80 protein-coding genes and 1 tRNA gene are annotated in these 110,935 nt (G+C 66.2%); 46 read left to right on the forward strand and 35 right to left on the reverse strand.

Going from position 1 to position 110,935, the window contains the following annotated elements:
* The first annotated feature begins 60 nt into the window (after positions 1-60).
* Positions 61-137, forward strand: a tRNA-Met gene (locus ABWO17_RS12765).
* 43 nt (positions 138-180) lie between these two features.
* Here the strand turns inward: ABWO17_RS12765 and ABWO17_RS12770 are convergent.
* Entirely contained in the window at positions 181-768 is a 588-nt protein-coding gene (locus ABWO17_RS12770) for a hypothetical protein (protein ID WP_353119114.1), read from the reverse strand.
* Between the two features lie 279 nt (positions 769-1,047).
* On the opposite strand from ABWO17_RS12770, the gene ABWO17_RS12775 reads away from it, so the two are divergent.
* The 5 genes from ABWO17_RS12775 (at position 1,048) to ABWO17_RS12795 (ending at position 6,817) form a co-directional block, all read left to right on the forward strand.
* On the forward strand, positions 1,048-2,163 hold the full coding sequence (locus ABWO17_RS12775) for a Fic family protein (protein ID WP_353119116.1): 1,116 nt from the start codon (positions 1,048-1,050) through the stop codon (positions 2,161-2,163).
* Between the two features lie 365 nt (positions 2,164-2,528).
* Positions 2,529-3,674 (forward strand): hypothetical protein, encoded by a 1,146-nt coding sequence (locus ABWO17_RS12780; RefSeq protein WP_353119118.1) that lies wholly within the window; start codon positions 2,529-2,531, stop codon positions 3,672-3,674.
* Entirely contained in the window at positions 3,665-4,741 is a 1,077-nt protein-coding gene (locus tag ABWO17_RS12785; RefSeq protein WP_353119119.1) for a glycosyltransferase family 9 protein, read from the forward strand. Before ABWO17_RS12780 ends, ABWO17_RS12785 begins: the two co-directional genes overlap by 10 nt.
* On the forward strand, positions 4,725-5,732 hold the full coding sequence (locus ABWO17_RS12790; protein WP_353119121.1) for a DUF2334 domain-containing protein: 1,008 nt from the start codon (positions 4,725-4,727) through the stop codon (positions 5,730-5,732). Before ABWO17_RS12785 ends, ABWO17_RS12790 begins: the two co-directional genes overlap by 17 nt.
* The gene (locus ABWO17_RS12795; RefSeq protein WP_353119123.1) at positions 5,723-6,817 is read left to right on the forward strand and encodes a glycosyltransferase family 4 protein; all 1,095 of its coding nucleotides are present in this window, start codon (positions 5,723-5,725) and stop codon (positions 6,815-6,817) included. The genes ABWO17_RS12790 and ABWO17_RS12795 overlap by 10 nt, the downstream gene beginning before the upstream one ends.
* 27 nt (positions 6,818-6,844) lie before the next feature.
* On the opposite strand, the gene ABWO17_RS12800 is transcribed toward ABWO17_RS12795, so the two are convergent.
* Complete coding sequence (locus tag ABWO17_RS12800; protein WP_353119125.1) at positions 6,845-7,819, reverse strand: class I SAM-dependent methyltransferase; 975 nt, start codon at positions 7,817-7,819, stop codon at positions 6,845-6,847.
* A 670-nt stretch (positions 7,820-8,489) separates the two neighbouring features.
* Between ABWO17_RS12800 and ABWO17_RS12805 the strand changes: the two genes are divergently transcribed.
* From ABWO17_RS12805 to ABWO17_RS12850, 10 genes are all read left to right on the forward strand, one after another.
* Positions 8,490-9,530, forward strand: coding sequence for an MDR/zinc-dependent alcohol dehydrogenase-like family protein (locus ABWO17_RS12805; RefSeq protein ID WP_353119127.1), 1,041 nt, complete (start codon positions 8,490-8,492; stop codon positions 9,528-9,530).
* An 85-nt stretch (positions 9,531-9,615) separates the two neighbouring features.
* Positions 9,616-10,368, forward strand: a complete 753-nt coding sequence (locus ABWO17_RS12810; protein WP_353119129.1) for a class I SAM-dependent methyltransferase — start codon at positions 9,616-9,618, stop codon at positions 10,366-10,368.
* Positions 10,320-11,222, forward strand: a complete 903-nt coding sequence (locus ABWO17_RS12815) for a Gfo/Idh/MocA family oxidoreductase (RefSeq protein ID WP_353119131.1) — start codon at positions 10,320-10,322, stop codon at positions 11,220-11,222. The genes ABWO17_RS12810 and ABWO17_RS12815 overlap by 49 nt, the downstream gene beginning before the upstream one ends.
* Before the next feature lie 3 nt (positions 11,223-11,225).
* Positions 11,226-11,993, forward strand: coding sequence for a glycosyltransferase family 2 protein (locus tag ABWO17_RS12820; RefSeq protein WP_353119133.1), 768 nt, complete (start codon positions 11,226-11,228; stop codon positions 11,991-11,993).
* A gap of 35 nt (positions 11,994-12,028) precedes the next feature.
* Complete coding sequence (locus ABWO17_RS12825) at positions 12,029-13,354, forward strand: nucleotide sugar dehydrogenase (protein ID WP_353119135.1); 1,326 nt, start codon at positions 12,029-12,031, stop codon at positions 13,352-13,354.
* Positions 13,351-14,085 (forward strand): class I SAM-dependent methyltransferase, encoded by a 735-nt coding sequence (locus tag ABWO17_RS12830; protein WP_353119137.1) that lies wholly within the window; start codon positions 13,351-13,353, stop codon positions 14,083-14,085. Before ABWO17_RS12825 ends, ABWO17_RS12830 begins: the two co-directional genes overlap by 4 nt.
* Entirely contained in the window at positions 14,082-15,137 is a 1,056-nt protein-coding gene (locus ABWO17_RS12835; protein WP_353119139.1) for a glycosyltransferase, read from the forward strand. Before ABWO17_RS12830 ends, ABWO17_RS12835 begins: the two co-directional genes overlap by 4 nt.
* Positions 15,138-15,170: 33 nt before the next feature.
* The gene (locus ABWO17_RS12840) at positions 15,171-16,100 is read left to right on the forward strand and encodes an FkbM family methyltransferase (RefSeq protein WP_353119141.1); all 930 of its coding nucleotides are present in this window, start codon (positions 15,171-15,173) and stop codon (positions 16,098-16,100) included.
* 2 nt (positions 16,101-16,102) lie between these two features.
* The gene (locus ABWO17_RS12845; RefSeq protein WP_353119143.1) at positions 16,103-17,611 is read left to right on the forward strand and encodes a lipid II flippase MurJ; all 1,509 of its coding nucleotides are present in this window, start codon (positions 16,103-16,105) and stop codon (positions 17,609-17,611) included.
* 77 nt (positions 17,612-17,688) lie between these two features.
* Complete coding sequence (locus ABWO17_RS12850) at positions 17,689-18,903, forward strand: hypothetical protein (protein WP_353119145.1); 1,215 nt, start codon at positions 17,689-17,691, stop codon at positions 18,901-18,903.
* Positions 18,904-19,219: 316 nt separating this feature from the next.
* Here the strand turns inward: ABWO17_RS12850 and ABWO17_RS12855 are convergent, their stop codons facing one another.
* The 3 genes from ABWO17_RS12855 to adhE all read right to left on the reverse strand — a co-directional run bounded on the left by ABWO17_RS12855 (position 19,220) and on the right by adhE (position 24,354).
* The gene (locus ABWO17_RS12855) at positions 19,220-20,185 is read right to left on the reverse strand and encodes an NAD(P)-dependent oxidoreductase (RefSeq protein ID WP_353119147.1); all 966 of its coding nucleotides are present in this window, start codon (positions 20,183-20,185) and stop codon (positions 19,220-19,222) included.
* Between the two features lie 302 nt (positions 20,186-20,487).
* Positions 20,488-21,360, reverse strand: coding sequence for a DUF2087 domain-containing protein (locus ABWO17_RS12860; protein ID WP_353119149.1), 873 nt, complete (start codon positions 21,358-21,360; stop codon positions 20,488-20,490).
* Positions 21,361-21,663: 303 nt separating this feature from the next.
* Complete coding sequence (adhE, locus tag ABWO17_RS12865; protein WP_353119150.1) at positions 21,664-24,354, reverse strand: bifunctional acetaldehyde-CoA/alcohol dehydrogenase; 2,691 nt, start codon at positions 24,352-24,354, stop codon at positions 21,664-21,666.
* Between the two features lie 504 nt (positions 24,355-24,858).
* Between adhE and ABWO17_RS12870 the strand changes: the two genes are divergently transcribed.
* Positions 24,859-25,878 (forward strand): hypothetical protein, encoded by a 1,020-nt coding sequence (locus ABWO17_RS12870; protein WP_353119152.1) that lies wholly within the window; start codon positions 24,859-24,861, stop codon positions 25,876-25,878.
* A gap of 198 nt (positions 25,879-26,076) precedes the next feature.
* Here the strand turns inward: ABWO17_RS12870 and ABWO17_RS12875 are convergent, their stop codons facing one another.
* Both ABWO17_RS12875 and ehuB read right to left on the reverse strand, forming a co-directional pair.
* On the reverse strand, positions 26,077-29,703 hold the full coding sequence (locus tag ABWO17_RS12875) for a PAS domain S-box protein (RefSeq protein ID WP_353119154.1): 3,627 nt from the start codon (positions 29,701-29,703) through the stop codon (positions 26,077-26,079).
* Positions 29,704-29,799: 96 nt separating this feature from the next.
* On the reverse strand, positions 29,800-30,699 hold the full coding sequence (gene ehuB, locus ABWO17_RS12880; RefSeq protein ID WP_353119156.1) for an ectoine/hydroxyectoine ABC transporter substrate-binding protein EhuB: 900 nt from the start codon (positions 30,697-30,699) through the stop codon (positions 29,800-29,802).
* A gap of 289 nt (positions 30,700-30,988) precedes the next feature.
* On the opposite strand from ehuB, the gene ABWO17_RS12885 reads away from it, so the two are divergent.
* The gene (locus ABWO17_RS12885) at positions 30,989-31,756 is read left to right on the forward strand and encodes a tetratricopeptide repeat protein (protein WP_353119159.1); all 768 of its coding nucleotides are present in this window, start codon (positions 30,989-30,991) and stop codon (positions 31,754-31,756) included.
* Positions 31,757-31,860: 104 nt separating this feature from the next.
* Here ABWO17_RS12885 and ABWO17_RS12890 read toward each other — a convergent pair whose 3' ends face one another.
* From ABWO17_RS12890 to ABWO17_RS12915, 6 genes are all read right to left on the reverse strand, one after another.
* Positions 31,861-32,760 (reverse strand): NYN domain-containing protein, encoded by a 900-nt coding sequence (locus ABWO17_RS12890; protein WP_353119161.1) that lies wholly within the window; start codon positions 32,758-32,760, stop codon positions 31,861-31,863.
* 179 nt (positions 32,761-32,939) lie between these two features.
* Positions 32,940-34,250 carry an NAD(P)/FAD-dependent oxidoreductase gene (locus ABWO17_RS12895; protein WP_353119163.1) on the reverse strand — a complete coding sequence of 437 codons (1,311 nt, stop codon included), beginning with the start codon at positions 34,248-34,250 and terminating at the stop codon, positions 32,940-32,942.
* 256 nt (positions 34,251-34,506) lie between these two features.
* Positions 34,507-37,269, reverse strand: coding sequence for a glycosyltransferase (locus ABWO17_RS12900; protein WP_353119165.1), 2,763 nt, complete (start codon positions 37,267-37,269; stop codon positions 34,507-34,509).
* Positions 37,270-37,521: 252 nt separating this feature from the next.
* Complete coding sequence (locus ABWO17_RS12905; RefSeq protein ID WP_353119167.1) at positions 37,522-38,556, reverse strand: glycosyltransferase; 1,035 nt, start codon at positions 38,554-38,556, stop codon at positions 37,522-37,524.
* A 69-nt stretch (positions 38,557-38,625) separates the two neighbouring features.
* Positions 38,626-39,561 carry a PP-loop family protein gene (locus ABWO17_RS12910; protein ID WP_353119169.1) on the reverse strand — a complete coding sequence of 312 codons (936 nt, stop codon included), beginning with the start codon at positions 39,559-39,561 and terminating at the stop codon, positions 38,626-38,628.
* Positions 39,562-39,769: 208 nt separating this feature from the next.
* A complete protein-coding gene (locus tag ABWO17_RS12915) occupies positions 39,770-40,021 on the reverse strand; it encodes a ubiquitin family protein (RefSeq protein WP_190243949.1) in 252 nt (83 codons plus the stop codon).
* 427 nt (positions 40,022-40,448) lie between these two features.
* Here ABWO17_RS12915 and ABWO17_RS12920 point away from each other — a divergent pair, with 427 nt between their 5' ends.
* From ABWO17_RS12920 to rfaE2, 7 genes are all read left to right on the forward strand, one after another.
* Entirely contained in the window at positions 40,449-40,817 is a 369-nt protein-coding gene (locus ABWO17_RS12920; protein ID WP_190243950.1) for a response regulator, read from the forward strand.
* 404 nt (positions 40,818-41,221) lie between these two features.
* Positions 41,222-43,147, forward strand: a complete 1,926-nt coding sequence (locus ABWO17_RS12925) for a sensor histidine kinase (RefSeq protein ID WP_353119171.1) — start codon at positions 41,222-41,224, stop codon at positions 43,145-43,147.
* Complete coding sequence (locus tag ABWO17_RS12930) at positions 43,144-43,611, forward strand: response regulator (RefSeq protein ID WP_353119172.1); 468 nt, start codon at positions 43,144-43,146, stop codon at positions 43,609-43,611. Before ABWO17_RS12925 ends, ABWO17_RS12930 begins: the two co-directional genes overlap by 4 nt.
* 226 nt (positions 43,612-43,837) lie before the next feature.
* A complete protein-coding gene (locus ABWO17_RS12935) occupies positions 43,838-44,512 on the forward strand; it encodes a site-2 protease family protein (RefSeq protein WP_353119174.1) in 675 nt (224 codons plus the stop codon).
* Between the two features lie 208 nt (positions 44,513-44,720).
* The gene (trpS, locus tag ABWO17_RS12940) at positions 44,721-45,710 is read left to right on the forward strand and encodes a tryptophan--tRNA ligase (protein WP_353119176.1); all 990 of its coding nucleotides are present in this window, start codon (positions 44,721-44,723) and stop codon (positions 45,708-45,710) included.
* Positions 45,711-46,141: 431 nt separating this feature from the next.
* Positions 46,142-46,963, forward strand: a complete 822-nt coding sequence (locus ABWO17_RS12945) for a YkgJ family cysteine cluster protein (RefSeq protein ID WP_353119178.1) — start codon at positions 46,142-46,144, stop codon at positions 46,961-46,963.
* Between the two features lie 171 nt (positions 46,964-47,134).
* Positions 47,135-47,656, forward strand: coding sequence for a D-glycero-beta-D-manno-heptose 1-phosphate adenylyltransferase (gene rfaE2 / locus ABWO17_RS12950; RefSeq protein WP_502914918.1), 522 nt, complete (start codon positions 47,135-47,137; stop codon positions 47,654-47,656).
* A 176-nt stretch (positions 47,657-47,832) separates the two neighbouring features.
* On the opposite strand, the gene ABWO17_RS12955 is transcribed toward rfaE2, so the two are convergent.
* Both ABWO17_RS12955 and ABWO17_RS12960 read right to left on the reverse strand, forming a co-directional pair.
* On the reverse strand, positions 47,833-50,442 hold the full coding sequence (locus ABWO17_RS12955) for a PEP/pyruvate-binding domain-containing protein (RefSeq protein WP_353119180.1): 2,610 nt from the start codon (positions 50,440-50,442) through the stop codon (positions 47,833-47,835).
* A 3-nt stretch (positions 50,443-50,445) separates the two neighbouring features.
* Positions 50,446-53,277, reverse strand: a complete 2,832-nt coding sequence (locus ABWO17_RS12960; protein ID WP_353119182.1) for a sigma 54-interacting transcriptional regulator — start codon at positions 53,275-53,277, stop codon at positions 50,446-50,448.
* A 559-nt stretch (positions 53,278-53,836) separates the two neighbouring features.
* Here ABWO17_RS12960 and ABWO17_RS12965 point away from each other — a divergent pair.
* The 6 genes from ABWO17_RS12965 to ABWO17_RS12990 all read left to right on the forward strand — a co-directional run bounded on the left by ABWO17_RS12965 (position 53,837) and on the right by ABWO17_RS12990 (position 57,515).
* Positions 53,837-54,130 (forward strand): DVU0150 family protein, encoded by a 294-nt coding sequence (locus ABWO17_RS12965; protein WP_353119184.1) that lies wholly within the window; start codon positions 53,837-53,839, stop codon positions 54,128-54,130.
* Between the two features lie 28 nt (positions 54,131-54,158).
* Positions 54,159-55,211: a sulfite exporter TauE/SafE family protein gene (locus tag ABWO17_RS12970; protein ID WP_353119186.1), complete on the forward strand. Its 1,053-nt coding sequence runs from the start codon at positions 54,159-54,161 to the stop codon at positions 55,209-55,211.
* 31 nt (positions 55,212-55,242) lie between these two features.
* Positions 55,243-55,848 carry a DUF4881 domain-containing protein gene (locus ABWO17_RS12975; RefSeq protein WP_353119188.1) on the forward strand — a complete coding sequence of 202 codons (606 nt, stop codon included), beginning with the start codon at positions 55,243-55,245 and terminating at the stop codon, positions 55,846-55,848.
* Between the two features lie 137 nt (positions 55,849-55,985).
* A complete protein-coding gene (locus ABWO17_RS12980; protein ID WP_353119190.1) occupies positions 55,986-56,210 on the forward strand; it encodes a hypothetical protein in 225 nt (74 codons plus the stop codon).
* The gene (locus tag ABWO17_RS12985; RefSeq protein ID WP_353119192.1) at positions 56,207-57,043 is read left to right on the forward strand and encodes a hypothetical protein; all 837 of its coding nucleotides are present in this window, start codon (positions 56,207-56,209) and stop codon (positions 57,041-57,043) included. Before ABWO17_RS12980 ends, ABWO17_RS12985 begins: the two co-directional genes overlap by 4 nt.
* A 61-nt stretch (positions 57,044-57,104) precedes the next feature.
* A complete protein-coding gene (locus ABWO17_RS12990; RefSeq protein ID WP_353119194.1) occupies positions 57,105-57,515 on the forward strand; it encodes a response regulator in 411 nt (136 codons plus the stop codon).
* Between the two features lie 415 nt (positions 57,516-57,930).
* On the opposite strand, the gene ABWO17_RS12995 is transcribed toward ABWO17_RS12990, so the two are convergent.
* Complete coding sequence (locus ABWO17_RS12995; RefSeq protein WP_353119196.1) at positions 57,931-58,863, reverse strand: SAM-dependent methyltransferase; 933 nt, start codon at positions 58,861-58,863, stop codon at positions 57,931-57,933.
* Positions 58,864-59,121: 258 nt separating this feature from the next.
* On the opposite strand from ABWO17_RS12995, the gene ABWO17_RS13000 reads away from it, so the two are divergent.
* The 3 genes from ABWO17_RS13000 to ABWO17_RS13010 all read left to right on the forward strand — a co-directional run bounded on the left by ABWO17_RS13000 (position 59,122) and on the right by ABWO17_RS13010 (position 64,154).
* Positions 59,122-60,072 (forward strand): ABC transporter permease subunit, encoded by a 951-nt coding sequence (locus tag ABWO17_RS13000; RefSeq protein ID WP_353119198.1) that lies wholly within the window; start codon positions 59,122-59,124, stop codon positions 60,070-60,072.
* Positions 60,069-60,950 (forward strand): ABC transporter permease, encoded by an 882-nt coding sequence (locus ABWO17_RS13005; RefSeq protein WP_502914919.1) that lies wholly within the window; start codon positions 60,069-60,071, stop codon positions 60,948-60,950. The genes ABWO17_RS13000 and ABWO17_RS13005 overlap by 4 nt, the downstream gene beginning before the upstream one ends.
* A gap of 213 nt (positions 60,951-61,163) precedes the next feature.
* Positions 61,164-64,154: a PAS domain S-box protein gene (locus ABWO17_RS13010; protein WP_353119200.1), complete on the forward strand. Its 2,991-nt coding sequence runs from the start codon at positions 61,164-61,166 to the stop codon at positions 64,152-64,154.
* A gap of 215 nt (positions 64,155-64,369) precedes the next feature.
* On the opposite strand, the gene mltG is transcribed toward ABWO17_RS13010, so the two are convergent.
* The 3 genes from mltG to ABWO17_RS13025 all read right to left on the reverse strand — a co-directional run bounded on the left by mltG (position 64,370) and on the right by ABWO17_RS13025 (position 71,204).
* Entirely contained in the window at positions 64,370-66,808 is a 2,439-nt protein-coding gene (mltG, locus tag ABWO17_RS13015) for an endolytic transglycosylase MltG (protein WP_353119202.1), read from the reverse strand.
* Positions 66,809-66,825: 17 nt separating this feature from the next.
* Entirely contained in the window at positions 66,826-67,254 is a 429-nt protein-coding gene (ruvX, locus tag ABWO17_RS13020; RefSeq protein ID WP_353119204.1) for a Holliday junction resolvase RuvX, read from the reverse strand.
* 347 nt (positions 67,255-67,601) lie between these two features.
* On the reverse strand, positions 67,602-71,204 hold the full coding sequence (locus ABWO17_RS13025) for an FAD-binding and (Fe-S)-binding domain-containing protein (RefSeq protein ID WP_353119206.1): 3,603 nt from the start codon (positions 71,202-71,204) through the stop codon (positions 67,602-67,604).
* Positions 71,205-71,598: 394 nt separating this feature from the next.
* Between ABWO17_RS13025 and ABWO17_RS13030 the strand changes: the two genes are divergently transcribed.
* A complete protein-coding gene (locus ABWO17_RS13030) occupies positions 71,599-73,119 on the forward strand; it encodes an ATP-binding protein (protein WP_353119208.1) in 1,521 nt (506 codons plus the stop codon).
* 245 nt (positions 73,120-73,364) lie between these two features.
* Here the strand turns inward: ABWO17_RS13030 and ABWO17_RS13035 are convergent, their stop codons facing one another.
* Positions 73,365-73,694, reverse strand: a complete 330-nt coding sequence (locus ABWO17_RS13035) for a nuclear transport factor 2 family protein (protein ID WP_353119210.1) — start codon at positions 73,692-73,694, stop codon at positions 73,365-73,367.
* Positions 73,695-73,860: 166 nt separating this feature from the next.
* Here ABWO17_RS13035 and ABWO17_RS13040 point away from each other — a divergent pair, with 166 nt between their 5' ends.
* Entirely contained in the window at positions 73,861-74,832 is a 972-nt protein-coding gene (locus ABWO17_RS13040) for a zinc-binding dehydrogenase (protein WP_353119212.1), read from the forward strand.
* Positions 74,833-74,948: 116 nt separating this feature from the next.
* Here ABWO17_RS13040 and ABWO17_RS13045 read toward each other — a convergent pair whose 3' ends face one another.
* Both ABWO17_RS13045 and ABWO17_RS13050 read right to left on the reverse strand, forming a co-directional pair.
* Positions 74,949-76,034: a helix-turn-helix transcriptional regulator gene (locus ABWO17_RS13045; RefSeq protein WP_353119214.1), complete on the reverse strand. Its 1,086-nt coding sequence runs from the start codon at positions 76,032-76,034 to the stop codon at positions 74,949-74,951.
* An 82-nt stretch (positions 76,035-76,116) separates the two neighbouring features.
* On the reverse strand, positions 76,117-78,636 hold the full coding sequence (locus ABWO17_RS13050; protein WP_353119216.1) for a carbamoyltransferase HypF: 2,520 nt from the start codon (positions 78,634-78,636) through the stop codon (positions 76,117-76,119).
* Between the two features lie 444 nt (positions 78,637-79,080).
* Between ABWO17_RS13050 and ABWO17_RS13055 the strand changes: the two genes are divergently transcribed.
* The 3 genes from ABWO17_RS13055 to ABWO17_RS13065 all read left to right on the forward strand — a co-directional run bounded on the left by ABWO17_RS13055 (position 79,081) and on the right by ABWO17_RS13065 (position 83,149).
* A complete protein-coding gene (locus tag ABWO17_RS13055; RefSeq protein ID WP_353119217.1) occupies positions 79,081-79,647 on the forward strand; it encodes a helix-turn-helix domain-containing protein in 567 nt (188 codons plus the stop codon).
* An 87-nt stretch (positions 79,648-79,734) separates the two neighbouring features.
* On the forward strand, positions 79,735-81,387 hold the full coding sequence (locus ABWO17_RS13060) for an AMP-binding protein (protein ID WP_353119219.1): 1,653 nt from the start codon (positions 79,735-79,737) through the stop codon (positions 81,385-81,387).
* Between the two features lie 283 nt (positions 81,388-81,670).
* Positions 81,671-83,149, forward strand: a complete 1,479-nt coding sequence (locus tag ABWO17_RS13065; protein WP_353119221.1) for an FAD-binding protein — start codon at positions 81,671-81,673, stop codon at positions 83,147-83,149.
* 402 nt (positions 83,150-83,551) lie between these two features.
* Here ABWO17_RS13065 and pal read toward each other — a convergent pair whose 3' ends face one another.
* The 5 genes from pal to tolQ all read right to left on the reverse strand — a co-directional run bounded on the left by pal (position 83,552) and on the right by tolQ (position 87,983).
* Complete coding sequence (gene pal / locus ABWO17_RS13070) at positions 83,552-84,064, reverse strand: peptidoglycan-associated lipoprotein Pal (protein WP_035068045.1); 513 nt, start codon at positions 84,062-84,064, stop codon at positions 83,552-83,554.
* 345 nt (positions 84,065-84,409) lie between these two features.
* Positions 84,410-85,750, reverse strand: a complete 1,341-nt coding sequence (tolB, locus tag ABWO17_RS13075) for a Tol-Pal system beta propeller repeat protein TolB (RefSeq protein WP_353119224.1) — start codon at positions 85,748-85,750, stop codon at positions 84,410-84,412.
* A complete protein-coding gene (gene tolA, locus ABWO17_RS13080; RefSeq protein ID WP_353119226.1) occupies positions 85,747-86,775 on the reverse strand; it encodes a cell envelope integrity protein TolA in 1,029 nt (342 codons plus the stop codon). The genes tolB and tolA overlap by 4 nt, the downstream gene beginning before the upstream one ends.
* A 77-nt stretch (positions 86,776-86,852) precedes the next feature.
* Positions 86,853-87,272 (reverse strand): protein TolR, encoded by a 420-nt coding sequence (gene tolR / locus ABWO17_RS13085; protein WP_007526107.1) that lies wholly within the window; start codon positions 87,270-87,272, stop codon positions 86,853-86,855.
* A 3-nt stretch (positions 87,273-87,275) separates the two neighbouring features.
* On the reverse strand, positions 87,276-87,983 hold the full coding sequence (gene tolQ / locus ABWO17_RS13090) for a protein TolQ (RefSeq protein WP_353119228.1): 708 nt from the start codon (positions 87,981-87,983) through the stop codon (positions 87,276-87,278).
* 749 nt (positions 87,984-88,732) lie between these two features.
* Here tolQ and ABWO17_RS13095 point away from each other — a divergent pair.
* The 5 genes from ABWO17_RS13095 (at position 88,733) to ABWO17_RS13115 (ending at position 94,385) form a co-directional block, all read left to right on the forward strand.
* The gene (locus ABWO17_RS13095; RefSeq protein ID WP_353119230.1) at positions 88,733-90,265 is read left to right on the forward strand and encodes a TolC family protein; all 1,533 of its coding nucleotides are present in this window, start codon (positions 88,733-88,735) and stop codon (positions 90,263-90,265) included.
* Positions 90,266-90,469: 204 nt separating this feature from the next.
* On the forward strand, positions 90,470-90,865 hold the full coding sequence (locus tag ABWO17_RS13100) for a Fur family transcriptional regulator (protein WP_353119231.1): 396 nt from the start codon (positions 90,470-90,472) through the stop codon (positions 90,863-90,865).
* A gap of 553 nt (positions 90,866-91,418) precedes the next feature.
* A complete protein-coding gene (gene rbr, locus ABWO17_RS13105) occupies positions 91,419-91,994 on the forward strand; it encodes a rubrerythrin (RefSeq protein ID WP_196609098.1) in 576 nt (191 codons plus the stop codon).
* A gap of 98 nt (positions 91,995-92,092) precedes the next feature.
* On the forward strand, positions 92,093-92,320 hold the full coding sequence (locus ABWO17_RS13110) for a rubredoxin (protein WP_196609099.1): 228 nt from the start codon (positions 92,093-92,095) through the stop codon (positions 92,318-92,320).
* Between the two features lie 295 nt (positions 92,321-92,615).
* A complete protein-coding gene (locus ABWO17_RS13115) occupies positions 92,616-94,385 on the forward strand; it encodes a c-type cytochrome (protein WP_353119234.1) in 1,770 nt (589 codons plus the stop codon).
* Positions 94,386-94,520: 135 nt separating this feature from the next.
* Here the strand turns inward: ABWO17_RS13115 and ABWO17_RS13120 are convergent, their stop codons facing one another.
* The 3 genes from ABWO17_RS13120 to ABWO17_RS13130 all read right to left on the reverse strand — a co-directional run bounded on the left by ABWO17_RS13120 (position 94,521) and on the right by ABWO17_RS13130 (position 97,413).
* Positions 94,521-95,324 (reverse strand): tetratricopeptide repeat protein, encoded by an 804-nt coding sequence (locus ABWO17_RS13120; protein WP_353119236.1) that lies wholly within the window; start codon positions 95,322-95,324, stop codon positions 94,521-94,523.
* A 119-nt stretch (positions 95,325-95,443) separates the two neighbouring features.
* Complete coding sequence (carA, locus tag ABWO17_RS13125) at positions 95,444-96,574, reverse strand: glutamine-hydrolyzing carbamoyl-phosphate synthase small subunit (protein WP_353119238.1); 1,131 nt, start codon at positions 96,572-96,574, stop codon at positions 95,444-95,446.
* Entirely contained in the window at positions 96,571-97,413 is an 843-nt protein-coding gene (locus ABWO17_RS13130) for a 3-deoxy-manno-octulosonate cytidylyltransferase (RefSeq protein WP_353119240.1), read from the reverse strand. Before ABWO17_RS13130 ends, carA begins: the two co-directional genes overlap by 4 nt.
* A 471-nt stretch (positions 97,414-97,884) precedes the next feature.
* Between ABWO17_RS13130 and ABWO17_RS13135 the strand changes: the two genes are divergently transcribed.
* On the forward strand, positions 97,885-99,474 hold the full coding sequence (locus ABWO17_RS13135; protein ID WP_353119241.1) for a peptide chain release factor 3: 1,590 nt from the start codon (positions 97,885-97,887) through the stop codon (positions 99,472-99,474).
* Between the two features lie 426 nt (positions 99,475-99,900).
* On the opposite strand, the gene ABWO17_RS13140 is transcribed toward ABWO17_RS13135, so the two are convergent.
* The 5 genes from ABWO17_RS13140 to ABWO17_RS13160 form a co-directional block, all read right to left on the reverse strand.
* On the reverse strand, positions 99,901-104,415 hold the full coding sequence (locus ABWO17_RS13140) for an ATP-binding protein (protein ID WP_353119243.1): 4,515 nt from the start codon (positions 104,413-104,415) through the stop codon (positions 99,901-99,903).
* Positions 104,408-105,727 (reverse strand): radical SAM family heme chaperone HemW, encoded by a 1,320-nt coding sequence (gene hemW, locus ABWO17_RS13145; protein ID WP_353119245.1) that lies wholly within the window; start codon positions 105,725-105,727, stop codon positions 104,408-104,410. Before hemW ends, ABWO17_RS13140 begins: the two co-directional genes overlap by 8 nt.
* Before the next feature lie 196 nt (positions 105,728-105,923).
* The gene (locus ABWO17_RS13150; protein WP_353119247.1) at positions 105,924-106,574 is read right to left on the reverse strand and encodes an epoxyqueuosine reductase QueH; all 651 of its coding nucleotides are present in this window, start codon (positions 106,572-106,574) and stop codon (positions 105,924-105,926) included.
* A 4-nt stretch (positions 106,575-106,578) separates the two neighbouring features.
* A complete protein-coding gene (locus ABWO17_RS13155) occupies positions 106,579-108,054 on the reverse strand; it encodes an Rne/Rng family ribonuclease (RefSeq protein WP_353119249.1) in 1,476 nt (491 codons plus the stop codon).
* Positions 108,055-108,392: 338 nt separating this feature from the next.
* Entirely contained in the window at positions 108,393-109,475 is a 1,083-nt protein-coding gene (locus tag ABWO17_RS13160) for a radical SAM protein (protein ID WP_353119251.1), read from the reverse strand.
* A gap of 541 nt (positions 109,476-110,016) precedes the next feature.
* On the opposite strand from ABWO17_RS13160, the gene ABWO17_RS13165 reads away from it, so the two are divergent.
* A complete protein-coding gene (locus ABWO17_RS13165) occupies positions 110,017-110,916 on the forward strand; it encodes a tRNA (adenine-N1)-methyltransferase (protein WP_353119253.1) in 900 nt (299 codons plus the stop codon).
* The last annotated feature ends 19 nt before the right edge of the window (positions 110,917-110,935 follow it).

The raw sequence follows: 110,935 nt of genomic DNA on the forward strand, positions 1-110,935 counted from the left end.
CTTCTAACGACCCGACGGCAAGGCCCAGCCCACGCCGCCGGATCCGAATTCCGCAGGTGACGCGGGGTGGAGCAGCTCGGTAGCTCGTCGGGCTCATAACCCGAAGGTCGTCGGTTCAAATCCGGCCCCCGCAACCATATTTGAAGGCCTCATGAGGAAACTCATGGGGCCTTCAATTTGTTATGAAACGACGGTTTCATAATAGCAGTCATCCGCTAGTCTCAATAGGATAGACTCTGGTTTGAGATCTATCGTTGTGTCTTTTAGTGCGTTTTTTGTATTAATTTGTCTTTGTGCTGATATTCTGTAGTAGTGAATTGTTAATATTAGTAGTGCTCCAAGTGAGTTTATGGCATTTTGGAGCGTTGCTTTATTAAAGTTTGTGTCGCGTTCATGTTTGACTTTTTGATGATCGTTCCACCATGCGGGATTTTCCCCGTGCTTCCATTTCTTCCATGGGATAAATGTGAGACCGTATCTGTGCATAAAAACTTGTGTGTCTGCTATTCCAGGTATTAAATCTATTACGTCGTCTCTGTATGTGTTTATGCCAGCGTATTTTTTTTCTTGGTTTACTTTTTTGCAAAGCATTTTTGCTACAGTATCAACTTCGGATGATGTTGTTAAAAGTAGATGTGCAAGAGCAATTGAATATGTACGATAATTCGAATCTGAGAATTCAATATATCTTGAAATTGTCTCTAGATCTCGCTCTAGTGCTAAGAAGTAGTTCCAGTGTATGTTTCCACCTGTTGTTGTAATAGCCATGTTCTGTGGCGCTCCTTTTAATTGGTATTGGCGTTGCTACTGGTGGTATGTTTGTGTTGCGGAATGAGTAAAGGATGCACGTTGTGATGAAGCTTGGCAATTATTTAGCGATATGCAATGCTGCGTGGTGGTTTGTTGAGGCTGCTGGGCACATTTAAGAAGGTAAATAGCTATGTTGCGTAGGGGGAGCTTGGGATGGGATTATTTGTTTGCTCACCGGTGAGGTCCCCTTGCCCCTGCGGCGAATCTCTCCTATATTCTCCGCACGAGGTGCGGTGAATGTGCCCTTTTATCCATGAATTTCCCGATTGGCCCGCCTTCCGCTGGGATAGCGAGCGCCTGGCCGCGCCGCTGGCTGCCGTGCGGCACCGGCAGGGGCGGCTTTTGGGGCGCATGGAAGCGCTCGGCTTTGCGTTGCGCGAAGAAGCCGTGTTGCGGACGCTGACCGAAGACGTGCTGAAATCCAGCGAGATCGAGGGCGAGGCTCTGGACCGGGAGCAGGTGCGCTCCTCCATTGCCCGGCGGTTGGGCATGGATGTGGGCGCGTTGCCGCCTGCCGACCGAAACGTGGAAGGCGTGGTGGAGATGATGCTCGACGCCACGCAGCAGTTCGGGGCTGCGCTGACCGAGGACAGGCTGTTCGGATGGCATGCCGCCCTGTTCCCGACCGGGCGCAGCGGCATGCGCAGGATTGGCGTGGGCGCGTGGCGTACCGATGCCACCGGCCCCATGCAGGTGGTGTCCGGCCCGGTGGGGCGCGAGCGGGTGCATTTCGAGGCCCCAGCCGCCGCCCGGCTTCCCGCCGAAGCAACGGTATTTCTGGACTGGTTCAATGGCGGGCCGCCGCTCGACCCGGTGTTGAAGGCAGCCGTCGCACACCTGTGGTTTGTCACCCTGCATCCGTTCGACGACGGCAACGGGCGCATGGCCCGCGCCATCGCCGACATGCAGCTTGCCCGCGCGGAGGGCAGCCCTCAACGCTTCTACAGCCTGTCCGCACAGATACGGCAGGAACGCAACGCCTACTACGCCATTCTGGAAAAGACCCAGCGCGGCGACATGGACGTTACCGGGTGGGTGCTGTGGTTTCTGGAGTGTCTGGACAGGGCCTTTGACGGCGCGGAGCGCATTCTTTCCACGGTGCTGCGCAAGGCACGGGTATGGGACGTGCTGGCCGGGCAGCCCCTGAACGAGCGCCAGCACAAGGTCATCAACCGGTTGCTGGACGGGTTCGAGGGCAAGCTGACCACGTCCAAGTGGGCGGCGTTGGCCATGACTTCACCCGATACGGCCCTGCGCGACATCAGCGATCTTGTGGCGCGCGGCATTCTGGTGAAGGACGCTGCGGGCGGGCGCAGTACCAGCTATTCGCTGGCGGAATTTGCCGACGGCTAAGCCGGTTGTGCATTGTGGCGATGCAATCATGAACGGACCTTACGGCAATTGCCGTAAGGCCTTTTCGTTTTGTCCCGGATCACCGCGGGGGCAGGGCTACGGTCTGCCATGGGCTGATGTGCGCCGTGCATTGCGGATGGCGTGCGGGCAACGCATGCGCATCACCGGCGGACAGGGCTGAAGAGGAAATCGTCCGCCGCCAGCCCGAGGGCCGCCCACCCCGTAGCCAGCCCTGCTGGACAATGCGCACAAACCTTGTAAAAATGCGTTGCTGATTCGTGGTGCGAACGAGCATGCACCTTCCCCGTGCCTGTTGTTTCGGCATGACATCCAACCCTCGCGTTTGCAGGCCACGGTCGCCATCCATGCCCCCCAATAGTACCCTGCCGGATTCGCAAGCACTGCTCGACGCCGTGCTTGGCGGCTTTCACGCCCTGCTGCTGGAAAATGGCGACGGAATCACCCATGATCCCGTACGCGGCAAGCAGCGCGCCGAGATTCCCGCCGCCTGCCTGTTCGCCCTGTGCGCAACCGGCAGGCACGATGCCCCCGAAGCCGAACAGTGCCGCCGCCTGCTGCTCTGCCTGCGCAACCGCGAGGGGCTGTGGGACGAGATGGCCTATGGCCCGGACGACGAGGCCGTGGGGTTCTACGGGTTGGTCACGACAGCCTACGCCGTGCTTGCTCTGGCTCGCCGGGCGGCGGCAGCCAATGACAGGACGGATATTCCAGCCCTTGTCGCCGCGTGCGATGCCATCTACGGCACCGAGAACGACGGCACCCTGGTCAAGGCCGCGCACAACAGGAGCGCGGTGCTGAATACCAATCTTCTTGGCGCGCAGGCCCTGATGGCCGTGGCCCACATGCTGCCGCAGGCGTCGAACCGCCGCCGCATGTACACGGGCCTTGCCGAACGCGTCATCCGCAGGGCGCTCGGCTATCAATCTCCCCGAGGCTTCTTTCCGTACCACTTCGAAAGCCTGGCGGTGCCCATACTGTACCAAGCCATGGTGACGGCGCAGCTGCGCCAGTTGCTGCACTATTTCCCGCAGCCGGTGCTGCGCCTTGCCGTCCGGCAGGGGGGGCGCGCCCTGCGTTCCGTGTTCAATGCATCTGGTGATATCCTGTGGGACCGGGCCAACAATCACGACAAGCGCGGCGCCATGTGGGCCCATACCTTTGCGCTGGCTGCCCTTGACGGAGACGATGGCCTGCTGCCCGCCATTTGCGAGAAGCTGTCCGCCAGCATGCGCGATGGCCTGTTTGTCGGCGTGGAGGGGGCAACGCAGCCTGACCCGTTCTACAGTGCCTGGATGAGCTTCGGCCTTGTCTGGTCGCTGGAAAAGCCCGCCCTTGGCCTGGTCGTGTCGCCGGGCCTGATGCTGCGCCGGGCCTGGCTGCTGGTCGAATACTGGTGCACGGCGCTGTCCTTCGTCGGGGCGTATGCACTGCACCGCCTGCGCGCGTGGGTATTTCCCTGCGGCACGCTGGAAAATCGCCGATGGAAGTAGGCGCCACGCGGCAACTCAACGCGGGATATCTGTATGACAACCCGCTCACCGTACGCCTGCTGCGCACCGTCGATGCGATGCTGCGCCTTGTGCCACGCGCACGACGCACCCTTCCGGAGCGGGTGGAGCGGATACTGCTGATCAAGCCGGACCACCTCGGCGACGTGCTGATGACCGGCAGCATCGTCCCCGTGCTGGCGGCCCGCTACCCGGACGCCCGCATGGACCTCGTCTGCGGCTCGTGGACGCGTGATCTTGTCGAACGGCTGGAGTGCTTCGGGCGTATCCACGTCGTGGATCACGTCCAGCTCAACCGTGGGGGGCAGGGCCTGGCGGCAAAGCTGTGGCGCTTCCTGTCCACATGGGGGCAGGCGTTGCGGCGCATCCGTTCCGAGCGCTACGACCTGTGCCTGTGCCTGCGTCCGTTCGGGGGCAACCTGATTTCCCTTGCAGCGCTTTCCGGCGCGCGGTTCACGGTCGGACACGGCACGGCAGGGGGTGCCCCGTTGCTGGACGCGGTGGCATGCTGGACACCGGGCCTGCACGCGGTGCAGCACCACCTGGAAGTACTGGCCGCGTGCGATTGCCACGCCGACTTCCAGGCCCTGCGCTGTCTGCCCCCGCGTGGAGCGCGCGAGGAGGATGTGCGGCGCATCCGTGATGCGCTGGGCATCGGGCCTTGCTATCACGTGATCATTCCCGGCAGCGGCGGCGCGTCGAAAATGTTCCCGCCCGACTTCTGGCGAACCCTGGCCGAGGGCCTGCCCGGCGACTCCATAGTTCTGTGCGGCTCGCCGGAAGAACGCGCCCTGTTCGCGCCCATTGCCGGGGCAAGTCCCCGCTTCGTCAATGCGGCAGGAACGTTCGCCCTGCACGAACTGCCCCTGTTCTATGCGGGCAGCGCATCGGTGCACTGCACGGATTCCTTCGGCGCTCATCTCGCCGCGCTTTCCGGGGCGGACACCACCGTCTACTACAAGCCAGAAGCGGACATAGCGGCCTGGCACCCCCTGGGTGACAGATGCCGGGCCGTGGTGGTCAGGGAACAGCATGCCCCTGCGACATGATCTTTTCAGGATACGCCGCAAGCTCGGTTCGTACCTGTTCCGGGGCCTGTACCCGGTAGCGCCGCGCCGCGCCTTCTCCCCCGCCATCTTCGAGGAGGAGCTTCGGCGCGAACCCGTGGCCCCCGCTACGCCCACAGGGTCGGCCCCCTCGCCCCTGCTGATCAGCTTTGACGACACGTCGCTGCTCGACGGCAGCCGGGGTACCTGCGACACCGGTGGCAACCCCGACGGCGAAACCTGGCGGCTGTTCCGGGCGTTCGCGGACGAACACCCGCAATTGCGCCACACGCTCTACTTCGTCCCCAACCCGCGCTATCGCCTTGTGCCCGATGTTTCGGACATGCTGCCCGACGGGGTGTTTTCCGTGGCACACCACGGGGCAGGCCACCCCCTTGTCGCGGCCTTGCAGGAAATGGAACGCCGGGGAACGGTGGAGGTGGCGCTGCACGGCTACGAACATGTGCGGGGCTGGCCCCTGGACTATTACGCGGCCTACGAATTCGATTTCATCGATGCCGCCAGGGCGGCACGGCTGGTGGCCCAAGGGTATGAAGAATTGGGGCGCTTTTTCGACATCCGTGGTTTCAAGCCGCCAGCATGGAGCGCCGGGCAGCTCCGGGGTGACTGCTACCTGGCCGATGTCGTCGCGGAATCCGGGCTCTTCCACTATGCATCGCTCTCCAGCCCTTCCAACGGGCTGAACTATGCGAGGCATGCGTGCAGTCACATCCATCCCGGTCACCGGGGCAGTTGCGTGCTCATCCCGCAGAATTTGTCGATACTCTGGGACGAGGACTTTCTGCGCGACATGGTAGACCTGATTTGCGAACGGCGGGGCATCATCAATATCCAGCTGCACTTCTGCCCGGCCTCCGGCCTGATCCGGGACGGCCTGTGCGACGACAACCTTCGAAAACTGGCCCGCATCGCCCAACATGCCCTTGCACGAGGAGCGCGCCCGATGCTGACCCGCGAGGCGGCATGCGCCTGACATTCGTTCATCCCAATCTGGCGGAACGCGGCGGCGCGGAGCGCAAGATGCTGCTGATCATCGCGGAGCTGCTGCGGCGCGGCCACGATGTGCAACTGCTTGTGAACCGCTTCGTGCCGGAAACAACCTTTCACGAACTGCTGCCGGACGGCTTTGCCCCCACCGTGCTGCCGGGCCGCAAGCCCGTATGGTGCGCCCGCGTGCTGGCGCACCTGCTGCGCACACCGCCGGACGTCACGGTGGCGCACAACCATCCCGCGCAATTCCCCGTGGGGCTGTTCGGCCTGCTGCATCCGGAGTCGGCCCGCGCCTGGATCTGCAACGAGGTCATGCCCATGCTGGCCCCCCGAAACGGCATGGCCTGGAAGGCGTTCTACGCCGTGGACAAGGCCCTGGTGCGGCGCTTTGGCCGATGCATCGTGAATTCTGGCTTTACCGCCGAAAGTTTCCGCAGCTGGTACGGCGGCGAACCGGAGCGCATCTATTCCGGCGTCCAGTTGTACGAGGAGATCGCCCCGACAATCACCGACGATGCGCCATGGATGGGGGGGCTGCCCGAACGCTTCATCCTTGTGCTCTCACGGCTGGAGCATCACAAGAACCTGCGCTTTCTGGAGACGATGGCCGAGGCTCTGGCAGGCCTGCCCATCGTCGTCGCTGGCCGGGGCCACGATCAGGACTATGTGGCCGACCTTGCGCAACGCATGCCCGGTGTCACCTATCTGGGTGGAGTCAGCGAGCCGCAGAAGTTCCATCTTTACCGCAAGGCCTCCGTCTTTGCCTTCCTGCCCACCGCCGAACCCCTCGGGGTAACCACCATGGAGGCCATCGGGGCGGGTACGCCGGTTGTGGCTTTCAACTCGGGCGGCCCGCGAGAGGTCATTCTTGACGGGCGCAACGGATCGCTGTGCGATACCGAAGACGCGTACATCGCTGCCCTGCGGCAGTGGCTGGGTGCCGGTGCCGCAGCGCGCGATGCGGAAGATTTTGAAGGCTACATCCGCAAGAACTTCAGCAACGCGGTGATGGTCCGCCGGTTCGCGGACTGCATCCTGGGGCTGAGGGGCGTACCGGCATCGCCATGATGGCGCGAGCGGCAAAGCGCGTGGGGGTCAGCCCTCGAGTTCGGATTTTGGTCTGAAGACATACAGGCTGTGCTGTGCGTTTCCGAACAGGCGCAACCCCAAGGAAAGCATGATTTTCAGGATGTTTTTAACGGGGGTGTTCCGGTGCATGTCGAATGGAAAGCTATCGACTGGTGACATGCATCGTTTCTCCAGAACCCAGTGTTCGGAAAAATCTTCCTCGGCAATGTTCCATGCAGGGTCGATGTTTTTCTTCAGTTTGTTGTACAGGGATTTCTGGTTGTCCACTTCGACCAGCAGTCTTGTTCCTGGCCTGCTCAGGCGCGAAAGTGACCGGAAAAATTCGCGCTTGTCTGGAACATATCCGATCACGAACACCAGAAGGATTATGTCCATCTGCGGCATGTCTTTGATGCTTTCCGAAATATTCAATGCGGGAAAGAGCTCGCGCCCTTGTGCGGCGTATGGTGCCGAAGGCTCATAGGCGTAGATAGCGTCTTGCGGTGCGATGCCTTGCTCAAGAAGATATCCCGCGAGTGAACATGACCCGGCGCCGTAATCCAGAATGCGCTTTCCGGAAAATCCCTGTACTATCTTTTCGTAGCAGCGCAGCCTGAAATATGATTGAATATATCTGGATACAATATGTCGGATTAGTATTGGTCGGCCAAGTTTGTTTTTTGAGATGAGGGGGGATTGCCCGTCATGAGCAACGCTTTTATGTGCCCATGCGGGCTCATTCAGATGCGGTGCATTGTCGATAAGCGCATTCTGCGGGGATGTGGCGCACGGGAATGTCATGGTGCGTGTCGTGTGGGTTGATAGGTTGCCACGATGCATTTTGCGATGTTTGATATTCGCCAGCATGGTATCGCGGTGTGGCACGCGAGGAACTTTTTGCTGTCCAGAATGGTGCGGCATGCCACCAGCAACGCGCCTTGCCGACCGTCGTGGATGGGTGTTAATTCGATAGTCGATATCGTGAAATAGATTATTAGGCAAGGGCCAATCTCCGCGCGGGATCCGCACAGGGCTTGTGCAGTCGGTGCTGGCGTACCGCCAGCTAGTCGAGTTTGGCTGGTGTTGGGTTGGGCCGAGTCTTGCTGGCGGGTAGTCGTGCGTTGCGCTGGTATGCGCGGGCGTCCGGGGGCACGGCATTGGTGCTGGAAGTGCGAGAGTGTTCTCCCGCCCCTCATCCGGAGAGGCTCCGCCAGCGGGCGGGCAAGGGGGGGGGCTGTCGGATTGCCACGGTGTCGCAATCGAATTGGGAGCGTTAGTCCGCAGTAATGCCGCTGTGCGCAGGGGGGCCTGCTCGGGCTGGGTTGGCGGCCGCGCACGCGGAATGTTCCGGGCTAATCTTGATGGTGCGTGGGTGCTGGCAGGCGGACGCGCTGTCTTGCCTGTGGCGATCAGCTTGCGTCGTGCCGCAGGATGGGGGGGCTGGTTGTCCGTGACGCCCGCCCCGGCCTGTCGCTGCGGCCTCCGGTGTCCTGCGCCTCGTGCCCTTGCGCGGACAAGGGGGCCATGCACGGCACGGCGCCAGGCTTGGCCGAAGCGGACACAATGCCGCCCCGAGGATGTGCGGGAGGAGTGGCGAGCGCCGCTTGCTTCCGGTTGTCTTGCAGCTGGAAGCAGCGTATGATTTTATGTGGGAATATATGGGAATGCTGTAATGCAAACACTCGTCGCACGAAGAAGTCACCTGCAACTCTTGCAGGTACATGAACCCCCGCTTACCAGCCATTCGATCAAGGTTCGGCTGCACTGGTCCGCCATGTCCTTCGGAACGGAGCACAACACGCTCGCCGGACAGAAGACGGGGGCCATTCTGAAGGCAGGGCATTACTGGCGCAAGGCGCTGGGCCTGCTCAGGCAGACCGGCTCTCCCGCGCGGGTGCTGGAGCGCTACGCCAAGCTCAAGCGAGGGCTTTCCCCGCTGGGCTACAGCGCCGTGGGCGAGGTCATTGCCTGCGGCAGGCGGGTCAACGTGCCATTGCCGCAGGGCACGCTGGTGCACGTGGGTGGGGAGTACGCGTCACACGCAGACATCGTCACCGTGCCGCAGAATTTCGTCTTTCCCTTGCCGGAGCAGCGCGGCCCCATCAAGCCCGCGCTTTCGCTTGCCACCATCGCCAGCGTTCCCATTCATGCGGTCCTGCACGCGCGCGACTGTCTGCCCACCTCCATGACGCCCTCTGTGCTCGTTGTGGGCGGCGGCATAATCGGCACCTTCGGGGGACTGTTCGCAACGTCAATAGGCTGTCGCGTGTCGCTGTTCGATACTGCCCCGACAACGCTGGCGGATGCCTTCCTTCCGCGCCGTTCAATGGGCGAACGCTACGACATGATTCTCGTGTGCACACCCTCCATGCAGGGCATAGAAACGCACCTGGAGGCGGCCAATGAGGGCTGCGTGTTGTCGGTTGTCGGCGAGACTCCGCTGCAGGTGGACCGGGGCACCCTGGAAGACAAGTACATGACGGTGCGCTTCTGCAAGAGCTTCGGCTACGGGCGCGGGAACAAGGCCTACGAATTCGGCTGCGCCGACGTGGATACTTCACGCTTTCCGCATACCCTGCGCGCCAACATTTCGCGCGGGCTCACGCTGCTTGATGCCAAGTCTTCCCAACTCGAGGGGCACATCAACATCATGTCTCCTGCCGATCCTCAGCCCAGGCACGATCAGGTTAACATCTTCAAGTGGAACAACTGACCCTGTCCCGCCGGGGGGGGGCGTGCGGATGCGGGCCACGCCAGAGTCATTCGGGCATTTTTCTGCCGTGCACAACGAGGGTGGCATGAACGATTACCTACAGGATTTCTATTCCAATGCAGGGCACCACATGTCGGAACGGCGCATGTCCATTCGTTCCGCGCATGTACGCAGAATGCTTTCGGGGTCTGGCCTGTGCAGCGCGGAACGGTGCATTGATATCGGCGGTGGTCTCTATTCATCGCTTGGCGCTGTCGAAGGACTTCGCGATGGGATATATATCGATATATCCAAAGAGTTTTGCGAAAAATATGAGAGTGTATACGACACGTATCATGCAGACGTGAATGTTGGACTGCCTCCGAAATTGCTGGATCGTGTCGGTGAGAAGAGTGTTGATATCGTTTTTTGTTTCGAGGTCCTGGAACACCTGTTCACGGCGGATCGACTTGTTGAAGACTGTATAGCTGTACTAAAAGACGGCGGTGTGTTCATATTTTCTGTTCCCAATGACATGGGGTTCTATTTGCGTCGCCTTGATGCCTTTTTGAAGGCATCTCCCTATGGCCACCATGGAAATCCTTTCTCCGAACAACACATACGATTCTTTAACTCCAGAAATATCATGAATTTTTGTTCCCAATATCTGGTTTCCGCAGCTGATGGTTCGCGGCAAAGGGGATTCGCGAGTATTAACCTTTCGGGAATCAACATGAATCTTTCCAGTGGGATCAGGGAAAGGCTTGGGCGCCCCCCGTTTGCAGATTTTCTCGCTGCCCGCTTCCCTCAATGGTTCGCAACGAATTTCCTGTGCTGCTGCATGGTGGGAACACGATGAGATCGCTGCTCATATACGGAACAGGCGGCTATATAGAGTCCATCGTCCTGCCTCGCATCCGCGCGAAGGTGCCGGATCTTCGCATCGCCGTGATGTCCAACAGGCCAGCCCACAGTGCCAACTTCGCCGCAAAGCAAGGTGTGGAGTGTCTGCAATCCCTGGCGGACATTCCGTCTTTCGACGCCTTCTTTCTGGCGTCATCCCCCCTGGATTATCCGGATTTCATGCGTGAGCTGCCGGACACTGCCCGGGTGTGGGTTGAAAAGCCCCTGTGCGAACTTGCTGAAGACGAGCTGAAGGCCATTGTCCAGGCGGGTGAACGATTCGTCGTGCCGCCCAATACGGGCATGAACAAGCGTCATCTGCCGGAGCTGGTCGAATTGGCAGGCATATCCGAAATTTCCGGAACAATTGACATGCGCCTCGAATACGCTCCGGCAATGGAGCATGGGGCGTGGCGCCAGTATCTGCTGCGTGGCGGCGTTTACTGGGCAGACGGCGTGCATGCCTTCGACCTTGGCCTTTTCCTGCTGGGGGATGAGGCGGGCATCAGCTTTACCCGCATGGATGCTGGCATGTGGGAGGCAGAGGTTGTATCGCCGAAAGGGCGCATCCGGGTGCGGGTGGGGCGCGAGGTGGAAGAGCGCACGGAATTGAATGGTACCCGCTGGCCCGCGCTGTGGTCGCCGGATGCGGGGCACAGATCGTTCGACGCCAATCTTGCCGGGTTTCTGGCGGGCGACAGCAACTGGCAGGCCGTTGTCGCATGCCATGAAAAAATGCTGAAGGCGTGTCTGGCCCGCATTGCGGCCAACGGCCCGGCGGGTGGCTATGCGGAACCGGGGAACTGGTAGCACATGTCGCACGCAGCCAGGCTTTCCGCGACAGTGCTCACCCGGGACAACCGCAGGACCATTGCCGACACCGTCAATTCGCTCAAGGGGGTCGTTGACGAGCTTGTCATCGTCGATGACAACTCGACGGACGGCACGTTGGAAATCATCCGTTCGCTCTGGCCCGACGCCCGCATATTCACCCGCGCCCTCGCGGGCGACTTCGCCGCGCAGCGCAACTTTTCGCTGGAGCAGTGCACGCGTCCCTGGGCGGTGATCATCGATTCCGACGAACATCTCGACGCCACGCTCGCCTCGGCCATCCACAAGGCGGTTTCCGGCGAGTCCGCATCGTCGTTGTACAATTGCCGGCGGATCAACAGGAATTTTTCCCGTCCGACGCGCGTTGCCCTCGATCGACCGATCCTGATGCGAACATCACTCAGGTTTCTCGCGGCAGTGCACGAACATGTTCCGGGACCGATGACCATGCTTGAAGGCAACCTGCACCACGATTCATGGGCGGGTGTTGATGACTTCGTGCACGACCTTAACGTATATTCCGGGCGCAAGGCCGACCTTTGGATCAGCGAGGGGCGCGACTATGCCGTGCCCCACATCGTGCTGCGGCAGCTGGCGGCTTTTTTTTATCTTTTCTTCAAGCGTTACATAGGAGAGGGGCGGTTTCTGGGGGGCTGGAAGGGCCTTCTCTACTGCCTCTGCTGGAGCGCCGAAGAGCTTTTCGCGGCCATGAAATACATTGAGCGCCGCGAAAATGCTCCCCGTAACTAATGCACCGCATCTCGCGGTCTGAACATCTGGGCGTCATGACCTGTAAGAACAGCAAACTGCATGTTGCCGTCTGGGGCCTTGGCTACGTGGGCTGCGTTGCCACAGCCTGCCTTGCGGAACTGGGCCACAGCGTGAACGGCGTCGACGTGGATCCCAACAAGGTGCGCCTGGTCAACCAAGGCTTGCCTACCATTGTCGAAAAAGACATCGATGCCCTGATGGCGAAAAACAGGAGGGCCATTTCGGCCTGCGAAAGCGCCCCTCCCACCCTTGATGGGATGGACGTGTCCCTTGTCTGCGTTGGCACCCCCAACGCCTTCGACGGCAGCCTCGACCTGTCGATCCTGTTCAAGGTGGCCGATACCATCGCCTCCAAGTTGTCTTCGCAGGGCAAGTACCATGTCGTGGCCATTCGCAGTACGGTTCCCCCGGGCACCTGTGACCTTGTTGCCCAGATAATGGAACGTGTTTCCGGGCTGCAAGCCGGGCGCCACTTCGATGTCGTCGCCAATCCGGAATTCCTGCGGGAAGGCTCGGCCGTGCAGGACTATTTCCATCCCCCCTACACCGTTGTGGGCACCAGGGGAGAATCGCCCGAAGCGCTGGCGGTGATGCGCCGCCTTTACGAGGATCTGGACGCCCCATTCCTGGCGACGGATGTTCGTGCCGCCGAACTCATCAAGTTCGTCAACAATTCGTGGCATGCGCTGAAGATCAGTTTTGCAAACGAAATAGGCAACATTTGCAAGAGATCCGCCATTAACGCCCGCGAGGTGATGCACCTCTTCTGCCAGGATGCCGTGCTGAACATTTCGCCGTACTACCTCAAGCCGGGGTATGCATTCGGTGGTTCCTGCCTGCCCAAGGATCTCAGGGGGCTGCAAGCCCTCGCGCGCAGGGCAGAGATCGTGACCCCCGTACTGGACAGCATCGAACCATCCAACAATCGCCAGGTGGAGCAGGCCTTCAAGCTTATCGCCGCGCTGGGGAGACGTACGGTTGCATTCCTTGGTGTCAGCTTCAAAAGCGGTACGGACGATGTGCGCCTGAGCCCCAAGCTGTCACTGTGCCACAAGCTGATCCGCAACGGGTACACGGTGCGGGTGCATGACGGCAACGTTTCCCGTTCCCTTGCAGAGGGTATCAACCACAAGTTTCTGCTTTCCAGGCTGGAGGAGGCCGCGCCGCTGTTGCAGGAGACCCTGTCCGACGCGCTTTCAGGGGCTGAATTGGTGGTCCTCGCCAACAATGAGCCGGAATATGGCAAGCTTGCCGAATTGCTTCGCCCCGAGCAGTTTCTTTTCGAACTGGAACGACTGCCCTGCGGCGTTCCTTGTCCAAGGGAGGGTATCTGCTGGTGAAGGATACACCCTACAAGAGTGATATCGAGTCGTACTGGGGGGCGCTGTGGCAAAGCCAGGTGTACGGGCTCAATCCCTGTGACAAGGTAACGCGGTTCAAATTCGCCCGTTTTCTCAAGCCGGTGCTTGATGATTTGCCCCGGAGCGCCAAGTTGTGTGAGCTTGGTAGCGGCAACTGCCAATGGTTGATGTTGTGCAGGGCCTATCGCCCCGACATACAACTTTTCGGCATTGACTTGACGAGCACGGCAGTTGCGATAGGTAGCAATGCAGGCGTGTGCATGACACAGGCCGACATCCGTGACATCCCCCTGCCCGATGGTGCATTTGATGCGGTATACAGCTGGGGAGTGATTGAACACGTGGATGAGACAGCCCAGGCCCTTGCTGAGCAGTATCGCCTGGCAAGCCGGTGGGTGATAGTGGACGTGCCGAATAAATGTTCCTTGCCGGCACTGTCCATAGCCCGGGATGTGAAGGCGCGTGGACTCTCGCCGTATGAATATATGGTGGAGCACGGGAAACAGTATTCTCCGCAGGAATTCAGGTCGCTGGTGCAGTCGGTGGTGCATGAGGGTGACGATTGCACGTTCATGTGCAACTACCACGTGTTGCCCCACGCCAAAGGCCTCCGCCAGTATCTGGACCCCGTGGTGCCCGATTGGCTGCGCAGCCGTTTGGGCCAAAACGTAGGCGCCGTTATCCGAAAGGGTGGCAAGAGTCGCGCATGACATATCCGCTGATTGCCATCCATCGTGGCCGAAATGCCAAGGTGTCCATGTTTTTCAGGTCGGTCACGGATGTCGACTACAACTTCGATTTCCGAGGTTTTGCGGGCGGGTCGAAGCTCAACCCGTTCTGGCTCTTGCTGAAGGCGTGGATCACCTCCAGGGAAATTCCGGAAGCCAGGGCATATCTGGTTGAAGGCGGCATGCTGTTCTGGGTGGGGTGGTTTCTGAAGCGACGCTACCCGAATTCCCGTCTGCTGCTTCGCATTCCCGAGCCCGCATTCTGGCTGTCGCCGCTGAAGGGGCGCCTGCAACGGGCCTTCTATCGGTTCAGGATGCGCTGCATGCGCGATTCCGTGGACTGGCTTCTGCCAGAAAGCAGGATGGTCGCCGCGGATGCGCAACGCGAGGCAGGCATTCCGGAAGACAGAATTGCGGTGCCCCCGCACTGCCTGACCTACATTTCCGCTCCCGAAAGATTCGGTCCCTTGCGCGATATCCGGAGAGGCGCAGTGGTTGCCTTTGTGATAGACCGGCCACAGGATGCCGGGTACGTCAAGGGGCTGGATGCGGCCATTGCCGCATGCAGGGCCCTGCACCGCCGAAGGGGGGATGTCACGCTTCTGCTTGCGGGGGCTGGTACGCAATATCTGGAGGTGGACGAGCCCTGGATACAGTGCCTTGGGCACGTTCCCATCGAAGAAGTCTTCGCGCGGGCCGCGCTGTGCATTGCGCCAGCGCGGTATGACGCCTTCGTCATTGCCGTGGCCGAGGCGGCGCTTGCCGGTACGATTCCCCTCGTCTCAAGCGGCGTAGGGGCAAAGGAGTGTCTGGAGGGAGCGCCCCGCTCACTTGTCGTGAACGGGCTTGACCCGGAAGAGTGGGCCACGCGCATGGAAGCCCTGCTGACCTTGTCCGACCATGATCGCGCTGATTTGCTAGACTATCTGTACGGGGCCTTTTCCGGGTTGACGCAGGAGCGCTGTCTCGCCAGCTTCAAGGGGCTTGTCAGTGGTGCGCTGAAGCAATTCGGTATTCAGCAGGATATTTCGTAACGTTCCACCCTCTGGCGCCGGAAAGGACAGATTGTGAACAAGAAGGTGCACATCGCGGACATTGGTGCCAGTGGCGGCTTGCACAAGCGCTGGAAGAAGTCGTTGCTGCCAGTGCACGCATATCTTTTCGAGCCGGACAGCGCAGCAGCGGCTGCGCTTGTTTCCGATCGCGACAGCACCGTTTTTCCCTTTGCGCTTTGGGATCGCGATGCAGATGACAATCCGTTCTATATGGCTCGCCAGGACTGTTCCACTTCATCCCTGTTGCGCCCGAACATGCCCCTGCTCGAACGTTGGCCCGACTCCGAGCGTTTCGAAACCGGGAACGTGGTTTCCATGCCAACGCGCACCCTGGATTCTCTTGCGGAAGAGGGGGTCATCCCTGCACTCGACATGCTCAAGCTGGACATCCAGGGCGCGGAGCTGGGTGTGCTGTCGCATGCCACGCGCCTTCTTCCTCAGGCCATAGGCCTGGAGGTCGAGGTCGGTTTCGTGGAAATGTATCAGGGGCAGCCCCTGTTCCGGGACATTGACGCATTTCTGTCCGGGCATGGATTCGAATTGTTCGACTTGCGCCGAGTCTGGTGGCAACGCAGAAAGCCGCGCTACTGTGCGCAGGCAAGAGGTCAACTGGCCTTTGGGGATGCACTCTACTTCCGCTCGCCCGAAAACGTGGCGACGCTTGCGGGTGGCAACCCCAGGATGGCGGCAAGCGCTTTCTGCATTTACGATTGTTATGGCTATTATGATTTGTGTCAGCGCTTGCTGGATTACCATGACATCTTCGAGCCGGCCGACCGCAAGCGATTTGCCGAATATCTGGCCGGAAAGTGCCGCTCACGCGTACCGCACATCCCTCTGGAGCGTACCGTGGAAAATGTGTGTATCAGGCTTTTGGACTTCGTTTTCCAGCGTACGCCTGCGCGGCATGACAAGATTCTGGGCAACCGCTTTTTTGATTAGTCATGGTCAAATCTGAAAGTATCTCGAAAGGACTTTTGAGTTCGTCAACAGCGCAAGTGGTTGCCAAAGTTTGCGGATTGCTGAGAAGTACGTTGACGGCCGTGCTTTTCGGGGCGGGGTTTCATGTAGACACCTACAATGTGGCAAACGCCATTGTAATGGTCGTCTTTCTTATTGGAGGAGAAAGCTTCAGCTACGCCGGTGTTCCCAGGTTGTCCCGCCAGTTTGCAAGAAATCAGGCGGATGCCTTTGGCGCGTTCACGCGTTCACTTTTTATCATCGCGCTTACCCTCGCCTCAGTGGGCTGGCTGGTGACTGAGGTTGCCTTTCCGTACATCGCAAGCGGTGTTGCACCGGGCTACGCACACGACGAACACCATGCCTTGCTTGTCACTACCCGCTTGATGATTCCTGGGTGCATTTTCTTTCTTGCCGGTAAAGCGCTGGGTGCATCATTAAACGCGTCAAAGAATTACAGCATTTTTGCCATGTCGGAAGCTATCGCGTCATTGGCAATGCTCTTCTCTCTCTTTTTTCTTCGCGCAGTTCCGTATAGCCTCTCCGCTTCTTTCACGTGCGGGCAGGCTGCAGGGTTTGTTTTTTTATTTTTAAAGTCTTACAAGTTGCTGCATACGACACGAAGATTTCGCCTGCGTGCTTTTTTGCGTGACGTGAGATTTTTTTTAGGGGTGGCCTTGTCGTATCTGGCAATGTGTGCGCTGCATCCCATATTTCTTTTTTTTGAAAAAAGATTCGGCCTGCAATTGGGGACTGGCGTTTTAGCTGCCTTGGGATATGCACAGTTGGTCAGCGGTTCCATATCGTCCCTGCCGTCATTTGGCACTGTGTTTTTTCCAAAAATATCCGTGTCCTTAACACAAGAGACATTCAATCAAATATTGAAAGTCATCAGTTGCTATACAATACCAGCGTCAATTTTTACATATGTTTTTTCATACAATATCACCGACGCAATATTTGGGTATGGGAAAATGACTTCAGCAGAGGTGCTGGTTACAGCAAATTTTTTGGCCGTCCTTTCGGTAGTTGTATTCTTTGGAGCGTATGAGGCGATTATTCTTAGGTTTTTGTATGCGGCAAACATGACGCGGAATGCATTCGTGGGCAGATTGCTATCGTATGTTGTTGCTGTAGTGTCTCTACTGATTATGCACGATATGTTCATGCTAAAAAGTGAATTGGCCATATACTCAGGGATATTCAGCGCGACATCTGCCGTGTTTTTTTTCTACGTATTCATGATGACAAAGAGAATACGCATAGAGTCGTCAACTGTAATGTATGCAGTTGTGTTGGCCGCGTTGTCATTCGCCACGGGGGGGGCGGCAAAATTCATTGCCAACGCGTTGGGATTGGAAAAATTAGTGTTTCTGGTCTTTTCGTTTGTCGTGTACTCGGTTCTGACTTCAGGGCTGTTTTTGGTCGTCTCAAAGGACCCTCTTGTGATCGTGCTTAAACAACGCCTCGCGGGGTTTCTCGGTCGCAATTGACATCGTGCAGGCCTGCTCCTCCCCTCTTCTTTTGTCGTGCGCGCGAAATTGTCCAAAATCACAGCCAAAAGCATGTCATGATAGTAAAAATCTCGAATTTTTTTCAGGTACACAAGAGGAAGCTGGCCGCGCTGGCTGTTGTTGGAGCTTGCGATTCGCCGTTGGGCCTCAATGTCAAGCTGCAGGTTATTCCTTGGCTCATTGGCTGTGTATGGTTTGCAGCGTCAGCGACCCCTCCTCCGCTTGCGTTGTTGCTATTCCTTTCTCTTGGCTTTGTGCCCCTTCACGGCTTGGAGCCGCTTGTATGGGGCGCATATGTCACGGTTAAAACCGTTGGATTCTGGGGTTTCTCGTGCTGGCTGCGTACCTTGACTGCACGCGACATTATTGTTCCTTTAAAAATTATCCTGTGTGTTGCCATCCTGACATTCTTTGTTGCGGTTTTTTTCACTCACTCCGTTGAAACAAAGCATGTGGGGGATTTTAGTATCCCTCGGGTGGCTGGCATTAATCGGGGGGGGCTCCACAGCGCCGCAGTGTATGCCATGTTTTCTCTGGTTGCCCTCGCAATTGGGCTGAAGCGAACAGCCTTGGCGTTTGCTGCCCTTTGTCTCTTTGGTTCGTCGTATATGGCGACTATTGCGCTCGTATTGTCGGCAGGTATCATGTGCTGTAAGTCGCTAAAGGTTGCTCGGCTGGCCTCGTTGTTGATTCTTGTGGTGTCAATAGCGTATCCAGTATTTTCTTTTTTTTATGGCACGCTTCCTGAGAATATTCAGTGTCAACTTGTGTATGCATCTAATTCAAGAACACCATATCAGTATCTTTACACAAAGTACGGGACAGGCGAGTTCTTTGGTCACGGACACCAGAGGGAAAATGACTATCTCAGACATATTTTAGATAAGCCGGCTGCCAAAGAGTATATGGCCTTTATGTCGGAAAAGTATTCAATATATATCAAGCAAAAGAAAAATGAGTCTCAGGATGGCATTCAAGAGCAGGCGCAAGAGTATTCGCCGTATCTTGAATTTCTTACGCGTACAACGGCCCCTCACAATTTGTTGATCATGGTTCTTGTGCAGTATGGTATTTTTGGGTGTTTCGTGTTTGTTGCGATGCTAATTTTTTTGCTAAGAAGTATATGGAATATGCCGCAGTATGCGCATGCATTGTGGTTTTATGCGATTGCATACCACATTGTGAACGATTTTCATTATTTCATTTTTTTCTTTTCGCTAGGCGTATGCCAGATGGTGTTGTGGGAAGAAGGTGAGCCTAAAACATTGTGAGCTGCTATTTTGTGATGGCGAAGTGTGTTGTCATCCATCCTGTTGTTAAGTTCAAAAGCGTTTGTTTGGGCAGGTTGTGAAGTGTTTGTGTTTATTGCTGCGCAAATACAGTAGAATGCTGTCTGTAATGGGCACAATGGCTGTGGCACATGAAGACGGCATCTAGGTAGATTTTGGCAACGGGCTTTAACGTGCTGTACGTGAGCACATGTTTTCAAAGGCTAATCACCGCGTAAGAACGAACACGGCATTTGCGGGGTAATCGATGGACATGCGCGCCGCATACTGCTCTGCGGGCTGTCCTGCTACCGTCGCCCTACCTCCGGAACAACTTCACCACGCTGGTCAGGTTGGCATCGCCAAGGCCCTCGTCCATGCCGCGTTGGAACACCGCGCGTGCGGCGGCGATGGTGGGCGCGGCATCGGGCGAACCTGCGGCATCCAGCGCGTAACCGAAATCCTTTTCGATCAGTTCCACCGGAAACATCACGGGCGCCTCGCCCGAAAGCAGCGCGCCAATGGCTCGCTGGGCGTAGGGACTCCACACCGCCGTAGTGGCGATGATGTCCATGATCTTCTGCGCGTCCGCACCGTTGCGGCGCAGCATGCCGATCAGTTCGGCGATGACGGTCACCTGGACGCCCAGCAGGGCGTTGGTGGCCAGCTTGGTCAGCGCACCCGTGCCGATATCCCCTGTGTGGTTCACCGCGCTGCCCATGGCCAGCAGTACCGGCTCGGCTTTCTTGCAGGCGTCCGCGCTGCCGCCCACCAGAAAGATGAGCTGTGCGGCGTCGGCCTGCGGCAGCGACCCGGATACCGGGGTTTCCAGCAGGGTCACGCCCCGGCTGACGGCTTCCGCACCCAACTTTCTGATCCAGTCCACCGACAGCGTGGAACTGTCCATGGCGATGGCGTTGGGGCGCAGGCCCGCGAAGGCGCCGGTTTCGGCATCCAGCCAGACCCTGGCGGATGCCGCGTCGTCGCGCACCATGGCCAGCACGAAATCCGCCCCGGCTGCGGCTTCCCTGGGCGTTGCGGCCTGCGTGGCGCCCAGGGCCAGCAGCGGTTCCGCCGCCTTGGCGGTGCGGTTCCACGCAACTACCTGATGCCCGGCCTTCAGCAGGTTGGCGGCCATGCGCCTGCCCATGGCTCCAAGACCCAGTACGGCGATATGCGACATGATGTGCTCCTTGGTTGCGATGATGGTTGGCCGCCCCCATGTGGCCGATGTGGCCTGATCTGGCCTGATACGGCCCAATGTGAGGGGGACATGAACAGGCATGAGCGGTCGTGCCCGGTCGTGCCCGAACTGAACGGACGGGGCTAAGGGGGCTGACGGTAACGTACGCCCGCGCCGCGCCCGCCGCAGGGGACGGCGTCCTTCGTTCAGTATAGGACGCCTGACGCGTTTTACAATACGGAAGGCGGACCGTGCGGCCCTGTGTCCGCGTGAGCGGGAGGAGGAAGCCGTGCGGTCCGCCTTGTGTGCATGGGCGGGGCTAGGGGGGGGCTTTGGGATGGCAGGGGCGGGACCCGCCGTCTTTGGCGGGCGGGTGTCACGTGCGTCTCGCGCGGGCTGTCCCCCTAGGCCGCAGTCCCGCGGCGCCCGGCGGGCGGGGTGGGCGGGATGAGGTCCGCCCGTCGCGCGTGCCGTTCACGGTCGCGTAGGTGCTGGAGCAGGGCCAGGGCCTCTTGCGGGGGGCGCTGTTCCACGCGGCGATACTGGCGCCCATCCGGGGTGCGGGTAGCCATGCCAAGGTCGCATAGCCAGCGGCGCAGCAGGGCATGATCGCCGAAGTGATGGCAGGCGCGCAGGGCGTCGTCCATCTGGGTGCCGGTCAGCTCGTGCCCGGCGGGCAGACGCGACCACACCCACCACAGGCAGAGCCGTTGCAGGCTGACCTTGCCCGGCCAGCGGGCCAGCAGCCCATCCGGCCCGAAGTGGCGGGCGGCGCGTTCCACGCGGCGCAGGTCCACAGGCTCTTCCTGGGCGGCAGGCTCTGGCGCGGCAAGGCGCTCCAGCCGTTCCTGCGCCGCGAACTGGGCGCGATAGTGTTGGAAGTTGCGGTAGCCCACGGCACGGACCAGCATGTTCAGCAACTGGACATGGCTGACATGGCTGACGGGGCTGACTGGGCTGACTGGGCCGGGGGCGCGGTGGCTTGTGCGGGCCGGGCCGGATGCGCCGGATGTGCCGGATGTGGGGAAGGCTCCCGGTGCGTCAGTGGCACAAGGCACGCCGGGGGCATTAGCGGAAACGCGCGCGGCATCACCGGCAGAACAGACAGTGGAGCCGCCAGTGGCATCGTGGGCGGGGCTGCCGCAGGCATCGTCAGCCGGGTGGGCACCACGGTCTGCCAGTTGCGACGACATGGCACAAGCCGCCAGTTCGCGTTGCAGCGAACGGGCCAGCGCGGATACGTCCTTGGCGATGAAGGGAAAGCGGGGTCTGGACATCGCCTATCCTCTCGACGTGCCGATCCGGATGAGGTGTCGATGGTCACTGGCTTTCGACGCGGCACGAGGCAGGTGCGTGTCGGGCTGGAGAGATGGCAGGTTTAGCTTCCCGCAGGGGGACAGTGACGCCTTGGTGAACTGCCGACCGGTTCCGGGTCTACACCGGGGCGCGGGGTTTTTCAAGCGGGAGGGGGGCAGCATCCCGGACGGGGCCGCCGGAGGCGGTTCCGCCCCACGCAAAACGGGGCGGCCCGGCTTTCGGCTGGCCGCCCCGTCGGAGACACATCGCGCCTTGCTTTTCCGCTATTTCACCTTTTCGGAGGCCAACGAAGCCAGCGGCGCGCCGTAGTACGCCTTCAGGTACAGTTCGCGGATTTCGGCGATCAGCGGGTAGCGCGGGTTGCCGCCGGTGCACTGGTCGTCAAAGGCCTGTTCGGCCAGCAGGTCCACCCGTTCCAGAAAGTCCGCCTCGGCAATGCCCGCCTCGCGCAGCGAGCCGGGAACGTTCAGGTCGGCCTTCAGCGTTTCTATGGCCTGCACCAGCCGGGCCACCTTGCGGTCGCGGTCGTCGCCGCAGCCTTCGGTCAGCCCCAGCATGTCGGCGATGCGCGCGTAGCGCCCCTTGACGAAGGGGTAGCGGTATTGCGGCATCAGCCCCTGCTTGGTGGGGGTGTCGGTGGCGTTGTACTCGATGACGTGCGAAAGCAGCAGCGCGTTGGCAAGGCCGTGCGGCATGTGGAACGCCGCCCCCAGCTTGTGGGCCATGGAATGGCACACGCCCAGGAAGGCGTTGGCAAAGGCCATGCCCGCAATGGTGCCCGCGTAGTGCATCTTTTCGCGGGCCATCACGTCGCGCGCGCCTTCGGTGTACGCCCGGCGCAGGTACTTGAAGACCAGCCGGACGGCCTCCAGCGCGTTGCCGTCGCTGAAGTTGTTGGCATAGGTGGAGGTAAAGGCCTCCACCGCGTGGGTCAGGGCGTCCAGCCCGGAATGCGCGGTAAGCGTCCTCGGCATGTCCATGACGAATTCCGGGTCCACGATGGCCATGTCCGGCGTCAGTGCGTAGTCGGCGATGGGGTACTTCATGCCCGTGGCGTCGTCGGTGATCACCGCAAAGGGCGTCACCTCCGACCCGGTGCCCGACGTGGTGGGCACCGCCACCATCACGGCCTTCTTGCCCAGTTCCGGAAAGGCGTAGACCCGCTTGCGGATGTCCATGAAGCGCAGGGATATTTCCTCGAACTTCAGGTCCGGCTGCTCGTACATCAGCCACATGATCTTGGCCGCGTCCATGGGCGACCCGCCGCCGAGCGCGATGAACATGTCCGGCTGGAAGGCGCGGACGGAATCGAGTGCGGCGTAGGTGCTCGAAAGGTCGGGGTCGGGTTTCACGTCGCTGAACACCCGGTACTGGATGCCCAGTTTTTCCAGCACGCCCGTCACCTTGCCCACGTGGCCCAGGTCTTCCATGGTGCGGTCGGTGACGATGAAGGCGCGCTTTCTGTCGCGCATGTCTTCCAGCGCCAGGCGCAGCGCCCCCATCTTGAAGTAGATTTTCGGGGGCACCCGGAACCACAGCATGTTCTCGCGCCGTTCGGCCACGGTCTTCACGTTCATGAGATGCTTCACCCCGATGTTTTCGCTGACGGAATTGCCGCCCCACGAACCGCAGCCCAGCGTCAGCGAGGGTGCCAGCTCGAAGTTGTACACGTCGCCGATGGCCCCTTGCGACGAGGGCATGTTGATGAGCGTGCGCCCGGTGGTCAGCACGTTCTGGAAGTGGATGATGCGCTCGCGGTTGGCCTCGTCGGTGTACAGCACGGAGGTGTGCCCGGCCCCGCCCAGTTCCACCAGGCGCTGGGCCATGTCCACGGCGGCGGCGAAGTCGGGCGCGCGGTAGAAGCCCAGCACTGGGGAAAGCTTTTCGTGCGCGAACGGGTCCAGCGGGTCGATGGCCTCGCGCTCCGCGATGAGGACCTTGGTTGCCGCTGGCACGGTGATGCCCGCCATGGCCGCTATTTCCACCGCAGGGCGGCCCACGATGGCCGCGTTGAGCTTGCCGTCGGTGAACACCACGCCTGCCAGGGCCTCCGCCTCTTGCGGTGTGGCAAAGTGGCAGCCGCGCACGGCGAATTCCGCCTTCACCGCGTCCGCCGCCGCATCTTCCACGATCACCGCCTGTTCGGATGCGCAGATCATCCCGTTGTCGAAGGTTTTCGACAGGATGATGGAGTTCACCGCCATCTTCACGTTGGCGGTGGCGTCCACCACCACCGGGGTGTTGCCCGCGCCCACGCCGATGGCGGGCTTGCCCGAGCTGTAGGCGGCATGCACCATGCCCGGCCCGCCGGTGGCAAGAATCAGCGATACGCCCCGGTGCTGCATGAGCTGGCGGGTGGTGTCGGGCGTGGGCGCTTCCACCCAGCCGATGACCCCGCGCGGCGCGCCTGCGGCAACGGCGGCCTCATGCACGATGCGCGCGGCCTCTATCGTGCATTTTGCGGCGCGCGGGTGCGGCGCGAAGATGATGCCGTTGCGCGTCTTCAGCGCCAGCAGCGCCTTGAAGATGGTGGTGGAGGTGGGGTTGGTGGTGGGGATGATGCCCGCAATGACCCCGATGGGCGCGGCCACCTCGCGGTAGCCGTAGGCCGGGTCGTCGCGGATGACCCCGCAGGTCTTTTCATCCTTGTACTTGTTGTAGATGTATTCCGAGGCGAAGTGGTTCTTGATGACCTTGTCTTCCAGAATGCCCATGCCCGTTTCCTGCACGGCCATGCGGGCAAGGTGGATGCGCTGGGCCGTGGCGGCGGCAGCGGCGGCGTGAAAGACGGCGTCCACCTGCTGCTGGGTGAAGGTGGCGTAGGCGCGCTGCGCCGCGTTGACGCAGGTGACGATGTCGTCAACGGGGATGTTGTTTGGCGAGATGGCGTTCTGGGCGGTGGCGCCCGGTGTTGCTGCCGGTCCCTGGCTCTGTGCGTTGGGTTTCTTGCTCATGGGGGCTCCTTGCCGACGGGAGGGACGGTGCCCGCCCCGGCGGGGGTATTCGGCGTCCGTTGCGCCGCTTGCGGGTTGCCCGTGGCCGCCGCCGTGTCGGGACGGGCGGAGGCTGCGTCTATATTTGTGCATGCAACCACTCTTGGGCAGGGGCGTCAAGACCGGCATGGTCCGGAATGGGCGCGTGCTGGTGCATGCGGCCTTGCCTGTCGACGAATAAGTGCCCATTTTGTGAATTGCGATCGTGGCCGGTGCTTCTGAAGGAATATGCGTTGAAATACATGGTGATGCGGCGTGCGCGTTTTCGTCGGTGCGTTTCGTGCCGGACGGGGCAGTCCTTTCCCCCTCGACGGGGAGGCATGGGTTTGGCATGGTAGGGGTGTGGATTTACGTTTTCGGCAAGCGATGGCGGTTGGGCGCATGCGCCCGGACCGCCCTTGAAATGCCCGCGTTTTCGGGCGGCAACATGCGACAGGGGCTACAACGAACGGCCAGGGAGGCCACATGAGCGACCATCAGACAGCGCAGCCGGATGTTACGGCGTTTTCGGGCGCGGTGGTGCAGTGCCTCCATCCGGACGGCAGTCCGGCAGAGGTGCTGCTGGAGGAACGGATAGAGCTGCCCACCCCGGCGGGCGTGCTGGTGCCCCAGTACGAGTCGGAAGACCCCCGCAGGCAGCGGGTACAGCCGGTGGAATTGCACCCCGGCGGCGGGTTGAAGGCGGTGTCGTTGCAGGAGAAGGCGGTGATCGAAACGCCCTCGGGCGCCATGGCTGCGGAGCGGGTAACCTTTCACCCCGGTGGCGAACTGCGCAGGGTGTTTCCGCTGGACGGCAAGATTTCCGCCTACTGGAGCGTGGAGAACGAAACGGCCCTGGCCGGGCCGCAGCGCATGGAAACGCCCATCGGCGTGGTCACCGCGCGGATCATTTCGGTGCACTTCTTTCCGTCCGGGGTGCTGCGCAGCGTTACCCTGTGGCCCGGCGAGCGGGTGACCATCGCCACCCCGCAAGGACCGGCCAGGGTCAGCGTGGGGTTTTCGTTCCACGAATCGGGCGCGTTGCGCTCGTTCGAGCCGGACGCCCCCTTCGAGGCCAAAACTCCGGTGGGCACGGTGCTGGCCTTCGAGACCGACCCCGAGGGCGGCATGGCCGCCGACCTGAACTCGCTGCAATTCGACGAGTCGGGCAACGTGACGGCCCTGACCACTGCCACCGACAAGGTGGTGGTGACCTGCAACGCCGTGGCGGAAGCGGGGCCGGACGCCTGGCCCGCCTGCTGCCCGGACTGTGCCCGCTGGGCCGCCGCCACGGGCAAGAGCGTGCGCCAGCCCGGTCGCCTGGCCCTTGGCCCCGGCTTTCGCGAAAGCCTGTGCGGCACCACGCCCACGGACCTTGTGCCCCTGCGCATGGGCTTTACCGACGATGCAGTGAGCCTGGACGGGCACGTCTTTTCCCGCGCCGGGCACGGGTTTTCCGTATTGCGCGGGCTCATGCCCGTGGCGCGCACCACCTATTCGTGCTGAGCAAGCCCGAGGGCCTCATCCGGTAGTGCCCCACTCTGGCCCGACCGGGTCCGATTCGAGCCCAATCCGCGTCCAATCTGCGCCCAATCTGAGCCCGATTTGGGCCCGATCTGAAAATGACACGGGGCGGAGCGGAAAAATGCCGCTCCGCCCCATTGCGCGTTGCCGTCGCCCGCCGTGCGGGCAGGTGCTGCGGTGCTACTTCGACAAGCCGTGCCGGGCCTGCATGGCGCGCAGGATGGCCAGGCGCAATCCGTCCATCTCCACGGGCTTGGCCACGTAATCGTCCATGCCTGCCTCCAGGAAGGTTTCGCGGTCGCCCACCATGGCGTGGGCGGTCATGGCCACCACGGGGATGGATGCGCGGGCGGCGAAGGCCGGGTCGGTGCGGATGGCGCGGGTGGCCGTCAGTCCGTCCATGACCGGCATCTGCACGTCCATGACCACGCAGTCGAAGGTGTCGTGGCGCAGGGCGTCCAGGGCCTGCTGGCCGTCGGGGGCCAGGGTCACGGTCATGCCCGATTTTTCCAGCATGCGCCGCACGGCAAGCTGGTTCACGGCGTCGTCCTCCACCAGCAGCACATGCAGCCCAGCCTGGTATTCCGGCAAGGCGCCGTCGCCCCGCTCGGCGAAATTCGCGTCCCGTGCATCGGGGGGCGTCGCAGGGGCGGTCTCTTCCTGTTGCGATGCTGTCGCGGCCGCGCTTCGGCCCCTGGAGCGCCGTGCAGCGCTCTTCGGCAGGGTGGAAACGTCGGCGTGGCGGGCAGGCATGCCCATTTCGTCGTCGTTGCCGCCCGATCCGCCCGATCCCCCCGATCCGCCCGATCTCTCCGACCCGCCCGATCCCCCCGATCCGCCCGATCTCCCCGACCCGGCTGACTCCCCGGATATGGCCGCGTGGGCTGCCACGCCAGCCCCGGCAGGGCCGTTTGCCCCAAGCTGCCCGACGGCGTGTGGCCAACCCGCAGGTGTTCCATCCGCGTTGGCGGCATCCCACAAAGCTCCGAAGGGCAGCGAGATGAGCACCGTGGTCCCCGTCCCCGGGGTACTTTCCAGCGAAAGTTCACCGCCCATCAGGGCCACCAGCCGTCGCACGATGGACAGGCCCAGCCCCGCCCCGCCGTGTCGGCGCACGTGCGAGCCATCCAGTTGGCTGAAGGGTTCGAAAATGCGCTCCAGATGCGATTCCGGAATGCCGATGCCGGTATCGCGCACTTCCAGCAGCAGATGCAGCCTGGCTGGCGGTGCATCCCCTGCCCCGGTGGCGGGCGGGGTTTGGGGCAGGGGCAGGCCCAGCGGGGTCAGTTCCACGGTCACCGACCCCGTGTCGGTGAATTTTATGGCGTTGCCCACCAGGTTGAAGGCGATCTGGCGCAGCCGGGCCTCGTCGCCCACCAGCCGTGCGGGCAGGCGCGGGTCCAGCCGGATGTGCAGTTCCAGCTCCTTTTCGCGCGCGGGCAGCAGGAAGATGTCGCGGATGGACGCCGCCACCCCCTCCAGCGCGAAGGGTGCGGCGCGCAGGGCCAGCCTGCCTGCCTCCACCCGCGAAAGGTCCAGCACGTCGGACAGAAGCTGGGTGAGCCGCCGGGACGAGGTGATGGCGCTGGTCAGGTAATCCTGCTGTTCGTCGTCCAGGGCGGTGGTTTGCAGCAGTTGCAGCATGCCCAGCGCGCCGTTGAGCGGGGTGCGGATTTCGTGGCTCATGTTGGCCAGGAACTCGGACTTGGCCAGGTTGGCGGCCTCTGCCGCGCCTTTCTCGCGCAGCAGGGCGGCCTCTGCCTCCTTGCGGTCGGTGATGTCCACGGCCATGCGGATCACCGCGCGGCGGCCGTCGGGCAGCGAACCCAGCGGGGCGGAACTGAAGTCCCACACCCTGGCGGAGCCGTCGGCGCAGATGACCGGGTGTTCGCCGTCGGCCCGGCGTGCGCCGAGCGCGTACAGCGTGTCGGTATCGCTGGCGGGGTGGCCCGTGCCGCCTTCTCCGCTGCCAATGGTACGGTCTTCCGGCCCCTCTCCGGTTGCCGCGCCGGGTACCACGCCCGGCCCGGCGCCCACCCCGTCACCCGGCCCGGCGCCCACCCCGTCACCCGGCCTGTCGCCCGCCCCGTCACCAGGACGGGCCCCGGAGAACGCGCCGGGCACGTGCACCGGTTCACCGTGCATGGCCAGTTCTTCCCAGCGGGCCAGGGTGGGCACATCGCCGGGGGAGTATCCGGAAAGTTCGCACCAACTGCGGTTCAGGGCCAGCACGGTGCCGTCCTCGTCGTGGATCATCACGGGTACGGGCGCCTCCTCGATGGCCGCACGGAACTGTCGTTCGCTGGCCAGCAACTGGCGGCGTGCCGCGTACTGGGCGCTGACGTCGGTGAACACCAGCACCGCCCCGGTGATTTCACCCGCCGCGTCGTGGATGGGGGCGGCGCTGTCCGCGATCTGGTATTCCGCACCGTCGCGGGCCAGCAGCAGGGTGTCGTTGGTCAATTCCACCACCTTGCCCGTGCTGACGGCCTGTGCCACCGGGTCGGGCACGGGTTCGTGCGTGCGCCCCGCGACGATGACGAATACCTCGCCGATGTGCCGCCCCCTGGCCGAACCGAAGGGCCAGCCGGTCAGCCGTTCGGCCACCGGGTTCATCAGGGTGATGCGCCCGGAACGGTCGGTGGCCATCACCGCGTCGCCGATGGAGCGCAGGGTGACGGCCAGGTTTTCGCGGCTGGCGCGCAGGGCTTCCTCCGCCTGGCGGCGGGCGGTGATGTCGGAGTGGGTGCCCACGAAGCGCAACGGCGTGCCGTCTTCCGAAAGGGACATCACCTTGCCCCGGGCCAGTACCCAGATGTACGCACCGTCCTTGCGCCGCATGCGGTATTCGGACTGGTAGGTGTTCGTGGCACCGGAAAGGTGCAGGTCCATGTCGGCCTGCACCCGCTGTCTGTCGTCGGGGTGAATGCGGCCTTCCCATTCGCGTGGCGAAGTGCCGATCTCCTGTTCCTCGTAGCCCAGCAGTCCCTTCCAGCGGGGGGACAGGAACAGTTCGCCTGTGCGGATGTTCCAGTCCCATACGCCGTCGCCGGGACCTTCCAGGGCGAACTGCCAGCGTTCTTCGCTGTCCACCAGGGCCATTTCGGCGGCGCGGCGGCGGTCGGCGGCAATCTTGAACAGCAGGGTGAGCCCGCACAGAAAGACCATCCACAGCACGAATACCACGCGCGTCAGGCGGCTCTGGCGTTCGGCGTCCTCCACGAAGCGGGAGAACACGCTGCGTTCCAGCGCATCGCCCAGCCGGTCCAGTTCGGTGAAGGCGCGCCGCTGCTCCAGCACCAGCAGGGGGTGTTCCCCGCGTGGGGCAGAGAGCCGGGCATTGGTGGAGCGGTTCAGGGCGCTGATGCCGTCGGCGTAGATGCGTAACTGGGCCACCAGCATTTCCGGTGCGTCCTCATGGAAGGACTCTATGCCCCCGGTGCCCCCGATGCCCCTGATGCCCCGGATGCCCCTGATGCCTGAAGGGCCGGGAACGACATCGCCGCCAGGGTCCAGCAGTTCGTCCACGGCGTCGTACAGCCTGCCTGCCCCCTGTTCGAAGTAGGCGCCGTGGATGCCGGGGGGAATGTCGGGGTCGCCCGCCAACTGGCGCTCTGCGGCCAACTGGCCCTTCAGCAGGTCCGCCCTGGCGATGCGCAGCGCCTTCACCACGGGCAGGAAACCGCGCAGGCTGGCGTGCCAGCTGTGGTTCACCCACAACAGCAGGATGCCGGAACACACCAGCGCCAGAATGCCCCCGGCGATGGCGATGTTGCGGCTCTGCGAGATGGCGGGGCGTCTGGTCATGCTGCGGATCCTGTGGCTATGGCGGATGTGGTGGCGGTGGGGTAGCGGTGAGCGGGATTCAGCGTGTCGGGGGAGATGGTGGTGGCCTGTGCCGGATCACTGCCCGTGCCCGTTCTGTCCATTTTGTCCACGTGGGCTGTCGGGGGCGGCCCAGGGGGGCAGGCTGGTGGCGTCGAAACCGAAGGGCCGCACCAGCGCAAGGTGTTCCGGCGTGCCGATGAAGGCGCGCAACTGTTCGTTCACCCTGTCCGCAAGGGGGGCGTCTTCCTTGCGGAAGGCAAAGGCGCACAGGCCGACCACCGACTTGCCCTCTATGACAGGCTGGGTGAACGGCTGCGCGGCCTCCAGTTCGTCGGGGTGCTGGCGGGCCAGCAGGACCACCGTGGGCCCGGAAAGGGCCAGGCCATCCACGCGGCCCTTGCGCACGGCGGTCATGCCCGCGTGCACGTCGGGCACCAGGAACAGCCGTTCGGCGGGCATGTCCAGCAACAGCAACTGGCGGTGCTCCACCGCGCCATCCAGCACGGCCAGGGTAACCTCGCTACGTTCGGCAAGGGATGCGTAGTCGTGCAGGTCGCGCGGGTTGCCGCGACGTACCAGCAAACCTTGCCCCACGGCACTGGTAGGCAGTGAAAAGGTGACGCGCGCGGCTCGTTCGGGCGTGATGAACATGCCCGCCGCGATCATGTCGATCTGCCCGGACAGCAGGTCGGGAATCAGGGCGTTGAAGTCGCCGAGCACCCAGCGCACCCGGGTGATGCCCGCACGGGACAGTGCGGCGCGGGCCACTTCCGGGGCTTCGCCGGTCACGGTGCCTTCGGGCGTGCGGTCTGCGTACGGGGGTTCCAGGGCGTACCCCACCCGGATGGTGCCTCCGCGCCATGTCGCATCGTTCGGATCGGGCAGTTCCAGCAGCACGTAGATCAAGGTCGTCACCGCGCAGGCCAGGGCGATGAAGCCGAGCAACGAGGGGGCGGGGCGGGAAAGTGTGGGCATGGGGATACGTGTCCTGTGGCACGGCGCGCAGGCGCCGACCGGAGCCGGTATTGCCGTCGCTGTGCCATACGCCAGCGTAGCGGAACATTATTCTTTGCCGCAGAATGGCGTGGCGTCAATTGGGGGGTGCCGCACCTTTGCCGGTGCTTTCCCATGGGGCAGGTAGGGTTAGCCCGCCATGTGAAGCCCGCGAACCCGCAATGGTGTGCAACGGCCTTGACACGGCGGGTAAGGCAATGAAGTATGTGACAATCCACTGCCCGGGGGAGGGCAGGACACCGGTCGCGCCATGGCGCGCAGCAGGGGAGAACCCGTGCACGACGAACAGTATCCGATCATACTTGGCGTCTATTCATTGCAGCAGGACGCCGTGGTAGGCATAGGCGGCACCGCGTCGCAGCAGCGTCAGGTTACCTATTGGTATGCGCGCAAGCTGGATGCGGCCACCTGCGAAGTACAGCCGCTCAACGTGCATCATGTGCCGTCCGGCATTCGCAAGCCAATGGAAGAGCTTGAATTTCTTCGCAATTATATGCCTGAGCCGATGTACTACAAGAATCATACGGTGCCCGCGCTGGCGTCCTTGCACCGCAAACTGGTAGAGGGCGAGGCCTGCCTTGCGGAACTGCGGCTGGACGAAGCGGAAAAGGCGTTCATCAAGGCCCTGATGATCGACGACCTGAACGTGCCCGCCAACTTCGGCCTGGGCGAGGTGTACGCGGAAAAGAAGGACGCGGCCCGGCTGCGCAAGGTGCTGCACGTGCTCATGGGCAGCGACGAGGCGTTCCTGATGGAACATCGGCTGCGCTTCAACAAGTTCGGCATCAGCCTGCGCAAGAACGGGCACCTCGACGATTCGCTGCGCTTCTACCACAAGGCGCTGGAATGCCGCGAGGACGAGCACCTGCACTTCAACATCGCGCGGGTGCACTTCGACAAGGGCGACACTGGCGCCTGCGTGGAGCACCTGACCAGGGCCCTGGCCATGCGGCCCGACTTTACCGAGGCACAACGCTTTCTGACCTTTTGCGGCGGTGCGGCCTGTTCCGGCCTGTAGCCGGGCGGGGGCGCGACGCCGCGCAATTTTTTGCAGGGAACGACGAAGGCCGCCACGGTATGTGGCGGCCTTCGTGCGTTGCGGGGGGGGCATCGTCCCGACGGTCATTTGTCGGGCTTGTTCCGGACGTATTGGGTGATGCCGCCGCGCGGGGTGGCCCGCTCCGCCAGTTCGAAAAAGTCGGAAAAGGCCCGGACGAGGTTTCCGAACTTGGCGTGCCCGTACATGCGCGAATCGAACTGCGGCTGCATTTGCAGGATGTTGCTGGCCACGCTGCTCAGCATCGCCCATCCATTGTCGTCGGATGTGGCTTCAACGGCCAGTTCGATGAGCCCGACGGGTACGGGTTTCTGCTTCTGCTTGATCGTGCCCGGCGGCGGGGCCTTGGGGGAACCTGCCGTGGACTTTTGCTGCGGTTTGGGCGGCGGTGATGGCACCGACGTGGCCGCAGGTTTGGGGGGCGCTTTGACGGCGGAGGCGGCTGCGGCGGTGGGCACGGTGGGGCGCAATGCCTCGGGCCGGAGCAGTTCGGTATAGATGAACCGGGTACATGCCTTGACGAAGGCCTCGGGGGTCTTCTGTTCGCCGAAGCCGTAGACCACCAGTCCTTCCTCGCGCAGGCGGGCCGCCAACCGGGTGAAGTCGCTGTCGCTGGATACCAGGCAGAAGCCGTCGAAGCGTCCGGTGTGCATCAGGTCCATGGCGTCGATGATCAGGGCGCAGTCGGTGGAATTCTTGCCGTTGGTGTACTGGAACTGCTGGATGGGCAGCAGGGAATGGGCGTGCAGCAAGTCTTTCCAACCGGAAAGCTCCGGCCTTGTCCAGTCGCCGTATATCCGGCGCACGCAGGCCACGCCGAATCGGGAGATTTCAGCCAGCAGGGCCGGGGTGATGGCAGGCTGGGCGTTGTCCGCGTCGATGAGGACCGCCAGTTTCCGCTGGGCATCGTCGCCGGGTGACGGGGCCGCGCAGGCGGCCCGTTCCTGGGGGGTGGACGGGGGCATGGGTCACCTCGTGCTGTGGGGGGGGGTGTATGTGCCCGTCTATCACGAGGCGGGAAGGAGGAACAGGGTGCGGTTGCGCGCGGCGGGCGTACTCCGCAAGGCCGGTGAGCAAGGGCGGGCTTGAGTGATGCCGGATGGAGGCGGCGGTGGGCCGCCAGTTCAGTCCGGTCGTGTTCCTTTCAGTCCGGATCGTCCCACGGGCATTCGCCGGGCCGTGTTCCACCCGGCGGCAGGTGGGCTCGCATGAACAAGGTGTCGATGGCACGCTTGAGCAGAAAGGCTCCCCGCCCGCCTAAGCACAGCGCGGTGCCCCACAGCGGGCGGTGCAGTACCCCCGTGCCCGCGCCGGTATCCAGTACCAGCAGGTGGCCGGGTCGGGGAATGTAGGGCGTCAGGGAAGGCTGGCCGGATGGCCGGGCCGCGTTCATGGCCCCGCGCGCATGTTCGTCCAGCCGGGTTGTCAGATTGGCGGCCAGCACCGGCCCTTGGCGTACGGCGTGCACCCCCACGCGCGGCAACGGCGCCGGAGTGAAGTGGATGCAGTCGCCCCCGCCGAACAGGTCCGGATGGGCGATGGACTGAAGGTGCGCGTTCACGGCAAGGCCGCCGTCCGCCCCTCCGCCCGGTTCTCCAACCTGTCCCGCAGACAGGCCCGATGCGGCGAACAGCGGCGTCGGGACCACGCCGGTGGCCACCAGTGCCACACGCGCGGGCAGGGTGCGGCCATCGTCCAGCCGCACGCCGTGCGCATGGGCGCGTACGGCCCGCGCGCCCTCGATGATGCGCACCCCGCGCGCGGCGGCGACCGCGCGGCACAGGGTGCGTGCCCGCTTCGGCAGGCCCGGCAGCATCCCGCGCCCGGCAACCAGGGTCACCGAGTCCCCGGAAGGTACGGTGGGCGTCGTGTCGCCGCGCGCGCGGGCAAGACAGACCGCCGCGTTGCAGGCCGCCTCCAGCGCGGCAGGCCCGCCGCCCGCCACCACGACATGTACCGGGCCGCGTGCGGCCAGACGCAGCATGGCCTGCCGGGCGCGGTACAGGTTCTCGATGGGCTTTACCGGGAACACGGGCAGCGTCGGCAATGGCGGGGGCGGGGCGTCGCCGTGGCCGCCATCGGCGTCATCGATGTCCGGAATGTGGTGGCCGCCGGGCAGGGGATGGGCCACCAGCGACCCCACGTTGCACGAACACACGTCGTATTCCAGCCGCAGGCCGGAGGCGAAGTGCACGGCGCGCTCCGGCGCGTCAATGCGCACCGCCGTGTCGGTGACGAAGGTGCCGCCCGCCGCCTGCACCATGCGCCGTACCGGCAGGGCCATGGCCCGGGGCGGGTAGGTGCCGGCCAGCACGCCGGGACCCATGCCGGAATAGCAGTGACAGGGGCCGGGTCCGGCAACGGTCACCGCATGTCCCCGCGCGATGAGCGCCGGAATGGCGCGGATGGCGTCGAGGTGGGCGTGTCCCGCGCCGAGCAGCAACAGGCGGGCCATGGGGTCTCCTTGGATGGCGTGGGAAGTGCTGCCCACCGTAGCAGCGGATGCGTGGAGCGGCAACGAGATGCGTTAAACGGCAATGTCGCCAAGCACGTGCCGTCATTCGCCCGGCGTTTTCGCGTTGGCCCAGCCGCGTGACCGTCGCGCGACCGCCCCGCACTCCATGGGGAATGCGGGGCGGCGTGCGGGAGGGGACGGGCGGGAGGCTATCGGACAAGCACGGCCCCAGAGGCTGGTGGTGATTGCGGGCGGCCTATGCGGCGTTGCGGTCCCGGTACATGGCCCACTGCTGCAGAAAGGCGGCCTCGAAGGACCGGCTTTCCGCGTAGACGCGGGCGGCGGTGCGCATGGCGTCCAGCCGGGCCGGGTCGGCGGCCATGTCCAGCATGGCCTGGGCCATGGCCTGGGCGTCGCCTTCCGGCACGATGGCCCCGGTGCGGCCGGGCAGCAGGTTTTCCTGCGGTCCACCCTTGTCGGTGACCACCACCGGCAGGCCGGAGGCCTGGGCCTCCAGCACCACGTTGCCGAAGGTGTCGGTGCCGGAGGGAAACACGAAGATGTCCGACGAGGCGTAGGCGTTGGCAAGGTCGTCGCCGGTGAGGTAGCCGGTGAAGGTCACCGGCAGGCCGCGCAGGGTTTCTTCCAGTTCCGCGCGGGCCGGTCCATCGCCCACCAGCACCAGTCGCAGATGCGGGGCGCGGGTGGCCACCAGGCGGTAGGCGTCGGCCAGCACGTGCAGGTTCTTTTCACGCGAGAGGCGCCCCACGTACAGGAAGCGCACCGGCTGGGCGGTGTCCCGGGGGGCCGTCAGGCCCGGACCTGCCGCCCGCGCCTCTTCGCTGTTCAGGAAGGTGCGCGGCAGGGTCACGGTGGTGCCGTCGTAGCGGCTGAAGAACCCGTTGCGGCGGGTCGGGGTGAAGGTTTCGGTATCGATGCCGCGCGGGTAGAAGGCAATGCGCTCGCGCGCGATGCCCCGTTCCGCCAGTTCGTCGCCGGTGGCGTGCGAGGGCACGTACACCCGGTCCATCTGGTTGTAGTACCAGATCATGTACCGCCACATGGCTTCTTCCAGCCCGGCGTCCTCGGTCAGCATCATCACGTACTGCGGGAAGGCGGTGTGGTAGGTGGCGTGGATGGGCAGGCGCAGGATGCGCGCCGCCGCCAGCGCCACCAGCCCCACCGGGCCGGGCGTGGCCGAGTGCAGGTGGGTGAAGCCCTGGCGGTAGCAGTGGTCCAGCATCTTCAGCACCGGCGGGTAGTACAGGGCAAGGCCGGGGTACTCCGGCATGGCGAACGAGCCGATGGGCGAAAAGGTGAACACGTCGGAGCGGTCGGCCAGTTCCGGGTCGGCCACGCCGTCCGGCGCGCAGGTGATGACCTGCAACCGCTTGTCGTTGCGGCGGGCGATGTCCAGTTGCATCTGAAGGGTGCGGGCCACGCCGTTGACGTCGTAGAAGGTATCGGTGAAGTGGCCCACGTTAAGGCGGCCGGAGGCGTGCCATTCGTCCGGGTCCGCCACATGGGGGGGATGGGACCGGGTGCCGCACGCGCCGGAAGAGGCGCCGGCCTGCCCCGGCGTGCCCAGCGCCGCCTCTGCCTCGTGCGGCAGGAAGTGGTCGCGGCAGGCGCGGGCAAAGGCGCGGTCCTTGGTGAACAGGGTGTACCCCACGAAGTACGGGGCCAGGATGGCGTAGAGCGACCCGGCGGACCCCACCACGTTGAACACGCTGAACAGGTCCGCGCCCATGGCGTTGTCCAGCAGGGTGTCGGCGAAGGTGCGCAGCACCTTTTCCGAGGCCTGGTCGGCAAAGCGCATCCAGGCCTGTTCGGTGCGTTCGCCGGTGATGTCGGCGGCGGGGCTGTCCAGCAGGGCGCGCAGTTCCGGGTCGCGACGGATGATTTCGGCCGCCTCGGTTTGCAGGTGGTCCTGCACGGTGCGCGGGGTGGAGGAGGAAAAGGACAGCCGGGGGCGGCGATAGCCGATGAGTCCGTGCAGTTTCGTCAGCAGGCCGCCTTCCGGTTCCGGGGCGCCGGTCAGCACCCTGTCGGCGAAGCGCAGCACCGTGTCGCGGTTGACGTGACGGGCCAGGCCGAAGCGCTGTTTGTAGAACTGGTAGGCGATGGAATACAGGTTGTGCGCCATGGTCACCGGGGTGGCAGCGGTGCCGTGCGGTGTGCCGCGCCCTTCCATCACTCCGCGCAGGGCGTCGCGCACGCGGCCATGCCCCACGCCGGAAACCCCTTCGATGCTGGTGTGGCTGCGGGCGATGTTCAGCGAGGAATGGTCGTCCGATCCGGCCATGAGGTGCTTTACCCATGCCCGTTCCATGCGCGGGGCCATGTCCTGCCGGTCAGCCATGGCGTCCATGTCCGACGGGGTCAGCCCCTGCACGATGGCCCGCAGGATGCCGTTCTGGAAGTCGTCGCGCGAGCCGTTCAGCTCGAACACCCGAAACAGCAGCAGCAGCCGTTCCATGTGGTCCAGCGTCAGGCGCTCGTTCAGCGAGTACATGGCGTGGGCGCAGGCATGGGGAATGCCCGACACGGTCAGGTAGTCCACGAGGTCGTAGATGTTCTCGCGCAGGCGGGTGATGTCGGCGTGGTGGGCTTCGGTCAGGTCCCAGGCCAGCACGTGGATCTTGCAGTGGTCTTCGGGGAAATATGCGGTGATTTCCTCGCTGACGAAGGTATGGTCGAGGTGGGCGATTTCAAGGCTGCCCGCCAGGGTGTTGTGGTCGGTGATGGTGACCAGGTCCATGCCCCGGCGGCGGGCGATGTCATACAACGCCTTGGGGTCGGTGTAGCTTTCCGCGCAGCCCAGCTTTTGCAGTATCCACTGCGAGGGGCGGGTGGAGTGGCGCGAGTGCACGTGCAGGTCCACGGCAAGGGTGGTGCCACGTGCGCCCGCGCGTTGCGTGGACGGGTCCGTGGTGGCGGATTCCTGCGCCTGGCCGGCGTGCGAACCGGATGAGGTTGTGGCGGTGCGGGACGCGGAACGGGGAGCGCCAGTGGCCATGATATGCGACCTCCTGCGGGTTCCGGGGCCGCGCAGGCGGTGCGAGCGCTTGGGCGCGGCGGCGGGTTGGGCGATTCTGGAGTTTTTCTACAAATCGCCTGTAGCTGTTGCAGGAGAGTGGCGTCTTGGCGGTGGCGCGTGTGTGTCGATGCGGTGAATCTTGCGGACGGTTGGGTGACGTTGCGGCGGCGGGGGGCGGTGGCGGCAGAAAGGGGGAGGTCGGGTGGGAACCGGCGCTGCGCCGGGCGTGCCCTACGCAGCCAGAATGTAGTCCCGGCCCTGTACGTAGCCCGCGCCGTCGAGGAAGGCGGCCAGCTCTTCCGCAGCGCCGTGTCCGGCAAGGTACGCCACCAGAAACCCTTCGCCCGGCGCGGGCATGGCCTCGCGCCCCAGCACGGGCAGGCCGTCCACCCGGTTGCCGATCTTGCGCGGGTCGATGTCGATCCACGCGCGCACCGTGATGCCCTGTTCCATCAACTGGCGCGCCCGGCGGCGGCTGGTGCGGCCCGCGCCCACAACCCACACCTCGGGGTGGCGCGGGTTGTGCCGGGCCAGCCAGCGGGACAGATACAGCCCCTTCAGGCTGTAGAACCCGTCTTCCGCGTAGTTGGGGTGGGTGCGCGAAAGGCGGTCCGGCGGGTCGTTCCAGGTCAGCAGGGTGTGCGGCAGCTTGGCCATGGCCACGCCCGCGTCCATCCAGCGCAGCCACAGTTCGTAGTCTTCCGGAAAGGGGCCGTCGCTGTACGTGCCGTGCAGGCCGGGCAGGTGCGCACGGAACATCACGGAAGGGTGCGCGAAGGGCGATTCGCGAAAACGCGCCAGCGCGATCTCCGTGGGGTCCAGCAGGGTGTTCACCCAGTCCACGTGACGGGCGTAGCCGCCGCAGCGCTCGCGGTCGCCGCCGAAGTCCACCCGGCAGCCCACCAGCCCGATGTGCGGGTGCGCGTCCAGATAGGCGCTTTGCAGGGCCAGGCGTTGCGGGTGGCAGGTGTCGTCGGCGTCCATGCGGGCGACGTAGCGGCCACGGGCAAGGGCAAGGCCGTGGTTCAGCGCGGCCACGATGCCGCCGTGGGCGATGCGCGCCGGGCGGATGCGGGCGTCCTGCGCGGCGAACGCGGCGAGCAGGGCGGGGGTGGCGTCGGTGGAGCCGTCGTCCACGGCCACCACCTCGAAGTCCGCGCCGGTTTGCGCCAGCAGGCTGTGCAGCGTGGCGGGCAGGGTGGCGGCGGCGTTCCAGACGGGCAGCACGACGCTGACGGCGGGGCAGGGCTGGGGCGTGATGGGCATGACGTGGATTGCGAGCCGAGAGTTGATCCGGGCGGGGAAGAACTGTGCCTTCCCCGCCCCGTTGCGTGTCTATTCCGCCTGTTCCGCCTGCTCTGTATGTTCCGCCTTGTCGCGCAGGGCATCGCGGATCCGGCACACCCCGCACACCTCGTTGGAGGTGGGGTAGTTGCAGCGGGTGCAGCCGCTCAGGTCCACGCCGTCCTCGTTGTCGGCACGGGCGAACACCGGGCGGCCCCGTTCCAGGAAGCCCTGGTAGAAGTCCAGCTTGCGACCGGGCATTTCTTCCTCAAGGTCGGTCAGCAGCTTCTTGTAGAAGGTGAAGCTGGCCCCGCCGGAATACGGGCAGGGCGCGTAGTGGTGTTCTATGCCCATGAGGAAGGCGTAGTTGGCGGTCTCGAATTCCGAAAGCCGCCACAGGGGCTTCACCTTGCGGGCAAAGCCGCCTTCTGCGGCAAGGTCGGGGCCCTGGTCGCTCAGGTAGGCCACGTCCCAGCGCAGGGTGTTGCTGAACAGCCGGGCGATTTCGTCGTCCAGGTTGTGGCCGGTGGCCAGCACGGTGAAGTTTTCGTCCAGTGCGGTCTTGTTGAAGAAGTAGCGCTTGATCTTGCCGCAGGCCGAACACACCGGCCTGTTCAGCCGGGCCTTTACGTCGGGAATGGCCAGTCCCTCGGCCCCCATTTCCTTCACGATCAGGTTCAGGTCGTGCTTTTGGCAGAAGCGTTCCACTACCCCGCGCGCGGCGGGCGAGGAGCCGGGAATGGCCAGGTCGATGTGCAGGCCGGTCACGTCGTAGCCCAGCCGCGAAAGTTCCAGCATCAGGCTCAGCGAATCCTTGCCGCCGGAAAGGGCGACCAGGATGCGGTCGTCATGGGTGAACAGCTTGCGTTCCTTGATGCCGCGCTCCACCTGCCGGGTGAAGAACAGCAGGAAGCATTCGGCGCAGAATCCGGTATGGTGGCTGGGCAGGGCGACGACGGCCGTCTCCTTGCAGCGTTTGCATTTCATGGTGTGCGATCCTTTGGGGTTGCGGTGCGTGCGGTGCCCATTCTGAAGGGCGCCGGCCACAAGCCTGGGGAGTGGGAAGCATCGCAAACGGCGGGATTTTGCCCTCTGGCAAGGAAGACGAAGTTTTTGCGGAGGGAGCGTACTCTTTTGTACGTGACCGGAGCAAAAGCGAGTCTGACGAAGCCAGAGGGCAAAAGCGTGCCGTTTGCTACCCGCTGGAAGTGACTATGCGGATCAACAGCTCGTCATCCGGCAGCACTTCGCGGTCGGGGGTCAGCAGGCCGCCGTCGCGCACCACGATGGCCGTGGTGGGGCGGATGCCCAGCTTGCGCAGCACCTGCAGCACGGTCTTCTCGCGCGGCATGGTCAGCAGCTGTTCCTTGGGTTGCAGGCGCACCGTGATGGTGCGCGGGGCGAACGTGCGGCGTTCGCCGGGGGTGGTTTCCGGGGTATGTTCCATGGTCCCGTCGTTGGGTAAAGGTTCGTGGGAGGGGCGCGACCGCAACGTTTTCCACGGCGGCGCCCGGGCCGCGTACCGGAAGCGCACCATACCCGTTTGCCCCCCGATGGCAAGGTGCGGTGCCCCGGAGACCGATGGCGGGGGGGGGGCGGTGACGGGGGGCGCCCGGTGGAAACGAGGTCAGGCGGGGCGGCGCCCTGTGCATCCCTTCGAGTGAAGATGCCGCGCCACCGGGGCGGGTTGCTTGTCTTCACCGCGTGCCTGTACTATTCTTGGCAAAGGTCCGGGGACAGCCTGCCGCCCGCGTGTGCGTGCGGGCATGCTCCCGGCGCTCTCCGTACCCATGTGCGCATGACCCGATACGGCGCGGTACCCGCAGCCCCTGCCCCTTCCTTTCTCCAGCTTCCCGAGCCTTCGGAGGTGAACCATGTCGGCCAAGAAGATCCTTGTCGTGGACGATGAAAAGCACATCCGCATGCTGTACCAGGAAGAACTGGAGGGCGAAGGCTACACCGTGGCCGTGTCCGACGGGCGAGAGCCCATCCTCGACGTGGTGGCCCGCGAAAAGCCCCTGGTGGTGGTGCTGGACATCAAGCTGGGGCCGGACCTTTCGGGGCTGGACCTGTTGCAGGAAATCCGCCGGGGCGAACCCACCCTGCCGGTCATCCTGTCCACCGCCTACGACTCCTTCCAGCACGACCTGAAATCGGTGGTGGCGGACTACTACGTGGTCAAGTCCGTGGATCTTACGGAACTGAAGGCCAAGGTGGCGCTGGCCATCGAAAAGCGCTCCTAGCGCCTTTCCCTCCCGTCCTTTCCTCCGCAAACAGAAGCCGGTGGCGGCGTACCCGCCACCGCTTTCTTCGCGCAGATGGCATGCCCCTTGCTTTTACCCTGTGGGGCGGGCTTGGCTTGCGCGATGTTGCGCGATAGCCGTGCCGTGCGGCCGTCACGCGGATTGCGTGCCGCGTGCGCCTGCCCGCCGCCCGGTGCGGCCCGCCCCGTTTTCACGCCCTGCGCGCCAGTCTGCCCTGCGCGCCAGTCTGCCCTGCGCGCCAGTCTGTCTGACGAGCGGGGTGCATCGTGCGCCTCGTCTGCGCGATTGCGTGTAGCGTTGCCGTGGCTGCCGTGGCTGCCCGGCCCGGCGGCATCACGCCTGCGCCGTGTCCGCACCGTCCCGTGCCAACCGCAGAGGTGCCCATGCCAGACTCCCTGTTCCCCGTCGGCCGTCGCGTCGCGTTGAACCGGCTCATCTACATGGGCATCCTGGTGGCGTCGGTGCTGCCGCTGGTGCTGATCCTGGGGGTCATGAACCTGCATCTGGGTGTTTCGTTTCGCGAGATGGTCTTCGGTCAGGCGCGCGAGATCGCCGACCGGCACAGCCAGAAGATCGACGACTTCTTGCACGAACGCCTTGCCAGCGTGCAGATGCTGGTGGAGGCGCAGGGCGCGGGCCTGCTGGACCCGGCAAACCTGAACCGCAAGCTGGAGGCCATGCGCAGCGCCTATGGCGGGGTGTACGTGGACCTCGGCATGGTGGACGATGCGGGCATCCAGCGGGTGTACGCCGGTCCCCACCGCCTGGAAGGCACCGACTACTCGCACGAAAACTGGTTCCTGCAGGCAGGCGCGCGTGACGTGTTCATCAGCGACGTGTTCATGGGCGTGCGCAAGTCGCCCCATTTCATCGTGGCCGTAAAGCTGATGGTGGACGGCAGGGCGTGGATACTGCGTTCCACCATCGATTTCGCCAGCTTCGTCTCGCTGGTGGAGGACGTGCGCGTGGGGTCCACGGGGCAGGCCTGCATCATCAACCGGGGCGGTGCGTTCCAGACTTCCGGGGGGCGCCATTCGGCGGGCGACGGCGCGCAACTGGCGGCATTCGCCCGCCGGGTGTTCGGCGGGGGCATTGCGGGCATGGACCAGGACCGCGCCTTCGAGGAAGGCGACATGCTGTATGCCATGTCGCGCCTGAAGGGCGGCGACTGGGTGCTGGTGTTCCAGCAGTCCTCGCGCGAGGCGTTGCAGGGCCTGCATGCCGCCCAGCGCACCCTGTTCCTGGTGCTGGGGCTGGCCTCCATCGCGGTGCTGGTGCTGGGCATGTTCCTGGCCCAGCGCATCATAGAGCGCATCGACGGGCTGGAGCGCGAAATGGCTGCCCTCAACGCCCAGGTGGTGGAGGCGGGCAAGTTGTCGGCCCTGGGCGAGATGGCGGCGGGCATCGCCCACGAGATCAACAACCCCGTGGCCATCATGATGGAGGAAGCGGGCTGGATAGAGGACGTGCTGGGCGAATTGCAGGAACAGGACGCCGTGCGCGAGATAGGCGACAGTGCCCGCCAGATCCGTACCCAGGGGGTGCGCTGCCGCGACATCACCCACAAGCTGCTCAGCTTCGCCCGCCGCTCCGACCGCGAGGTGCACGCCGTGGACATCAATGCCATGGTCACCGAGATGGTGGAACTTTCCGGCCAGAAGGCCCGCACCGTCAGCGTGCACGTGGTGGTGGCCCTGGCCGAGGAACTGCCGCCGGTGGCCGCATCGCCCTCCGAGTTGCAGCAGGTGTTCCTGAACCTGTTCAACAACGCCTTCGATGCCATGGAAGGTTCCGGCGGCACCCTGAAGGTGGCCACCCTGATGACCGATGGCGGCATGGTGGCGGTGAACGTGGCCGATACCGGTCCCGGCATGCCGGAAGCCATCCTGCAACGCATCTACGACCCGTTCTTCACCACCAAGCCGGTGGGCAAGGGCACCGGGCTCGGGCTGTCCATCTGCTACGGCATCGTCAACAAGATGGGCGGCGAGATAAAGGTGAGCAGCATCGTGGGGGTGGGCACCACCTTCCAGGTGCTGCTGCCGCCGTTCGACCCGGCCGTGCATGCGGCCCATGCCGTTCAGGGCGCTGGTCTGCTGGCGGGCGGTGAACGCGCGGCCTTCTGTCCTGCCCCGCACGCCATGGCCCAGGCAGGGCCGGGAGCGGCACCCGTGCCGGAGCCCCACGCAACGCCGGATATCGGTGATGCGGCGCCGCGCGATCAGGACAGCACACCCGGCATGCAGGCGGGCGACAGCGGTTCCAGTGCCAAGGCCCCCGGCGACGGGGACAGAGAGGATACGGCATGAGCGACGCGCACTCGACATCTCCTCCGCCCGGCCTCCCTTCCGGTCCGCCGCGCGACGGCGGTGCGGGCCATGGGCCGGACGACGCCCCCGCGCCTGTCCGGCTGCTGCTGGTGGACGACGAGGCGGGCTTCATCCGGGTGATGCAGAAGCGTCTGACCCGGCGCGGCTACGCGGTGGATACGGCGGGCAGCGGCACCGAGGCCCTGCGCGCCCTGCGCGGCGCCACCTATGACGCGGCCGTGTGCGACCTGAAGATGGACGACATGGACGGCTTCGAGCTGTTGCGCGTGGTGCGGCGCATGGCCCCGGAAATGGCGGTGATCATGCTGACCGGCCATGGCGGGGCGGAAGAAGCCCGCGAGGGCATGCGTCTTGGCGCGGCAGGGTACCTGCTGAAGCCGTGCGAGATGGAGGAACTGGTCTGCGCCATAGAGCGGGCCCTGGGGCGCCCGGACGCGGGGTAGCGCGCCGGAGTTGTCCATGGCGGGCACCGGGCAGGCCGGGGCGTGCGCCCCCCCTATCGTGCTGTCGCCCCTGTCGTGCTGTCGCCCCTGTCGTGCTGTCGCCCCTGGCCCGCCTGTCGCCCCTTACTCCGTGCGCAGTCCCCCCCTGCCTGTACCGCTCGCCGCAAGGCTCGCGTCGCCGCGCGCCCCTTGCCCTGCCCCCGCCTTCGTGGTAGCCGCTGGGGTCATGTTCGAAACCGATATTGCCGCCAAGGTCAAGCTGTTGGCCGCCGCCTTCGTGCCCATGCTGCTCGGCATGGTCTGCCACGAAGTGGCGCACGGCTGGGCCGCGTGGAAGCGCGGCGACCCCACCGCCAAGATGCTGGGCAGGTTGACCCTGAACCCCCTGCCGCATCTGGACGTGATGGGCTCGCTGCTGTTCGTCTTCACCGCCCTTACCAGTCCCTTCATTCTCGGCTGGGCCAAGCCCGTGCCCGTGAACCCCCGGTACTTCAAGTCCATCCGGCGCGACATGGCGCTGGTTTCCGTGGCCGGTCCGCTGACCAACATGCTGGTGGCCCTGGGGTTCGCCCTGTGCCTGCGCCTGCTTACGCTGGTCCTGCCCGTGGAGCTGTGGGGCGGCAACGGAGTATACGACTTTTTCCTGTACATGTTCTTCATCGGCATCAAGGTGAACTTCATGCTGGCATGGTTCAACCTGATTCCCATTCCGCCGCTGGACGGCGGCAGCATTCTTGCGGGCATCCTGCCGCGCTCCATAAGCTGGCACTACCAGAAGATGGAACGGTACGGGCTGCTTCTGCTGGTGGTGTTGCTGGCGACCGGGGTGCTGTTTCCCGTGTTGTCCCCGCTGGTGCAACATTCACAGGCGTTCGTGCTGTGGCTGGTGGGATTGGACTAGCGTTTCACGCCGCCCCGCGCCGCCGTGCCTGAAGCCGCAGGCCAGCTGTCCCAAACGGCGCGCGTGGCTGCATCGTCCGTATCCGCCCGCCGTCCCGCCGTGGCCCACGCATGGCCGGGCGGCGTTGTGCCGAGGGTACGCGGGCCCTTCCCGCTGCCCGTGCGCTGCATATTTCGACATCCCATCCCCATCGGAGGAACGACAGATCATGACCACCCCCGACAAGCGCACCGTTTCCGGCATGCGGCCCACCGGGCCGTTGCACCTTGGCCACTACTTCGGCGTGCTGAAGAACTGGGTCGAGATGCAGCATGAAATGGAGGCGTTCTTCTTCGTGGCCGACTGGCACGCCCTGACCAGCGACTACGCCGACCCCGCGCGTATCCGCGAGTTTGTGCCCGAACTGGTCACCGACTGGGTGGCCGCCGGCCTGGACCCGGAAAAGTGCGTGATGTTCCAGCAGTCGCACATCAAGGAACACGCGGAATTGCACCTTATCCTGTCCATGATCACTCCGGTGAGCTGGCTGGAACGCAACCCCACCTACAAGGAACAGAAGCAGGAAGTGGTCAACAAGGACCTCGGCAACTACGGGTTCCTGGGCTACCCTGTGCTGATGGCCTCCGACATCCTGATCTACCACCCCAAATGGGTGCCCGTGGGCCAGGACCAGTTGCCCCACCTGGAGCTGACCCGCGAAATCGCGCGGCGCTTCAACTTCCTGTACGGTGAGTACTTCCCCGAGCCGGAAGCGCGCCTGACCCCGGCGGCCAAGTGTCCCGGCCTTGATGGCCGCAAGATGTCCAAAAGCTACGGCAACGCCATCTACCTGCGCGACACCATGGACGAAATCACCCCCAAGGTGCGCGGCATGTTCACCGACACCAACCGCCTGCGCAAGAGCGACCCCGGCAACCCCGACGTGTGCAACCTGTTCCCCTATCACGAACTGATGGCCACCCCGGAACAGCAGGCCGAAATTCGCCAGGGCTGCACCTCTGCCTCGCTGGGTTGCGTGGACTGCAAGAAGATATTCCTCGAAAACCTCGGTGCCTTCCTGGGCCCGTTGCACGAGCGCCGCGCCGCGCTGCTGGCCAACCCCAAGGGCATTCAGGACATTCTGGAGGCCGGGGACACCCGCGCCCGCGCCGAGGCGTCGAGAATCATGGCGGGCGTGCGAGACCGCCTCAACTTCTAGTTGCCGCTGCGGCCGGGCGCTTTTGCCCGATCGCTGCGTCAAACGGCATGGCCGCTCCGGTCGAGTACGGTAAGAGCGCGCTGCGGTCCGCATCCGTAGGACTCGTGCGGAGCACTCATCCAACGGCTGAGGCACACTCCCGTCACGGCCATGCCGTTTTCCTTGCCCTCGGGGCAAAATCGCCTCGGCGGCAACGGCAACTCGGATACCCTGTTGTCGCAATGTTGGGCGCAGGCAAGCGCCTTGCCCCGAACGATGCGTCCGCCTTTCGCATGGCGCGCGTCGCCCTCGGGCAGGCTGTGCGGAGAGTGCCTACATCGCATCGGGTGGGCGGGTGATAGACTCATTTGATGGTCAGGGTAGATATCTACTCTTTCGAATTCTCAGGACGACCGCGCCGGACATCCGACGCACTGCCAAGCGAGGCGACGATGACCGGCGAGACGAACAACTGTAGCGGATGCGGCCCGGCAGGTGCGGAGGCCGCACAGGGCGACGAGACCCAGGCCTTTCTGGAAAGCCTGCCGGAACTGCATGCGGGCCAGACCTTTCAGTTTGCCTGCCATCCCGGCGTGCGCTGCTTCAACGCCTGCTGTTCCGACCTGAACATGCCGCTCACGCCGTACGACGTGCTGCGGCTGCGCCGCAACCTGGGCATGGGCAGCGAGGCATTCATCAACACCCATGCCAGGGTGGGGCAGTACCCGGACACCGGCTTTCCCGCCCTGTTCCTGCGCATGAGCGACCACCCGCTGAAGCTGTGTCCGTTCGTCAGTGATGCCGGGTGCACCGTGTATCCCGACCGTTCCGGCGCCTGCCGCACCTATCCGTTGGGGCGCGCCACCAAGGAAGACGAGTCGGGCAACGTGGTGGAGCAGTTCTTCGTGGTGCGCGAGGAACACTGTCGCGGGTTCGATGAATCCGGCGAATGGTCCAGCGGCACCTGGCTGGCCGATCAGGGGCTGGAACCGTACAATGCCTCCAACGACCGCTACATGCGCCTCATGGCGCGCTGCAAGCGGCAGGGCGCGGCCATCAGCCCCAAGCAGGCCACCATGGTGCTGCTGGCGTGTTATCAGCTTGACCGTTTCGTCGATTTCATCCGGGGCGTGAAGCTGTTCGATCGGCTGGAGATGGACGCGGACCGTCAGCAGCAGGTGCTGGATGACGAGGAAGCCCGCCTGGATTTCGCCTACGACTGGGCGGAACTGGTGCTGTTCGGCGACTGCGCGGCGTTGCGCATGAAGGGATAGCGGCAACGTTGCGCCACCTCCGTCGGGGGGTGCGGGGGGCGCCACATGCCGTCGATCCTGGACGGACGGTATTCTGCCAGGCCGCGCTTTCGCGTCATGTTCAATGTTCAACCAATGTCCAATGTCCGCCCGGCCATGTTCCCGCATGCCAGACGGTAACCGGAGCCAGCCATGGACGCAGCCCAGCCTGACCTGATGCACCCCGCCGTGGTGGACCGCGCCGTGCTGCCTGCCCTGCTGGCGCCCCGCCGCGCCGCCGGGCAGCGGGTGGTGTTCACCAACGGCTGTTACGACATCCTGCACCCCGGTCACGTGGATCTGCTGGCCCGCGCCAGGGCCGAGGGCGACCTGCTGGTGCTGGGCCTGAATTCCGATGCCTCGGTGCGCCGTCAGGGCAAGGGCGCGGACCGTCCGGTGAACCCCTTCGCGGTGCGGGCCTACGTGCTGGCGCATCTGGCCAGCGTGGACCATGTGGTGGAGTTCGACGAGGATACCCCCCACGCCCTCATCGCGGAAATCCAGCCCGATGTGCTGGTGAAGGGCGGCGACTGGTCCGTGGACCGCATCGTGGGCCGCGACATCGTGCAGGCCCGCGGGGGCCGGGTGCTCAGCCTGCCCCTGTTGCCGGGATTTTCCACCACGGGACTCATTCGGCGCATTCGGGCCGGGCTGTCCGCAGGGGAGCACGAATAGCGCGGAACCTTTTTTTTCGGCTTGTTTCGCAGGGGGCTTGCGCGTTCTGGTTTGCAACGCACGCAAAACACCCCGGTATTCCTTGGGAATACCGGGGTGTTTTGTTTTTGCGCAAGCGCATCGCGCAGGTGGTATCGCGCGGCGTGCGGCTTGCGTGATTGTTTTGTGTCCGGGGCTCAGTGGTAGCGCCCGTGCAGGAAATTGTCCGCGAAGCGCTGTACCGCCGCCTCGTCCACCATCAGCATGTCCATCTGGCGGGTGACGATGAGCAGCCGCCCCAGCTGCACCAGACGCTCCGCAATCTGGGCCGCCGCGAACTTCTGGTAGCGGGCGGTGACCATGTCGCCGCGCACCTCGACATGGAAGCCCAGGGATTCCAGGATGATGCCGATGCAGCGCACCCGGCGGTTCTTGCGCGTTTCGTCCGCTGCCCCGCCCTTGAACTGGAAGGTGATGTAGTTCTTGTTCATGGTCTGGCCGCAGTAGGCGTCCAGCACCCCGTAGTGGTAGCCCACGCGTGAACTGAAGTTCAGGTACTTGTCGGATACCAGCGCATAGCTGCGGTCGCCGAAGCGTTGACCGTGCATGGTAGGCGGTTCGATCATGTGGCGGCTCATGACGGACAGAAAGCCGCTCATGTCCACCGGGCGCGGCTCGCGGTGGTGCACCGCCGGGTCCAGCATGCCTTCAAGCAAGGCCTTGAACGGAGCGGAAACCGCCTGTTCCGGCCATACATAGGGGCCATCCACCCCGGCAAGGCCGCCCCCCAGGTCGATGACGTGCAGGTCCAGCGGCACCGGGGCCTTCATTTCAACGGCCACCGCACCGGCATCGGACACGGTGTCCGACAGCCGGAACATGTGGGCATAGGACAGTTCGTGCACGAAGCGCATCACGTCATGGATGGTGCGGCATGCGGCGGGGGTGAAGTCGGCGGCCTTGGGGTCGTGCAGGTTGAGCGGCGAGACCAGTGCGGCCACCTGCTTGAGCAGGTTGTGGATGGGCGTATCGCGCAGGCACACGGCGTGTTCCTCGCGCAGGGGCAGCAGTTCCTCCACCCGGCCTAGGTAGACCCGGCAGGAGAAGGCGTCCACGGTCACCTGCATGCCTGCGGGCAGTGCGGTCATGGCCCCCGGCGCGTTGACGATGGTGGGCACGCCGAATTCCCGCGCCAGCGAGGCCATGTGCCCGGTGATGCTGCCCGCCTCCGCCACGATGGCCTGGGCGCGCTGCATGACCAGCACGTAGGACGGCGAGGAATGCATGGCCACCAGGATGCCACCTTCCGGGAACAGGGCCAGTTCCTCCGCGCTTCCGGGCTGGACCACGGGGCCGCAGCCCACGCCGGGGCAGGCGGGCTCGCCGCCGTGCAACAGTACCGGATAGCCCTCGATGAGCGGCGTGGTGCGCGCGTCGCCGCGCGGGGTGGTGGTCAGCGGGCGGGCCTGGAGCAGCAACAGCCGTCCGGCCTGGTCCAGCGCCCATTCCACGTCCTGCGGCACACCGTAGTGCGCCTCCACCTGCCTGCCGATGCGGGCGAGCTCGGCGGCCTGGGCGTCGGTCAGGCAGGGGGTGTCGCGCTGGGCCTCGGGCACGTCTTCCTCGCGCAGGCGCCCGTCCTCGCCGGGGGTCAGGCGACGGGCCTTGCACACCACGTTGCGCGCTACCGGGCGGGGCGCATCCTCGCGGCTGAACAGCCAGGTGTCCGGTTCCATCTCTCCGTCCACCACGGCCGCGCCCAGTCCCCATGCGGCGTTGATGACCATGGAATCGGACAGCAGGTCCACCGGGTGGCGGGTGAACAGTACCCCCGCAGCCACGGAATCCACCATCTCCATGCAGGCCACGGCCATGGCGCTGGCATCCAGGGTGATGCCCTGGTGCAGGCGGTACACGATGGCCTGGGGCATGAACAGGCTGGCCACCACCCGCTTCCACGCATCCACCACGCCGTCGCGGTTCACGTTGAGCACCGAAAGGTACTGCCCGGCGAAGGACACGTGACTGTCCTCGCTGAGCGCGCTGGAGCGAACCGCCAGCCGCAGTGGAACCCCGCCGCCAACGCCTGCATCATCCACGGAGCCGAACGCCGCGTCGCAGGCGGCGTGCAGGGCGTCCACCACATCCGGCGGCACGGTGGCGGCGGCAAACAGGGACTGGATGTCCTCGGCCACGTCCAGCACGCTTTCCGGGTCCTGGGGGTCCACATCGCGCAAGCGCTTGCGTATTTCGCCCATCAGTCCGTCATGTTCCATGAAGGCGTAGTAAGCGCGGGTGGTTATGGCAAAGCCGCGCGGCACCGGCACCCCCACGCGCGAGGTCAGTTCGCCGAGGTTGGCGCACTTGCCCCCCACCCAGTCCACCATGTCGCCGTTGATTGCGGCAAAGGGCAGGGCGTAGGCCTCCACCGTGGCCTGGGGGCGGCTTTCGAGCAGTTCGGTGATTTCGGTGTTGATGCGTTCCACCACGCCGGGCAGGGCGGGGTAGGCATCGCCCGAGATGGCATTGAGCGCGGTGGCCATGCGCATGGCGTGGAACACCGCGCGGGTGGCTTGCGAGCGCAGCCACGTGGCCCCGAACAGGGTACACCCCGCGACCTTCTCGTCCATGTCCGCGAGAATGCGTGCAAGCTCGGCGTTGGAGTCCAGCAGGTCCTTGAAGTGGGCGTAGCGGGCGCGGAATACCCGCATGACCCGTTCGCGCGATTCGGCGTCCACGGCGCGCCTGTGGCCGAACAGCCCGCGCAGGCGTTCCAGCAGCGAGGAAGGCGGCGGCGCGGCAAGCATGGGTTACCTCCGTGCCGGTGCCGGGGCACCGCCGTCGGTCAGTACGTACCGGGTGGCCGGCCCCTTGCCCACCTTGCGGATGAAGCCCTTGCGCACCATGTCTTGCAGGTCGTACTGCGCGGTGCGCACGGGTATCTCGTTGCCCACGATGTCCTGATACTGGGTGCGGGTGATGCCGCCGTTGCGGCTGATGAATTCCCATGCCGCGCGTTGGCGCGGGTTCAGCGCAGACAGCGCGGAAAGGGGCGGCATGGACCCCGTGTCCGTTCCGTTGCGCGTCTGGCGGGCATTGCCGGGGGGCGTGCCGGCGCGGTCGTGGCGTCCCGGTCCGCCGTGCATGCCGGTAGCGTCGGACCAGTCCTGCCCGTCGTTGCCGGACCCGGCGGCCACGATGCGCCCGCTGACCGGGTCGTACACGGTGGCGCCCGCCTGCCCGCCCATGGATGCTCCGTTCGCAGCTACCGGCAGGCCCTGCGCACCGTACGGGGGGGCGTGGGCGGTACCGTCGCCGGGGTAAGGCGCGGCAGGCTGCACATGCCCCTGGGGCGCGGCTCCGTGCGGGTGGGATGGCTGGCCCATGTTTGCAGGGGCCGGGCTTGGCGGCAGCAGCGCCCCGTGCGACAGGGTGGGGTCCAGTTCCGCGCCAAAGCGCAGGTCTTCGGCGTACAGGGTGTCCCCTTCGGCAAAGGCCACCGCGCGGGTGATGCAGTTCTTCACCTCGCGCACATTGCCCGGCCAGCCGTAGGCCAGCAGTTTTTCCAGTGCCCCGCGTGAAAGGCCCATGGCCGGGCGCTTCAGGGTTTGGGCGGCCTGCTTCAGGAAGTAGTCGGCCAGGGCGGGAATGTCTTCGCGCCGGTCGCGCAAGGGCGGGGTGTTGATGGTGATCACGGCCAGCCGGTAGTACAGGTCCTCGCGGAAGGTGCCCTGGCGGGCGCAGTCCTTCAGGTCCACGTTGGTGGCGGCGATGATGCGCGCGTCGAAGGGCAGTTCGTCGTCGCTGCCCAGGGGGCGGATGCGCCGCACCGACAGGGCGCGCAGCAGGGCCTGCTGTACCTTGGGCGAGGCGTTGCCTATTTCGTCGAGGTGCAGCGTGCCGCCGTCTGCCGCCACGAAGGCCCCCTTGCGCTCGCCCCGTGCCTCGGAAAAGGCCCCCTTCACGTGCCCGAACAGGGCGTCCAGCAGCAGGTTTTCGTCAAGCGCCCCGCAGTTGATGGAAATGAACGGCCCGCCCGAACGGTCCCCGGTCATGTGGATGGCCTCGGCGGCCAGTTCCTTGCCGGTGCCCGTCTCGCCGATGATCAGCACGTCGGCCTCGACACCGGCGGCCTTGCGGATCATGCCGCGCAGTGCGCGCACAGATTCGCTGGTGCCCACGATGCCGGGCATGGTGTCCTGCGGCGAAAGCTGGCTCTGCGGCTGCTGTTGCGCGATTTCCGTGTCCAGGCATACCCGCTGCCGTCGCCGGGTGGACTGGATGTGCTCGTCGCGCAGGCGCAGTTCTTCGTTGCGCGCCTGCAAAGCGGCCAGCATTTCGTTGGTGATCTGGCGCAGGGCCTCCGCCTCCGGGTGGACGCGGTCCAGTTCTATGGGAGCAAGGTCGCCCGATTCCAGCTTGCCGCTGGCTTCTTCCGCAATGCGGTGCAGCGGCCCGGCTATGCCACGCCCCAGCATGCCCAGAATGAACGCGGACGCCGCGCTGGCGCACAGCCCGAACACGAACAGCGCGCCATACAGCTTGTACGACGCGGCCATGGCCAGAAAGCTGGTGTCGGTGTAGACGATGCCGCCGACCACCACGGTGCTGGCGCCCGGCCCTTCGCTGAAGGTGACCGGGGCGTAGCTGATGTAGAAGGCGCGGTTCAAGGGCGAGGGGTCTTCCAGCATGGTGCCCAGGCGGCTCTGGCCGGAATTGCCGGACTGCACCTCGGTGACCATGCCCCAGTATCGTTCCTGTTCCGGATTGGGACGGAACGCCGCTTCGAAGCCGGATCGGCCGAAGTCGCCGCGCATGCCCGAGCGGACCGTGTCGGTGGACAGGTCCAGGTTTGGATGTTCCGGCGATTCGGATTGGAACAGTATCCAGCCGTGCGAGTCGAAGAAGAAGCTGCGGTGTTTTTCCGTTTCTTCCGGAAAGATGTACAGCGGCGACCGGCGCGATGCGTAAACCGACAGCACGTTGCGCAGGGCCAGCATGTCCACCGACAGGGTGAGCAGCCCGGTCTGGTTGCCCGCCGCGTCCTGAACGGGCGTGGTCAGCCGCAGCACGTGCATGGACAGCCCCTGCACGGTCCCTGCCGTGGGCACCGAGGGGTAGACCACCTCGGTGGGGGCGGAAATGCGCACGAAGCCGGGCTTGGGCTCTTGCGTGGTCTGGCGGGTCAGCGGGCCGAACCGGGTGGCCAGGGCCTGTTCCAGCGGCACCATCCACACGTCGCGCCCGGTGTTCAGCAACACCATGCGGTTGTCGGGCGTGGAACCCTGATAGGCGATTTCGCGGTACAGGGTACCCATGGTCTCGGCGCGGGTGCGCAGGTGGTGGGCCAGCGAGGCGGCCGAGATGTCGGTGCGGGCAAGGTAGAGCAGTTCGCGCCGGGCCTGCTGGAGCACCTGCTCCATTTCGTGGGCCTGGGCCAGGGTGGCCAGCAGCGAACTGCGCCCCAGTGCGTCGTGCAGGAAATTCTGGGAGATGCGGTGAGAAATGACCCCGCTGATGACCAGCAGCAGCATGAACGCGGGCAGCGCCGCGAAGAGCAGCCGCTTGGCAATGCTCCATTCCGCGAAATTGCCTTCCAGCCGGAACAGCGAGCCGAACAGCGGCGGCCGATAGTAGCGCATGCCTTCTCCCTGCCGTGGGTGCGTGGCGGTGGCCGCCCGTATCGGGGCGGAGCGCAGGAACGACCGACCCGCCGAGGTCCGTTTTCAACTGCAAGCGTGGCCGAAACGTGCCCGGCTGGCGCGCCAGCCGTTCGGGCCGCCCCGGCAGCGGATGCGCACTGCATTCGCCGAGGGCGTACACCTTTGTTTATGAGCGTTTCTTTCCTGTTTCGCAACCGGTGGCACGAACGGAACGGGGTGACTGGTGCGGGGTGCTCTTTGGTACGTGCAGGTTGAGAAATTATGTACAAGGCTTTGCGCGATCGTGCAAGCGCAACTTGCGCGAAATGAAATTGATTTTGTATTTTAACGTGTTGGGTTGTGTGGCATGCGGCTTGCTACCTCCGTGTCGCGCGGTGACAACCGCGCAATGCGCAGGACCAAAACCGCACTCCAAGGGGGGGTGCGGGTGGACGGAAAGGCGGGCTTCGCGGCCGGACGGGATCGCCAGGGGCGAGGACGGGCCGGGGGCGGTAGCCCAAAAGGGCGGCAGGGGCTGCCCGCAACCTGGAGGATGCACATGAGAAGGATCAAGACGCTGTTCCTGTCGCTGCTTACGTTCGTGCTGGCCATTCCCGGCCTGGCACTGGCCGCTGGCGGCGGCGGCGCGCCCGTGGTCATCGTGGCCGACACCCGCAAGCTGGACGGGGTACTGGCCTGGTGGGCCAACCTGTACAATGAAAGCCACGTGCAGTTCGCCGTGCTGACCATCATCCTGATTCCGCTGGTCGGCGTGATCTTCGGCGTGATCGCCGACATCGTGATGAACTGGATCGGCATCGACCTGAAGTCCCGCGAACTGGCCGAACACTAGGCCGCGCCCGCACCAAAGGAGAATAACGATGGAATGGCTCTATATCCTCATGCCCATCGCGGGCGTTAAGATCTTCTGGCCCGGCCTGATCATCCTCGGCGTGGGCGTCGGCATCATCGGCGGTTTCTTTGGCATGGGCGGCGCCTGGATGGTCACCCCCGGCCTGAACATCCTCGGCTTTCCCATGGCCTTCGCCATCGGGACGGACATCGCCCACATGGCGGGCAAGTCGCTCATCTCCACCATGCGCCACGGCAGGTTCGGCAACGTGGACTACAAGTTGGGCCTGATCATGCTGGTGGGCACCGTGGTGGGCTTTGAAGTGGGCGCCCAGATGGTCATGTGGCTGGAACGGATAGGCAACGTCGAAAAGGTGGTGCGCTGGATCTACATCGCGCTGCTTGCCGCCATTGCCTGGATGGTCTTCCACGACGTGGCCAAGCGCCGCGAAAAGGAACGCCAGGCCGCCGCGCGTGGTGAAACGCTGGAAGCGGGCGCCACCGGCGTCGAGTGGCACAAGACCCTGCACAAGATCAAGATTCCCCCGATGGTGCACCTGAAGGAAGCGGGCGTGTACTGCTCCGCGTGGCTGCCCATCTTCGTCAGCTTCGCCACCGGCTGGCTGGCTGGCATCCTCGGCATCGGCGGCGGTCTCATCCGCATGCCCGCCCTCATCTACCTCATTGGCTGCCCGACGCACGTGGCCGTGGGCACCGACCTGTTCGAAGTCGCCATTTCCGGCCTGTACGGCGCCGCCACCTACACCTACAAGGGCCGTACCGAACTCGTGGCCGCCATGATCATGCTGGTGGGCGCTTCCATCGGCGCGCAGGTGGGCGCGGTGGCGACCAAGTACATCAAGGGCTACGGCATCCGCATCGCCTTCGGCCTCGCCGTGGTTGGCTGCGCCCTCTCGATCCTGATGAAGCTCGTGCAGCCCTGGGTGCCGCAACTGAAGGACGTGCTCGACGCTGGCGCCACCGTGCTGGTGCTGGGCCTTGTGTCCTGCATGTCGCTGTACATCTTCGTCCGCATGGTTCAGGGCGTGAAGATGGAACTGGCCCGCAAGAAGGCCGCCTAGCCGTACCGCACGCGAGAGAAGGAGAAAACATATGAGACGCTTTCTGCTGATGCTGCTCGTGGTGGCGCTGCCCCTGGGCCTCGTGGGCTGCGGTGAATACGGCAAGGTGGATCAGGGCCGGGTGATCGCATACGACAAGAACGCGAAAACCATTACCCTGATTCAGGACAAGGCCATGGAGCCGCTGAATCCGGACTACTCCATCCTGCCCCCCCACACCTACAAGCTGCCCGTGGACCCCGCCGAAATGGGGCCGGAACCCAAGGCCGGGCAGCGCATGAAGCTGGATACCAAGGCCAACATCATCCGCATCTTCAACACCAAGACCCAGGCGTTCGAAGACATCGCGTTCAAGATGGTGGACCTGCAGGAGAACATCGACCGCAACCATCCGCTGGTGTTCGACAAGGCCACGGAAACCGCCAAGAAGTTCCCCATGGTGGACCGCGACAAGAAGACCGTGGCCATCTACTCCGGCCGCCAGAAGATGCTGTGCACCATCTCGCTGCCTGACGAATACTTCGCCCTGCCCGATGCCACCTGGGATGCCGGCGACGAAGTGCGCGTGTACTACAAGGCCGAGGGCGTGTCCCTGCGCTTCATGAACATCACCAAGACCGACATCTTCAAGAAGTAGCCAGACGGCGGCGGGGCTGGCGACAGCCCCGCCCCTTCCCCTCCTTCCGCCCCGCCATCCCCCCGTTTGCAGGGTGAGGTGATGGCGGGCCGGAACGGGCGGAAGAAGCCCAAGGACAAACGACAAGGAGCGACACCGTGGAAGACCAGATGGATTTCGCAACCACCGTGGCCCACAAGCTGTTGGTGCTGACCATGAACATGCTGGCCATCGCGGCGGTGTGCGCGGGCATGTACCGCGCCTCGTTCGTGCCGGACGAATTCACCCCGGTGTTCTTCAAGACCTTTTTCACGGTGCTGGCCCCTTCGCTGGTGCTGGGCTGGTGCGCCAAGCGCTGGCTGCGCGCCAGGGGCCGCGCGTGACCAAGTCCGCGCATCTGGCGCGCCAGCACCGGCGTTCCGGGCGGGTGGCGCTGCTGCTTCTGCTGGTCTGCGCGCTCAGCCTGGTGGATGGGCTGGTGGGCAGCATGCAGCAGGGCTTCAACCGTACCGACGCGCTGCCCGGCGGCGAATACCCCGTCAGCGGGCCGCTGCCGCCACGGACGGAGACCATCGAGGACATGGTCATCGAGGGGGGCACCGACGACAGGCAGGTGCGCCTTGTCCCCTACGAAGTCTATTCCGGCTACTGGCTGGGCGGAAAGATGTGGCGCGGCGCCATCAAGGTGGGGGCCAGCCCCGCCTCGGGCGAATATGTCATCCGCGTGCACGACAAGTATGGCGAAAAGCAGAACCCCACGCTGGTATTTTCGGTGCAGGTCTGGCCCGACGAGGCCACCCGGATGGCCAATGCGCCGGAACGGCTCACCCGTTGGCTCGGCATCGAACCCTTTGCCCTGTCCGTGCTGGTGCTGCCCTTTGCCGTGTTGGCGGGGTTCTGCAACTTCATGCTGGGCCGGGCCTGGAGCCGGGCTCTGCTGGCCGAGCGCAGTGCCGAAATCTACAAGCTGCTGCCCGCGCCCGACGGCGGCGGCAAGGACGTCACCTTCGGTCTTGGCGTGCAGCACGGTGCCAGCCCCGGCATGCGCTGCCGCATCCACCGGCCCGACGGCACCCCCGTGGGCGAGGCGCGGGTGGTGGAATGCACCGCACGCGACTGCGTGGCCCGCGTGCCGCACGGCCTGAACGTGCAGCCCGGCGATGTGGTGACCTTGCCCGACATCGCGCTCCAGGCTGCGGAAACGCACGGCGCGTGAAGACGCCGCAACCGAACCGGCGGGCTGAAGGGCTGGCGGGCAGAGGCCCGGGAGGAGGAACATGGACTGTCCGGAACTGCTGAAAAGCTGTCGCATCCTGCTGGTGGATGACGAGGACGGCTTTCGCGATGCGCTGCTGCGCCGCATGCGCAAGCGCGGCGTGACCATGGACGGCGTGGCCAGCGGCCAGGCCGCGTTGGAATGGCTGGCCCGGCAGGCGGTGGACGTGGTGATCCTGGACATCCAACTGGGCGACATGGACGGTCGCGACGTGCTGCGCGAAATTCGCAAGTCCGGCGGCGAAGACCCGGCGGTGATCATCCTGAGCGGGCACGCCTACACGGACATCGCGCTGGACGCCATGCGCGCCGGGGCCAGCGACTACCTGCTCAAACCCTGCCCGGTGGAGGAACTGCTGGAGCGCATCGAAACCGCGTTCGAACAGGTGCTGGAGCGGCGCGCCGCGCAATAGCGCCAGCGCGGTTGCGGCCCCGGGCAAGATAGTGAATTTCGCCGGGCCCCCCGGCACGGCGTGCACCCGCCGCAAGTGTCCCACGACAGCATACGCCCATCCCCCCTCCACAGTCCGGGGCGGAACCTTCGCAGCAGACGGTTCCGCCCCGGACTCACGTGGTGCGGGGGGAAGGGTGCGGGGGAAGGCCGCGCACCCGCGCGTGGAGGTGCCGGGAAGCAGCACGCGTTTGCTGTGGCCGCTGGCAGGCGAGGGGAGATGACCGGGGGGCGGATGTGCGGGATGTGCGGATGGGCGGGATGTGCGGATGGCCTGAGGGCGGAAAGGCGGATGGACAGACGGCAGGGCGGGCCGTGCGTCCCCTGCGGCAAAGCGTGAGGACGTCAGCCGCGTATGTCTGACTGACGGGCGGGCGTCAGTCGCGCAGCAGCACCCAGGTCAGTTCGTGCTTGTTGTGGGCCAGGTGCAGCAGGCGCGACCCCGGCACCGCCGCGAAGGCGCGCGCGGTTGCGTGGTCCGTTTCGGCCTGAAACTTCAGGGTGCACACGAAGTTGCGGCACTGGCCAAGTTCCAGCCAGCGGCCCACGGTGGCCAGCAGCCTGTCCGGGTAGCAGATTACGTCCGAGAACAGCCAGTCCACGGCCCCGGCGTGGCGCGGGTCCAGCCCAAAGGCGCTGCCGGTGCAGAAGTTCACATTGGGGTGGGCGGCGATGTGCGGGGCGATGTCCGCCTTGTCCACACTGAACACGCGCGCGCCCAGTTCCGCCAGCACCCAGGTCCATCCGCCGGGGCAACTGCCCAGGTCCAGGCACAGTTCGCCGGGGCCGGGCCGCCTGCCGATGAGCGTGAACAGTTCCCACAGCTTCAGGTAGGCGCGGGTGGGCGGTACGGTGCGGTTTTCCTCGAAGCGGGGTTCGCCGTCGGGGAAGGGGCTGGTGCACCGGGCGGATGCCAGCACTAGGTCCGGCTCCCACAGGGTCCATGAACCCAGCGGAGCCGTGGGCGGCGCATCGCCGAACACCACGGGGCGGGCGGCCACGCGGGGCAACTGCTCCTGCACCAGCGCGGCCCGGCGGTGGTGGCCGGTGGCGTGCAGGTGCCAGTTGCGCTGGATGGCCTTCAGCTTGCGGGCCGCGTCGCCGATGGAGGCAACCGGGATGGTCACGGGGTCCAGCCAGACGTTCTGCGCCCATGCCGCCGGGCGGGGCGGACCTGCGGCCACCACCAGCCGCCCGCGCACGTCCAGTACCCGCGCGTCGTGCAGGTCCTCGAGCTCATGGACGAGGTCGTCGGTGAACCCGGCGGCGGCGATGTAGATGGTGCGGTCATCCAGGGGGGTGGCGGTCATGTTCGTGTCCGGGGGTTGGGAAGGCGGTAAGGGTGTACGGCGGCGTGGGCGTGCCTGTAGCGCGGCGCGGTCCATATGGCAAGGGCGGGGCCGGACGGGAACAGGCAGGCGTCGGCACGGGCGGCGATCCGCGCGGCGCGTGGCCACCGCTCCGCCGTTCCGCGTTGCCACCCGCTTGCACCCGGCCCCGCTATGCCTGTACAGGGCGGTATCGTCGCCCCTGCGCATCCGTCACCAGAAATCGCCGCCGGAATCGCCATGCAACCGCCCATCCGTCATTCCGACCGCGCGCCCTCCCCGCGTGCCCCCGACCGCAGCCATGCGTCCGCGCGCCGCATGGCCGCCCTGTGTCCGCTGCTGGTGTTGCTGGTGCCCTTTCTGGCGGGTGTGGCGCTGACGGCGGCCCAATCCCTGGGCTGGCTGCTGCCGATAGCGTACCTGCCGGAACAGGTTGCGCAGGGGCTTTCGGCACCGGACAGGTGGGCCGGGTGGCGGCAACTGGCGCAGCCGCACATGGCCGGTTCGCTGCTGCTGGGGTTGCGCGTGGCCGGGGTGTCGGCCCTGCTTTCCGTGGCGGGGGGCGCGCTGCTGGCCTACGGGGTGTGGCGGCTGCCCGCCCGCATGCAACTGGCTGCGCTGGTGTTCCGGGTGCCACTGGTGCTGCCGCACATCGTGGTGGCCTTTCTGGTCATCGTGTTCTGGAGCCGTTCCGGCCTTGTGTCCGCCGCGCTGTACCAGGCCGGGATCATCAGCGGACAGGCGCAGTTTCCGGCCCTGCTCTGGAGTGGCGACGGCATGGGCATGGTCATGGCCTACACCTACAAGGAATTGCCCTTCGTCATGCTGCTGGCCGTGGCATCGCTGCGGCGGCTGGACCCGCGCCTCGTGGAGACGGCCCGCATGCTGGGGGCGGGGCGGTGGGCCGTGCTGCGCGATGTGGTGGTGCCGCACCTTGTCCCGGTGCTGCACGCCTCGTTCCTCATCCTGTTCCTGTACGCCTTCGGCGCGGTGGAAATTCCCCTGCTGCTGGGCGAATCCACCCCGGCCATGCCGGGGGTGGCGGCGTACGACCTGTACTTTCTGCGTTCGCTGGAGGACCGTCCGGCGGCGGCCGCCCTGCTGACCCTGCTGCTTTTGTGCTGTACCGGGTTCGTGGCGGCGTACGTGCGGCTGGTGGCCGGGTTGCGCGGTCGGGAGCGTCAACTGTGAGCCCGCGCAACGGAAAGGGCAGGGGCGCCGGGTGGCCGAGCGGCGGGGCGGATTCGCGCCCTCGCTCGCACCCTCGCTCGCACCCTCGTTCAAGCCTGGGATCGCGCCTGTTTCTGGCAGTGCTGTGGCTGCTGTTCGGCCTGCCGCTGCCAGTGCTGGCCCTGTGGGCCGCAGCGCCCGGCTGGGCCTGGCCCGATCTGTGGCCCGCCGTGCTCGGGGGGCGCACGACGGCCTTCGTGCTGGCCAACCGGCAGTCCATTGCCGGGGCGCTGACCTCGTCCACCCTGTACTCGCTGGCCGTGGTGGGCGTAACCCTGTGCGTTTGCTTGGCACCTGCGCGGCTGCTGGCCTTCGGGCGGTTCCGGGGGCGGGGCGCGCTGGAAGGGTTGCTGCTGGCCCCGGCCCTGCTGCCCGCCATGGGTTTTGCCCTTGGCCTGTACGGCACCTTGGTGCGCCTTGGCCTTGCGGACACCCCGGCGGGGGTGGTGCTGGTCTTGTCGGTGGTGTCGTACCCGTACATGCTGCGGGCGCTGGCTTCCGGCTTCGAGACCGTGGGGCCGGACTACGGCCATTGCGCCGCCAACCTGGGCGCGGGGCCGCTGCTGCGCCTGCTGGCCGTGGAGCTGCCGCTGCTGTTGCCCGCCGCCGTGGCGGGCGGGTCGGTGGTGTTCCTGGTGGCCTTTTCCGACTATTTCCTGGTGCAGTTGGTGGGCGGCGGGGGTGTTCCCTCGTTCACCGGGTATCTGTTCCCGGTGTTGCAATCGCCGGACAGGGCTCTTGCGGCCATGCTGTCGCTGGTATTTCTTGTGGTGCCCGTTGCGCTGTTCGTGCTGGTGGAGGGGCTGGTGCTGGCCGTGTACCGGCGGCGCGGCATGTAGGAAGGCGACGGAGCGGAAAGTGATGCCTTGCCGACCCCATTGCGCGTGCAATCCGCATTGTGGCGTGGTATGCTGCACCATGGCCCTGTACGCGTCGTTCGGCGTTGCGGGAGAGCGTCGGCGGCGCGGGGCATAGGGATATCAGAGAGGCTACGGGCACAAGAGTCCGAGGATGCACGGATGACGGCACCAATCGGGCCGCAAGGGGGGCATATGGACTTCATCAATATAGGCGAACGGACACGGAATCGCTGGCAGCAGTCGCTGGACACCCTGGCACGGCTGCTGGGCATTCGGGTGGCCGCCATCATGCGGCGAAACCCTGAGGGACTTTCGGTGCTGCTGTCCAGCAACACTGCGGGCAACCCGCTGGTGCCGGGCATGCGTATGGCTTCCGCAGGGGGCGGCACGTACTGCGATGCCGTCGTGGAGACAGGCAAGCCGGTCTACGTGCAAAACGCGCTGGATGATCCGCACTGGCGCGACAGCCCCATGGTCCGGGCGGGCTTTGTGGCCTATCTGGGCTACCCCCTGCGGCTGCCCAATGGGCGGTTGTACGGCACGTTGTGTCTGCTGGACACGCGACAGTGGCCGGTTTCGGAAGTGTACCGGGGCATCGTGGACGATTTCCACGCACAGGTGGAGGAATTCCTGGCCCTGGCCTACGAGAGCGCCCTGTTCGGCGCGCAGCAGGATACCCTGCCTTCTGCCGCGTTGACCGTGGACATTCGTGGAATGGTGGAAAGGGCCAATCGCCGCTTTTCGAAGCTGTGGGGCATCGAGGTGGACGCCTCCGGTCTGGCAGGGCTCCCGTTGGCAGAGGTGCGCACCCTGCTGGCAGACCGCCTGCTGGACCCCGACGCCATAGCCGCCGTTCTGCCCGATGACGAGGCGGGCCTGGCCGCATCCTCTGGACCGATGGCCTCCTCCGCCCTGGTCGCTCCGGTGCGCATGCCGGACGGTACCGGAGGGCATCTGGTGTTGCTGGCCGATGGCCGCGTGCTGCGGCGCACCCATCGGACCCTGCGCGGCGAGTACGGGCGGGCCTGGGGCAGCGTGTGGCTGTTCGAGGACGTGACCGCCGAGGTGCGTGCCCAGGAAGCCCTGACCCGCAGCGAGGAACGGCTGAAGCTGGCACTGGACGCCGCCAGCGAGGCCCACTGGGACTGGAATTTCGAGACCGGCGAGCTGTATTGCAGCCCGCGCTACTACGAGATGCTGGGCTACGTGCCGGGTGAATTCGAATGCACCCACGAGGCCCTGCGCGACCTGATGCACCCCGACGATCTGAGCGAAGTCACCGCCGCCCTGTGCATGCCGGACCCGGCAGTGTCGCACGCGGTGGCCGCCTGCGGGGTGGGGCAGTTCGAGGTGCAGTTTCGCCTGCGCACCAAGAACGGCGGCTGGAAATGGATGCTGGCGCGGGGCCGCGTGCTGGCCCGGCGCGAGGACGGTTCGCCCGCGCGGGTGGTGGGCACGCACATGGACATCACCACCGCCGTCAGCCAGCGGCTGGCGCTTGCCCGCAGCGAGGAACTGTTCCGGGGCATCTTCAGCACCGCCTCGGTAGGCATCGTGCTGCTGGACCGCTTCGGCCTGCTGGTGCGGGTCAACGAAGCCTGCGCGCGCATGCTGGGCTACGAAGTGGAGGAAATGCGCGGCCAACACTTCAGCCGGTTCATGCACAACGACGAAACCACCCTGGCCGCCACCATCCTGGCCGGCCTGCTGGACCGCACCCAGACCACCAGTCGCCTGCAACACCGCCTGCGCGGCAAGGACGGCGACTACCTGTGGACCGACATCAGCGCCTCGCCGCTGGAAGGGCCGGACGGCGAGGTGGAGGCGGCCCTGGCCATCATCGTGGACATCAACGAGCAGCGCGCGGCCCAACAGGCCCAGGAGGACAGCGAGCGGCGCTACCGGGCCCTGTTCGAGAACGCCCAGGTGGGCATTTTCCGCACTCGCATCGCCGATGGCGTATTCCTGGAGGCCAACAGCCGGATCATCGAAATGTACGGCTGGCCGGACCACGACGAATTCATGAAAACCATGCGGTCCACCGAATGGTATGTGGACCCGGAGGCCCGTACCCGCATGGTGTCGACCCTGCTGCGCCGGGGGGAATTCCGCAACATGGAAGTGGAAATGCGCCGCCGCGACGGCTCCACGGTGTGGTTCGAGTATTCCGGCAAGCTGGACGGCGACACCGTCATCGGCGTGGCCCAGGACGTCACACAGCGCCGGGCGGCGGAAGCGGCGCGCCAGCGGTCCGAGGCGCACTACCGACTGCTGTTCGAGGCCGCAGCCGACGCCATCTTCCTGCACGACCCCGAGGGGCGCTTTCTGGACGTGAACGAGGTGGCTTGCCGCCGCCTGGGCTACACCCGGCGCGAACTGCTGACCATGAACCCGCGCGAACTGGACGCCGAGGAATTCGCCGAGCAGGTGGAGGAGCGCATCCTGCAACTGCGCGAGGAAGGATCGCTGACCTTCGAATCCGCCCATCGCACCCGCAGCGGCACGGTCCTGCCCGTGGAAATCCACGCCAAGCTGCTCGATTTCGACGGCAGGCCCGTGGTGCTCAGCATCGCGCGGGACATCACCGACCGCAAGCGGCTGGAACAGGCCCTGATGCGCGAGGCCACCACCGACCCGCTGACGGGCATCCGCAACCGGCGGCAGTTCTTCGTGGACGCCGAGCGTGAAATGGGCCGGGCCGTGCGCTACGGGCGCCCGCTGGCCGTGCTGATGCTGGACCTGGACCGCTTCAAGCGCGTCAATGACCGCTTCGGCCACCATGCGGGCGATGCCGTGCTGCTGGGCTGCGTGCATGCCTGCCAGCAGGCGCTGCGCGATACCGACATACTGGGGCGGCTGGGCGGCGAGGAATTCGCCGTGGTGTTGCTGGAAACGGACCTGGACGATGCGCTGATCGCCGCCGAGCGGCTGCGCAAGGCCGTGGAGGAAATGGACGTGCCGTTCAGCGGGCAACGGTTGCGCTGCACGGTGAGCATCGGCCTTGCCCTGCGCGGGCCGGGGGACGGGGCGCTGGACGACATCCTGCGCCGGGCGGACACGGCGCTGTATGCCGCCAAGGAGGCGGGCCGCAACCGGGTGATGCTGGCGCGCGCCGTCAACGGCGGGGTGGAAGACCAGAACCGTCGCTGGAGCAGTGGCGGCGTGCTGCGCGGCGAGGGCTGACCGGGGCGGGGCTGGTCCGTCGACCGCGCCTGACGTGAGGGCGCGCAGTGCGGCGAACGGGCGGCGGTAGCACAACAATGCAGAACGGGCGCTTTCCGGAGGGTTTCCGGAAGGCGCCCGTTGCGTTGGTGGTATTGGTCGCGCTGTTGGCGGCATGCGCCGTGCCGACTGGCGGAGTGGCTGTGCCGCTCGTTGGAATGGGCCGGAGCTGCGCGTTACGGTGCGGTCGGGGCACCGGCGGAGGGCGTTTCCGCGCCTGTCGGGGCCGCCGAGGGGGAAGTCCCTGCCGGATTGGCGGGGGTGGGCGGAGCTTGCGTGGTGCTGCCGGAGGTTTCGTTGGCTGCGGGATCTTTCGCGGCATCCGCCGGACTGCCTGCCGTGTCCGCTCCTGTCTGGAGGGATTGGGGAGGTTGGGCGGGTTGGGTGGGCCGGGCCGCCTCGCGCGGGGCGGTGGGGGCGCGCACACCGGCGTTGACCGGCGTGGTGGCGTTGCCTTTTGTGGTGGAGCTGGCCCCCGTGGCGTCCGTGGTGCCGTTTCCGGCGGGCGTGGACGTGCGCGGCTGGGGCGTCGGGGCCGGTTTGGCGGCATCCGCTCCCGGCGCGTCCGGCGTGGTGCCCCCGGCGGTTGCCGCGCCGGGCTCGGCGACCTTGTCCCCGGCAGCGGAGGCTGCGGCCTTGCCTTGAACCTCCGGGGCCTTGGCCCTGGACTCGGTGGGGGGCGCCGTATTGGTTGCCGCTGCGGCGTTTTGCGGCGCGGGAGCGGCGTCGTCCGTGGGAGACGGGGTGTCCGTGGTACTCACGGGGGGCGCGGAAGTGGCGGGCGTGCCCTGTGTGCCCTGTGTGGCAGTCTGGTCGGTCCCCCTGGCGCGTCCGGCGCGCTGGAAGCGGTTCACGGCGCGGTTGTGTTCGTCCAGCGTGGCACTGAACTGGTGCGAGCCGTCATTGCGCGACACGAAGTAGAAATAGCCGTGTTTTTCCGGCGTGGTGGCCGCGCGCAGCGATTCCATCCCCGGCGAGCAGATGGGGCCGGGGGGCAGGCCGGGGCGGCGGTAGGTGTTGTACGGGTTGGCGGCGTCTTGCAGGTGCGGGCGGCGCAGGTTGCCGTCGAAGGTATCGCCCAGCCCGTAGATGGTGGTGGGGTCCGCCTGCAACAACATGCCGGTGCGCAACCGGTTGGCGTACACCCCGGCCACGCGGCCCCGTTCCGAGGGCTGGCCGGTTTCCTTTTCCACGATGGAGGCCAGGGTGACCAGCCGCCGCAGCTCGTCGCGGCTGGGGCGGCCATCGGGCCAGACCTGCGCGGCGCGCCGCCAGAAGGTGTCCACCATCCGCCCGGCCACGGCGCGGGCCGCTTCGCGGTCGGGTACCGGCGGCTTCTTGATCAGGTAGGTATCGGGAAACAGGAAGCCTTCCGCCGTGTCGAAGGGGATGCCCCAGTGGCGCAGGAAGGCCGGGTCGGTGATCACCGCGCGGAAGTCCTCCACGGTGACGAAGCCCTCGACCTCCAGCAGACGGGCGGTTTCCCACCAGGTCAGTCCTTCGCGCAGGGTGATGCGCGACAGCACCGGCTGCCCGTTCACCAGTTGGTCCAGCACGCGGAAGGGCGGCCAGTTACTGTGTACCAGAAAACGACCGGCCTTCAGCGAACCTTCCCAGCCGTGGTAGTGGGCCAGCAGCTTGAAGCGCCAGTCGCTGGTCACCGCGCCCTTGTCCACCAGTTGCCTTGTCACCCTGTCGAAGGTGGCGCCGGGCTCCACGTCCACGTAGACGTCCGCACCGGGGGACGCAGCCGGAGTGTGCAGGAAGCGCCAGGCGTCGTACCCCGCATAACCGCAGGCCAGAAGGACCAGCAACACCAGCGCGGCCAGTACGCGCAACAGGATGCGCACCACCGGGCGGCCCGGTGCCGGGGGGGCGGCGGGCGGTGTGGTGGGGGGGGAGGCGGACGCTTCCGGAGTGGGGGGCACGGATGCAGTCGGTGTGGATGATGGTGGGGCGGGCACGGGGGCTGCCGGGGTGGATGCAGGTGACTCGGGCGCGGGCGCCTCTGCTGCTGTGGCGGATTGTGCCAGGGGCGTTTTCGCTGATGTCGCGGTGGCCGTGTCGCCGGATGCCGGGGCAGCGGCGGTGCCGGTCGCGTCAGCAGGGACAGCGGGGACAACAGGAACGGCGGCGATGGTGGCCGTCGCGGCTTCTGGCGTATCGGATGGTGGGGCGGGTTGCGCGTCCGTGGAGTCCGCAGCCTTCGAGGGCGTCGTGTCTTCAGGGGCTGATGTCGCAGGGGTGGGCGCTAGCGTGTCCGCTGTTTCGTCCGCCAGCGCCGTGGGGGCGGCGGTTGTGTCTGCGGCAGCCCTACCGTCCGTGACCTCCGGCGCGCCTGCCCCGTCAGGCGTGCCGGGCGTGCCGGAAACATCCGGCGTTGCGGGCGCGGCTGTACTTGCATCAGGGGCAGTCTGCTGCGCGGTGTCGGCGGCGCTGCCATCGTCGGGCTTGCGTTCGCCCTCCGGCTGTTGCGGAGTGGCGGTAGCGGTGGCCGCGTCAGGCGCGTCAATAGCCACATCGGGGGCCACGGGCTGCGGGCCCTGCTCCTGTGCGGATGGCTGTGCGGGAGTCTGGGGGGAAATTTCCGGGGATGCTTTGGGGGTATCGCTCATGCGGTGATGCTGTCCGGTCAGGCGGGGGTCCGCCGGGATTCGGGCTGGTTGAGGAACGATTGCAGGATGCGCACGGCCGCCTGCTGGTCCACCACGGCCTCCAGCGCCCTGCCGGAAAGCCCGGCGTCGCGCAGGTCGTCCTCGGCCTCGTAGGAGCTCAGGAACTCTTCCATGAGGTAGACGGGCAGGGTGGTGCGGCGCTTCAGCCGTTCCACGAAGTTGCGCACCTGCCGGGTGGTCAGGGTGTCCGTGCCGTCGTGCAGCAGGGGCAGCCCCACCACGTAGGCCTCGGCGCGTTCTTCCTCGGCCACGGCCAGCAGCTCGGCAAAAAACCGGTCGCGGGTGGTCATGACGATGGTGCGGCGCGGAAAGGCCATGCTGCCGCCCGAGTCGCTGGCCGCAACGCCGGTGCGCCTGGTTCCGTAGTCTATGCCAAGGTACTTCATGGGTGGCCGGATGCTACGCCAGCGGGGGCGGCTGGGCAAGCCGTGGAGTGGTGACGGTTTTGCCGTGCGGTCGGTGGTGTCCAGGAAAAGGCGCATCCGTTGCAACGGATGCGCCTTTTATTCTTGTTTCATTGGGTACGCGGGACTCACGCGTCATGGATTTTTGTTCTCTGGCAAGGAAGATGTGCCTTTTGCGGAGGGAGCGTACTCTGGTCGTACGTGACCGTAGCAAAAGGCAGCATCTGACGCGTTGCTCTCGATGGCCGTATGGCTCGCAAGCTCGCCTGACGGCCACGCTTCGCGCCCTTCGGGTCGGTCAGCCAGAGGGCAAAAGGCCATGACGCGCTCTACAGCGAGCTGTCGTCCACCACCCGCACCCCGCCCTCATCCTTGGCCTGATCGGCGGCCTTGCGCAGCAGCTTGCGCCAGTCCGCGCCCTTGGCCAGTTCCGCCAGCCATTCCAGGGTGTGCAGCACGGGGCGCTTGTCCTTCAGGGCCATCATGGTGCGTTTGATGCCCACCTTGCACGAGGGGCAGCCCACGATGACGGGCGCGCCGTCGGCGTAGGTCATGAAGTCCGCCTCAAGGCGCATGCGCTTGCGGGCGCGCAGCTTGTTGTAGATGGCGGGCGAGGTCATGGCGCCCATGCCCGATTCGCCGCAGCAGCCGGGGTTGACGCGGATTTTCGCGCCGGTGAAGGCGGCCACGGCCTGGGCATAGATGTTGGCGGCCTTGCCCTTGTGCACGCCCACCCATTCCGCGTGGCACGAGGGATGGTAGAGCACCTCGGTTCCGGCGGCGGGCTTTTCCGCACCCGTAAGGGCGTCGGCAGGCAGCCGTTCCAGCAGGAACTGCACCATGTCCTTGTGGTGCATGGCCGGGGCAGTGCCCTGCGCGCCCAGCAGTTCGTGGCGCTGGATGCCGTCGCGGCACGAGCCGCAGGCGGTGATGACGTGGGTGACGGAAAGCCCCGCCGCGCGGGCCTTGTCCAGCGCGGCCCTGATGGCCTGCACGTTGAGGTCGCGGTTGGCGGCAAAGGCGTTGTCGGCCCCGGCGGACAGCAGCGGATAGCCGCAGCACAGGTGCTGTTCCGGCATGACCACGGCCACGCCGGATTTCAGCATCAGCATCAGCCCGGCCAGCCCGATGTTGCGGTAGAACAGCCCGCCCCCGCAGCCGGGGAAGTAGAACACCGCCTCCACGGGTTCGCCGGTGGCCGCCGCGCGCTGTTTGGCGCTGGCGGGCACGAAGATGCCGCCCTTGCCGAGGTGCAGGGTTTCCGCAAGGTTCTTGTAGCCCACTTCCGGGCCGGGACCGGCGAACAGCGGGCTTTCGAAGCGTTCGCGCCACCCGGCGGGCACAAGGCCCACGAAGCGGTTCTGAAAGCGCTGGCCCATGGACGCGGCCTTGGCCGCGCGCGGCACGCGCGATGCCGGATCGGCGGACAGCCATTCCAGCACCTTGCGCTTGATGGGGTGACCGCCCGCGTTTTCCGATTCCAGAAAGGCGCGCATGGCCAGGGCCACGCCGGACGAGTCGATCTTCACCGGGCAGACCGAGGTGCAGCGGCCACAGCCGGTGCAGTGCTCCATCATGGTGCGCAGTTCGCCCAGCAGGAAGGGGTCGGGCCGGCCCTTGTTGACCTGCGAATAGTACACCGCCTCCACCAGCGCGCCGAGGGCGATGTTCTTGTTGCGCGGGTGGTATTGCAGCGACTGTTCCGGGTAGAACATGGGGCAGACCTGCTTGCACTTGCCGCAGCGGGTACAGATCTGCACGTTGGCCAAGAGCGCGATCAGCCGTTCCTTGTCGGGCAGGCCGCTCTGGCGGATGTCCTCGATGAGCCGGTTGAACGAGAAGGTGAACGGGCGCACCGGCAGTTCGCGCTGGGTCAGCTTGGCCGGGTTCAGCACGTTGCGCGGGTCCACGCGCTCCTTGAAGGCGCGCAGGGCGTCCATCTTCTCCTTGCGCAGGAAGGCGATCTTGGTGATGCCGATGCCGTGCTCGCCGGAAACCTCGCCGCCCACTTCCTGGGCCTTCGCCATGACGCGGTGGGCCACCTGCTCGGCATTGTGCAGCATGACCGGGTCGTTGGAGTTGACCGGTATGTTGACGTGACAGTTGCCGTCGCCCGCGTGCATGTGGCTGGCCACCTCGATGCGGGTGGCCTGCATGTGGTCCTTGATGCGCTCTATCTTGCGGGCCAGGTTGGCGTGCACGTTGCCAAGTTCGCCCAGAAAGACCACGGCGCGGATCTGCATTTCCTCGTCCGAGATGTCCTTGGCCGAAACCTCGCCCTTGGCCACCTTGGAGGCGTAGGTGAACTCGCGGTTGAATTCCCTGTCGTCCAGCGGCATGCCCGCCAGGCGCCCCACCTCTTGCAGGGCAGAGCGGTAGGCGGTGGCCGCGCATTCCAGGTTCACCTGCTCCAGAAAATCGGCGAACTCGGGCACCCCGTCGATGGGGATGACCACGTCCTCGTTGATCTTGAAGCCGGAGGTGCGGCGGGCGATGGCGGACAGCTTGTGGCGGTCCTCCCAGAAGACTTCGGCTTCCTTTTCGTCGCGCGCGGCAAAGATGTCCGCCCCGTCGTAGGGGTTCACGATGTCCAGAATCTGGTGCACGGCGCGGTCCAGGTGGAACTCGTCGTCACCATCCAGTTGCACGATGAGCACCGAAATGGGGTCGCCCTCGTACTCCGTGGACTTCTTCTTGTATTCTATGGCCTTGACGTACTTGGAGTTGAACTCCTCCAGGGCCGATATCTTCACGTGGTCGCCTTCGCGGCGGATGGTGTCGCGGTAGCCCACCACGTCCTTGATGACCTGCATGGCGCTGTTCATGGAGCGCCCGAAGAATTCCAGCACCAGCACGCGCGAGTGGACCGGCTTCTTGTGCAGCACGAAGCAGGCCTCGACGATGATGCCGTCAACGCCTTCCTTCTGCATGCCGGGCAGGCCGCCCAGGGTCTTGTTGGTCACGTCCTTGCCAAGGCCAGGCAGGCGGATTTCGTCGCCGCGCAGGGCCACCACGTTGCGCACGCCGCCGCTCAGGTCGCGGATTTCGAAGGTGGCCGTCTCGGCGGGCATGATCTTGTGGCGCGGGTGATCCACCCGTGCCACGTCGATGATCTCGCCGGTGGGGGTGACCATGCGCCACGAGAGCAGGTTGTCGAGGGTGGTGCCGTATTCGAAGGCAAAGGGGCCGCCCGCGTTTTCCGCGATGTTGCCCCCGATGGACGAGGCCAGCTTGGAGGCCGGGTCTACGGTGAACAAGAGGCCCTTCTTGCCCGCAGCGACGATGGCGTCGTTGGTGATGACGCCCGCCTCGCAGCACAGTACCTTGTTCTGTTCGTCGATGCTGACGATGCGGGTGAGCCGGCCAAGGCTGAGGATGACCGTGCGCTTGCGGGCGGGCACGGCGCCGCCGGTCAGGCCGGAGCCGCCGCCGCGCGGGATGATGGCGAACTTCAGCTCGTTGGCCAGCTTGACCACCGCGCTGACCTGTTCGGCGGACGCGGGGCTGACCACCAGCATGGGCAGTTCCATGCGCAGGTCGGTGGCGTCGGTCGAGTTTTCCACCAGCGCGCCGGGGCGGGTGTCGATGCACTCGCGCGGCATGGCGGCGGCAAGGCGCTTCACCAGTTCGTCGCGGTAGGCCACCTCGGCCTCGTGCGCGCTCCAGAACATGGTGATGCCTTCGCCGATGCTGGTGGCGTAATGGTGGGCAAGTGCCGCCTTTTCGCCCTCGAAACGCGCGCGAACGCTCGCTTTCACCGTTTCCGCGTCGATGAACGGGTTGTACACGACGAGAAACAGTTCTTCCGCGATTTCGATGGCGAGATGACGTACGGATTCCGGCCAGTCCTCGAACTCGTCGAGGTTGATGCGCAGAATGCGGTTTACGACGAAATCTGCGGAGATGGAGATGTGCGGGCCTTTATGGGGCATGGGCGGGCTCTCTCTCGGGTTGCGGTGAGAGGAAGCCGCTGACTATAGGCGTGCGCGGCTCGGTTGGCAAGTTGAGTGAGCACACGATGTTTCGGCGGGGGGGGGACCGGAGCGGTCGGGAGCGGGCGAGGGTGTCATTCGGGCAGTCCTTCGGAAAAAAATATGTGCATCCCGATGGGTCTGGGCGGCTTATGGTCAGGGTGGTGATGCTATGTTCGCATGAGAAAACTCTCTTGCGTGACGCAGCATTGTATCTAGTTTGTGTGTGCGAACAGCTCTGTGGGACTGTGTAATGCCGAGCGCATTAACTGTAAGATCAATCAATTGATTGTAATTGACTCTTTTTCGGGTTTGGTGTGTAGCGTGGTGCATGCTCCCAGAAAGGAGGAACACCATGCCGCACGCACTGCCACGCGCCGATGTCATGGGACGCCTTGCCGCGGACAACCCGTGGTGGGCCGACGAGACCGCCCGCCCCTTCGCGGCGGACCTGCCGCAGCGAGACCACTTCGCGCCGTTTTTCGAACTGGCCGCCGACTGTGCCCTGCACCGGGCCGTGGTGCTGATGGGGCCGCGCCGGGTGGGCAAGACGGTGCTGCTGCACCAGGTGGTGGATACCCTGTTGCAGCAGGGGGCCGAACGCCGCCAGATCCTGTTCGCCACCCTGGACGCCCCGGCCTACACCGGCATGGACCTGGCCGACTTTGTGGAACTGGCCGCAGAAATGGCGGGACTGGACCCCAATCGCCCCGGCTGGGTCATCTTTGACGAAATCCAGTACATGGCCGACTGGGAGCGCGGGCTGGACACCCTGGCCGCCCGCTGGCCCGCGCTGCGCTGCACGGTATGCGGTTCCGCCGCGCCCGCCCTGCGCCGCATGGGCGATGCCGAGGCGGCGGGGCGCTTTGCGGTGTACATGCTGCCGCCGCTGTCCTTTGCCGAGTTCCTGCGCCTGTCCGGCGGGCAGCGCCGCGACATGAAGCAACTGTTCACGCCCGAGCGCATGGACGAACTGAACGAGTTGCTGGTGCGGTACATGAATTTTGGCGGCTACCCGGAAGCCGTGGTGTCCGAACGGGTGCGCGCGGACATGGCGCGCTTTCTGCGCAGCGAGATCATCGACAGGGTGCTGTGCAGCGACATGCCCGGCCTGTACGGCATCTCGGACGTGCAGGAACTGAACCGCCTGCTGGCCGTGCTGGCCCTGAACAGCGGGCGCGAGGTGACCCTGGAGGACCTGCGCGGCGAATCGGGCATCGCGGTGAACACCCTGAAGCGCTACCTCGACTATCTGGAAGCCGCCTTCCTGGTGGTGCGGCTGCGGCGCATCGACGATGCGGGCCGCCGCTTCCGGCGCGACCGCAGCTTCAAGGTGTACCTGGCCAACCCCTCCATGCGCACGGCGCTGTTCGCGCCCATCACCGGGCCGGACGACCCCGGCCTGCAACCGCTGCTGGAAACCGCCGTGGTGGGGCAGCTGCTGTGCAGCCCGGCCCTGTCCCGCAACACCTGCTACGCCCGCTGGGACGGCGGCGAGGTGGCGCTGGTGGGCCTGCACCCGGTGCACGGCAAGCCGGTGCTGGCCTTCGACATTCGCTGGAGCGACGAGGGCATCATCCCCGGCCAGAAGAACGGCAACGGTCGCTGCGGCGCGCCTGCGGAGCCTGCCGTGACCACCCGCGCCGCACGCAAGGCGGCGGGCAACGGCACCGGGGCGCAGTTGCGGCCCCTGTTCGAGTTTGCCCGGCGGCACAACGTGCGCAAGTCGTACGTGACCACCCGCACCACGTTTACCGTGGGCGTGCAGGGCACTACGGAATTTTCGTACCTGCCCGCGGGCATGCTGGCGTTTACCCTGTCCAGCCAGGCGGCGGAGCGGATATTTGCCAAGCTGGTGACGGCGGACAACCCCTAGACGCGCACGACCGGGCGGGAAGACATTCGGGAAAGGGACAGGCAAGAGCGGAGTACGGGTGCCCCCGCCGCCTCACGGTCACTGTGGGGCGGCGGCGGGACGAATGCACGAGTACGGGGCGGTGCGCCGGTGGTGGAGCTTCTGTGGGGAAGCGGCATCACAGGCGCACCGCCCGCTTTCGTGGGGGATCAACGCGGGTATCCGCGTGCGGTCCCCTTTTGCAGCCGTACGGAGTGGTTCGCCGACTATGCAGTGATCTCCAGCCGGGTGATCAGTCCGCCAGACAGCCGGAAGACAAAGCGCAGCACCACCGGGCTGCCGGGAAAGTTGCCGCTCACCGTGCCCATGACCCTGGTTTCGTCGGCGTAACTTTCCACGGACTGAGGTTCAATGCGCGGGTGGAACTGGGTGTAGGTTTCCTCCTCCCATTCCCGGATGGCCGCGTGGCCGTTCCGTTCACGCTGTTCGTCGATAACCAGCGCGTCGGGCGCGAAGTGGCGTACCATGGCCGCGCCGTCGTGGGCATTGGCCGCCGCGAAGTACCCCGCGATGGCGGGGGGCAGGTTCAGGGTCATGGGGTTCTCCTTGGTACGGGTGGGGCGGCGGGTGCCGCCATGCTTCCGGTATGCCCCCTGCCACTGACAGCCCTGCGTCAGCAGGCAGGGGGCTGTGGACAGGACGGTGTCAGCAGGGTGGGGCAGGGTGGGGGCGTTATCCACAACGTCAGCCCAGGAGTGCCCCATGTTTGCCGTGTACTGCGAACACCCCGACGACAGGAATCCACTGTCCGCGCTGCGCACGGGCGAAATGCCCGCCCCCGTCATCCCCGAAGGCTGGGTGCGCGTGCGTGTCAGCCATGCCAGCCTGAACCGGCACGACATCTTCACCCTGCGCGGCATCACCGGGCAGGATACCCCCATTCCCTTTCCCATGATTCTCGGCAACGACGCGGCGGGCACCCTCGACGACGGCACCCCCGTGGTGCTCTACCCGCTGCTGACCGATGACGGGCGCTCCGGCGACGAGACGCTGGACCCCGGCTGGCACGTGCTGAGCGAAAGGGTGCCGGGCACCATGGCCGAATATGTGGCCGTGCCCGCGCGCAATGCACTGCCCCTGCCCGAGGGCCTTTCGCCCCTGCATGCCTCGGTGCTGGGTACGGCGTGGCTTACGGCCTACCGCATGCTGTTCGTGCGCTCCGGGTTGCGGCCGGGCCAGACCATGCTGGTGCAGGGGGCCACCGGCGGGGTGGCCACGGCGCTCATCCAGATGGGGCGCACGGCGGGCATGGAGGTGTGGGCCACCAGCCGGGGCCGCGACGGCATGGCGCTGGCGCTGCGCCTTGGCGCGCACCGGGTGTTCGCCGATGGCGCGGACCTGCCCCGCCCGGCGGACGCCGTGTTCGACAGCGCGGGCGCGGCCACCTGGGCGCATTCGCTGCGCTGGGTGCGGCGCGGTGGCACCGTGGTGACCATGGGCGTGACCACCGGGCACGAGGTGCGCATGGACCTCTTGCCGGTCATCGTGAACCAGATTGCCATCCGGGGCACCATCATGGGCACCCGCGACGAGATGCTGGACCTGATCAACTTCGTGGTGCGGCACGGCATCGTGCCGGAGATAGGCCGGGTGCTGCCCATGGAACGGGCGGCGGAAGCCTTCGCGGACATGTGCGAAGGGCGGGTGCGCGGCAAGATCGTGCTGACGCGATAGACAGCACGGCGGGACGCGCGGGATATCTCGTTCCCCGGCACCTCGGGTGCGCCGAGCGGGTGGAGGCGGGGCGCCGCGGCGGTCACTCTGCCGCCCCCATGGGCTTCATGCTGTCGTCATGAATCGCCCGGCTTCTGCCGATGATGGCGCGCGGCGGCCTCTGCCCGTTCCGCCAGCATGGTGCGCAGGTGGGGCGGGGCCAGCACCGTGGCCAGCGGGCCGAAGGACAGCAGCCAGTGGGCCAGATGGTCCCAGTCCACGGCAGACAGGGTCAGGGTGATGGAGGAAGGGCCGTGCCCGGTGTGGCCGCTGTGCGCGCCATCCCCGTTTTCGGCAACGGATGCGCGGGGGACCGTGCCGCCCGCGTCCTCATCGGGCGCGCTGCCCCGTGCGCTGTCTTGTGCGCTATTCGGGTGATGTCCCGGCGCGTCGGCAACGCCCATCCACCATTCGCGCCACACGCGGTCCGCCGCATCGGGGTGGAAGCGCACCGTGGCCCGCAGTTCCGGGCGGGGCATGTGTTCGCGCACGTAGGCCCCCAGATTGAAATCCTCGCGCGGGGCAAGGTGTTGGTCCAGCACCACGGGGCGGTGCATGCGGTCGGTGCGGAAATCGCGCAGCGCCCCGCGCAGCCTGCACCACGCGATCAGGTGCCAGCGGCCCAGATAGCGCAGCAGTCCCAGCGGTTCCACCTCGCGCGGGGCGGCATGGGGCTTGCCGTGCCCCCGGTAGTCGAAACGCAGCGGCTGCCTGCGGGCCAGCGCCTTCTGGATCAGGGCAAGGTCTGCCCCGGGGGCGGATTCCGGGTCGGATGCCAGGGCGGTTGCGCCCATGGCCCGGCCAAGGCGCAGCAGGTCCTCGCGTCGGGCCGGGGGCAGCACGGTACGCACCTTCTGCAGGGCCGATTCCATGTGCGCGGACAGCGTGGGCGCGGCGGCCCGCTCCAGCAGCATGGCGCCGGTGGTCAGCGCCATGGCTTCGTCCTCGGTGAAGTTGACGGGGGGCAGCAGATAGCCACGCATGAGCGAATAGCCCACGCCTGCCTCGGCCAGCACCGGCACGCCCGCCTCGGCCAGGGCCTTCATGTCGCGGTAGATGGTGCGCAGGCTGAGGCCGAAGTGCCCGGCCATGTCGGCGGCGGTGGCGTAGCGGCGCGATTGCAGGAAAAGGATCAGCCCCAGCAGGCGGTCGGTCCGGTTCATGGCGTCTCCGGCGGGTGGGCCGTGGCGTGGGAGGGTTCCGACCGGTGGGCCGGTCGATGTCGCTGGCGGAAATCCGGCGCGGTTATCCCTGCCCGGCCAGCACCCGGCGGGCCCAGGCGGCCTGCCCCAGCGAGATGCACCCGTCGCCGGGGGGCAGTTCCGCGTGGGTCAGCACGGTCAGCCCGCGCGCGGCAAGGGCCTGCGGCAGGTGCACGGACAGGGTGAGGTTCTGCATGGCCCCGCCGGACAGGGCCACCACGGGCACGTTCATCACCCCGGCCACGGCGGCGGCCATGTCGGCCAGGCCCGCCACCAGCCCGGCGTGGAAGCGGCGCGCCACCTCTCCGGGCGGGGTGCCGCGCGCCCAGTCGTCGTGCACGGCGCGGAACAGCGCATGCGTGTCGAGCACCAGCGTTTCGCTGCCGTCCCGTGCGCCGCGCAGGGGGCAGGGGTAGGCGTGGGTGAAGAAGGCGTCGTGACTGTCGCCATGCGGGGTGATGGCATCCTGCGCGTGTTCCAGCCGGATGGCCGCCTGCCCCTCGTAGGTAACGGTGTCGCACAGGCCCAGCAGGGCGGACACGGCGTCGAACAGCCGTCCGCAACTGGACGTGAGCGGGGTGTTGATTCCACGTTCCAGCAGGCGCGGCAGAAAGGCGGCGGCTTGGGCGTGGCGGGGCAGCCACGGCCACGGGCGCGCGCCGTCCGTGGCGGGTTCGCGCAGGCCCAGTTGCCACAGCAGCCCCTGCGCGATGCGCCACGGCTCGCGGATGGCGGCCTCGCCCCCCGGCAGGGGGATGCGGGCCAGCCGTCCCAGCCGCTGGTGGTCCAGCGCCACATTGTCCACGTACAACAGTTCGCCGCCCCACACCGTGCCGTCGTCGCCGTGGCCGGTGCCGTCCAGCGCCAGCCCCAGGGCCGGGCCGTCGTGCCGGTTTTCGGCCAGCACGGCGTGGATGTGCGCGAAGTGGTGTTGCAGGGTCAGCACGGGCAGGCCGCTCTGTTCCGCCTCAGCCGTGGTCATGTAGTCGGGGTGCAGGTCGCGCACCACGGCCTGCGGGGTCACTTGCAGGATGCGCGGCAGGTGCGCGGCGATTTCGCGGTGAAAGCCCAGGGTTTCCAGGTTGTGCATGTCGCCGATGTGCTGGCTGACGAAGGCCTTGTCGCCCCGGGTGACGCACAGGGTGTTCTTGAGTTCCGGCCCCATGGCCAGCACGCACGGGCCGTCGCCCGAAAGGAACACGGGCCGGGGGGTGAAGCCGCGCGCCCGGCGCAGGAACTGCGGCGCGCCGGTGACCGGGTTGACCCGCGTCACCGAATCGTCGGTGCGGATCAGGATGTCCCGGTCGTGCAGCAGGAACACGTCGGCAATGCCGGGCAGACGCCGCAACGCCTCGCGGTTGCCGAGGCAGATGGGCTCGCCGCCCGCGTTGCCGGAGGTCATCACCAGCACGGGCACCCGGCCCTCCGGCAGCAGCGCGCCGTACAGGCGCAGCAGCACGTGGTGCAGGGGGGTGTAGGGCAGCATCACCCCCACGAAAGGGGTGTCTGGCGAAACCTGCGGAGAAATGGGGGGCAGGGCGCGGGTTGCGGCGTCGGTCGCGGAGAACGAACCGGGCGCGGCTGGTGATGCGCCGGGCATGCCGCCCGCCAGCCCGGCCAGCGCCCGGCACAGCACGATGGGCCGTTCGCGCCCGGCCAGCAGGGCCTCTTCTTCCGGAGCAACGTGCACGATGCGCCGGGCCGCATCCAGGTCCGGCACCATGATGGCCAACGGCTTGTGGGGCCGGTGCTTGCGGCGGCGCAGTTCGGCCACGGCGGCATCACTGGCCGCGTCGCAGGCCAGATGGAACCCGCCCAGCCCCTTCACGGCGGCAATGCGCCCGGCGGCCAGCGCCGTTGCCAGCGCCCGGATGGCCGGGGTGCCGGTGGGGCGGCCCGCGTCATGATCGTAGCCGGGTCCGGAGCCGGGCGAGGCAGGCGGGGCCGTGTCCGGCGTCGGGCCGTTGGGCGCGCCGTCCACGTACCACACGCGCGGACCGCACACCGGACAGGCGTTGGGCTGGGCGTGAAAGCGCCGGTCCAGCGGGTTTTCATACTCTGACGCGCACTCCGGGCACAGCGGAAAGCAGGCCATGGAGGTCTTGTCGCGGTCGTAGGGAATGAACCGGGTGATGGTGTAGCGCGGCCCGCAGTTGGTGCAGTTGGTGAAGGGGTACAGGTGGCGGCGGTTGGCCGGGTCGGTCATGTCGGCCAGGCAGTCGTCGCAGGTGGCCACGTCGGCGCTGATGAGCACCTCGTGCCCGGCTCCTCCGTCACCGCTGGCAACTATCCGGAATCCGTCCTCGTTGTCCACCACGGCCATGTCCTCGTGCGTGCACGAGACCACCCGGGCCAGCGGCGGCAGCTTGTGGGCCAGGTCGTGCCCGAAGCCGTCAACTGATGCCGCAAGTCCTTGCACCTCTATGAACACCCCGGCGGCAGTGTTGCTGACCGTGCCGGTCAGCGCATGGTCGGCGGCGATGCGGTACACGAAGGGGCGAAACCCCACCCCCTGGACCTGCCCGGAGACGGTGAATTTGCGGCGCGCGAGATCGTCTGGCATGCGGCGACCATAGCGGAAGACCAGCAGCGTGAAAAGGCATGCGGCGGGGACGCAGGGCGCGAACGTGAAGCCGTCGCGCCGCTGTCGGCGGCAGGGCCATGCGCCTACCGCCTCTTTCTTTTGTCGACGCCCGCAGCCGTTGCGGTGCGCGCCTTTACGAACCGGTTGTCATGAATGCGGTGCTCTTATAAAGTGCCGCAACGGTCGCGCCGCGTCGGGTGAGTCCGGTCGCCTTGCGTCAGCGGTCAGGGCAACTCCGGGGGGCCGCGGCGCGACCGGTACGCGACCGTCCACATCTGGTCGCCGTGCCGCTGTTCGCGCGCGCAGTCGGGGTATTTTCCTTGTACAGCACGCGTAGGTCGGCTAGATAAAAAGATTCCCACTGCATTCCGCCGCCGGGTACAGGCGGGGAATTGCACAATCAATCCGCTTCAAGGAGGAGCCATGGGCGCTGACAAGCTTGGCGCGCGCGTGCGCAAGTACAGGGAAGACCGCAGCCTGAGCCGCGAGGAACTCGCGGACGCCGCCGGTCTCAAGACGGAATTCATCGCCGCCCTCGAGGACGACAACCTGTATCCGTCCATCGGGCCGCTACAGAAGCTGGCCCGCGCCCTGAACGTACGCCTTGGCACCTTCATGGACGACGCGGTGAGCCGCGACCCCATCGTGAGCCGCCAGGGCGACCGCGAGGCGGATCTGACCATGCAGAAGGCGCGCAACAAGTGTGCGGCCTTCCGCTTCCACTCGCTGGGCAAGGGCAAGAGCGACCGGAACATGGAGCCGTTCTTCATCGAGATCTGTCCGGAACCCGTGGAGGACCGCAAGCTGTCCTCGCATCAGGGCGAGGAGTTCATCCTGGTGAACAAGGGTTCCATTCGCGTGGTGTACGGCAAGGAAGAGCACGTGCTCGAACCGGGCGACAGCATCTACTACAACTCCATCGTGCCCCACTATGTGGGTGCCGAAGGGGACACCCCGGCCGAGATCTACGCCGTCATCTACTACCCTTAGGCGGCACCGCCGCGCGCTTGCGGGATGCCGGGCGCAAAAGCCCACCCCGAGACGGCGCGCAATCCCCAAGACAGGAGTGGAAGGGGCATGGACGAATTCGCAGTGCGCGAACGGACCCTTGGCCAGATACTGGACGAGACCGTCGCCAAATATCCGGACAACGACGCGGTCATCTACGTGGACCGCGACTACAGGCAGACCTACCGGCAGTTCGCGGAAGTTGTGGACGACCTGGCCAAGGGGCTGATGGCCCTTGGCGTGCAGCATGGCGAAAAGGTGGCCGTGTGGGCCACCAACGTGCCCTACTGGGTGGCGTTGCAGTTCGCCACGGCCAAGATGGGCGCCATCCTGCTCACGGTGAACACCAACTACCGCGAGCACGAGATACGCTACCTGCTCAGCCAGTCGGAGTGCGAGAACCTGTTCATCATCGACGGGTTCCGCGACCACGACTACGTGCAGACCATCTACGACATGATCCCCGAACTGAAGACGCAGACGCGCGGGCAGTTGCGCTGCCCCTCGCTGCCGCACCTGAAGCGGGTCATGTTCCTTGGCGCGGAAAAGCACCGGGGCATGTATTCCGTGCCGGAGATCATGAGCATGTCGGCCATGGTTTCGGACGAGGAATACGCCGAGCGCCAGCGGGCCCTTTCCCCCCACGACGTGGTGAACATGCAGTACACCTCGGGCACCACCGGGTTTCCCAAGGGGGTCATGCTCACCCACGTGAACATCGGCAACAACGGGTACTGGATCGGCAAGAACCAGCACTTCACCGAAAAGGACCGCGTGTGCCTGCCGGTGCCGCTGTTCCACTGCTTCGGCTGCGTGCTGGGGGTATTGGCCGCCATCAACCACGGGTCCGCGCTGGTGATCCTGGAAAGCTTCAGCCCCATGCACGTCATGGCATCCGTGGACCAGGAAAAGTGCACCGCCCTGTACGGGGTGCCCACCATGTTCCTGGCCGTGCTGGAGCACAAGCTGTTCGACCGGTTCGACTTCAGCTCCTTGCGCACCGGCATCATGGCCGGTTCGGTCTGCCCGGAACCGCTGATGCGCCGGGTGGTCGAAAAGATGTACATGCGCGAGATCACCATCTGCTACGGCCTGACCGAAGGTTCGCCGGTGATGACCCAGAGCCTGGTCACCGACCCCTTCGAGCGCCGCGTGCAGACCGTGGGCCGGGCCATGCCGTGCATCGAGGTGCGCATCGTGGACCCGGAAACCAACGAGGAAGTCCCGCGCGGCACCCAGGGCGAGGTGGTCTGCCGGGGCTACAACGTGATGAAGGGCTACTACAACATGCCCGAAGCCACGGCTGCCGCCATCGACACCGAGGGCTGGCTGCATTCCGGCGACCTTGGGGTCATGGACGATGACGGCTATGTGGTCATCACGGGCCGCATCAAGGACATGATCATCCGGGGCGGCGAGAACATCTACCCCCGCGAGATCGAGGAATTCCTGTACGGCATGGACGGGGTGCAGGACGTGCAGGTGGTGGGCGTGGCCAGCCGCAAGTACGGCGAGGAAGTGGGGGCGTTCATCATTCCCAAGCCCGGCGTGGAACTGGCGCCCGAAGACGTGCGAGACCACTGCCGTGGCCGCATTGCCTGGCACAAGGTGCCGCGCTACATCAGCTTCATCGACGCCTACCCCATGACCGCCAGCGGCAAGATCCAGAAGTTCAAGCTGCGCGAGATGGCGGCGGAGCTGTTTCCCGACGCCATGAAATAGCACTCGAATGGTCTTTTCGTCCGTTGGCTGCCCGGTGCAATCGGGTGAGCGGCGAACGGGAAGGGCCACATCCTGTTGCCCGACGATCTGACTGACGACAGCGCCCCCGAAGTCCAGGCTTCGGGGGCGTTTTGCGTGCGGCTTGATTTCCGGTGCGGTTCCGCGCAGACTGAAAGAAACGGAAAGTTTGCCCTGTGGAGGGGGCCTGCCCGTGCGCGTGGGATGGACCCCGTGCACCGGCATGGCGGGTACATGGAATGTCACGGAGCATGAAGGAAGCCGCATGTCGCTGGAAGCGGATGTCCTCATCGCCGGAGCCGGGTTTGCCGGTCTGCGCGCCGCCATCGCCGCCGCCGTTTCGGGGCGCGGCCTGCGCGTCATCGTGCTGGCCCCGCACGAAGGGCCGGGCGGGTCGTCCTTTGCGGGGCATGCGGGCTCGCTGGGCGTGCTGGCCCCTGCCGACGACGAGGAGCGCGAAGCTCTTCTGGAGCGCGCCCTGAGTATCGCGCAACCCGGCACGGCGGACCCGGCACTGGTGCGCCTGCTGCTGGAACAGGGCGAGCCGCGCCTGCGCGAACTGGAGCAGTGGGGCGTGCCGCTGGCCACCGGACCGGGGGGCACCCGGTTGCGCCGCAGTGCCTGTTTTTTTCCGGAAATGGCCGTGGCCGCCGTGATTCCCGACTGCGCCGCCGCCCACGCGGCCGTGCTGCGCGTGGCCGTGGCGGCGGGGGTAGAGGTGTTGCCGGGCTTCACCCTGGCCGCGCTGGGCGTGGAGGGCGGCTCACCCGGCAGTGCGCTGTGCCTGGACCCGGTCGGCAACGTGCTGCCGGTGCGCGCCCGGTCCGTGGTGCTGGCCGTGGGCGGACCTGCCTCGCTCTTCACCAACGATGCTTCCGGCCCGGGGCAGACCGGCACCGGGCTGGGCCTTGCCCGGGACTGCGGCGCCCGTACCGGCAATGCCTCGTTCCTCCAGTTCCTGTGGTACGAGGGCGGGCAACCTTTCCCCTTCCTGCCCCAACGGGCGCACGAACTGGAAGTGGCCGGACCGGACGGCGTGCCTGCCGCCCTGCCGCGCCAACTGCGCCATCACGTGGCCAGCCGGGCCACCCATGCCCCGTGGGGCTGGGGCCTGCCCGACGCCGCGCTGGACGCCTACCTGCTGGCCCGCATGACCCCGGCGGGGGTGGTGCCGGTGCGCTACCATGGCGAGCGCGAGCCGCGCCTGCTGTCGCTCATGGCCCAGGCTGGCAACGGCGGGGCGCTCATCGACGCGGACGGGCGCACCTCGGTGGCGGGCCTGTTCGCCTGCGGCGAATGCGCCACCGGCATGCACGGGGCCAACCGCATCGGCGGTGCCATGGTGCTGGCCGCCCAGGTCTTCGGGCACCGGGCGGGCATCGCGGCGGCCCTGCACGCCCATTCCGCGCTGCTGCCCCCGCCTCCCACCGCGCCCGAAGCGCCGGAACACCAGTCCGCGCGCCACCCCCTGCGCCTGCGCGAAGCCATGCAGCGCAACTGTCTGCCGGGCATCCCCGGCGAGGCCCTGCATGCGGCGCGCCCCGGCTTTGGGGGGCCTGCCGGTTCCGAGCGGCAGCGGCAGGAACTGGAGCTGTTCGTGGAACGACTGAAGGCGTTGTTGCTGCTGCCCGCCGTGGATCTGCTGGACCGTGCCCGGGTCATTTCCTGCCTGACTGTGGCCGAGCACCGCCTGCGTCGTCTGCGCGCGGAATGCGAGGCCGTTGCGCCAGCCCCTGTGGCCTGAGCCGCGTCCACACGCTTCTTGCGTGTCCGTGACGTCACGCGCCCACACCGTCCCCGCATTGATCACACACCGCCCGCGCCATGCAGCTGCTGATGGAGTGCGGGAGCGCGCTTTCGCACGCAGTGCGGTAGCGCACGGACCCGGCGGGAGAAAACGGGGCGGCCCTGCCTCGTCACCACTGTGCGCGCATCGGGCCTGGGCCGGGCGTTCCTGATTTGACCGAGTGCTGTTGTGCGGGCTGAACTGGCGCGGGATGAACTGGCGCGGGCTGAACTGGCGCGGGCAGCCGGTGATGCGGGGGGCCGTGCCGCAGTACGGCCACGGGGCAGGCGGCGCACGCCGCAAAAAAGGAAGGCCGCCCCCGCGAACGGGAGCGGCCTTGAAATCAGGCGGAACCAAAACTTACTTGATGATCTTGAACTCGCCGCGGCGGTTCTTGGACCAAGCAGCTTCGGTGTGACCTTCCACGGCAGGACGTTCTTCGCCGTAGCTGATCATTTCCAGCTGACCGGCGTTCACGCCGGACATCACCAGGTACTCGTAGGCGGCACGAGCGCGACGTTCGCCGAGGGCCAGGTTGTATTCCTGGGTACCACGTTCGTCGCAGTGGCCTTCCACCAGCACGCGGATCGAGGGGAACTTCTTCAGCACGTCAGCCTTCTGCTTCAGGACTTCCTTGGATTCGGCCTTCAGGTCGAACTTGTCGAAGTCGAAGTAGACTTTGGCGTCGGTGATGATCTGCTGGGCCCGGGCAAGGGCTTCCAGCTGGGCACGACGGGCCGAATCGTCCTCGGCGGCCATGGGGGCGCCGGCGGATTCGGGGGTGGCGGCGACCTGCTTCTTGGCGCAGCCGAAGCCGGTGGCGAGGACCAGGGCCAGAGTCAGGACAAGCCCAAAGCGCTTTGCGGTGTTCATGTGATTCCTCCTAGACAGCTCTTCGCTCCAATAGAATTATGCAGAGAACGGTTCCTTTCCTTTATCCCTCTCCGTCGGCTTCGGCCGCAACCCTAACACCCCCGGAGTGGGACAGCAGTAATGGTATCTCTACGCCGTTTTTTGTCAAGATGGGGGATTGCGGTATCTCCACTTTCCCCCACGATTTTTTTGGTTTTGCCCCCTCCGGAGGGGGTGTTGGCCCGTCCGGAACGTTCCACGAGGCGCGATATGCGCGTGCCGTCGTGAAACACGCGCTCGGGCGACCGTCCCGTGCCCCGCGCCGAGGGGGTGTTCGCACCCCGCGCTGTGCCCGTGTCTTGCCGCCTAATCGGGGATCATGCCCCAGTCCGGGAACGAGGCATCGCCCGCGCCGGTGGGCACCCGCTTGGCGTCGCCGCCGTGCCGGGTGATCAGGTAGATCTGCTTCGCGCCACTGCGGGTGGAGGTGAACGCCAGAAAGTAGCTGTCGGGCGCGAAGGACGGGGTTTCGTCTGTGCCGGGGCCAAAGGTGACCTGCCGTTCCGACTGGGTGACCATGTCGTACACGAAGATGCGGTGGCCAAAGTCGGTCATGCGGGCAAAGGCGATCAGCGTGCCGTCGGGGCTGATGGACGGGGCGGTGTTGTAGTTGCCGCTGCGGCTGATGCGCGTCACCTGCCCGGTGGTCAGGTCCTTCAGGAATATCTGCGGGCCGCCCAGGCGGCTGGAGCAGAAGGCCATCTTGGTGCCGGTGGCGTCGAACGAGGGCGAAACGTCGATGGAGGCGCTGTCCTCCAGCGGGCGTTCCTTCTGGAACACATGGCTCAGCAGGAAGATGCCGGGGTTCTTGCCGGTGGAAAGGCTGACCGCCACCTTGTTGTCGGGCAGGAAGGTGGGGCCGATGACGGTGTTGCCGGGAAACTTGATGCGCTGGGTCTGGCGGGTCAGGCGGTCCCACACCCCGAGGGCGTGGGTGCGGTCGTCCATGTGGCTGAACACGATGAACCGCGCGTCGGGCGACCACGACGGGGACATGGCCTCGCCCGGCAGGTTGGTGATCTGGCGCAGGTCGCGGCCGGTGGGCTTGCTGAGCCACACGTCCTTCTTGTTCTTGCCGCCCGATTTCACGAAGGCCAGGGTGGACTTGAAGAACTCGCCCCGCCCGGTCAGGGCCTTCATGAGGTCGGAGCAGAACCGGTCGGCCACGTCGGGCAGCTGGGTTTCCTGGATGTCGTAGTAGCCCTTGCCGAACACCAGCTTGCCGGAATACGCCTCGTACACGCGCAGTTCGACGAAGGGCTTGCCGGGGGCGTCGCCCTGGGGCCAGCCCGCCGTGACCACAAGGTCGGTGCCCGCGATCTGGAAGCGCTTGAAGTCGATGTCCGGGGCCTTGTAGCTTTGCAGCACCGAACCGCCCAGAATGGCCTTGGGGTCGGTCAGGCGCAGGAACGGCAGAAAGCTCAGGTTCTCGCGGATGATTTCGTTCAGCTTCACGCCCTGCCCGGTCACCGGGGTGCCGGGGGTGGGGCCCAGCGGATCGGCCAGGGCAAGGTTCAGGCTGCCCTGGCCGGGGCCGTAGATGTCGATCTGCACGGGGCCGGCCGCAAGGGCCGGGGCCGCCAGCGCGCAACACGCGATGAGGCACACTGCCGCCATAAGGCGGTGGATGGCATGACGCTGTCTCATCTTTTTCCGATCATTTCCTGAAGGTTGAAGTTGAGCACAAGGTCCTGGAATTCCGCGCTGGGCGGGGGCGGCAGTATGCCGGTCTTGCCCAGCGCCTTCAGGGTCGACGAGTCGAAGTCGGCCCGGCCCGAGGACTGCTCCACGCTGAAATCCTGTATCTGGCCGTTGGGAGCCACCTTCACCCGTACCCGTACCATGAGGTTCTCGCGGTTGGCGAGGGCGGGGAATTCCCAGTGGCTGCGCACGATCTGCATGACCTGCATGGTGTACACCCCGGCGATGCCGACGCCGCCGGAGCCTTCGCCCCCGCTGCCGTCACCGCCGCCCGCCGCGCCGCCGCCTCCGCCACCCTTGACGGTGGCCTGCAATGCGGACAGGGCGTTGGCCACGTCCTTGGCACCAGCGGCGCCGGACGTGACGCCCGCGCGGGTCTTGCCCTGTTCCGGCGCGCCGCCGGTCTTGGTCTGCGCGTCGGCCAGGGCCTGCTTCAGCACGTCCTTGGGGTTCGGTGCGGGCTTCTCGTCCTTTGCGGGTGTGGCGGGGGCCGCAGGCTTGGCCGGGGCTGCCGCCGTGGCGTTCTTCGAAACGTCCTTGGGCGGTTCCGGCTTGGTCTGCTTCTCGTCCTTCTTTTCGCTGATGGCCTTGGCGTCGGGTTTGGGCTCGGGCTTGGGCTCGGGCTTCGGTTCCGGCTTGGGTTCCGGTTTCGGCTCGGGCTTGGGCTCGGGCTTGGGTTCCGGCTTCGGCTCTGCCTTGGGCGCGGGTTTTTCCTGCACTTCGGGCGTGGCCACGGGCGCGGCCTTGGGGGCCGACGCCGTGGGTGCGGGGGCCGGGGCGGCCTGCGGTTGCGCGGGGCCGGGAGCGGGGGCGGGCGGAGCCTTGGGGCCTCCGGGCGCGCCCAGGCTTACCAGGTCCACCTGCACCACGGGCATGTCCAGGCGCACCGGCGGCGACGAGGGCCAGAAAAAGACCAGCAGCACGATGGCGCAGTGCAGGCTGAGCGACAGCAGAAAACTTGAGTAGCGCATGTCGACCCCGGCCTACCGCGCAGCCTTGCCGCGAAGGATGTGGAACCGGACCGTGCCGTCCCTTCGTGATGACGGGCTCATTTCTTCTTCGGGTCCTCGCGTTCCGCCACGACGCCGAGCTTTTCGATGCCCGCCGCCTTGATGTGCCCCATCACGTCCACCACCACGCCGTAGGGCACGGCCTTGTCGGCCTGGAGAAAGAGCAGCTTGTTCTTCTCCTTGACCAGGCGTTGCAGGTAGCCTTCCAGTTCCTCGATGGTCACCTTGTACTCGTCGAGGTACATCACCCCGTCCTTGCGCACGGTGAGCAGCAGGTGGTCGCTGTCCGCGGGCAGCACCTGCACGGTGCGCGTCTGGGGCAGGTCCACCTCGAGCCCTTCGGTCATCATGGGGGCCGTGACCATGAAGATGATGAGCAGCACCAGCATCACGTCCACGAAGGGAGTGACGTTGATTTCGGCGACGAAGCCGCCCTTGTTGCCGACGGAAGCACCCATGGGCTAGCCCCGGTCCGTGCGGTCGCCGCGGTCAGCAGAAGGGCGCGCCGCGCCGCGATGGGCGTTGATTTCGCGCTGTACCCGGTTCAGGAACGCGCCCGCGAAGTTGACGAGCTGCACTTCTATGCTGCTGATCATGCCCAGAAAGACGTTGTAGCCCACGGTGGCGGGAATGGCCACGAACAGGCCGATGGCCGTGGCGATGAGCGCTTCCGAGATGCCGGGGGCCACGGTGGCGAGCGAGGCGCTCTTCATCTGGCCGATGGCATGGAAGGAGGTCATGATGCCCCATACCGTGCCGAACAGGCCGATGAACGGTGCGGTGTTGGCGGCGGTGGCCAGGAACGACAGCGAGGCGGAAAGGCGGGTCATTTCGTTGCCCACGCCCTGGCGCAGCGAACGGCGCACGTTGTCGGCCACCACGTCGCCCGTGCTGCCCGCCTCTTTCAGGCGGTTGAACTCGGCCACGCCCTGCTGGGCCACATGGTAGAGGGGCGAGGCGGCGTCACCGCCCAGCGACTGCACGGCCTCGCGCAGGTCGCGGGCCTTCTGGAAGCGTTCAAGGCCGTCGGCGGCCTTGCGCTGCGCGGATTTCAGGGCAAACCACTTCTGGAACATCAGCGTCCAGCTGCCGATGGACATGAGCACCAGAAGGACGAGAATGAACTTGGCCACCAGGGTAGCCTGGGCAAGAATCGAGAGAATATCCATGACGTTGGGTGTCTCCACCGGGTGTTGAGTTGTACCGTGCGGCTGGCGGGGCGCGATGTGCCGTGGTGCCATGCGCGACCGGTGCGCGGCGTGCGGGTGACGGGGCGTGCGGGTGACGGGGCGTCTGGGGCCGCATGGGGTCGCGCCTGACTCCGTCGAGTCGCGCCGGGTCACGCAGTTTCGTGGGCGCGTTCGGCACCCCGCCCTCCATTTAGTCGTCTCGGGACAATGATGCAATGGGATTCAGGGGCTCCGGCGCGAAAAGGAGCGCACTTTCCGGGGCAAGGCGGCAAGGCGGCGCGGGGCGTGGGTTGGCGGGGCCGCGCGGGTGGGCGACGGTACGTGCGCAAGCGCACCGCTTGGGCCGTGCGTCCTGTCGGTCATCCCGATCTTCCGGTACGCGTCGCCTGTCCGGACAGGCAGGGCTGTCCGTCCGGGTTGCGGGGGCCTGCCTGCGGGCCGCCCCGATTGTGCAAGGTCGCCCTCCGGACACCGGATATGTGCATGTTGTTGCAAGTGCGCCCGGCCCCGGCTACACTCCGCCGCGTATCCGCCCCGGCACCGCCGCCGGGCATAGGCCTGGCCGGCCCCCCCCCGTTCGATGCCGTTCGAGGGCACCTGACGCGGCGATCCGTTCCGAATCGTCGGAACGGCCCGGACAGCAGCATCAGGCGGGTATTGCCGGCTACCGTCCCACGGCCCACGCCGACCCCACTCCCCACTCCACGAAGCCTCCGCAAGGAGTATCCATGCATCGCACCACCGTCACCGGCCCGTCGATGGAGCACCGCCGCATGCGCGGCCCAGAACGCCCGGCACTTCTTTTCCTGCTCCTGTGCGCCGCCTTGTCCGGCGTCTTCGCGACGGGTTGGGCCCTGCCCGACGTTGCCCTGGCGGCAGAGGCGGCCCCGTCCTCGACGCCGTCTTCCGCCTCGTCTTCGCTCCCGTCTTTGCCCCCATCTTCGCCCCCGGCTGGGGGCGCGCCGATGGGCATGGCCGCCGCACCCCGAGGCGCCGAGGGCGAGGCCCCGGCCACGGGCGGGGAATACGACATGCGCCGTGCCGTGGAATCCGCCCTGCGCGACAATCAGGGCGTGGTGGCCGCCCGTGCCGGACGCGATGCGGCGGAAGAAGGGCGCAAGTCCGCGCGGGGGGCGTTCGGCCCGGCCGTGTCCACCACCTACGGCTATGACCGCCTGAACGAAAAACCCACCTCCATGTCGCGCGAACTGGACAACGACACCTACACCTGGACCGTGGGCGTCAGCCAGCCGCTGTTCACCGGGCTGCGGCTGCTGTCCACCTACCAGAAGGCCGCGCTGGAAACGGAACGCCAGGCCCTGACGCTGGACAAGTCGCGCTTGGACCTTGCCGTGCAGGTGCAGGAAGCCTTTCTGGCCTACCTGAAGGCGGGCGAGAACGTGCGCAGCGCGCGCGATGCCCTGAGCCGCCTGCTTGAACAGGCCAAGGTTACCCGCGCCTTCTACGACGTGGGACTGCGCCCGCGCCTGGACGTGTTGCAGGCCGAGGTGGACGTGTCCAATGCAGAATCGCTGCTGATCACCGCCGAAAACGACCATGCCACCCAGCGCGCACGGCTGAATACCCTGCTCACCCTGCCCGTGGGCAGCAACACCGCCTACGTGGGCGCGCTGGTGCCCGTGGGCTTCGGCATGACCCTTGAGCAGTGCCTGGAACGTGCCTACCGCAACCGGCCCGACGTGCGCATTGCCAGCAAGGCCGTGGAAATCGCGGGCAAGGACGTGCGCATCGCGGACAGCGGGCTGTACCCGCAGGTGTCGGCCAACTTCAATTGGGCCACCGACGGCGACCACCCCGAAGCCTCGGGCAGCACCCTGAGCCCCACCGGGTTCAGCCAGTGGTCCACCGGGCTGAAAGCCGAGTGGAGCGTGTTCGAGTGGGGCAGGACGTGGTATTCCGGCCAGCAGGCCCGCCAGGTGGAAACCCAGGTGCGCGCCGAAGAGGCCAACCTGCACCACGAGGTGGCCTACGAAGTGCAGTCGCGGCTGCTGACCCTGACCGATTCCTCCAAGCGCATCGCGGTGGCCACCAAGGGGCTGGCCCAGGCCGAGGAAGCCTATCGCGTGGCCGTGGCCCGCTATCAGGCCCAGGTGGGCACCAATACCGACGTGCTGGACGCCCAGGCCAAGCTGACCGCCGCCGAGGCAACCCTGACCGGAGCCAAGGCCGAATACCTGGATGCGCTGTCCAAACTGTGGGCGGCCATGGGCGAGCTGAAGCCTGCGCTCACCGACGGCTAGCAAGGCTGCCGAAGGACCGGTGCCGCCGCGGGCGGACCGGACAGGCGGACATGGGGAACATTTCAGGGCCGCCGGGGCAATCCCGGCGGCCCTGTTGCATGCGGAACGTCGGATTTCGCCGGGGAGCGCCATTTCTTTCGCGCGGGTCTTGACATGGCGCCCCATAAACAGTAACCATTACCAATAAACAACATGAGGTCCCACATGACCCAGCAGCAACAGACCCGCATGACCAAGCAACGCATGGTCATTCTTGAAGAACTGCGCCGCGTGCACAGCCACCCCACGGCGGACGAGGTCTACGGCATGGTCCGGCAGCGGTTACCGCGCATCAGCCTGGGCACCGTGTACCGCAACCTCGACCTGCTGGCCGAATCGGGCGACATCCTGAAGCTGGAATCGGCCGGGTCGCAGAAACGCTTCGACGGCAACGTCACCCCGCACCAGCACGTGCGCTGCACCCACTGCGGCCGGGTGGGCGACGTGATGGAACCCGTGCGCCTGCCCGACCTTTCGGGGGCGCGCGCACCCGGCTTCATCATCCTTTCCGGGCGCATCGAGTTCGAAGGGATATGCGAGGCCTGCGCCTCGAAGAACTGAGCGCCGCTTCTTCCGTCTCCCATTCCGTCCCGCTCGCGGCATGTTCACTCTTGCGTGGGATGCGTGGTGATTGTACGTTCGCAGCGTGGAGTCCTGCACGACTTCATGATGCGTGGCGCGCAACTGCATGGTGTGCGTGCACGGAACCGTACAAGGTCCGCGTGCGTTCCGCCCCGGTGTCGCCGTCAAGGCGCGGCATTGGTCCAGGCAGCTCGTCCTGTCCCACGCGTCCGGCCTACGTGTCCGGCCCACTAGTCCGGCGCGCATGTCCGGCGCGCATGTCTTGGCTGCCCGGCCGGTGTAGCTGTCTGGTCCACCTGTCTGGTTCCCTGTGTGGTCCAGCCTGTCGGGTCCGCCGCCTCCGCATATTTCGCACCGCGTGCATGTCATCCGGCATGGCGCGCCCCCCTGGTCATTCCATCACGGTTCCGAGGCCCCTTCACCACGCCGGGGCGTCGGGCCATGCTTTGCGGCGCATGTGGCCGCGCGGCCCGGCGCCATCAGGCTACCTCCCCCATTCACCCGGAACACAACGACAACTCAAGGAGCAGTCATGAAAGCCCTGAAAGGCACCAAGACCGAACGCAACATCCTGACCGCCTTTGCCGGCGAATCGCAGGCCCGCAACCGCTACGACTATTTCGGCGCCCGCGCCAAGAAGGACGGCTTTGTCCAGATCGCCGACATCTTTGCCGAAACCGCCAGCCAGGAAAAGGAACACGCCAAGCGCCTGTTCAAGTTCCTTGAAGGCGGCGAGGTGGAGATCGTGGCGGCCTTCCCGGCGGGCGTCATCGGCGATACCCACGCCAACCTCATCAGCTCGGCGGCGGGTGAAAACCACGAGTACACCGAAATGTACCCCTCGTTCGCGCGCATCGCCCGCGAGGAAGGTTTTGACGAGATCGCCAAGGTATTCATGAGCATCGCCGTGGCCGAAGAATTCCATGAGCGCCGCTTCCTGGGCTTTGCCAAGAACGTCAAGGAAGCCCGCGTGTTCGTGCGCGAATCGTCCGTGGTGTGGCGCTGCCGCAACTGTGGCTACCTGCACGAAGGCACCGAGGCCGCGCACCTGTGCCCCGCGTGCGCCCACCCGCAGGCCCACTTCGAACTGCTGGGCATCAACTGGTAGGACGTCACGCACCGATGCGGGCGGCATGCGACGTGCGCCGCCCGCGCGCCGTGCGACAGGCCGGAATACGGGCCGAAATCCGGGGGGAAGGAGGCACCATGGCCGATCCCAGGGACATGTGGCGTTGTCAGACCGTCAACTGCGGCTATGTCTACGACCCTGACCGGGGCGACCGGAAGGGCAAGGTGCCGCCGGGCGTGCGCTTCGAAGACCTGCCCGACACCTGGCACTGCCCGGTGTGCGGCGGTACCAAGCGGTGTTTCCGGCCCATGGCCGGGCCCGGATCAACGGAGCAGCCCAACTGCGAACTGCCCACGGACAAGTAGAGTCTGACAGGCAAGGCCTACCATGCAAGATATGACAGGCAAGGCCGCGCTGCATCCTTAGCGGGCCGCACCCGCCGGACGTTGCCGATCAACGCACTGAACACCTCGCCGGAACAGTATGTTCCGGCGGGGCTTTTCGTGTTCTGGCATGGCTTCCCGACCGCCGATTGATAATCATCGCGGCCCGGTGGCCTCCCTTCTACCATGGCCCAGGCTCGGAAATCCTGGGGAGGGCAAGCAGCCCGGCGCGCCCGCGCGGGCGGACCATGACGCGGCCTTGCCGCGAGGAGGTTGGATGCGTGACGACATGAGACCGACCACCGTTGCGCGGTGGCAACCACGGCCCGCGTGGGTGGCGGGGCTGATGCTGATGGCCTGGATGGCCGTATCGCCCGTGTCCCCGGCCCGGGCAGGCACGACCCTGCCGGTGCCCAAATCGGGGGCGGCCCTGGCGGCCCAGGTGGCCGACGGCAAACGACTGTTCGCGAAACACTGCGGCAGCTGCCACACCGTGGGGATGGCGGGCAACGACATCCTGCCCCTGACCGGGCATATATCCACGCTGGGCATGGAGGCATACATCGAAGGGCAGGGCAAGGTGCTCGAACACATGCCGCCCTTTGCCGGGACGCGGACCGAACGCGACGCCATCGCGGCCTATGTGGCCGTGGGGCTGCACGGCAAGAAGCCGGACCGCTTCGACGAGGTGCGCATCCGGCCCCTGCGGCACGAGGTGCCGCCCTTCGATCCGGCCTCGTCGGCCCACGTGCTGCTGGCGTGGAACACCCTGGGCATGAAGTGCATCACCGATTGTGACGTGGCCTATTCCAACCTGCCGCCCGGCAACGCGCTGGTGGCCATGCTCATCCGCAGGGGAAGCGGCGACGGCATGGGCGAGGGCAGGCCGCGCATCGTGTCCGAAGGGGTGCAGTTGGCCTACGCCGCCCCGCCGGACATGCGCCGTCCGTCCACCCAGGTGGAATACTGGAAGTACGCCAAATCCATTTCCGGCAAGGAACTGCCCCCGGACGTGTCGGTTACCGGCAAGGGCATGCTGGGCACCATGGACCTCAACCCCAAGACGGGCGCGCTGGAGGCCATCGGCATACCCCTTACCCCCTACACCGACACCGGTGGGCTGAACCCGTACCCGGTGTTCTCGGTGCTGGCGCGCGACGCGGCATCGGGCCGGGAACTGGCCCGCACCGGCGCCGTGCTGCCCAACGGCACGGAAATGAGCTGCTGGCGCTGCCATGGCGGCAGTTGGGGCAAGCTGGGGGTAACCGGCATTTCGCCCGTGACGGCCCGCTCCATCCTGGCCACCCACGACAAGCGCAACAAGACCGACCTGTTGGCCCGATCCGATGCGGGCGTGCCCGTGCTGTGCCAGTCGTGTCATCCCGACCCGCTGCTGAACGCCAAGGGTCGCGAAGGGGTGGTGAACCTGCCCGCCGCGCTGCACGGCTTTCATGCCAACTACCTGGCCGGGCGCGGGGCGGAGGTTTGCTCCTACTGTCATCCCGACAGTCCCATCGGCGTTACCCGTTGCCTGCGCGACAGCCATTCCGCCAAGGGCATGACCTGCGTGACCTGCCACGGCCATCTGGAGGACCACGCCGTATCGCTGCTGAAGCGCGAGGTGGAACTGGGCAAGCCCGCCGCGCCGGGGCTGCTGCGCAACCTGACGGTACAGGGATCGCAGGGAACGAAGGCGATCCTGCCGCGCACCCCGTGGATCCAGGAACCGGACTGCATGACCTGCCACAAGGACTACGCGCGGCCCACCATGCCGGTGAGCGCCTTCAACGTGTGGACCGAGGGCGGACCGGGGCTGTACCGCAACCGCATGGACGCCACCGGCAAGGTGCCGTGCATCGCCTGCCACGGCAGCCCCCACGCTACCTACCCCAGCCGCAGCGATTACGGAGCCGGGCGCGATTCCATCCAGCCCTTCCAGTACCAGAAGGTGGACGCGCCCATCGGCGCGCGCGGCAACTGCATTGTCTGCCACGGCCCCACGGCCCGGCTGGACGCGGCCATGTCGCCGCATCACCCCATGCGCTGATTCCCTGCTCCGGCGTACATGCGCCGGAGCGGAATCCGGCGCGGACGCAACGAAAGGGGCCGGTCCCATGGACCGGCCCCCCTTGCATCTGCATCCTGTCGCGCCGCGTGCAGGGCACGCCGTGCGATAGCTCTGCTACTTGCCCATTTGGCGGGTGGCGAATTCCAGCATCTTGCGCGCCTCGTCGAAGTCCGGCTTCAGTTGCAGCGCGGCCGAGGCGGCCTTGGCCACCTTGTCCCACTTGCGCCAGTCCACGTACAGGCGGCCGATGTTGAAGAACAGGTTGGGGTCGCGCCCGGTGTACTGGGCGGCCTTGAAATAGTACTTTTCCGCCACGTCGAACTTGCCCATCTTGCGCAGGGCCATGCCGATGCGGTTGTACAGGTGGACGGATTCCGGGCTTTGGTCCAGGGCCTGGGCCAGATAGTCGAAGGCTTCCTCGTACCGGCCCGCCTTCAGGAACCTTTCGCCGATGTCGCCCTTCAGCGCCGGATCGTCGCTGAATTCCACCACCAGTTGTCGGAACACGCCGTTGGCCGCATCGTAGTCCTTGTCGTCCAGCAGCTTCTGGCCGCGGTCCAGTTCGGCCAGCTTGCGGGCCTCCAGGGCCTTGATGTGCTCCTGCGCCTCGTTCACGGCGGCTTCGTTCACCGCCTTGACCAGCTCGCGCACGGTGTCCAGCACCTGGCGTTCGGCACCTGGCTTGTAGTCGATCTTGAGCGGAAAGACCTTGCGCAGTTCCGGGTCGTTGTCGAGATAGGAGGACGCATCGGCCAGCATGCGCTCGAATTCTTCGCGCTCGGCCTTCATCAGCGGGTTTTTCAGCACCAGCACCAGCGCTTCATGAAAGGACTGCGCGGCAGGCATGACCTTGCCCTGGCGCAGCAGGGTGCGCACCTGGGTAAGCAGTTGTCGTGCCTTGGTGAGATCGTTGGACATGCATCGCCCCCGGACTGGCGTGGCGCGGAAAGGGGCAGCGCCCCGTATGCAAAGGGGGGCGCGGCGTGCCTGTTCCGCGCCCCCTGCGTTACGTCATATTCACTCGCGGACGTGCTTTCCTAACGGCCCACGGCCTCTCGCACCATATTCCTGAAGCGGGCAAAGAAGTACCGGCTGTCGGTGGGGCCGGGGCTTGCCTCGGGGTGGTGCTGCACGGCCAGGATGGGCCTGGTCTTGTGGGCGAACCCTTCCAGCGTGCCGTCGTTCAGGTTCACATGGGTTATTTCTACGTCGGGTACGCTCTCTATGTCCACGCAGAACCCGTGATTTTGCGAAGAGATTTCGATGTGCCCGGTCACCAGGTCCTTGACCGGGTGGTTGCACCCGTGGTGGCCGAACTTCAGCTTGTGGGTGGTGCCGCCAAGGGCGTGGCCCAGCAACTGGTGGCCAAGGCAGATGCCCGCCACCGGCATGCGTTCGGTCATCACGCGGATTTCGCGCACTTCATCGGCAAGGGTGGCCGGGTCGCCGGGGCCGTTGGACAGGAACACCGCCTCGGCACCGCTGGCCGCCACCTGCACCGCCGTGAACGACGGCGGCACCACCAGCAGGTCGAAGCCCTGGTCGGTGAGCAGGCGCAGGATGTTCCACTTGATGCCGTAGTCGTACACCACCAGGCGCGGGCCGGGGCCGGGCCAGGCATAGGCGCCGTCGGCGGCCAGTTCCACCTGCTGCGGGCGGGTGCCGTCCCAGCGGTAGGGCACGGCGGGCGCCACCTTGGTGACCAGGTTCTGGCCTTCCATGGTGGGCAGGGCGCGCGCGCGGCGCACCAGTTCCTCGCGGTCGTCCGTCTCGGTGGAGATGATGCCGCGCATGGCGCCGTTGATGCGCAGGTGGCGGGTCAGGGCGCGGGTGTCGATGCCCTCGATGCCCATGACCCCGTGCTGCGCCAGATAGTCGGGCAGCGACATTTTGGCCCGCCAGTTGGAGGGCGTCTTGCAACATTCCTTGACGATGAAGGCTTCCACATGGACCTTGCCGGATTCCATGTCCTCGGCCGTCACGCCGTAGTTGCCGATGAGAGGGTAGGTCATGCAGACCATCTGCCCGGCGTACGAGGGGTCCGTCAGGACCTCCTGGTAGCCCGTCATCCCGGTATTGAAGATGACCTCGCCGCCCGATTCACCGCGACCGGTGAACGAGCGACCCTCAAGTACGAAGCCGTCTTCCAGGGCCAGGAAAGCTCTCATCCTTCGTTCTCCCCAAGCAGGTTGATGATGATGCCGATGTCTTCGGGCCGGTCCACCCCGTGGGTACGGTAGGTGGTGGTCACGACCCGGATGGGAATGCCGTTTTCGAGCAGTCGCAGCTGCTCCAGTTTCTCGCGCCGTTCAAGGGAAGAGGGCGCCAGTTGCGTGAAGGCGCGCAGCGCCTCCAGCCGGAAGGCGTACAGCCCGACATGGCCGAGGTAGGCCGGGCCGGGGCAGTCCCCGTGCGCGCCGTCGTCCCGTGCGAAGGGGATGGCCGCGCGCGAAAAGTACAGTGCGTCGCCGTTGGCCGCCGTGACCACCTTGACCCGGTCGGGGCTGGCGGCATCCGCCGCGTCGATGGTCATGGCCAGGGTTGTCACGCGCACCCGCGCGCCGTCTGCCCCGTTCGGCCCGCTCGGCCCGCCCGGCCCGCTCGTCCCGGCGGCAAACGGGGCCACCAGCTGGCTGAGCATGCGCGGATCCAGCGCGGGTTCGTCGCCCTGGATGTTCACCACCACCGCGTCATCGGATAATGTCGCGCCATCGGCCCCCCCTTCGCCACGGCCCAGCAGGCAGGCCGCCTCGTACACCCGGTCGGTACCGCTTTCATGGTCGGGCCGGGTCATGACGCAAGGCACGTCCAGCCGGTGCGCCGCTTCCGCGATGCGCTCGTCGTCCGTGGCCAGCACCACCTTGCAGAATTCCGGGCAGCGGGCCGCGCGCTGGTACACATGCCAGAACATGGGCATGCCCGCGATATCGGCCAGCGGCTTGCCGGGAAAACGGGACGAGGCGTAGCGTGCGGGAATGATGCCGTAGCAGGTGGGGAATGCCGTCATCTCGTCGGGTGGCCCTGTGGCCTGCGGTTGGGGTGCGGAGCCATTGGGGTAATGCTCCAGGCGCGAAACTTTCGGACAATAACTGAAAATATCAGGCCGGGAAAGCGTCTTGTTCGGGTTACTGCATCAGTCCGGAATGGCTGACGAAAATGTAAAACGCCCTGGGGCGGCGCACGGTGCGTCACCATCCGCCCCGGTCCCCTCCCGGCATGCGACGTCCCGTTGCCGCCTGTCGGCCATGGTCCGGCGGTTGACCGCTCTCCTCAGGTGTAGCATAACTCCGCTTCTCGCGCGGGCAAGACCCGCCCCCCTTTTTTGTCGCGCCGCCCCCGTTTCAGACCCGCCAGCGTCTCCCTTTCGGGCGGCCCCTTCACCGGACCGGCCGGTCGTTTTCGTTCAGGACATTTCCCGGCGTACCGGACAGAGCCGGGCGTCCCTGCCCCATCCCAGACCCATTCAAGGACCATTGCCGTGAGCAGCAGACTGGAACGCGAGGCCGCGCGCCGCCGCACCTTCGCCATCATCAGCCACCCCGACGCGGGCAAGACCACCCTGACCGAAAAGCTGTTGCTGTTCGGCGGGGCCATTCAGATGGCCGGTTCCGTCAAGGCCCGCAAGGCCTCCCGCCACGCCACCTCCGACTGGATGGCCATGGAGCGCGAGCGCGGCATTTCCGTCACCACCTCGGTCATGCAGTTTCCCTACCGCGACCGGGTGGTGAACCTGCTGGATACCCCCGGCCACCAGGACTTTTCGGAAGACACCTACCGCGTGCTCACCGCCGTGGATTCGGCGCTGGTGGTCATCGACGCCGCCAAGGGCGTGGAAGCCCAGACCCGCAAGCTGATGGATGTCTGCCGCATGCGCGCCACCCCGGTCATGACCTTCATCAACAAGATGGACCGCGAGGCGCTGCACCCGCTGGACGTCATGGCCGACATAGAGCAGCACCTCCAGATCGAGTGCGCCCCCATGACCTGGCCCATCGGCATGGGGTCCAGCTTCAAGGGCACCTACGATCTTCTGCACAAGCAGTTGCATCTCTTTTCCTCCACCCACGGGGGGCGCATCCAGTCGGGCATCGTGATCCGCGACGTGGACGACCCGCTGCTGGACGAGCACCTTGGCGACCAGGCCGAGCAATTGCGCATGGACCTTGCCCTGCTGGAAGAGGCGGGCACCCCCTTCGACGAGGCCCGCTACCTGAAGGGCGAGCTGACCCCGGTGTTCTTCGGCAGCGCCATCAACAACTTCGGCGTGCGCGAAATGCTGGACATGTTCGTGGAATTCGCCCCCGGCCCGCAGCCGCGCCCGTCCGCCACCCGCATGGTGGAGCCCGGCGAGGAGGCGTTCACCGGCGTGGTTTTCAAGATACAGGCCAACATGGACAAGGCCCACCGCGACCGCATGGCCTTCCTGCGCATCTGCTCCGGCACGTTCACGCGGGGCATGCGGCTGAAGCACCACCGCACCGGCAAGGACGTGACCGTGGCCAACGCCACCATCTTCATGGCGCAGGACCGCACCGGCGTTGAAGAGGCCTTTCCCGGCGACATCATCGGCATTCCCAACCACGGCACCATCAAGATCGGCGATACCTTCACCGAGTCGAAGGAAGTGCTGAAGTTCGTGGGCATTCCCAACTTTGCGCCGGAGCATTTCCGCCGGGTACGCCTGAAGAACCCGCTGAAGGCCAAGCAGTTGCAGAAGGGGCTGGAGCAACTGGCCGAGGAAGGCGCGGTGCAGCTGTTCCGCCCGCTGGTGAACAACGACTACATCCTGGGCGCGGTGGGCGTGTTGCAGTTTGACGTGATCGTGGCGCGGCTGGCCGACGAGTACGGCGTGGATGCCGTGTACGAGGGCGTGGGCACGCATACGGCGCGCTGGGTGTACTGCGAGGACAAGAAGATCTTCGCGGACTTCCAGGACTATCATCGCGGCGAGCTGGCCGTGGACGCGGAAGGTGCGCTGGCGTACCTGGCGCCCAATCCGTGGCGGCTGGAGTCGGCCACGGAGCGGTATCCGAAGGTTGAGTTTCGGACCACGCGCGAAATCAGCTAGAGGGTGTCGTCCTTTGCCCGCTGGCGGAGGGGTGGGAACAGCGCGGTGACGCTGCTGGCGGAATCCGCGCTCTGCGGTCGTCATCCGTAAGATTCGCGCAAGCGCTCATCCAACGGCTGTCGCCTTTCACTGCCGGGCTGCGTTGGCTTGGCATTTTTGATGCTCACATACAGGAGTATGCTCCGCTCAAAAATGTCAATCCGCCTTGCCCGGCAGCGAAATCCGTAATTCCTTGCATCGCCCCCGCACCAGCCCCCCGCAGCGGAAGCCCGCTGCGGGATATAAGGAAAAAGAACATAGCGGGATTGGCAGAAAGAGAAAGACCCACGATGTGTGAAATTCAAAGGCCCGGCATATGCCGGGCCTTCGTGCGTTGTGGGGAAAGTGCGGGAAAAGAAAAGGGGAAGGCGTGTGGGCCGTTGGCGGCTATGCCGCGCCCGTGCTGCCGCCCATGCCGTTGCCCGTGGCACCTCGCTTTTCGCGGTAGCGTGCCACCTGCCGTTCGATGGCCGCGAACAGGGCCTCACGGTTCACCGGCTTGGCCACGAAGTCGTCCATGCCCTCGGCCAGGAAGCGGTCGCGGTCGCCCTGCATGGCATGGGCGGTCAGCGCGATGACCGGCACGTCGGCCCAGGCCGCTCCCTGCGCCGCCGCCTCGCGGATGCGGCGGGTGGCCTCCAGCCCGCTGACCACGGGCATCTGCACGTCCATCAGCACCACGTCGAAGGGGACATGCCCTGCCTCTTCATGCGTTCCGTCGTCCGTCAGGGCGTCCGGCACAGCATGCGTCCCGTCGCCGGGTTTGCCGCCTCCGCCGCTTTCGCAATTCCTGCCGCCGGGGGCGCAGCCCTCGCGCAGGCGGTCCAGAGCCTCCTGTCCGTCAACGGCCAGGTGCACGTCGTAGCCGCGCTCATGCAGGAAGAAGGTCAAGAATTCGCGGTTCAGGTCATTGTCTTCCGCCAGCAGCACGCACAGGGCGCGGTCCGCTTGCTGCCTGCCATGGGCGTCGGCCCGTTGCGCCCCGGGCGACCCGCCAGCCGGACGGTCCGGCGTATCCCGGCTGGCCAGGCGCAGGTCGGTGGGGTCGGCGGCGCCGTGCGGAGCATCCTTGTCCATGGGCACGGTGAACCAGAACTGGCTGCCCTTGCCGGGCGTGCTGTCCACGCCGATGTCGCCGCCCTGCAAGCGCACGATGTGCCGCGAGATGGCAAGGCCGAGGCCGCTGCCGCTGTGCCGCCGGGTGTGCGACCCATCGGCCTGCGAGAAGCTTTCGAACAGCAGGGGCAGCTTGTCCGCCGTGATGCCGGGGCCGGTGTCCTGCACGGTGAAACGCAGGCAGCCGCCGGGCCGTGGGCACTCGGCGTTGCGGCGCACGTCCACGTGCACGCTGCCCGCGTCGGTGAATTTAACGGCGTTGCCCGCCAGGTTCACCAGCACCTGGCGCAGCCGCAGCGGGTCGCCCTGCAACCGGGCGGGGGCCCCGGCGTCGATGTGCACGGTAAGCGACAGTCCCTTGCGTTCCGCCTGCACGGCCAGCGGGGCCAGCGCGTCGTTGACGGCGGCGCGCAGGTCGTACTCCACCTGGTCCAGCCCCAGCCGCCCGGCCTCCATGCGCGAAAAGTCCAGCAGATCGTTGATCACGTGCAGCAACCCCTCGGACACGTTGCGGATCATGGAAAGGTAGCGGGCCTGTTCGTCGTCGTGGGCGGGGGGTGTTGCGTCGTGCAGGCGTGAAAGGGCCACGTCCACGATGCCCAGAATGCCCGAAAGCGGGGTGCGCATTTCGTGGCTGATGTTGGCCACGAACTGGCTCTTCAGCTCGTTGGCGCTTTCGGCTTCTTCCTTGGCCTTTTGCAGGGCCTGTTCCGCCTCGTGCAGGCGGCTGATGTCCTGGAAGGCGCCACGTGCCCGCACCGGCCTGCCGTCCGGCCCGCGCTGCACCACGGCCTTCATCTGCCCCATCATCCGCCGTCCCTTGGCCGTAAGCAGGGGGATGTTGTCCCAGAAGACGGATTCCGGCTCGTCGGCGGGTTCGGTGAGCATCCGTTCGAACTGGGTGACGTAGTCCGGCGCGTAGAGGTGGCAGCCCTCCAGCGGGCGGGGCAGCGGCGTGCCCGGCTCCACCTCGAGCAGGGCGTACAGCCCCGGCGACCAGTAGGTGGCCACGTCGTTGGCGATGTCGAAATCGAAACTGCCAAGCCCCGCGATAAGCTGGGCCTCCTGCAACCGGGCCTCGCTGTCGCGCAGGGCCTGTTCCGTCTCGTGCAGGCGGGTGATGTCCTGGAAGGTGCCGCGCATGCGTACGGGGGCGCCGTCCGGTCCGCGCTGCACCACGGCTTGCATGTGCGCCACGCCCTTCTTGCCGCTGGTCGTGACGTAGGGCACGGTTTCCGAATGGATGGTTTCCGGCGCGGGGTCGCGTGAGACTTGCAGTTCGTTGAACCAGTCGGCGCGTTCCGGCGAATGGACGGCGCTGCCCCGGGACGGCGGCGGTGGGGGCTGGGACGGGTCCAGTTCCAGCAGGGCGAACAGGCCGGGCGACCAGTAGTCGGCCCGGTCGTGCACCAGGTCCAGGTCAAAGCTGCCCATGCGGGCTATCTGCTGCGCTTCCTGCAACCGGGCCTCGCTGTCGCGCAGGGCCTGTTCCGCCTCGCGCAGGGCGGTAATGTCCTGGAAGGTGCCCCGGATGTGCTCGGGCAGGCCGTCCGCGCCGTGGCGGGCCATCAGGTGCAGGCGACCGAAGCCGCGCCGCCCGGTGGCGGAGACGTAGGGAAACGAGCGCAGCACCGTGGTTTCCGGCCTGTCCGACGGGGTGGCCAGAAACGCTTCGAACCACGGCGCGGTTTCCGGTGCGTGGCGGCGGAAGGCCTGACCCGGCACCAGCGGGCCGTCGTGCGGGTCCAGGTCCAGCAGCCGGAACAGCCCCGGCGACCAGAACGCCTCGCTGTCGCGCAGGTTGACGGAATAGCTGCCCATGCGGGCGATGAACTGGGCCTCGTTGAGCCGGGCTTCGCTGTCGCGCAGGGCCAGTTCCGCCTCGCGCAGGCTGGTGATGTCCAGGAAGGTGCCCTGGGCGTGCAGGGGCAGGCGGTCCGGCCCGCGCGTGACCCGGCAGCGGAATTGGCCCCAGCCCTGCCGCCCGCCCTGGGTGCGGTAGGGAAAGACGCGTTGCAGTTCGGTCACCGGCTCGTCAGAGATGATGGCCACGTGCTCGTGGTACCAGCCCAATTCTTCCGGTGCGTGGATGGCGAACACCTCCGCCGGTGGCGGGGGCGGCAGCGCGGGATCGTGGCCGAGCATCTCGTACAGTCCGGCGGACCACTCGAACGCCCCGGTGTCCATGTGCAGTTCGAAGCTGCCCATGCGGGCTATCTGCTGCGCTTCCTGCAGACGGGCCTCGCTGTGGCGCAGGGCCAGGCGGGCCGCCTCGCGCTGGGTGATGTCCTGCAACACGGCCATGCACCGGGCGGGCATGCCGGTTTCGGGGGCCTCGTGCAGGGGGCGCAGGCGCACCTCGTGGATGCGCTCGCCCACGGCCATGGTGAAGGTGGTCTCGGAACCCGCCAGGGCTGCCTGCAACTGTTCCTCGAAGGGCAGCGCCACCTGCGGGGGCAGCACGTCGGATGGGGTGGCCCCCTCCAGCCGCTGGCGGGGCACCAGCAACCCTGCCAGGCCCAGCCCATCGGCCAGCAGGCAACGCATGCCACCGTCAAAAAGCATGATGGCGCCATCGGGATAGTTTTCGGCCAGGGCGCGGTAGCGGGCTTCGCTGTGGCGCAGGGCGGTCTCTGCCTCCAGCCGCTGCCCGCGCTGGCGGCTGGCCGACCAGGCCAGCAGCGAGACGGCCATGCACAGGGCCAGGGACATGCCCACGTTGGCCACCGTCTGCCTGCGCCACCCGGACAGCACGAGGTGCAGCGGGGTGTGCATGGTCATGCGGAAGGGAAAGTCGCGCAGTTGGTGCACCGCCACCAGGGCCTCGTCCGTTTCGGCGATGCGCAGGCCGGGTACGCCGATCCCCTTGCCGGGAATGTCGGCGAGGGGGGCGCCGTCGAACGACGATGACGTTTCCGGGGGCAGGGCAGGGCGGGGCGCCGTTGCGGTCTGGCCGGGGCGGGAAGCGTCGGATGGCATGTCCGATGCGCCGTCCGGTACTGCGCCCGGTGCGCCTTCCGGCATGGTTTCCGGCCAGGCGCCGCTGGCTGCGGCCACCGATGCGCGCACGCAGGCCACCCCGGCACCGGGCGGCCACACCACCAGGGGCGAGGCATCCATGTCGAGCAGCACGGAGCATTCCGCGCCGTCCGGGTCGTAGTCCTGGTAGCGGTCGTGGAAGAACACCGGATTGACCAGGGCCACCAGCACCCCGGCAAGGCTGCCGTCCGGCCCGGAAACGCGGCGGCTCAGCAGCATCCGGGGGGGCGTGTTTCCGTGCGGGCTGGTGGGCGGCATGTGCAGCCGCATCAGGTGGAAATCGCGCAGCAGGTCGCGGTGGGCGGGCAGCGCCACATGGCGCAACTGGGATTCGGCCTCGGCGGGCAGCGGGCCGGTGGTGGTCATCACGCGCCCGTCCGGGGCGAGCAGGGCCAGTTCCAGCACGTGGGGGCGCAGCAGGTCCAGCCGCTGGCGCAGCATGGTGTCGAGCGCGCGGGGTGCGGGGTCGGGCACGCTGCCGGATATGTCGAAGGCCAGGGCGGCCAGCGCAAGGTCCATGGTCTGGAGCAGCGCGCTGACATGCTCGCCCATCAGGCGCAACTGGCCTTCCAGGCGCAGGCGGGCCATGTCCATGTGTCGTTCGCGTTCGCGCAGCACATGGGTGGCGCTGGTTGCCACCACCGCCGCCAGCACCACCAGCAGCACCCAGCCGAGCATGCTGTCGCCAAGGCGCGCCGGAGGGACGCGCGGGCGTTGGGGCGGCGGTGGCGCGGCGGGGTCAGCCATGGCTGCGTCCGGCGGGGGGGGGCGGGGGCGGTGAGGCGGGGGCGTCCTGTGCCGTGACGTCCTCTGCGACCTTTCCGGCGACCTGCCCGTCGGTTCTGTCAACGACGGAGGCGGCGTCGGGTCCGGCGTCGGGCAGGGGATTGGCGGGCGTTTCCACGGGCAGGGCCATCAGTGTCTCGGTGTCCTCGAACAGGCGTTCAAGGATGGAGTTGGAAACCAGCATGCCGCTGCGGGTAAGCCGCAGGTAGCCGTCGCGGATGCGCAGCAGCCCTTCGCGGTGCAGCAGGTGCACCAGCCGCTTGTGGTCGCGCAGAAAGTCGCGCCCGGTCAGCTCGCGGTAGGCCTTTACCCGCAGCCCGCGCGCCGTGCGCAGCCGCAGCATGATCAGTTCCAGCACCCGCGTCTGCGGGGTCAGCCGTTCGGCCTCGGTGCCCACGCGGCCCTCGTCCACCTGGCGGGTCCACGCGGCGTGGTCTTCCGGGTTGTTCCAGCGCAGCCCCCCCAGCGTGGACGCCGCCGACGGGCCAAGGCCAAGGTAGTCCTCGCCTTCCCAATAGCCCAGGTTGTGGCGGCACTGGAAGCCCATGCGGGCGAAATTGGAAATTTCGTAGTGGATGTAGCCTTCGGTTTCCAGCAGTTCCGCCCCGTCCATGAACATGGCGGCCTGGGCACGCTCCGGGGGCAGGTCCAGCCTGCCGGTGGCGCAGTCGTCCTCCAGCGGGGTGCCCGGCTCCAGGGTCAGCCCGTAGCAGGACAGGTGTTCCGGCCGCAGCCGCACCACCTCTTTCAGCTGCTTGGTCCATTGGCGCAGGGTCTGGCCCGGCAGGCCCCAGATCAGGTCCATGCCCACGTTCTGGAAGCCTGCCGCGCGCACGGCGCGGAACGCGTCCAGTGCCTCCCGCGCGCGGTGCGGCCTGCCCAGGGTGTGCAGCATGGCGTCGTCCAGGCACTGCACGCCCATGGACAGCCGGTTCACCCCCACCTTCAGCAGGGTGCGCAACTCCGATGGGCGGGTCAGCGATTCCGGGTTGCCCTCCATGCTGATTTCCGCGCCGGGCTGCACCGCGAAGGCCTTGCCCACCCGGTCCAGAATGGTGCCGATGGTGCGCGCGGGCAGCAGGCTGGGCGTGCCCCCGCCAAAGAATATCGAGGTCACCGGTACGTTGCCCATGCGGTCGCCCCACAGGGCCAGCTCGCGCAGCAGCGTTTCCACGTAGTCGCGCACGGCCGTTGCCGCCCCCATCTCCAGCGAGTGGAAGGCGCAGTACCGGCACTTGCGGCGGCAGAAGGGCACGTGGATGTACAGCAGCATGGTGGTGTGGCCGACTCCGTCCGGGAAGAGAACCGGGGAGGGGATACTTTGCGTTTTGCGGTCCTCAGCCGTAAGGCTCGCAAGCTCGCCTGACGTCTGAGGCAAGGTGCTCCCTCCCCGGACCCCGGCGTTGCTGTCGCTATCCGTAAGGTTCGCGCAAGCGCTCACCTGACGGCTACCGCTCCCCCCAAACGTTTTATTTGGGTGAATCGCCCCCCGAAATGGGGTCAAGGGGGCGCGGCCCCCTTGCGGGGTGCGGGGCGGAGCCCCGCTCTTCTTGCACGCCCGTAACCTTGGCGAAATCGCGGGCGAAGCGTTCGGCTTCGCTGTACAGGCAGCCGCAGTAGTTCTGGCGGTGGATGCCCCATTCCCTGGATGTGTCGATGCCTTCCTGCCAGCCGGTGCGAAAGTCGCGGTACAGGAAGGGGATGGCCCCGTCGTGGCTGTCGGCGGCGATGCCGTGGCCCACCTCGGCGATCATGTCGTGGCGCTGGCGGCGCGAGTAGAGCAGGCTGGTGGTGAAGGCGTCGTACCCGCCGCGTGCGGCGATGGCGTGGGTGCGTTCAAGGCGGGTGGCGTAGCACACCCGGCAGCGCACGCCGGGTTGTTCGCGCCAGGCCATCTGGCGCATCCAGGCGGCGGGGTCGTACTCGGCGTCGCGCCAGATGACGGGCAGGTCGAGCCGCCGCGAGACTTCAAGCATGGCCTCGCGGCGGCGCAGGTATTCCTGCACGGGGTGGATGTTGGGATTCAGGAACAGGGCCGTGACCTCGTGTCCCTCGTCGCGCAGCATCCGCACCGTGGCGATGGAGCACGGCCCGCAGCAGACGTGCAGCAGGACGCGCATGGCGTTACCGGGCGGGCCTGATGTCGAGATGCACGCCGAACTGGCGTTCCAGGTCGAGCAGGCGTTCGCGCTTGTGGTTCAGGAGGTGCATGGCAAGCTCTGCCCCGGTTTCGAAGGCGAAGGTGGGCGTGCCGTGCGGCAGTGCGCGCAACTGGCGGTGGATTTCGCGCAGGGCCTGCAACGACTGCCATTCCATGTTGCGGCGCAGGCCGGAACCCTTGCAGCAGGGGCAGGCTTCCATGGTGATGGACAGCGCGGACGAGCCGGTGCGCTGGCGCACCACCTGGAGCAGGCCAAAGCGGCTCATCTTGCCCACGTCGTGGCGGGCGCGGTCGTTCTTCATGGCGTTTCGCAGGATTTTTTCCACTTCGCGCCAGTGATTGCGGTCGCGCATTTCGATGAAGTCGATGACCACCTGGCCGCCGATGTCGCGCAGCTTCAGCTGCTGGGCGATGGTTTCGGCCGCCTCCATGTTGGTGCGCAGCGCCATGGATTCGAAATTGGTCTTGCCCGAGATCTTGCCCGAGTTGATGTCGATGGCCATCAGCGCCTCGGTCTGGTCGAACACCAGCCGACCGCCGGAAGGCAGGGTGACCTCGCGCGAGTATATCTGCTCCAGCTGGCGCTGGATGCCGAAGCGTTCCCACAGGGTGCGGGTCTGGTCCTTGTAGACCTTGACCAGGCTCCCCTTGCGCGGGAACAGCAGCGAGGAATATTCCTCGATGAGCGTGGCGGTGTGCTCGTCGTCCACCCACACCTCGGCCACGTCGTCGCTGAGGTAGTCGCGCACGGCGCGCGAGGCCAGGTCCGGTTCCTTGTAGATCAGGCAGGGGGCGGATTCCTCGGTGCCCTTCTTGCGGATGTCCTTCCACAGGCGCTTCAGGAATTGCAGGTCGCGCTGCAGGGTGGTCTTGCTGGTGCCCGCGCTGACCGTGCGCACGATGACGCCAAGGCCGGGGCCGGGGTTCAGCCCTTCCAGCATCTCGCGCAGGCGACCGCGTTCCTCGTCGTCCTCGACCTTGCGGGAGACGCCGATCTGCTCGCGACCGGGGGTGAGCACCAGGAAACGGCCCGGCATGGACAGGTAGGTGGTCAGGAAGGCGCCCTTGCTGCCCGTGGGTTCCTTGACCACCTGCACCAGCACTTCCTGCCCGGCCTTCAGCACCTTCTGCATCAGCGGGTACTTCTTGCCCTTGGTGGCGTCGTGCGGGGTGTTGTAATATTCGGGGTGCACCTCGTCGATCTGGAGAAAGCCGTTCTTGTCGGCCCCGTAGTTGACGAAGGCAGCCTGAAGGTTGGTATCGACGTTGTTGATGATGCCGCGGTAGATGTTGCCCTTGGTCTTGGCCTGGTGGACCATCTCCACGTAGTATTCCTTGACTTGGTTCTCTTTCGCGCCTTCCTCGGCAAGGGCGACTTCCACCTGCTCGCCGGGCAGCACGCTGATGAACATTCTCAGCTTGCTCTTTTTCGTTGTCATGCAGTCCTCTGCGGAAAAAAGTGTAAAATTTCAAAAAATTGTAACGCGTGCCGTGCCTGCGGCGCGCCCGAGCACACATGCGCGGGGTACGCAGCGCAACCGGGGCGGTGCGCGTAGCTTCCCGGAATCAGGCGCGCATCAGCGCGTTTCCTTCCGGGCGGGCGTTGTGGTGCCCGTGCACTTCCGGTGCGGCGGAATGCCGTTCTTCGCGGCATTCCCCTGCGGTGGCCCGTCTTGCGACACCCCCGGACAGGGTTCCCTGTGGCAGGGTTCCCTCCGATCAAGGTTCCCCGGGTTCGGGGAGGCCGTTGCGTCGCCGCGACAGCGGCCGCCTGACGCTACCCGTTGCGGGGTGCGCGCCCGGCGTGGAAAATTTCGCCATCCGTATCGCGCGGCAGGGCCGTTTCGGCCACGGGAGCGCATGCGCCCCGCGCCGTCAGCTCGTCCAGCGCCCTCCGCACCGCGTCCGGCGGGGCACCCAGTGCCCTTGCCAGTTGCGGCGCGGTCTGCGGCCTGCGCGTTATGGAGCGCAGTACCGCCTCTTGCAGATTCCCCGTGTCCGTGATGATGGGTACGGGGGTGTCTGCGTCCGTTGCAGCCGCCGCGCGGCAGGGGCCGTCATCCGGTACCGCCGCCGTGGGGTGGTGGCCAGCCGGTGTCGTTTGCGGGCATCCGGCTGCCGTGTTCAGTTCGTCGCTCCAGCGGGCCAGCACGTCCCTGCCCACGGGCAGGGCGCGCGGGCTTGCGCCCGGTCGCGACAGGGTGGTCACGTCCACCCGGTGGGGGGCCAGTTCGCGCACGTAATCACGCAACAGGGCGAGGTTTTCCGCCGTGTCGTTGATGCCGCGCGCAAGCAGCACCTCCAGGTAAATCCGTCCGCCGAACCCGCGTGCGAACCCCAGCAGGCCGTCGGCCACGCCGCGCGCGGTCACGCCCTTGCACGGGCGGTTCAGCGCGCGGAATTCCGATTCGACCAGCGAATCCAGCGAGGGCAGCACCACGTCTGCCCCGGCAAGGTCGGCGCGTACGTCGTCCCGGTGGAGCAGGGTGGAGTTGGTCAGCACCGCCACGGGCACACCGGGCAGGATGTCCCGGCAGCCCGCGATGATGCGGGCAAGGTCGCTGTTCAGGCAGGGTTCGCCCGAGCCGCCCAGCGTCACGTGGTCCACGAATGCGGAAGGGGTATCGCCGTCCGGCGTGGCACCGCGGGTTGCGGCCTCGGCATCGCGCCAGCGGGTCAGTTCGTCCAGCAGCACCGGGGCCGGGGCGTAGGGCGCCCGCTCGCAGGTGTGCACGTCGGTCGCGCCCACCTCGCAGTACAGACAGTCCATGGAGCACACCCGCCCGCCAAGCAGGTCGAGGCCGAGCGAACGACCAAGGCGGCCGGAGGCCACAGGGCCGAACACGTGGGCAAGGGGCATGCTGTCCAGAAAAACGTCCTTGTGCGAGAGGCGTGCGGGTGCCAGGTGCACGGCGCGGCATGGGCCGCACTTTTCACCGTGAGGTGCATCAAAACGGGTTTTCAGGAAAAAAGCAAGCGGGGGTGGGAAACCGGTGGGGTTCTCTGGCCGTTTCGCGAAGCCTTGGCGGATGATGCAGCGGCAGCGACGCGAACTAGCACGGGCGTCTCCGGGCGTCCATTGTAATGTTGCAGGCCCCGGCGGTGCCCGTAGTGCCGTGGTGCATCATGGGGGCCTGCCAAGGGTGGAGCCGGGTGCGCGTGCGAAGCCGCGCGCTGCCCCAACCGCTGTCCTGTGGCGCGCCAGCCCCGCCAATCCGGCCAATCCCGCCCATCCCGCCGCTTCTTGACACCGCCCCCCTGTCCCGGTAGGCCCTTCGTTCCATAGGGCCGGGACCGGGCCTGCCATTGGCGGCAGGCCCGGTCCCGGGCGTGCGCACGGCGCGCGCCGCCCGGCTTCGCGCGTGCGGGCCGGTTGCCGACAACCCTCAGGAGGAATTCCCATGCCCGCATACGGAGAACTGGTCATCCTGCAAAGCCCGCGCGGCAAGCGTTACCTGCGCCGCGTCGAAGAGGGCAACGACCTGCACTGCCAGGAAGGCGTGCTGCCCATGGCCGACCTGGCCGCCGCCGAATACGGCACTGAAGTGCGCACCAGGCAGGGCGTGCCCTTTCGGTTGCAGCGCCCCACCATCACCGACCTGGTCAAGGGCGTGAAGCGGCAGACCCAGATCATCTATCCCAAGGACATCGCGTACATCTGCATGCGCCTTGGCGTGGGGCCGGGCCGCACCATCATCGAGGCGGGCTCCGGCTCCGGCAGCCTGACCGTGGCGCTTTCGTGGTTCTCCGGCCCCACGGGCCGCGTCTGCACCTACGAGGCGCGCGAGGAATTCTACAAGCTGTGCCGCCGCAACCTCGAATGGGCGGGTGTGGGCCAGAACGTCACCCAGTTCAACCGCGACATCATTGACGGCTTCGAGCAGACCGACGCCGACGCCCTGTTTCTGGACGTGCGCACCCCGTGGGACTACCTGCACCACGTGGTCCGCGCCGTGAAGCCGGGCGCCGCCCTGGGCTTCCTCGTCCCCACCGTGGATCAGGTGTCCAAGCTGCTGCACGGCATGGAAACCGGCCCCTTCGACGACATCGAGGTCTGCGAAATCCTGATCCGCCGTTGGAAGCCCGTAGCCGACCGCCTGCGCCCCGAAGACCGCATGATCGCCCACACCGGGTTCCTCATCTTTGCCCGGCATCAGGAACGCTCCGAAGAATGGGACTCGTTCCGCACCCTGGGCACCCGCGAGCGCAAGCAGGAAGCCGCCCGCCAGGAACGCCTGGCCGCCGCGCGCGGCGCAGCGGATGCCGCTGATGCCCCTGCCGACGATGAGAGCTTTGAATAGTTGACTTTCGGGGGAAGGG

The sequence above is a fragment of the Nitratidesulfovibrio sp. genome (assembly GCF_040373385.1).
In the GTDB taxonomy this organism is placed as follows: domain Bacteria; phylum Desulfobacterota; class Desulfovibrionia; order Desulfovibrionales; family Desulfovibrionaceae; genus Cupidesulfovibrio.

Bases quoted from the DNA above. Each gene is read 5' to 3' on its own strand.
- ABWO17_RS13155 (WP_353119249.1), bottom strand. From the start codon at position 108,054: ATGACAACGAAAAAGAGCAAGCTGAGAATGTTCATCAGCGTGCTGCCC.
- mltG (WP_353119202.1), bottom strand. From the start codon at position 66,808: ATGAGCGATACCCCCAAAGCATCCCCGGAAATTTCCCCCCAGACTCCC.
- ABWO17_RS12945 (WP_353119178.1), top strand. From the start codon at position 46,142: ATGACCGGCGAGACGAACAACTGTAGCGGATGCGGCCCGGCAGGTGCG.
- ABWO17_RS12860 (WP_353119149.1), bottom strand. From the start codon at position 21,360: ATGTCCAGACCCCGCTTTCCCTTCATCGCCAAGGACGTATCCGCGCTG.
- ABWO17_RS12850 (WP_353119145.1), top strand. From the start codon at position 17,689: ATGATAGTAAAAATCTCGAATTTTTTTCAGGTACACAAGAGGAAGCTG.
- ABWO17_RS12995 (WP_353119196.1), bottom strand. From the start codon at position 58,863: ATGACCGCCACCCCCCTGGATGACCGCACCATCTACATCGCCGCCGCC.
- trpS (WP_353119176.1), top strand. From the start codon at position 44,721: ATGACCACCCCCGACAAGCGCACCGTTTCCGGCATGCGGCCCACCGGG.
- ABWO17_RS13150 (WP_353119247.1), bottom strand. From the start codon at position 106,574: ATGCGCGTCCTGCTGCACGTCTGCTGCGGGCCGTGCTCCATCGCCACG.
- ABWO17_RS12845 (WP_353119143.1), top strand. From the start codon at position 16,103: ATGGTCAAATCTGAAAGTATCTCGAAAGGACTTTTGAGTTCGTCAACA.
- ABWO17_RS12855 (WP_353119147.1), bottom strand. From the start codon at position 20,185: ATGCCTGTTCATGTCCCCCTCACATTGGGCCGTATCAGGCCAGATCAG.
- ABWO17_RS12915 (WP_190243949.1), bottom strand. From the start codon at position 40,021: ATGGAACATACCCCGGAAACCACCCCCGGCGAACGCCGCACGTTCGCC.
- ABWO17_RS12930 (WP_353119172.1), top strand. From the start codon at position 43,144: ATGAGCGACGCGCACTCGACATCTCCTCCGCCCGGCCTCCCTTCCGGT.
- ABWO17_RS12935 (WP_353119174.1), top strand. From the start codon at position 43,838: ATGTTCGAAACCGATATTGCCGCCAAGGTCAAGCTGTTGGCCGCCGCC.
- ABWO17_RS13035 (WP_353119210.1), bottom strand. From the start codon at position 73,694: ATGACCCTGAACCTGCCCCCCGCCATCGCGGGGTACTTCGCGGCGGCC.
- rfaE2 (WP_502914918.1), top strand. From the start codon at position 47,135: ATGGACGCAGCCCAGCCTGACCTGATGCACCCCGCCGTGGTGGACCGC.
- ABWO17_RS13100 (WP_353119231.1), top strand. From the start codon at position 90,470: ATGACCCAGCAGCAACAGACCCGCATGACCAAGCAACGCATGGTCATT.
- ABWO17_RS12885 (WP_353119159.1), top strand. From the start codon at position 30,989: ATGGCGCGCAGCAGGGGAGAACCCGTGCACGACGAACAGTATCCGATC.
- tolR (WP_007526107.1), bottom strand. From the start codon at position 87,272: ATGGGTGCTTCCGTCGGCAACAAGGGCGGCTTCGTCGCCGAAATCAAC.
- ABWO17_RS12900 (WP_353119165.1), bottom strand. From the start codon at position 37,269: ATGGCCACTGGCGCTCCCCGTTCCGCGTCCCGCACCGCCACAACCTCA.
- ABWO17_RS13140 (WP_353119243.1), bottom strand. From the start codon at position 104,415: ATGGCTGACCCCGCCGCGCCACCGCCGCCCCAACGCCCGCGCGTCCCT.
- ABWO17_RS12835 (WP_353119139.1), top strand. From the start codon at position 14,082: ATGACATATCCGCTGATTGCCATCCATCGTGGCCGAAATGCCAAGGTG.
- ABWO17_RS12775 (WP_353119116.1), top strand. From the start codon at position 1,048: ATGTGCCCTTTTATCCATGAATTTCCCGATTGGCCCGCCTTCCGCTGG.
- ABWO17_RS13115 (WP_353119234.1), top strand. From the start codon at position 92,616: ATGCGTGACGACATGAGACCGACCACCGTTGCGCGGTGGCAACCACGG.
- rbr (WP_196609098.1), top strand. From the start codon at position 91,419: ATGAAAGCCCTGAAAGGCACCAAGACCGAACGCAACATCCTGACCGCC.
- ABWO17_RS13000 (WP_353119198.1), top strand. From the start codon at position 59,122: ATGCAACCGCCCATCCGTCATTCCGACCGCGCGCCCTCCCCGCGTGCC.
- ABWO17_RS12895 (WP_353119163.1), bottom strand. From the start codon at position 34,250: ATGGCCCGCCTGTTGCTGCTCGGCGCGGGACACGCCCACCTCGACGCC.
- ABWO17_RS13030 (WP_353119208.1), top strand. From the start codon at position 71,599: ATGCCGCACGCACTGCCACGCGCCGATGTCATGGGACGCCTTGCCGCG.
- ABWO17_RS13160 (WP_353119251.1), bottom strand. From the start codon at position 109,475: ATGCCCCTTGCCCACGTGTTCGGCCCTGTGGCCTCCGGCCGCCTTGGT.
- ABWO17_RS13065 (WP_353119221.1), top strand. From the start codon at position 81,671: ATGTCGCTGGAAGCGGATGTCCTCATCGCCGGAGCCGGGTTTGCCGGT.
- ABWO17_RS12910 (WP_353119169.1), bottom strand. From the start codon at position 39,561: ATGAAATGCAAACGCTGCAAGGAGACGGCCGTCGTCGCCCTGCCCAGC.
- ABWO17_RS13050 (WP_353119216.1), bottom strand. From the start codon at position 78,636: ATGCCAGACGATCTCGCGCGCCGCAAATTCACCGTCTCCGGGCAGGTC.
- ABWO17_RS12875 (WP_353119154.1), bottom strand. From the start codon at position 29,703: ATGACCAGACGCCCCGCCATCTCGCAGAGCCGCAACATCGCCATCGCC.
- adhE (WP_353119150.1), bottom strand. From the start codon at position 24,354: ATGAGCAAGAAACCCAACGCACAGAGCCAGGGACCGGCAGCAACACCG.
- ABWO17_RS13060 (WP_353119219.1), top strand. From the start codon at position 79,735: ATGGACGAATTCGCAGTGCGCGAACGGACCCTTGGCCAGATACTGGAC.
- ABWO17_RS12955 (WP_353119180.1), bottom strand. From the start codon at position 50,442: ATGCTTGCCGCGCCGCCGCCTTCCTCGCTGCTGGAACGCCTGCGCGGG.
- ABWO17_RS13095 (WP_353119230.1), top strand. From the start codon at position 88,733: ATGCATCGCACCACCGTCACCGGCCCGTCGATGGAGCACCGCCGCATG.
- ABWO17_RS12825 (WP_353119135.1), top strand. From the start codon at position 12,029: ATGACCTGTAAGAACAGCAAACTGCATGTTGCCGTCTGGGGCCTTGGC.
- ABWO17_RS12815 (WP_353119131.1), top strand. From the start codon at position 10,320: ATGGTTCGCAACGAATTTCCTGTGCTGCTGCATGGTGGGAACACGATG.
- ABWO17_RS12975 (WP_353119188.1), top strand. From the start codon at position 55,243: ATGAGACGCTTTCTGCTGATGCTGCTCGTGGTGGCGCTGCCCCTGGGC.
- tolB (WP_353119224.1), bottom strand. From the start codon at position 85,750: ATGAGACAGCGTCATGCCATCCACCGCCTTATGGCGGCAGTGTGCCTC.
- ABWO17_RS12870 (WP_353119152.1), top strand. From the start codon at position 24,859: ATGAGCGACCATCAGACAGCGCAGCCGGATGTTACGGCGTTTTCGGGC.
- ABWO17_RS12905 (WP_353119167.1), bottom strand. From the start codon at position 38,556: ATGCCCATCACGCCCCAGCCCTGCCCCGCCGTCAGCGTCGTGCTGCCC.
- ABWO17_RS13120 (WP_353119236.1), bottom strand. From the start codon at position 95,324: ATGTCCAACGATCTCACCAAGGCACGACAACTGCTTACCCAGGTGCGC.
- ABWO17_RS12785 (WP_353119119.1), top strand. From the start codon at position 3,665: ATGGAAGTAGGCGCCACGCGGCAACTCAACGCGGGATATCTGTATGAC.
- ABWO17_RS13010 (WP_353119200.1), top strand. From the start codon at position 61,164: ATGGACTTCATCAATATAGGCGAACGGACACGGAATCGCTGGCAGCAG.
- ABWO17_RS12770 (WP_353119114.1), bottom strand. From the start codon at position 768: ATGGCTATTACAACAACAGGTGGAAACATACACTGGAACTACTTCTTA.
- ABWO17_RS12780 (WP_353119118.1), top strand. From the start codon at position 2,529: ATGCCCCCCAATAGTACCCTGCCGGATTCGCAAGCACTGCTCGACGCC.
- ABWO17_RS13110 (WP_196609099.1), top strand. From the start codon at position 92,093: ATGGCCGATCCCAGGGACATGTGGCGTTGTCAGACCGTCAACTGCGGC.
- ABWO17_RS12805 (WP_353119127.1), top strand. From the start codon at position 8,490: ATGCAAACACTCGTCGCACGAAGAAGTCACCTGCAACTCTTGCAGGTA.
- hemW (WP_353119245.1), bottom strand. From the start codon at position 105,727: ATGCTGCTGTACATCCACGTGCCCTTCTGCCGCCGCAAGTGCCGGTAC.
- ABWO17_RS13045 (WP_353119214.1), bottom strand. From the start codon at position 76,034: ATGAACCGGACCGACCGCCTGCTGGGGCTGATCCTTTTCCTGCAATCG.
- carA (WP_353119238.1), bottom strand. From the start codon at position 96,574: ATGAGAGCTTTCCTGGCCCTGGAAGACGGCTTCGTACTTGAGGGTCGC.
- ABWO17_RS12970 (WP_353119186.1), top strand. From the start codon at position 54,159: ATGGAATGGCTCTATATCCTCATGCCCATCGCGGGCGTTAAGATCTTC.
- ABWO17_RS13130 (WP_353119240.1), bottom strand. From the start codon at position 97,413: ATGACGGCATTCCCCACCTGCTACGGCATCATTCCCGCACGCTACGCC.
- ABWO17_RS12795 (WP_353119123.1), top strand. From the start codon at position 5,723: ATGCGCCTGACATTCGTTCATCCCAATCTGGCGGAACGCGGCGGCGCG.
- pal (WP_035068045.1), bottom strand. From the start codon at position 84,064: ATGAACACCGCAAAGCGCTTTGGGCTTGTCCTGACTCTGGCCCTGGTC.
- tolA (WP_353119226.1), bottom strand. From the start codon at position 86,775: ATGCGCTACTCAAGTTTTCTGCTGTCGCTCAGCCTGCACTGCGCCATC.
- tolQ (WP_353119228.1), bottom strand. From the start codon at position 87,983: ATGGATATTCTCTCGATTCTTGCCCAGGCTACCCTGGTGGCCAAGTTC.
- ABWO17_RS13165 (WP_353119253.1), top strand. From the start codon at position 110,017: ATGCCCGCATACGGAGAACTGGTCATCCTGCAAAGCCCGCGCGGCAAG.
- ABWO17_RS12790 (WP_353119121.1), top strand. From the start codon at position 4,725: ATGCCCCTGCGACATGATCTTTTCAGGATACGCCGCAAGCTCGGTTCG.
- ABWO17_RS12920 (WP_190243950.1), top strand. From the start codon at position 40,449: ATGTCGGCCAAGAAGATCCTTGTCGTGGACGATGAAAAGCACATCCGC.
- ruvX (WP_353119204.1), bottom strand. From the start codon at position 67,254: ATGAAGTACCTTGGCATAGACTACGGAACCAGGCGCACCGGCGTTGCG.
- ABWO17_RS12890 (WP_353119161.1), bottom strand. From the start codon at position 32,760: ATGCCCCCGTCCACCCCCCAGGAACGGGCCGCCTGCGCGGCCCCGTCA.
- ABWO17_RS12990 (WP_353119194.1), top strand. From the start codon at position 57,105: ATGGACTGTCCGGAACTGCTGAAAAGCTGTCGCATCCTGCTGGTGGAT.
- ABWO17_RS13025 (WP_353119206.1), bottom strand. From the start codon at position 71,204: ATGCCCCATAAAGGCCCGCACATCTCCATCTCCGCAGATTTCGTCGTA.
- ABWO17_RS12965 (WP_353119184.1), top strand. From the start codon at position 53,837: ATGAGAAGGATCAAGACGCTGTTCCTGTCGCTGCTTACGTTCGTGCTG.
- ABWO17_RS12925 (WP_353119171.1), top strand. From the start codon at position 41,222: ATGCCAGACTCCCTGTTCCCCGTCGGCCGTCGCGTCGCGTTGAACCGG.
- ABWO17_RS13040 (WP_353119212.1), top strand. From the start codon at position 73,861: ATGTTTGCCGTGTACTGCGAACACCCCGACGACAGGAATCCACTGTCC.
- ABWO17_RS13055 (WP_353119217.1), top strand. From the start codon at position 79,081: ATGGGCGCTGACAAGCTTGGCGCGCGCGTGCGCAAGTACAGGGAAGAC.
- ABWO17_RS12820 (WP_353119133.1), top strand. From the start codon at position 11,226: ATGTCGCACGCAGCCAGGCTTTCCGCGACAGTGCTCACCCGGGACAAC.
- ehuB (WP_353119156.1), bottom strand. From the start codon at position 30,699: ATGCCCACACTTTCCCGCCCCGCCCCCTCGTTGCTCGGCTTCATCGCC.
- ABWO17_RS12960 (WP_353119182.1), bottom strand. From the start codon at position 53,277: ATGCGCTACTATCGGCCGCCGCTGTTCGGCTCGCTGTTCCGGCTGGAA.
- ABWO17_RS12810 (WP_353119129.1), top strand. From the start codon at position 9,616: ATGAACGATTACCTACAGGATTTCTATTCCAATGCAGGGCACCACATG.